We start from the raw sequence: 113,998 nt of genomic DNA, 5'->3' as shown, positions 1-113,998 counted from the left end.
ATGGCATCGGCGCCCAAGGCGCGGGAACTGGAAGAAGACGCCACGGCGGCCCACTATGAAAAACGGGGGGTGCGCTTGCGCGTGCCCCCCTCGACCCAAAGCTTTATGCTTTAACGATACACCAGTACGCGCCAAGCCCCCCTCAAGACCCTGTGCGCGACCGGGAAATCCCGTGTCTAACGCAAACCGGCGGCGTAGTCGGCGACGGCTGCCAGGTCCGAGTCGTTCATGCGATCGGCGATGTCGTGCATGATGACGTTGGTCCGATCGCCCGAGCGGAACAGTTTGAGCTGTTCCAGCAGATAGGCGGGGTGCTGACCGGCCAGCCGCGGAAACTCGGCCGGCAGGCCGGCGCCGTTGGCCGAGTGGCAGGCCGCACAGGCCGGAACCTGGCGATTGGCGATACCGGCGCGCCAGATGGTCTGGCCGCGTTCCATGGAGGATTCCTTGGTGGCCGTCCCGGCCTTGTCCCAGTCCATCTTCTGGTGCGACAGGTACAGCGCCACGTTCTGGATGTCCTGCGGCGTGAGCGAGGACGCGATGGCCGACATGATGGACGGCGCGCCGGCGGCACCCTTGCGCATGGCGGGCTTGTCGCCCTGGGACACGAAATCGCCCAATTGCTTGGCGATGTATTCATGCGGCATCGCGGCCAGATTGGGGTTCATGGGGATGGTGCTGTTGCCACCGTCCCCGTGACAGGTGACACAGGCCAGTACCCCGCGCGCGGGATCGCCGTTGACGAACAGTTGTTCGCCGGCTTTTGCATCGGGCTTGGGCGCGTCTTCGGCGTGGGCGAGGCCGGGCAGGACGCCGGCGAGAATCAGGCTGCCGGCCATGAACACACTGGAAAACGCACGCTTCATGAGATCCTCGGTGGTGATTCGTTCACGACGCCGAAGACCGGCGCCCGACAAGGCCGGCATCTTGTCCGCCCGGGGGACACACGATGCGCGGCAACATTCAATATGAAATTATACAATAGGCTTCACCCCCCCTTCTTATCGAGCCCACCCCTCGTGTCTCTCCTTCATCGCGCCCGGTTTACGGTGTCCGCCGCCAGGCTGGATCAATTGCCCGCCCCGACCACCGCCGAAGTCTGCTTCGTCGGCCGTTCCAATTCGGGCAAGTCCTCGGCCATCAACGTCCTGACCAACCAGCGGCGGCTGGCCTTTTCCAGCAAGACCCCGGGCCGGACCCGGCTGATCAACCTGTTCGGCATCCCCGACCCGATCGAACCGGATGCCTGGCTTGGCTTCCTGGTGGATCTGCCCGGCTACGGCTACGCCGCCGTCGACCGCGCGGCGCGCGACGAATGGGCCGAGGTCCTGGGCGGCTACCTGCACGAACGCTCCAGTCTGGCGGGCGTGGTGCTGCTGATCGACATCCGCCGCGGCGTCACCGATCTGGACCGGCGCCTGGCCCGCTGGATCGCCCTGCGCGGCCTGCCGACCCTGGCCTTGCTGACCAAGGCCGACAAGCTGCCCTACGGCCAGCGCATCCAGGCCGCCGCGCGCGCACGCAAGGACCTGGCCGACATCGGCACACTGACCGCGCTGCCGTTCTCCGCCACCCATCGCGTCGGTCTGGACGAAGCCGCCGCCCACATCGAGAACTGGATCTCGCCCCAGGCCGTGCCCTGAGTGCGCGCATCCCCTCAGGCCCCCACACCGCCCCGCCGCGCCCGGCGGACGTTTTCCGGAGTTCCGCATGACCGCCTTCCTGCCCCCCGCCGACTTTCCCGCCATGCGCCTGCGCCGCAACCGGCGCGACGATTTTTCCCGCCGCCTGGTGCGCGAAACCCGCCTGTCGACGGACGACCTGATCTACCCGGTGTTCGTCTGCGAAGGCCGGGACGTGCATGACCCGGTAGCCTCGATGCCGGACGTGGCGCGCCAATCCCCCGACGTCCTGCTGCGCACGGCCGAACAATGCCTGGAACTGGGCATCCCCGTGCTGGCGCTGTTCCCGCACATCGACCCGTCCCTGAAGACGCCCGACGGCCTGGAGGCCGCCAATCCGGACGGCCTGATCCCGCGCACCGTGGCCCTGCTGAAATCAAATTTCCCCGAACTGGGCGTGCTCACCGACGTGGCCCTGGACCCCTACACCAGTCACGGACAGGACGGCCTGATCGACGAGGACGGCCAGTTGCTGAACGAACCCACGGTGGCCATGCTGGTGCGCCAGGCACTGACCCACGCCCAGGCGGGAGCCGACATCGTCGCCCCCAGCGACATGATGGACGGGCGCATCGGGGCCGTGCGCCAGGCACTGGACGCCCGGGATCGCATCCATACCCGCATCATGGCCTATTCGGCCAAATACGCCAGCGCTTTCTACGGCCCTTTCCGCGACGCGGTGGGCTCGGCCGCCAGCCTGGGCGCCTCGAACAAGTCCACCTACCAGATGGACCCGGCCAACCGCCTGGAAGCCCTGCGCGAAGTCGCCGCCGACATCCGCGAAGGCGCGGACATGGTGATGGTCAAGCCCGGCCTGCCCTACCTGGACGTGCTGCGCGAGGTCAAGGACGCCTTCGGCATGCCCACCTATGCCTACCAGGTCAGCGGCGAATACGCCATGATCAAGGCCGCTGCGGCCAACGGCTGGCTGGACCACGACAAGGTCATGATGGAATCCCTGCTGGCCTTCAAGCGCGCGGGCGGCGACGGCATCCTGACGTATTTCGCCATCGCCGCGGCGAAGATCCTGCGCGGGCGGGCCTGAGCCCCGCGCTCAGGCCAACCGCCAGGGCCGGGGCGGGTCGGCCGGGCCGTCGGCGTCATGGATGCCGTGGACGCAGTAACGGTTGCGGCCCTGGCGCTTTGCCTGGTAGAGCGCCTGGTCCGCATACGACAGCAGTTTGTCCAGACCGGCCGGCAGGCCTTGCCTGTCGTGCGCCACGCCAATACTGACCGTGATCCGCAAAGGCTCGTCGCTATCGTGGTAGAGACGGATTTTTTCCACGCAGGCCCTGAGGCGCTCCGCGATCTCGGCGGTGTCCTCGAGCGAACAGTCGGGCAGGACCAGACCGAATTCCTCGCCACCCAGCCGCCCGAACAAATCCTCGGGGCGGATGGCCTCGCGGATGGTGCGCGCGAACTCGCACAGCACATTGTCCCCGGCGGCATGGCCGTGCCGATCGTTGAGCTGCTTGAAATGATCGATGTCCAGCATCATCAACCCGTTGCCGTACGGGGCCGGAGGAATCCGCCGGAGATATTCCTGGGCGCCCCGCGTGAACGCCGGGCGTGACAAGGCCTGCGTCAGATCATCGTGATCCAGCGCACGGTTCAGGGACACGACCAGGTCGCCGCGCGCGGCCAGTGCGCTGGACATGAGCAATGGCACGATCATCAACAGCAATACACCCAATTGCAGGGAAATCCGGCCCCAGGCGGACAATGGCAACAGGCCGTCCGGCACCAACGCCCAACCGGCATCGAGGCCAAGCAGAACGCCCAGCGCCGACAACAGCGCCAGCCAGGCGGCTGTCCACTGCTGATAGGCATGTGCGCAGTACAGCAGGGCAGCGAACGGCAACAGCAGGGCGCCGGGCCCGCCCAGCAGGAAACACAAGGCCAGGCTGACCGCCAGCAGGAGCCCCGGCACCCGTGCGGACCAGTCCCCCAGATGACGCCATGGCCCGCGATCCCGGTGGCGGCGATCGACCCCGGGCAATGCCCTGCCGGGCAGCAACAGGACAGGCAGCAGGAAGATGCAATAGCCGAGCCACTGTCCGAGCAGACCGCTGACGACGGTTTCCAGCGGCGGATCGGAGGGAGAGCGCCAGAGGCTGGCGAGCAGTCCGAGCACCACGGTGGTCGCCGCCGCCGCCAACCCGGCCAGCAGCATCCGGATCACGGCACGGGGCGCGCGCAGATTGTCCAGCGGCCAGAAGCGAGTCAGGATGAGCCAGGCCACCCAGATGCCAGCCAGGTCCGCCAGGCCATCGGTCACCGCGCTGGTTGACGCAGCCCCCAGTCCCAGGCGCGCCAGGATCAGGCCGGCACCCATCAGCATCCACGACAGGGCGCGGATCGGCGCCTTGTGACGCAACAGCACGCCCACCAGGACCGCGTTCGCCGGCCACAGGATCGCGCGGGCGAACGCCGGCTGAACCAGCAGGCTGGTCAGCGCCAGCAGAAACGCAGCCGCCGCGATCCAGGCCGCCTGAACGAGCGGCCGGGAAAAGGTCGTATCGAGGGAAAGGGTCTGCTGGCTCATCGTCCACATGCCGTCCGGATACTGTCACCAATGCCGTTCACCGGCCCGCCTCTCGTCGGCGCGGCGGCTTTGGCCCTAATGTAACCATACATGATAGCCGGTTTCCATGATCGCGGATATCACACCTGTAGTGCGGCGCCTCAGCCCCGGGGATAAAACCGATTCCGGACATCGGGCTGTCGCGCACACGAAAACGCCGCCCATGCATGGGCGGCGTTTTCGTGTGAATCGCTGTGGTGCCGGCTAGAGGAATCGAACCCCCGACCTTCTCATTACAAGTGAGCTGCTCTACCAACTGAGCTAAGCCGGCCAAGGACCGTCATTCTACAGGACGCAGCCGCCCTATTTGACGATCTTCAGGTGGGACGGCTTGGCCGCGTCCGGGGCGTCATCCGGTGCCGCGGGCGGGTTCGGCGGCGGGGACGGTTCGTCGCCACCCGGATAAGGGCGCGAGGCCACGACCTCGAAGCCCATGCCGGCGCCGGTCTCACGGGCGTACACCGCCGAGACCGCCCCCACGGGAATGAACAGATGCTCCACCGCGCCATTGAAACGGGATTCGAATTCAATGTATTCGTTGCCCAGCGTCAGCCGGTTGGTGGCCAGATGGCTGATGTTCAGCGTGATCTGGCCATCATGGACGTGGGCGGCCGGCACCACGGTGTTGTCGTCGACGGTCACCACCAGGTAGGGGGTGTAGCCATTGTCCGTGCACCATTCGTGCAGCGCCCGGATCAGGTACGGTTTGGTCGAGGATTCCTGCATGTTCAGCGGCGCATGACCTTTTCGGACGGAGTGAGGGCCTCGATATAGGCGGGGCGTGAAAACAGACGCTCGGCGTATTTCTGGATCGGGGCCGCGCTCTTGGGCAGTTCGATGCCGTAATGGCCCAGGCGCCACAGCAGCGGCGCGACGGCGACGTCCAGCATGGAGAATTCCTCGCCCAGCATGTACTTGTTCTTTACCAGCAGGGGAGCCAGCTGGGCCAGCCGGTCGCGGATGTTGGCGCGGGCCGCGTCGAGCACCTTTTCATCGGTGACGCCGCGGTTTTCGAGCGTGGACACGTGGACGAACAGTTCCTTTTCGAAGTTGTACAGGAACAGCCGGGTACGCGCCCGCATGATCGGGTCGGCAGGCATCAGCTGCGGATGCGGGAAGCGCTCGTCGATGTATTCGTTGATGATGTTCGACTCGTACAGGACCAGGTCGCGCTCGACCAGGATGGGCACCTGGCCGTAGGGATTCATCACCGCGATGTCCTCGGGCTTGTTGTACAAGTCGATGTCGCGGATTTCGAAGTCCATGCCCTTTTCGAACAGCACGAAGCGGCAACGTTGCGAGAAGGGGCAGGTCGTCCCGGAATAGAGCACCATCATGTCGTGGGTTCCAATACAAAAAAAGACAAAGAACACGCGGGGGCCGGAAAACGCAAGCCAGGCGTTGCAACGCCTGGCTGGCATCCCGACCCGCGCGGCCGGAGGGTCAGGCGCCCCGAAGGAGGGCGCCGCCGACCTTTAACGGACGTGCTTCCAGTATGCCGCATTCATGCGGATGGCGACAAACAGGAACAGGAACAGGAACAGCATGACCCAGACGCCGATCTGCTTGCGCGCCAGCTGGCCGGGTTCCGCCATCCAGCCCAGGAAGTTGCTGAGGTCGGCGACGTCGCTCTCGAACTTGCCGAAGGTCTTGGCGTCGGCGGAGTCGAAGCGCGTGACGCGGGTGGCTTCGCCAGTGTAGTCCTTCAGGATCTCGGACTTGGCGGTGGGGATGCCGTCGGCGTCGTAGACCGTGGTGGTGCGTTCCCATTGCGCGTTGCCCTGGGCGTCGGCGACCTGATGGACCTCGATGTCGGTGAAGCTGCGCGGACCCTCGAGCTGCCAGAGCACGTTGGGCATGCCGACGCTGGGGAAGACGACATTGTTCCAGCCGGTCTTCTTGCTGGAGTCGCGATAGAAGGTACGCAGATAGGTATAGATATAGTCCACGCCGGACGGGCCGAAATTGGTGCTCTTGGCGCGGGCGATCACGGACAGGTCCGGCGGCGCGGCGCCGAACCATTTCTTGGCGTCCTCATGGGTCATGGAAATCGTCATCAGGTCGCCGACCTTCTCGCGGGAGAAAAGCAGGTTTTTCTTGATGTCGTCCTCCGACAGGCCCAGGTCCATGAGCTTGTTGTAGCGCATGGCGTTGGCGCTGTGGCAGTTCAGACAGTAGTTGACGAACAGTTTGGCGCCGTTTTGCAGGGCGGCCAGGTCGGTGATGCGGTCGGGGGCGCGATCCAGGTGCGGGCCTTCGCCGGCGGCGAAGGTCAGCGAGCAGGTCAGGGACAGGGCCAGGGCACCGAGCAGTTTTTTCAGCATGATCTTTCCGTGACAGTCAGTGGTTCGGCCTTCAGTGGGCCCGGAAGGTGACGCGGTCGGGAACCGGCTTGAAGGTGCCCAGGCGGCTCCAGACGGGCATCGCCAGGAAGAACGCCAGGTAGATGACCGTGCCGACCTGTCCGATCATCGTGGCGGTCGGGGACACCGGCTGCGTCCCCAGCCAGCCAAGGATCAGGAAGTCGATGATGAAGATCGCGTACAGGACCTTGTGCCAGTTGGGACGGTAGCGGATGGACTTGACCGGGGAATGATCCAGCCACGGCAGGAAGAACAGGATGACGACGGCGCCGCCCATGGACACAACGCCCCAGAGCTTGGCGTCCAGGACCTTCAGCAGGATGGCGACCAGGACCAGGATGCCGGGCACGGCCAGACGCCAGATGCCGGAGAGCTTGCCCTTGGCGAACAGCACCACGGCGGCCAGCAGCGCGCCTGCGGCCAGCACCCAGGTGAAGTCGCTGGTGGTGGCGCGCAGCATGGTGTAGAAAGGCGTGAAATACCAGACCGGCGCGATGTGCGGCGGCGTCTTCAGCGGGTCGGCCGGAATGAAGTTGTTGTACTCCAGGAAGTAGCCGCCCATTTCGGGACCGAAGAAAATGATCGCGGCGAACACGATCAGGAAGCCCGCCACGCCGACCACGTCATGCACCGAGTAGTAGGGGTGGAACGGGATGCCGTCCACGGGGTGGCCGTTTTTGTCCTTGGGACCTTGCTTGATTTCGACGCCGTCGGGGTTGTTCGAACCCACTTCGTGCAGGGCGATGATGTGCGCCACGACCAGGCCGATCAGCACCAGCGGGATGGCGATCACGTGGAAGGCGAAGAAGCGGTTGAGGGTGGCGTCGGACACGACGTAATCACCGCGGATCCACAGGGACAGTTCGGGGCCGATGAAGGGGATGGCCGAGAACAGGTTCACGATCACCTGGGCGCCCCAGTAGGACATCTGGCCCCAGGGCAGCAGGTAGCCGAAAAAGGCCTCGCCCATCAGGCACAGGAAGATGCCCACGCCGAAGATCCAGACAAGTTCGCGCGGCTTGCGGTAGGAACCGTAGAACAGGCCGCGCAGCATGTGCAGATAGACCACGACGAAGAACATCGAGGCGCCGGTGGAGTGCATGTAGCGGATGAACCAGCCGCCCGGCACCTCGCGCATGATGTATTCGACGGACTCGAAGGCGAAACGCGCATCGGGCTTGTAGTTCATCACCAGGAAGATCCCGGTGACGACCTGGATCACCAGCACCAGCAGGGCCAGCGAACCGAAAAAGTACCAGAAGTTGAAGTTCTTGGGAGCGTAGTACTCGGACATGTGCTCCTTGAACATTTTGGTGAGCGGGAAGCGGTTGTCCACCCAGCCCAGCAACCCGGTCGTCTCGACGTTTTTATCGGCCATGGAAGGCTCCTAGATTCAATATCGCAAAAGGATGAACGAGGGCGTCCATCAGGCCTTGTTGTCTTCTTCGACACCGATGGTGATGCGGGTGCCGTCGGCGGAAAAGACGTAGGGCGGGATTTCGAGATTGTCAGGGGCCGGCTTGTTGGCGAACACCCGGCCGGCCAGGTCGAAGGTCGAGCCATGGCAGGGGCACAGCCAGCCCCCGGGCCAGTCGTTGGGCAGCCCGGGCTGGGCGCCGGTCTGGAAGTGGGCGGTCGGAGAGCATCCCAGATGGGTGCAGATGCCGATGCAGACGAAGTATTCGGGCTTGCGCGAGCGGTATTCGTTCTTCGCCCATTCCGGCGTGAAACCGGGGCGGTCGGACTGGGGGTCGGCGAGTTCGGCGTCGTGCTTGGGCAGGTCCTCGAGCTCGGCCTTGGTGCGGCGGACGATCCAGACCGGCTTGCCGCGCCATTCGACAGTCATCATCTGGCCTTCGGCCAGCCCGGAGATGTCGGCCTCGACCGGCGCGCCGGCCGCCTTGGCCTTTTCGGAGGGCGCGAACGAGCCGACAAAGGGAACGGCCGTGGCAACGCCCGCGACCCCGCCAAGCGTACAGGCCGATGCGACCCAGAAGCGGCGCGAAGGATCGGGGGGCAGGTTCGGGTCGACTGCGCCCTGCTCGTCGGACTGTGTCGGATGCTGACTCATTCTCTGTTATCCCTGGTTGCCGCCCGTGGGCGGAGCGTTTTGAATGTGATCTGCCTGTGCGCGGGGCCGTGAAAACACCGCCCCGCAAGGGTCTTCAACCGCGTATTATAGCGTTACGCCCTGTGGGGTAAATGGATGGAGGAATACCGAAATGAGCGCAACCGGGGGTTTCATCAAAGAATTCCGAGAATTCGCCATCAAGGGCAACATGATGGACCTGGCCATCGGGGTCATCATCGGCGGCGCCTTCGGCAAGATCATCGATTCGGTCGTCAACGACCTGTTCATGCCGCTGATCAACTTCATCGTCGGCGGCAACGTCAATTTCGACAACCTGTTCTGGGTGCTGCGCCTGCCCGAGGGCTATGCCGGCGGCCTGACGATGGCCGAATTGACCAAGGCGGGCGCGGTGGTGTTCGCCTGGGGGCATTTCCTGACCATCTTCGTCAATTTCCTGCTGCTCGCCCTGGTGGTCTTCGTGATGGTGAAGCTGGTGAACAATGCCCGGCGCCGCTTCGAGGCCGAACCGCCCCCCAAGGCGGCGGCCGCCCCGCCCGAGGACGTCCTGCTGCTGCGCGAGATCCGCGACGCCCTCAAGAAATAGGCCCGTCCTATACCGGATTGTCGATGTCGACGAACTCGCAGGGCACGCCGAAGCGGGCCTCGATGGCCGCGCCCAGGGCGCGGATCCCGTAACGCTCCGTCGCATGGTGACCGGCGCTGATGTAGGCCGCACCCGTCTCACGCGCCAGATGCACCGTGGGTTCGGAGATTTCCCCGCTGACGTAACAATCCGCACCCGCCGCCAGGGCGGCGTCCATCATGCCCTGGGCCGCACCGGTACACCAGGCCAGCCGCCGCACGGGTCGGCCGGGCTCGCCGATCACCAGTGGCTCGCGCCCCAGCCGATGCGCGATGTCGGCGGCCAGCGTGCCCACCGTCATGTCCCGTGCGGGCGCGCCCAGCCAGACCAGGTCGTCCGGCCCGCAGCGTCGGGGCGCGCCATCGGGCCGGACATCCGGCACCCAGTCCATGACGCGCGCCAGCTGGGCGTTGTTGCCCCATTCAAGATGGGCGTCCAGGGGCAGGTGATAGGCGAACAGATTGATCTCGCGCGCCATCAGAGTCGACAGGCGGCTGTGCTTGGGGCCGCGGATGCAGGGGTCTTCGTTCTTCCAGAACCAGCCATGGTGCGCCAGAATGGCATCGGCGTCGAGCGCGACGGCGGCCTCGATCAGGGCCTGCGAAGCCGTCACGCCGGTGACGATGCGGCGGATCCCGTCGCGCCCCTGGACCTGCAGGCCGTTCGGGCAATAATCACGGAAGCGTTCCGGCTGCAACGTGTCGTTCAACCAGTCCGCCAGTTCCTGGCGGGATATTTGAATAGGCATACGGTGTCCTTTAGCATGTCTTTTTGCCGCCGGGCCGCCGCCGGGCGGATCACGCCCCATGAGAGGCGGCAAGCCGAAGGCGCGGCGCAAGGGCTTTCAAGGTAGATCGATGTTCATCAAACGATTGTGGCTGATTTTCGCCCAGACCGTCACGGTCTGTCTGGGGATTCTGTTCCTGGTGGCCACCCTGCGGCCCCAGTGGCTGCCGGGCGGGACGCCGGTCGCCGGAACCGCGCCCGGCGCATCCACACCCGCGGCCATCGCGGCATCCACGCCGATCAGCTATGCCGTCGCCGTGGCGCGTGCCGCGCCGTCGGTGGTCAACATCTACACCGCCAAGCATGTGGACGTGCCGCTGGTGCCTCTGCCTGACGACCCCAGGCTGGAACAGTTCCTGCGCGGCCTGCCGGGCTTCACGCGGCGCGAGGCCTCCACCAGCCTGGGCTCGGGCGTGATCGTGCGCGCCGACGGCACGATCCTCACCAACTACCACGTGATCGAGGCCGCCGACGCGATCGAGGTACGCCTGCGCGACGGGCGCCGGGCCGCCGCGAAACTGGTCGGCGCAGACCCCGAAAGCGATCTGGCGGTGCTGACAATCGGCCTGCCGGATTTGCCGGCGATCGCCTTCGACCCCGATCCGTCGGTGCGCGTGGGCGACGTGGTGCTGGCGATCGGCAACCCGTTCGGCGTGGGCCAGACCACGACCCAGGGCATCGTATCCGCCGTGGGACGCAACCGCCTCGGCTTGAACACCTATGAGGACTTCATCCAGACCGACGCGGCCATCAATCCCGGCAACTCGGGCGGCGCGCTGATCGATACCCGGGGCGAACTGGTCGGCATCAACACAGCGATCTATTCCGAAACCGGAGGGTCGCTGGGCATCGGCTTCGCCATCCCCGCGGCCACGGCCCATCACATCCTGGACGAGATCCTGGCATACGGCCGCGTGCGCCGCGGCTGGCTGGGGCTGGAGCCCCAGGACATCACGCCCGACCTGGCGCGGGCTTTCGGCCTGAAGGACACGCGCGGCGCCATCGTCGCCCGCATCCTGCCCGGCGGCCCGGCGGCGCACGCCGGGGTGCGGGTGGGCGACGTCATCCGCTCGCTGGACGGCCAGCCCGTGGAAGACGCCTACGACCTGGTCAACCGGCTGGCGCCGCTGCCGACAGACTCGACCGCCCGGCTGGCGCTGCTGCGACAGGGGCGGGCCCTGACGCTGGACGTCCGGGTGGGGGTCCGCCCTCCTTCCGCGCGCGGTCCGGGGCGCTGAGGGCCACCGGCCCACACCCGCCCCCTCTCGAATGGACCGACCCTGTCACGAATCGCCGGGCGGCCGCCCGGCGCCTGCGCCCAGGGCGCGTTCGGCCAGGATTTCATAGAAAGAGCCTTCCGGACGCGGCGCCGAAGCCACCAGCACGCAGCGGCGCGGCGTCCAGTCCAGGGGGGCCGGGACCGCCAATGCATCCAGGTCGCCCGGCCCCGCCCGGCGCAGCAGCGACACGTGCGGACGGAAGGGCTCGTCCGGCCGATCGAAACCCCGGCGCGCCAACGCCCGCCACAACCACCCATGCAGCGCGTCCAGCCAGGGCGGCGACGCCGACGGGCCGGCCCAGACGATCCGCGGACCGCGAAAACGCCCATAGCGGTCCAGACGCAGCGTGCCGCCGATCAAGGACGCATCGCTCAACAGCCCCGCGAGTTCCGCGACCCGTTCGGGGGGCACCGCGCCCAGGAAGGCCAGGGTCAGGTGCAAGGTGTCGGGCCGCATGACGCGGCCGCCGAACGCCGCATGGGCGCGGCGCGCCCAGCCGGACAGGGCTTCGGCGGCGGCGGCGTCCGGCCACAGGGCGAAGAACACGCGCGGCCCGGTGGGGCCGGTCACCGGAGCGGGAATCACGTCGCCGCGCGGCCCGGCCGGATACGTCTTCATGCGCCGTCCGGCGACGGCGCGGCCGGCTTCTCCGCTCCGTTCGCGTCATCCTCGTGCAGCCCGATGATCGTCCAGTCCGCGGCGGGCTGCAGTTCCTGGTCCAGGGTGAACGGTTGCGCATAGCCCTTGGGATTCAGCGCGAACAGCGGGATCACAGGGTGATCCGGCCGGGCCGCCAGGTACTGTGGGAAATCGAAGCTGTCCGACAGCCGCGTGGCCTTGACCCGGGCGCCGGCCGCCAGCAGGGCGGACAGCTTCCAGTAGCCCAGATCCGGAGCGAACAAGGTACGGCCGCGATAGGCCGCGTCCAGCAAGTGCTTCTCGGACTGCCCGGCATCCCGCGACCGGGGCAGGCTGAAGACCTTGCGTTTGCCGAATTCATCGCGGGCGCGCGCCGTGATCAACTGGTTGACGTCGTCACGTACGCCCAGAGCCAGCAGTCGCCCCAGTCCCGTGGTGTCGAGGTTACGCTGCGCATGTTCCGAAACCGGGCTGCCATGATAGGTGGGCAGACCCATCATGCGGGCGCGCGACAGGCTGTACCAATCGCTGTCGCACAGCCGCACCGGCACGCCCTGCTCGTGCAGCGCCTGGCCGATGGCCCGGGCGACGGGATTGGCGCCCGCGATCAGGAAACCCACCCGGTCCGGTTCGGCGACCTTCAGCAGGCGGGCCATGGGCCGCGCGGTCAGGCTCTGCCAGATCACCGTGCCGATGATCAGCAGGAAGGTCATCGGCAACAACCGGTCGGCCTGAGGCACATCCATCTTTTCCAGACGCAGCGCGAACAGGGCGGACACCGCCGCAGCCACGATACCGCGCGGCGCAATCCAGGCCAGCAGGCCGCGTTCGCGCCAATTCAGCGCCGACCCCCAGGTGGAAAACAGCACCTTCAGCGGTCGCCCCACCCACAGCATCGCCGCCAGCACGGCCACGGCGGGCCAGCCCAGATCCAGCAACTGGGCCGGCGCCACCCGCGCCGCCAGCAGGATGAAGAGGGCCGAAAGCAGGATCTGGCTGAGGGTTTCCTTGAATTCCAGGATCTCGCGCACCGGAATCCCGGGCCGGTTCGCCAGCCAGATGCCCATGACGGTCACAGCCAGCAGACCGGACTCGTGCTGCACCGCATTGGACAGGGCGAAGGCGGCGAACACCAGCGCCAGCACCGACAGATTGACCAGGGAATCCGGCACCCAGCCGCGCCGCAGCAACACGCCCAGCACCCAGCCCGCCACCGCCCCGACGCACAGTCCCACCGCCAGCGTGGCGCCGAAAGCCCACAGGGCATGGCTCCACTCGTGGGTCATGCGCAAAGCCACCATCAGATCGTAGGACACGACGGCCAGCAGGGCGCCGATCGGGTCGATCAGGATGCCCTCCCAGCGCAGGGCGTGCGCCACCGGCGCCACGGGTCGCACAGTCTTGAGCAGCGGCGCGATCACGGTCGGCCCGGTCACGACCGTGATCGCGCCAAACAGGATCGCCAGATCCCAGGGAAAATCCAGGAAGACATGGACCGCCACGGCCGCCACGGCCCAGGCGATCAGCGTGCCGCTCGTCACCAGCCGGCGCACCACCTGCTCCAGCCCGCGCGTCTGATGAAATTCCAGTGTCAGGCTGCCTTCGAACAGGATCACGGCCACCGACAAGGACACGATGGGAAACAGCAGGTCGCCGAACAGGGCATCCGGCTCCAGCCAACCGGCCAGCGGCCCCACGGCGATGCCCGCCAGCAGCAGAAACAGGATCGCCGGCACACCCAGGCGCCAGGCCAGCCATTGGGCACCCATGGCCGCCAGGCCGATGCCGGCCAGCATCAGTTCAGGGCTGCCCATCGCCCCGGCCTTTCTCATCGGCGGCCCGGCCATCGGTCACACGTCGCCCCAGGCCCAGCCAGGGCCGCCAGCCCCGCTTGCGCATCTGGCGCCAGCTCTTGAGCAGGCCATAGGACAGATGCGTCTTTTCCTGGCCGACCGGGATGTCGGGCCGCACCCGCATCCAGGACGATTTGGCATGCCCCAACCGCTGGTCCGGATAGACGCTGCGATGGCCGATGATCAGGTAGGCGGCGATGGCCGATCCGGCCGCATACAGCGTGCCGACCACGCCCCCGAACAGTTCCACCCCCATCAGGATGGCGGCCAGCGGCGTGTTCGACGCGGCGGCCACCACTGACACCAGGCCCACGGCGGCCCCCAGGGCGGGACTGATGCCGAACAGGTGTGCGAACGCGTTGCCCGCCACGGCGCCGATGACGAACTGCGGTGTGACGATGCCGCCATAGAATCCCGAACCCAGGGTCACCGCCACCAGGATCGTCTTCCACAGGAAACCCGCGTAGGGCATGGCCTCTCCCGCCAGCGCCCGGTCCATGAGCGGCAGGCTCAAGCCCAGGTAGTCCGAGGGGATGGCGACGGAGACCAGCAGCGCCAGTACCAGGCCGCCCGCCAGCGGCATCAGTGGCGGCCACACGGCCCAGCGGGCCTGCAGCCGTTGGCAGGCATTGCGCACGGCATAGATCAGATCCACGAACACGCGCGACACCAGTCCGCACAGCATGCCGACCAGGATGGTGCGCAGGAACAGCGACTCGGAAAAGACCGGCAGCACGTCGACGGCATAGTGTTCGTAGGGGATGCCCAGGGCCCTGCTGACCTGATAGGCGGTCACCCCCGCGATCAGCGCGGGAAACAGGAAGTCGTGGCGGATGCGGCCGATGATCAGCATCTCGACCCCATAGAGTGCGCCGGCGATCGGCGTGCCGAACACGCTGGCGAAACCGGCGCTCACGCCGCAGGCCACGATGCGCTGACGCAGGTCGGCGTTCAGTCGGAACACCTGGCCGATCACCGCGGCGAGCGAAGCCCCAAGGTGGGAACAGGGGCCTTCCTTGCCGGCCGAGCCACCGCTGGCCAGCGTGATGACGGCCGCCACCGGCTTGATCCACAAGGTACGCCAGGGCATGCGGCCGCCCTGTTCGTGCACGGCGGCGAAAATGGAATCCTTCAGGCCGCAGGCCTCCAGGCCGCGACGCGCGTAGCTCATCAGCAGACCATTGGCCAGGCCCGCCAAGGGCAACAGAACCCAGTAAGCCCACAGGGGCATGGACTGTGTCCGGCCGGTCGCGAAGAACAGCGTATGCAGGAACAGGCTGGTGCCGACGCCGACCACCAGCCCGGTCAGGGAGGCCAGAATCAACCATTGCAGCACCGTCGCCAGCATCACGGCGGGTTCCAGCAGATCGATTCGGGGCGCGGGGGGCAGTTTCATGGGAAGGACGGCGGACGCGCCCGGTGCGGGGCTTACCGGGAGCAGTATAGCCGAGGCGCCCGGCGCCCCGCCCCGTCCGCCCGCCCTGGCGTTCTCCCGCCACCGGAAAGACCCGGATACAGCAGAAAAATCCCCCGCCTCTTCTAGGGTGATTACGGAGTGGTGCCCGGGGCGACCCTTGCTACTATTCAAGTTCGCATCCCCATCGACACAGGAGAGGAATCCACCATGCCCATCACGAAATGGCTGGCCGCGTGCGCCGTGGCGGTCACCGCCGCCATCGCCGCCGCTCCCGCTCAAGCGGACACCAAATTCATCAACATCCTGACTGGCGGCCAGAGCGGGGTCTACTATCCGCTGGGCGTGGCGCTGTCCCAGATCTATAACAAGTACATCCCCGACGCCAAATCGACGGCCCAGGTCTCCAAGGCCTCGGCCGAGAACATGAACCTGCTGCAGGCGGGTCGCGGCGAGCTCGCCTTCGCGTTGGCCGACACCGTATCCGACGCCTACACCGGCAACGCGGAGGCCGGCTTCAAGGCCCCGCTGAAGAACCTGCGCGGCATGACGGCCACCTACAACAACTATATCCAGATCGTCGCCAACAGCGATTCCGGCATCAAGACCCTCGCCGACCTGAAAGGCAAACGCATCTCCGTGGGTGCCGCACGCTCCGGCACCGAACTGAACGCCCGTGCCGTCCTCAAGGCCGCCGGCCTGACCTACGCGGACTTCGACAAGGTCGAATACCTGCCCTTCGGCGAATCCGTCGAGCTGATGAAGAACCGCCAGCTGGATGTGACCCTGCAGTCCGCCGGCCTGGGCGTGTCCTCCATCCGCGACCTGGCGACCTCGGTGAAGATCGTCATCGTGCCCATCCCTGCCGATGTCATCGCCAAGATCGGCAACGCGGCCTACCAGCAGGCCACCATCCCCGCCGGCACCTACGAGGGCCAGACTGCGGACACGCCCACGGCGGCGGTGCCGAATTTCCTGGTGACCGCCTCGACGGTCCCCGACGACCTGGTCTACCAGATGACCAAGGTCTTCTACGAACAACTCGACACCCTGAAGTCCGCCCACAATGCCGCCAAGACCATCCAGCTCGCCAACGCACTGAAGGGCATGCCGGTGCCGCTGCATCCGGGCGCCGAACGCTACTATAAGGAAGTCGGCCTGATCAAATGATCCCGCGCGAGCGCCACGGCACATCCGGGCACGCCCGGGGCCGCGGTGCTTCTTCCCCTCCCTCCGGGCGGTTCCGACCTGCGTCTGAACCGCCTTTTCAGTACCCAGGTTTCCGCCCATGAGTTCTCCCCACGACACCGCGGCCCACCCCCTGCCGCGCGGCATCTTCTGGATCGCCGTGGTCTTTTCCTGCTTCCAGATCTGGACCGCGGCCTACAGCCCGCTGTCCAGCCAGGTGGTCCGCTGTGTCCATGTCGGCTTCGTCATGCTGATGATCTTCGCCCTGTATTCGGGCGGCGGCCGCGCGAACCGGGCCCTGGGCTGGGGCCTGGGCACCCTGGGCTTCGTCCTCAGCCTGTACCACTGGGTCTATGAATCCGACCTGACGGCACGCGCCGGCCAGATGACCGACGCCGACATGGTGGTCGGCGTCATCACCATCGTGCTGGTCTTCGAGGCCACCCGCCGCATGATGGGCTGGGCGCTGCCCATCATCTGCGGCCTGTTCCTGGCCTACGGGCTCTTCGGCCAGTACATGCCCGGCCCCTTCATGCACCGGGGCTATGGCTTCGACCAGATCGTCGGCACCCTGAGTTTCGGGGTCGAGGGCATCTACGGCACGCCCACCTACGTGTCGTCCACCTACATCTACCTGTTCATCCTGTTCGGAGCGTTCCTGGAGCAGGCGGGCATGATCCAGCTCTTCAGCGATTTTTCCATGGGCATGGTCGGCCACACGCGCGGAGGACCGGCCAAGGTCTCCGTGGTCAGTTCCGGCCTGATGGGCACCATCAACGGCTCGGGCGTGGCCAATGTCGTCACCACTGGACAGTTCACCATCCCGCTGATGAAGCGCTTCGGTTATTCCTCCGCCTTCGCCGGCGGGGTCGAGGCCACTTCCAGCATGGGCGGGCAGATCATGCCGCCGGTGATGGGCGCGGTCGCCTTCATCATGGCCGAAACACTCAACATCCCGTACGTGGATGTGGTCAAGGCCGCGCTCATTCCGGCCATCCTGTACTTCACCACCGCCTTCGTCTCCGTTCACCTGGAGGCCGGCCGGCGCGGCCTGCACGGCCTGGCCAAGGAAGACTGCCCCGACCCGTGGAAAGCGGTGCGCGCGCGCTGGTATCTGCTGCTGCCCCTCATCGGCCTCGTGGCGCTGCTGTTTTCGGGCTACACGCCGCTTTTCTCCGGCACCATCGGCCTGGGGCTGACGGTGATCCTGATCTTCGGCGCCGCCGTCATCCGGGGGGCCTCGCGGCCCGTCCTGCGCTATGTCTTCTGGTTGCTGCTGGGCATCGCCTGCGCGGGCTTCATCCAGTTCGGCGTCACGGATTTCTTCGTCATCATCGCCGTACTGGGCCTGGCGCTTCTGGTCCGCAAGCACGGGCGCGATACGCTGCGGCTGGCCCTCGACTCCTTGGCCGAGGGCGCGCGCAACGCCCTGTCGGTCGCGGCGGCCTGCGCCCTGGTGGGGGTCATCATCGGCATCATCAACTTGACCGGAGTGGCCGCCGAATTCGGCGGCCAGGTCATCGCCGTCGGCGAGAACAGCCTGTTCCTGGCGCTGTTCCTGACCATGATCACCTGTCTGGTGCTGGGCATGGGCATCCCGACGATCCCGAACTACATCATCACCAGCTCGCTGGCCGCGCCCATTCTGCTGAAGCTGGGCGTGCCGCTGATCATCTCGCACATGTTCGTGTTCTATTTCGGCATCATGGCCGACCTGACTCCGCCGGTGGCGCTGGCGGCCTTCGCCGCCGCGCCCATCGCGCGTGAAAACGGACTGAAGATCAGCCTCCAGGCGCTGCGCGTGGCCGTGGCCGGTTTTGTGATCCCCTACATGGCCGTTTATGCGCCCGCCTTGATGCTGCAGGGCGGCGACACGCTGGACGTGGTCTATATCGTCTTCAAGGCGCTGCTCGCCATCACACTATGGGCGGCCGGCATGACCGGCTTCCTGCTATCTTCGATGAACTGGCCCGAACGACTCTACGCCATCGCGACGGCCGCCCTGCTGGTGACGGCCGTCCCCCTGACCGACGACATCGGCTTCGCCGCCACGGCGCTGTTCCTGGTCTGGCACGTGATGCAAACGCGCCGCGCCCGCGCCGCCGGGACGCCGGCCTGATGCTGGGCGCCCTGGGCGTCTGCCTGACTTTGGCGGCGGCGCCGCAGGTGCCGCCGCGCTTCGTGCCGACCCAGGCCTTCACGCTGGCCTGGACCCACTCGATCGAGAAGATCCGCTGGGAAGAAGACTACACCGTCCGGGCCGGCCCGGAAGGGCGTCCGAGGCTGGTGCCCGGTCAAGCGCGCATCCTGGGCTCGGGCGCGGGCATGGAGCCGCCGCCGGACGCCACGTTGCGTCCCGACGGCTGGTACGTCTACCAGCCCCATACCGGCCCGCTGGACGAACTGCGCCTGTCGCGCTCGCCCTACACGGCCGACTATGACTGGTGCGTCGACGGACGCTGCGAGCCCATGCGGGCCATCATGCCGACCGACGGCGATGTGACGCTACTGCGCCCCTGCCGCACGTCCGGAACGCCGGGCGCGGACACGCGCACAGCGCCGCTCCATCCCCGTTAGGCTTCGCCGGTTCCGGTGACCGGCACCCGGTCTTTTCCCGAGGGGCTTGCCATTCCAAGCGGGAAATATGATAATCATTCTCATGTATATTTGTGTATGCAACGCGATCAGCGAGCGTCAAGTCCAGGACGCCATCGCTCAAGGCGCGACCGATCTGGGCGACCTCCAGGCCCAACTGGGCGTGGCCACCTGCTGCGGCCGTTGCGCGGACACTGCGGCGGAATATCTGCCGGGCGGCCGTTACGCGGCCGATGTCGGCGCCGCTGCGGGCGGGCTGCTGGGACCGGTCGAAGTGACCGTCCTGTCGCGCGTCGCCGTCCGCCAGGTCGCCTGAACGGAAACGCCCGCCCCCGGTTCTGCAATGCCGCACCGCGCGATTCGTTCCCCGGTGCCCGCGGGTCGTGCTAGCCTTTGCCTTTTCGACCTGTCCGATACCGGCCAGGCCGCGCACCACGGAGGCACAGGCCATGAAGGGCGACAAAACCGTCATCCACTATCTGAACCAGCAACTCAAAAACGAGCTTTCAGCGATCAACCAGTATTTTTTGCACGCGCGCATGCTGCGCCACTGGGGATTCGAGGCGCTGGGTGAGCATGAATACAAGGAATCCATCGGTGAAATGAAGCATGCCGATCTGTTGATCGAACGCATCTTCATGCTCGACGGGTTGCCGAACCTGCAGGATCTGCACAAGCTGCTGGTGGGCGAGACCGTGCCGGAAATCCTGGCCTGCGACCTGAAACTGGAAACCGCCGCCCAGGCCACGCTCAAGGAAGCCATGGCCCATTGTGAATCGGTGCGGGACTTCACCTCGCGCGATCTGTTCCAGACTATCCTGAACGACACCGAAGAGCACATCGACTGGCTGGAGACGCAGATCGGACTGGTCGAGCAGCTCGGGCTCCAGAACTATCTGCAGTCGCAGCTGTGACACCGTCCGCCGTGGCCGGGGCGCCCGTGACCCGGACCACGCCGCCCTAAGCCCGAACTGCGGCGCGCGCGCCCCGCAGTCAGAAGCCCGATTTTTTCGCCGGACAATCGGGGACGCGCCCCCAGGCGTCGTTGGGCTCGCAATATTTGTTGCGGGCCGCCCAGGCGCAAGAGGGCCGCGAGAAGAACCCCAGCGATTCGCAGGCCTTGAGTTCGGCCTGGAAGGCGGCCTGCCACTGGCCGCTCTTCGCGGGTGCGGGCGGCGGCGCCGGAGGCGTCGTGACGTCGATGGGCTGGACCACCTGACCGCCCCCCAGCCCGCCGAACTGGGCGATACCCTGCAAGCCGTCGCCCAACTGGTTGCGGGACGCCAGCGCGATGGCCTCGTCCATGGAAATCGTGGTGGTCGCCAGGGCGATCGGACGGCCGTCCTCCATCAGGGAGTCCGGCTGGATCTGCCAATCGACGGGCGGCGCCAGTTCCGGCACGCCCTGCCGGCCGTCCGGCAGCACCTGCGGAGCGGAGGCGACATAGGGCTTGCCATTGGCGTCCAGGACGGTGGCCTGGTCCAGTTCGGGATGCGGCGCCGGCGTCTGGATCTGGGCCGGCCCATGCGCGATCAGCCAATCGCCCAACTGCAGGCCGCCCCAGGCGGATGCGCCTGCGGCAAGCAGCAGAAAAGCGAAAATCAGACGCCAGGACATGGACGGATCGCCTCGTCGATCAATGCGGATCTTGCATTGTATAGGATGCGATTGCCGCATCCGGATACGGCTTGTGTCCGGACCCGTCGCCCGAGGGGGCGCACTTTGCCTGAGGGCGGCCCGGCGGCGAAAAGGGCTTATGCAAAGACACGCCCCGCATGTTCGCGCATGGTGTGGAATTCAATGTCGGGGTAGCGCTCCTGGGCGACCCGCAGCTGGGCGGGCGAACTGGCCAGGAAAGCGACCGCGTCCACCACGTCACGGGCGATGTTGGCGGCGTTGGCATCCATGAATTTCTTCAAGGCCCTGGGATCGGGGCAGGTGATCCAGCGCGCCAGGCTGTAGCGCGACGGCATCAGACGGGCATCCACGCCGTATTCGGTCTTCAGGCGATGAGCGACCACCTCGAACTGGAGCTGGCCCACGGCCCCCAGCAACAACGCGCCCCCCCCGGCCTCCGGACGGAACACCTGGATGGCGCCCTCCTCGCCCAGTTGCGTCAGGCCGGTGCGCAGTTGCTTGGTGCGCAGGGGATCCTTGACCTCGACCGCCTGGAACAGTTCCGGCGCGAAGAATGGCAGCCCCGTGAAGGTCAGCGACTCGCCCTCGGTGAGCACGTCGCCCAGATGCAGGATGCCGTGGTTGGGAATGCCGATGATGTCCCCCGCATAGGCTTCCTCGACGATCTCGCGACGCTGCGACAGAAAGGACACGACATTGTTGGGACGGATTTCCTTGCCGTTGCGGGCGACTTTCAGGCGCATGCCGCGCTCGAACTTGCCGGAACTGACACGCACGAAGGCCACGCGGTCACGATGCGCCGGATCCATGTTGGCCTGCACCTTGAATACCACGCCGGTGAACTTGGGCTCGGCCGGCTGCACGCTGCGTTCGAGCGCGTCGCGCGGGCCGGGGGCGGGCGCCAGTTCCACCAGGGCGTCCAGCACTTCGCGCACACCGAAGTTGTTGATGGCCGAGCCGAAGAAAACCGGCGTCTGGCGGCCTTCCAGGAAGGCCTTGTGGTCGAAGGCCGGCATGGCGCCGGTGATCAGCTCGATCTCCTCGCTCGCCTTGGCATGGGCGTCACCGAAGCGCGCCGCCAGTTCCGGATTGCCCAGCCCTTCGATAGTCTCGTCGTCGTCCCGATGGCGTTCCGCACCGGGCCGGAAGACCCGCATCCGGTCATGGCGCAAGTCAAAGACTCCACCGAAATGGCGACCCATGCCCACCGGCCAGGAAAACGGAATCGCATCCATGCCCAGGTGTCCTTCGATCTCGGAGAGCAGATCCAGCGGCTCGCGCACTTCGCGGTCGAGCTTGTTGATGAAGGTGATGATGGGCGTGTTGCGGGCGCGGCAGACTTGCAGCAGGCGGATGGTCTGGGGTTCGACGCCGTTGGCGGCGTCGATCACCATCAGCGCGGCGTCCACGGCCGTCAGCACCCGGTAGGTGTCTTCCGAGAAGTCCTGGTGGCCCGGGGTATCCAGCAAGTTGACGACGCAGTCGCGATATTCCATCTGCATCACCGAGGATGCCACCGAAATGCCACGCTGCTTTTCGATTTCCATCCAGTCGGAGGCCGCATGGCGGCTGGCCTTGCGCGCCTTGACGCTGCCGGCGATCTGGATGGCGCCCGCGAACAGCAGCAGCTTCTCGGTCAGGGTCGTCTTCCCGGCGTCGGGGTGGGAAATGATGGCAAAAGTGCGTCGGCGGGCGACTTCGTCGGTCAGGCTCATGGGAAGGTCGAATGGGGCTTCAGGGCATGCGGCTTCAGTGCTTGTGACTGAAGGAGGCCAGGACGGTGCCGGCCAGAATGAACATCGAGCCGAAGCCGCGGTTCAGCCAGCGGATGTGGCCCGGTTTGCGCAGCATCCGGAGGATGCGCGAAGCCAGCGAAGTATAGCAACTCATGGCCACCAGGTCGGTGAAGCACAGCGTGGCGCCGATCAGTACGTACTGCAGCGACAGCGGCCGGCCCAGGTCCAGGAATTGCGGCACCACGGCCAGCAGGAACATGGTGCCCTTGGGATTGGTGATGTTCACCAGATAGCCGCGCAGCAACTGGTCGCGCACCGGATGCGCGCTTTTCGGCGGACGCGCCTCGACCGCCACCGGCGCCGCGTCGGTGCGAAACTGCCGCACCCCCAGGTACACCAGGTAGACGGCGCCGATCCACTTGACGACCGTGAAAGCCAGTTCGGACGTGGCCAGCAGGGCGCCCACGCCCAGGGCCACGATGACCAGCTGGCAGATGATGCCGGCCTGCAGGCCGAAAATGGTCCATGCGCCGTGGCGGAAGCCGTATTTCAGCCCCGAGGCCATGGCGCAGATGGCGCCGGGGCCGGGCGAGAACGAAATCGCCCAGGCCGCCGCGAAGAAAGCCAGCCAGGTGGACAGGGCCATGCGGAGTCTCCGGTGCGCCGGCGGGGCCGGTCAGTCCTTGCGCAGCAGCGCGGAACGCCCCGGAGAGGCCGGGCGCGCATCCCGACGCGGGGCCTGGGGCGCGCTACCCTCTCGCGTCGGCCGGCCACCCGGGGCGCGGCCGCCGCCGCTGCGACGGGCGTCCGGGCCGGAGCGGCGGTCGTTGGAACCCGAGGCGGAGGGGGAGGCCGGCCGACGGCCGTCGCGTCCTGGTGCATCGCGCCGGCCGCCGTCGTTGCGCCGGCCACCATCGCCGCGACCGCCGACGAAATCGCCCTGCAGGCGCGCGATCGCACGCTTTTCCCGGGCGTCGGGGGCGGAATCGGCGGTCACCATGGCGGAAGGATTCCAGCCCTCCACGGAGATCGGTTCGATGGTCTGCTTGATCAGGCGCTCGATGGCGCGCAGCAGCTTGACCTCGGACGAGTCCACCAGGGACAGGGCCGATCCGGTGCTGCCCGCGCGACCGGTCCGGCCGATGCGGTGCACGTAGTCCTCTGGCACGTTGGGCAGCTCGAAATTGACGACTTGCGGCAACTGGTCGATGTCCAGCCCGCGCGCGGCGATGTCGGTGGCCACCAGCACCGCCACCTTGCCGTCCTTGAAGCCGGCCAGCGCCTTGGTGCGCGCGGCCTGGCTCTTGTTGCCGTGAATGGCGGCGGCGGTCAGGCCGTCCTTCGACAGCTTTTCAGCCAGGCGGTTGGCACCGTGCTTGGTCCGTGTGAACACCAGCACCTGATGCCAGCCGCTTTCGCGGATGATGTGGCTGAGCAGGTCGCGCTTGTGCGCCTGGTCGGTCATCACGACGCGCTGGCTGACCAGTTCGGACGCGGTATTGCGCCGGGCGACGGAGACTTCGCCCGGATTGCGCAGGATGCCCTGGGCCAGGACGCGGATCTCGTCGGAGAACGTGGCGGAGAACAGCAGGTTCTGGCGCTTGGCCGGCAGCAGCTTGAGCACGCGGCGGATGTCGTGGATGAAGCCCATGTCCAGCATGCGGTCGGCCTCGTCCAGCACCAGGATCTCGACGCCGGACAGGTCCAGCGTCTTTTGCTGCGCGTGATCCAGCAGGCGGCCCGGCGTGGCCACCAGGATGTCCAGGGGCTTCTTCAGGGCGGCGATCTGGGGATTGATGTTGACCCCGCCGAACATCACCATGGAGCGCACGGACGTGTGCTTGCCGTAGAGACGCACGGATTCCTCCACCTGGGCGGTCAGTTCGCGCGTCGGGGTCAGGACCAGCACACGGGGACGGCCCGGCCGCGGCGTAGCGGGATGGCTCAGCAGGTAGTGCAGGATCGGCAGCGTGAAACCGGCGGTCTTGCCCGTCCCTGTCTGGGCGGCGGCCAAGAGGTCGCCGCCTTCCAGGACGCGCGGGATGGCCTGGGCCTGGATCGGCGTGGGGTGGGTGTAGCCCGCTTCGTGAACGGCGCGCAGCAGGGGTTCCGCCAGGCCAAGCGAGGCAAAGGTAATCGAAGTATCCAAGAAAATGACTCCAGCGACCGCCTATCGCTCGAGCCGAGTGATACCAATCGAGGCCGACGTATGAAGAATGTCAGGAAGGGATGCCGCCGACGACGCAAATACCCGCCGGGGGCCAAAAGAAGTCGCACGGCGACTGGTAGGCCGCGCGAAGCCAGTTATTATAACGTGACTTCCGCCCCGCGCGGGGCGTTCCACGGGAGCCCCGGATGTTACGACGTTATCTGCACCTGGCTGCGCTGGCAGCCCTGACGCTGCTGCTCTCGGGCTGCGGCTACAACGAGATCCAGCGCCAGGACGAGCAGGTCAAGGCGGCCTGGTCCCAGGTCCTGAACCAGTACGAGCGCCGCGCCGACCTGGTGCCCAAGCTGGTGTCCTCGGTCAACGCCTACATGGTCAACGAGCGCACTGTGCTGCGACAGGTCACGGAAGCGCGCGCCCGGGTCGGCCAGATCCGCGTCAGCGCCGACGACCTCGACGATCCGGCCCTGATAGCCCGCTTCGAACAGGCGCAAGGCGCGCTGTCCTCCAGCCTTTCGCGCCTGCTGGCGGTCTCGGAGAACTATCCGCAGCTCAAGAGCGACGGCCTGTTCCGCGACCTGATGACGCAGCTCGAAGGCACGGAAAACCGCATCTCGGTGGCGCGCGAACGCTACGTCGGAGCGGTGCAGGCCTACAACCTGACGATCCGCCAGTTCCCCACCCTGATCACGGCCCGGATGTTCGGCTATCAGCCCAAGGCCCAGTACGGCCTGGACAAGGCCGACACCGTCACACGCGACCCCGAGGTGAAATTCGACCTGCCCCCGGAGCGGACCCAATGAGCCCGCGCCGCATGCTGGCCAACGGCATGCTGGCGCTCGGCCTGATCATCGGCGCGGGCATGCCGCCCGCCGGCGCCCAGGCCCATGCCGCCACGCCCGCCCCCGCGCCGGACGCGGGCGCCACCGTCGCCGTCCCGGCCTGGACGGGGCCGGTGATGGACCTGGCCGGCGTCCTGACGCCGGAACAGATCGGAACACTGACTGGGCAGGTCCGGGCTCTGGAAAAAACGCACGGCTCGCAACTCTTCGTGCTGCTGGTACCCACCACCGGCGGCGAGGCCATCGAGCAGTTCGCGCGCCGGGTCTTCGATCAATGGGGCGTGGGGCGCAAAGGGATCGACGACGGGGTTCTGCTGCTGGTGGCCGTGCGCGACCGCCGCCTGCGCATCGACGTCGGCTACGGGCTCGAGGGTGCCGTCACGGACGTGGACGCCGGGCGGATCATCCGCGAAAGGATCACGCCGCGCTTTGCGCAAGACGACGTCTACGGCGGGGTGGAGGCCGGGGTCTCGGCCCTGTCGGGCCTGATCGCGGGCGAACCCCTGCCGCCGCCCGCCCCCCCGGACGAAGGCGACGGGCTCGACGAACGCGTGATGTTCCTGCCCCTGACGTTCTTCGCCCTGGTGATGACGCCGCCCATCGGCGCCCTGCTGATGGGCGGCTTCGTGTTCGTGTTGACCGAGAGCCTGCTGTGGGCCGGACTGGGCGCGCTGGCCGGGCTGGCGCTGGGCATCCTGGGCCGGGTGCTGGGCATCCCCGAAAAGCTCGCGCGCGGCCGCGGAGGCCGTGGGGGTGGCCGGGGAGGCGGAGGAGGCGGCGGCTTTGGTGGAGGTTTCGGCGGCGGAGGCGGAGGTGGCTTCGGCGGAGGGGGCGGAGGATCCTCGGGCGGCGGAGGGGGCGGCCGGGGGGGCGGCGGAGGCGCGTCCGGCGGCTGGTAAACCGCGACCCGGGTCAGGACGGCTACAGCGCAGCGAACAACGCCCGGGCCATGGCGCCGACCAGGGCCTCGCGCCGGGTGTCGGGCGCGGGATCCTCGCCGATCGAGGACCATTCCGGATGTCCCCGCGCCTCATCCAGCATGCGCTGCACGTCGGGCGGCAACCGCCGCAAGGGTTCGGGCGCGGGTTCGGGCGCGGGTTCGGGCGCCGCCTCCGCGTCCTCGCCTTCGGGCAAGTCCCGCGCACCGGCATCCGACGCCGACTCCGGCTCGACGGGCTCGGGCGGCGCCATCCGCGCCAGCACATCGCCATCGATGGGCCGCATCGCGGCATGGCCCCGGCATTCCAGCGCCCGCACCAGCGCCAGCTGGCGCAACCCCAGCAGGTGCAGCACGGGATCGTCCACCGTCATTTCCGTATTGCCCGCCAACCGCCCCACCAGGCGCTTGCCCCACTGGCTGGCGCCCTGCCAGGCGCCCCCGATGGCGGCCCCCAACAGCGCGGCCGCGCCTAGGCTGAGACCTCCGGTCAGCACATCGATGGTGGCGCCCGCCATAGCGCCGGTGGCCATGCCCTTGCCGATCTGAATGCCGAACGTGCGCAACGCCTGGGGATTGAACAGATCCATGCCCCAGCGTTCGCCCTCCAGCGGCAGCGGGTGGTGGGGAAACGTCGTCTTGCTGAAGCGGTAGCGCTTCAGCAACGCGTGCACGCAATCCTGTTCCCGGTCGCGGGTGCGCTTGCGCAGCCCCAGGGTAATGGCGGCCATGTCGGTCGGTTCCTGGGAGCAGGGCAGCCGCAACGCGGCCGCGTCCACCAGCAATTCGGCAATCAGGCGCGTGGCGTCCTGCAGCCGGCGCAAGCGCTGCTGGCCCAGGTCGGTGCGCAGGGTCTGCAAGGCGGCCGCGTGATGGTCCAGCATCAGCGCCAGGCGGTCCAGCAACTGCCCCTCGCCATCCAGCGCGGGCGCCACGGTATCGAAGTCCACCGTGGCATGCAGTCCCAGCCTGGCCAGCGCGTCGCGCCAGGCTGCCGTATCCGACTGCGCCGAGCGGGTGAAGTTCAGCACCGGCAGGATGGGCCGGCCGCAAGCGGCCAGCAGCATCAGTTCGTCGCGGTGCTTGGGCAGGACCGGATCCCGGGTATCGATGACATACAGGGCGGCGTCGGTCTCCAGCACCGTGGCCAGAACCCGGCATTCCTGCTCGAAGCGGCCTGCGGACTCGGGACTGTCGAGCAGCGCGCGGATGCGTTCCGGGCCGTCATGTCTTTCATGGGGCGGGCACAGCCGGTCCAGATAGTCCAGGACGCCCATGGCGTCCTCCAGGCCCGGCGTATCGCGCAGGATCAGGATGGCCTGGCCGGTCTCGGTCAGCAGCTGGGCGCTTTCGACGTGGCGGGTGGTGCCGGGACGGTCCGCGACCTCGCCGAAGGACTCGTCGCGCAACAGCGTGCGCAGCAGCGAGGTCTTGCCGGTATTGGTGTGGCCGACGACCGCCAGGTCGATGGGGTTCGAAACGTCAGTCATGTCGGAGCTTTCCGATGTGTTCGAGCCAGCCGCTCAGGCTGGGGATACTGGAAACGGCGTGTTGCGAAAGAATGTCCTGCCAGGCCCGCACTCGCGGCGGCGTCCCCCCGAGGCACAGGGCGCTCAGGTCCGGGCAGGCGCGACGCAGTTCGTCCAGCCAGGCGGCGGCGCCCCGATCCGGGGTCAGGCGCGCGTCACAGACGAACAGCAGATGCGCGGGAGGGTCGTCCAGCAGCGTGCGGATGCGGGCGCGGTCCTCGCGACTGTCGCAGCGCCCCAGATCCGCCACGCCGGCCGGCAACCCATCCGGCGGCCAGGCCAGACCAGGCCCCAGTTCGTAGGCCAGCACCGCCGCCCGGCCGCCGGCGGACGCGGCAGGCGCAACGGGATCGGCCAGCCCTTCGGACGCCGGCGCGGGCCGGTCGATGCCCAGCGAGGCATGCGTGGGCAGCAGACGTTCGCGCAGATCCAGCCAGCCCGGCAGGCCCGGGTCGACAGCCAACCCGCCCAGCCGGCGTCGCAAGTGCAGGACGCAGGCCGACAGCGCCAGCAGCCGTGGCAGCAGTCCCCAGGCGACGACGCAGCCGATCAGCCACAGCGACCAGTCGGCCTGGACGCCGGCCGCCAGCGGCCTGGGACCCAGGCTGGCGGCGATCTGCGCATCGTCCGGCGCGGGAAAGCCCAGCAGTCCCGGCAGGAAACCCAGCACCCGGGTCGCGCCGACGAAGGCTTCCGGAGAAAGCAGGGTGGTTTCCCAATGAAAAGTATAGCGACGCGTACTCAGCAACAGGACCAGCGTGGGCACCGCCCCCAGGAAGGCGGCTGTCCAGGCCCCGTGGCTGATCAGCCCGATCGCGGACTTCCAGGCCCGCGCCCGTCCCAGCAGGGACAGAAAAGCCTGTGCCGCCAGAGCGGCGTCCGGCCCCCGGACCAGGCGTCGCGTCAGCCAAAGCCACAACCGCGACAAGGCGGTCGCATCGGGCAGGCCCGGCAACCAGCCGGCCAGCCAGATCATGAAAGTGAGCGCATGCAGGCCCAGCAGCCCGAGCAGGGCCAGCGCCAGATTGACCTCGACCGCCCCCAGGACGGCGGCTGCCGTGCCGATGCCCGCCAGGCAGGCGCACAGCCACAGGACGGCCAGTGCCCAGCGGGCGCCGACGGACCATTGAATCAGGCGTTCATGCAGATCGCCGTGTTCGGCCAACCAGGCGGCCCGCGCAAGGATCCGGCGCTGGAGATCCGCCGGCCCGCGCAAGGCGGCCTGGCAGGCGGCACGATCCTCCAGCGGTCCCCAGTGCGCTTCCCGCAGGCGCACGGCCTCGGCCTGCCAGTACTGGAGCAGAGGAGCGGCGGCTTGGCTTGCGGAGGAAGGCGGACGATTCCGCATAGGGAAACGGGCGATTGAAAACAGGATGATACCGAGTTTTACCTGAATCGGGCGCGGCCCTCAGGCGCCAGCGGGTCCGCGCGCCTTGCGCATGCTGGCCGGCGGCACGCCCATGGCCTCGCGGTACTTGGCCACGGTCCGCCGGGCGATCACCACGTTCCGGTCGGCCAGCAGTTGCGCCAGCCGCATGTCGGACAGCGGCTTGCCGGCCGGTTCCGATTCGAGCATCGCGCGCATCAGCGCCTGCACGGCCAGGGCCGAAGTCTCCTCGCCCGAGCGGGTCTGCACCACCGTGCCGAAGAAGAACTTCAGCTCATGCACGCCCCAGGGGGTCTGCGCGTACTTCAGGCGCGTGGCGCGGGAAATCGTCGATTCGTGGAGTTCCAGCGCCTGGGCGACCTCACGCAAGGTGAGCGGCCGCAACGCCGCGACGCCGGATTCCAGGAACGCCCGCTGGTGTCGCGCAATGTACTCCGCCACCCGCAGGATCGTCTGCCGGCGCTGATCCAGGTTGTGGATCAGGCTGCGCGCCTGGCGCACCCGGTCCCGCAGTTCGGGCGACAGATCCTGGCCCGTCAGCCCGTCAGCCAGTTCGGGACTCAGGCGCACGCGGGGTTCGACGGCTGGATTGAGACTCACCCGCCAGCCGTCCGCCGCCCGATGGAACAGCACATCGGGCACCACGTAGTGAATGGGATCGGTCTGCCAGGCGCCCGCCGGCCGGGGGTTCAAACGCCGCAGCGCCCGGTGGGCGGCGTCCAGCAGCGCCCGGTCGCAGCCCAGCGCCTCGCACAGGCGCCCCCAGCGGCCCGCACCCAAATCCTCCAGGCGCTCCGTCAGCAGGCGGGCGCAGGCCAGCACATCCTCCGGCCATTCGTCGGCGCGCGCCCGGAGTTGCAGCCTCAGGCATTCGGGCAGATCGCGCGCGCCCACCCCGGGGGGGTCGAAGGACTGCAACAAGCGCAGCGCCATGCGCCATTCATCGTCCTCGACTCCCAGATCGGGCGGCAATCCGTCGGCCAAGGCGGACGGATCGAATTCCAGGTAGCCGCGCTCGTCCAGTTCTCCCATCAACCGGACCACCAGCAGGCAGTCGCGCTCGGTGGCGCGCGTGGCGTGCAACTGCTGCAGCAGGTGCTCGATCAGACTGGGCGGCTGCCCGGGCTCCGGCAGATCATCGGGCAGGACGGCGCGCGCGGGCTGCGACCACAGGCGGTCCAGCCGTTCGGCCTGGGCCGCCGACTCGGGCTCCGGCTCGACGGTCTCGAGCAGCGGATTGTCGGCCAACGCCCGGGCGATCTCCTGGTCCAGCTCCTGGGACGAGCATTGCAGCAGGGCGAGCGCCTGACGCAACTGCGGCGTCAGCGTCAAATGCTGATGCTGGCCCAGATCCAGGGAGGGTTGCGCGCGCATATTCAATCTGAGAGACAGGCCCTAAAATACGATCATGAAACCAGAACGAAACGAATCCTCCAGCCGTCGGGACCACGCGCTGCTGCGCAAGACCCTGCTCAAACTCACCGCCACATCGCGGATCCTTTCGGCCGCCCTGGTCGTGGTGGTCGTCCTGATCTGGTATGACGCGCTGAACCGGCTGCTGGCTTTCGGCAACGGCATCGATTATGCCGGAAACCGTATCGTGGGGGCGGAGGCCACCGCCCTGCTGCAGCGCTACAACCCCTACTTCTGGGGCGCACTGGTCACGCTCGGCTCGCTGCTGCTGGCCTACCTGACCTGGATGGTCGTGCGCGCGATCCTGGCGCGCGCACGCCTGCGGCCCGTCGATCCGGCATCCTTCCAGCAACTGGCCGACCAGCTCTCCGGCGCCTCGCTGGACGTGCTGCTGTGGGCCTGGCAGACCCGCGACGAACCCCTGCGCGTGGGCGATCTGATGACGACCCGGGACGAACTGGCCGCCGGCCGCGCCGGTCGCCTGCACCGCGCAGCCGAACAGCTCGCCATCCTGGAAAATGCCCGCCAGCGGCAGTGATGCCCACCGGCAAGGCGGACGCCGGATCATCGCATTCAAGCCTCGTCGGACCTGACGCCTCATGTGCCATGAACCGTAGCTGGCTCGCCGCCCTGATTGTTTTTCTTTTCTGTCTCGCAGGGCTGCTGGGCGGTGGAGTCCTTTGGCTGGCGGGTTCGCCTGAATCGGCATCCTGGCTCTGGATGGCCGGCGGCATTCCCGCCCTCATCGACCTTCTGCACAGGACATGGGGCGCATTGCGCAGACGCGAAGCCGGCGTGGACGTGCTGGCATTGATATCGATCGCCGGCGCGCTGCTCATGCAACAGGCGCTTACCGCATCGGTGATCGCCGCGATGCTGGCCAGCGGCCGATTGCTCGAAAGCTTCGCCGAGCGCCGTGCGGGGCGCGAAATGTCGGCCCTGCTGGGCCGCGCTCCGCGCAGCGCCCGCTGCTATCGCAAGGGCGCTCTGGTGGAAGTGCCGTTGGACGAGATCGTTCCGGGGGATCGCTTGCTGATACGTCGCGGCGAAATCATCGCCGCGGACGGCACGACGATCACGGAGCACGCCGTCTTGGACGAGTCGGCGCTCACGGGTGAAGCGCTGCCCGTGACATACCGCGGCGGCGACCCGGTGCGCAGCGGCAGTATGAACGCCGGCGATGCCTTCGAAATGGTGGCCACGGCAACCGCCGCAAACAGCACGTTTTCCGGAATCGTGAAGCTCGTCGAGGCCGCGCAGCACTCGAAGGCGCCGGCCGCGCGGCTCGCCGACCGTTATGCCCTGTGGTTCGTCCCGCTCGCGCTGGGCCTGTCCGGGGCCGCCTGGCTGTTCAGCGGCGATCCCTTGCGCGCGTTGGCCGTGGTGGTCGTGGCCACGCCCTGCCCCCTCATCCTCGCCGTGCCGGTCGCCGTCGTGTCCGCCATTTCGCGCTGCGCGCAGCGCGGCATTCTCGTCAAGGGCGGCGGCGCGCTGGAAGCGCTGGCGTCGGCACGCAATTTGTTCTTCGACAAGACGGGAACCCTGACGGGCGGACAGGCCAGGCTGATCCGCATCGACAGGACGGGTGCGGCCGCCAGGATCGACGACACGGAACTGCTCCGACTGACGGCTTCGCTCGAACAAATGTCCCACCATGTCATCGCGGGCGCAGTGGTCGCCGCGGCACGCGCGCGATCCATTCCCCTCGGCGTGCCGGACGAGGTCAGCGAAATCCCGGGCGCAGGCGTGAGCGGCACCCTCGACGGGCAACGTCTCTTGGTCGGCACGTACGACTATGTGACACGCGGGGCCGAGGTGCCGGCGCCGGTCCGCGACCTGCTCGACCGCACCGCCGTCGAGGGCACGGCGGCCGTCCTGGTGGCCGTGGACGGGCGGTACGCGGGCACGTTGCTGATGGCCGACGCATTGCGCACAGAGGCGCCCAGGGCGCTGCGCCTGTTGCGCAAGACGGGAGTCCGGCGCATCGTGATGCTGACCGGGGATCGGCGCGAGGTTGCGGAGACGATCGCCGTCGGCCTGAACATCGACGAGGTGCTGGCCGAGCAGACGCCCGCGGACAAGCTTGCCGCGATCACGGCCGCCCGCGAGTCCGGCCCCACGGTGATGGTGGGCGACGGCGTGAACGATGCGCCGGCCCTGGCGGCGGCAACCGTGGGCGTGGCCATGGGCGCGCGCGGCGCCACCGCGTCGGCCGAAGCCGCCGGCATCGTGCTGCTCGCGGACCGTCTCGACCGGCTCGCCGAAGCGCTGCACATCGCGCACCAGGCGCGCCGCATCGCGCTGCAGAGCGTATTCGCCGGCATGGGATTCTCGTTGCTGGCCATGCTGGCCGCCGCCTTCGGCTTCCTGGCGCCGCTCTATGGCGCACTGGTACAGGAAGCCATCGATGTGGCGGTGATCATCAATGCGCTGCGCGTGTTGCGCATCCGTCCCCTGCGGGCCGCGCGCCATCGCCTGGCGGCCGCGGACGTGGAGCGGCTGCGCGCCGAACACCAGCGGCTGGCGCCCGTGCTCGATCATCTCGACACAGCCATCGGCCGTCTCGCCTCGATGCGCCCCCATGAAGCCCTGCCGGCGTTGATGGCGCTCGACACGATCTTGCAAGAACAGTTGCTGCCCCACGAAAGCGCGGATGACCGCGACGTGTATCCGGCCATTGCCGGGCTGCTCGGCGGCGACGACCCGATGGCGGCGATGAGTCACGCCCACCGAGAGATATTCCGTCTGCACCGGTCTTTCAGCGCCGGCATCGCACGCCTGAAAACACAGCCCGCGGACACGGCGCTGCTGCACGAGCTGCAGCGCGGCCTGCACGCGCTGGACGCCATCCTGCGCCTGCACTTCGCGCAAGAAGAAGAAATTTACCAGAGCGTGACCGAGGACTGACCCCCGGCTTCGTGCGCGTCGATACCTGGCGGAACGTGGCATCTGCGCCTCACCCGCCGGTCTGTCACTTGCAAAAGCATCGAAAATATGTTCGACTTCAAATTATGAACTCCACGCGCGCTTCCTTTCCTGGCTCCCGGCGGCTCTCCGCTGTCGGGCGCGCGCGTCCGTCGTTCACCTCTGTTCTGTCGGGTCTACTGCTGCTAGCGATCGGTTGCCGGGCCTAGCGCCGCGTGGCAGTTCGGCAACCTGTTTCGCCACACCCTCGCGTTTCCGCGCCCGTGATCCGGGCGCACCCATCCAGACAGGTACCGACATGATCAAACATCCCGCCGACAAATACGTCCCGTTCGCCCCGTTCACGCGCGACTTCGCTGAACGCACCTGGCCCAGCCGCCGCATTTCCGCCCCCCCGATCTGGATGAGCACCGACCTGCGCGACGGCAACCAGGCGCTGATCGAACCCATGAGCGTGGAACGCAAGCTGCGCCTCTTCGAACAATTGCTGAAGATCGGCTTCAAGGAAATCGAGGTCGGCTTTCCGTCCGCGTCGCAGACCGATTTCGACTTCGTCCGCAAGCTGGTCGACGAAAAGCGCATCCCGGACGATGTCACCATCATCGCCCTGACCCAGGCGCGCGAGGACCTGATCCAGCGCACGGTCGAGGCCTGCGCGGGCGCGAAGCACGCCATCATCCACCTGTACAACGCTTGTGCGCCGGCCTTCCGGAAAATCGTCTTCCGCATGAGCCGCGACGAGGTCCGCGCCATCGCCGTCGAAGGCACCAGGATCGTCAAGGCCGAAGTCGCCAAGCACCCGGAAACCCACTGGCGCTACGAATATTCGCCGGAAGTCTTCAGCACCACCGAGCCCGATTTCGCGCTGGAGGTCTGCAATGCCGTGGTCGACACCTGGCAACCGACCGTTCAGGACAAGATCATCCTGAACCTGCCGGCCACGATCGAGGCCACCACGCCCAATCTGTACGCCGACCAGATCGAATGGATGCACAACAACCTGGCGCAACGCGACAGGATCGTCCTCAGCGTCCACCCCCACAACGACCGTGGCACGGCCGTGGCCGCCGCCGAATTCGCCGTCATGGCCGGCGCCGACCGGATCGAGGGGTGTCTGTTCGGCAACGGCGAGCGTACCGGTAACGTGGACCTGGTCACCCTGGCGCTGAACCTCTACACCCAGGGCATCCACCCGGGCCTGGACTTCTCCGACATCGACGAGGTCCGCCGCTGCGTCGAATATTGCAACCAGTTGCCCGTGCACCCGCGTCATCCCTACGCCGGCGACCTGGTCTTCACGGCCTTTTCCGGTTCGCACCAGGACGCCATCAAGAAAGGCTTCGCGGTGCGCCAGGAAGGCACCGTCTGGGAAGTCCCCTACCTGCCCATCGACCCGGCCGACCTGGGCCGCAGCTACGACGCGGTCATCCGCGTCAACAGCCAGTCCGGCAAGGGCGGCGTGTCCTTCCTGCTGGAACAGGAACACGGCCTGGTCCTGCCGCGACGCCTGCAGATCGAATTCAGCCGCGCCATCCAGCGCGTCACCGACGAGACGGGCCGCGAGGTCACGCCCAAGGACGTGTTCGAGGTCTTCTCCAGCGAATACCTGGACCGCGAGGCGCCGATGAAGCTGATCCGTCACCGCATCACCGGCAGCCCCAAGACCACCGGACAGAAGCAGTTCATGATCGAAGCCGAGCTGGAAATCGACGGCGAGGTCCGCCACCTGTCGGGCCAGGGCGACGGCGCGATCTCGGCCTTCGTCGCCGCGCTGGGCATCGAGGCGCGCGTGATGGACTACCAGGAACACGCCATCGGCACCGGCACCGACACCCGCGCGGCGTCCTACATCGAGATGCGCATCCAGGATTCGGCCAGCGGCTACGGTGTCGGGATTCACGAGGACATCGTGACCTCGTCCTTCCTGGCGATCCTGAGCGCGGTCAACCGCCATGCCGCGGCGGGCGGCAGCATCCAGCCGCGCGCTTCGGTCGCCGCCTGATTGCCGATGTCATGCGAGACGGGCGCCCCATGCGGGACGCCCGTCATTAGAACCCAGGCGCCAGCGGGCGGCACCATCCCCGCATCCCGGGGACTCACCTGGCACCACGAGCGCCCGCCTTGCCGGACCCCGTCCCACCGGACGGGGTCTTCGTCAATACACGATCGCCAGCCCCGGCAGGTCCACCGTCACCCGTGACTTTTCCAGCGCCTGGACGGCGTGGCCGGCGAATTCCCGCGCCAGGTCGGGCTGCGAAGACAGCCGGTTGTAGCCCAGGCTGTCGGCCACGCCCAGGATCTTGTCCAGCAACAGAACCTTGCCGCTGACCCGCAGGGGTTCGCAGCCCAGGGATTCCCAGGTCCGTTCGAACCAGTCGCGGGCGGCACGCGCCCGATCGGCGTCCACCAGCGCGTCGACGGACAGCTCCAGTGAACGATGGGCATCGAAAATCACGATCACATGACCCTGCATGGGGACTTCTCCGTGTAAAGGGGACCTCTGAAAGGCGTGAATTTACCAGGAGGGCGCGGGTTCCCACGTGACGTCCTCGCCCTTGTCGCGGGCCAGGCGCAGCATGGTCAGCAGCGGCCAGGCCCGGCGACGCATGCCGACCGGCTGGGCGATGGGATGTTCGACCGTTTCGTCGTGATCGCCGGAGGCGTCGTCATGTCCGGGGTCGGCCGCCACCAGCGCCTCGATGCCGGCGATGGCCTTGTCCAGTTGCGCCCGGGTGATGACGCCGCGTTCCGGCAGGGCGGGGGTATCGAAGGTCTTGCCGGCGGCCACCAGAATGGGCCGGGCATGCTGGGCGAACATCAGGACTTCCGCCGCGGATTTCGATTGAAACAAAACAAGCATGGTGGGTTTCCCGCAATGGACACATTCATACACTAACCGATCTTCAACCCCCTGCCAAGCGACACAATGAACGGCTCGACAGGAGGTTCCCGCATGCCCGAAACCCTTGCCCGGCGCCGCTTGCCGATCTGGCTGGCCGGCCTGCCGCTGGCGATCGCACCCTGGCCCCCGCCGGCCCCCGCGCAGGCCGCCGCCCCCCTGATCTGCCCCGCGCCCCAGTCCCCGTCGCCCTGCGGCGCGGGCCCGTCCCGGGGACCGGCGGCCGGTCCCGTGCCCGATTCGGGCGCCGCCAACCCCGTGCATCTCGCCACCGGCGAGAAATTCCTTCGAGAAACCGATCTGCCCGAACCATTCGCGGGCGGCCATCCGTCTTTCATCCGCCTGTACCGCTCGGGATCCGCAGAAAACGGGCCGCTGGGCCGGGGCTGGACCAGCGAATACGACATCCGGCTGCGACCGGCGGCTCCGGACGGCTGGCACCTGGATCTGCCCGACGGCCGCCGCGTGCGCTTCGACGCCCGGGGCCTGGGCGCAGACCCCGCCGATGGCCGCGTCCTGGCGCCGGGCCCGGAAAGTGGCGCGCGCGCAGGGGACGCAACCGCGACCTGGCGGGGCGCCGATGGCGGCCGGCTGGTTTTCGACGCACGGGGCCGGCTGCGGACGATCGCCGCCCCGGGGCGGACGGACATCGTCATCGACCGCCACGCCGGCGGACCGCTGGACGGCCTGGTCCGGGAAATCCGGCGCGGCGCCGCCAAGCTGCGGCTGGCCTACGACGCATCGGGGCCCCGACCCCGCCTGCGCGCGCTGCACACGCCGCTGGGTGTCTTGCGCTACGAACACTCGCCCGCCATCGACGACGCGGCCATGGACACCGCCCAAACCGGCGCGGGCGGCGGCCCGATGCGGCTGACCGCCGTGCTTCGGCCCGATGGCATGCGCAAACGCTACCACTATGAGCCTGGCCGGCAGGCAGGCCACCCCGCCGCGATCACCGGCGTCACGCTGGAAACCGCCGACGGCAGGCGCTGGCGCGCGCGCAGTTGGACCTACGACGCGAGCGGCCGCATCATCCGTGCGGTCCCGGGCGCACCGGACGCCACGGCGGGCCGCCTGGACCTGAGCTACCCGGACGCCTCTCCGGGCATCGTCACGACCCGGATCCGCACGGCGGGCCGGGTGGCCGAGGTAGAGCACACCGTGCGCGGCGGCCGGACCGTGCCGCGCGCGGTGCGTTCGTCGGCCTGCGCCGGCTGTCCGATGGCCGTCCAGCACATCGGCCACGATGCCCAGGGCCGGTTGAGCGCCATCGGCGGCCTGCGCATCCGGCGCGCGCCGGACGGCCGGATCCGCAGCCTGACGCAGGCTCATGGCGGCTGGCCCGGCCTGCGCCTGGACTACGGATCCGGCGGCCGGGTGAAGCGCTGGTCCAGCCGGCTGACGGGCACGACCCGACTGACTTACGACCCGCAGGGCCGTCTGATCGGGCGGCGCCAGGCCGACGGCGGCCGTCTGGACGTCCTCCGCGACACCATCGGCCGCCCCGTGCGGCTGCGACACACGGCGCCGGGCCGGGCGCCGCTGGACATCCGTCTGCGCTGGCGGGGCGACAGGCCGGTCCGTCTGGCGCACCCCGGGGAAACCGAACACCTGGCCTACGACGGACACGGCCGGGTCACGGCGCGCACCATCCAACGACCCCATCCACGGGGCACGCTCGAGTATCGCGAACGGTTCGCCTACGACGCCCGGGGCCGGCTGGCGCGCCACGAACTGCCGGAAGGCGGCACGCTGCACTATGCCTGGTCCGCCTCGGGTCGCCTGAGCCGCCTGGACTGGGAGGCCGCCGATGGCGCGCGTCGCACCGTCATCGGCGCCGTCCCGGGTCAGGCCGGCTACCGCTACGGCAATGGCCTGTGGCTACGCACCGCCGCGGGGACGAGCGGGCGGGTCGAGACGCTGGTCCTGTCCGACGGGCCGCGCATCCTGTGGGGCGAACGCCGGGGCCATGACGCGCAAGGCCGGGTCGTGCGCCGAACCACGTTCCTGGCGCCCGCACACTGGCGACGCCAAGCCATGGCCCACGATGGGCAGGACCGGCTGATCGGCATCCAGGACGATGCGGCCCGGACCTGGCTGGCCTGGGACGAGGATGGGCGGCTGGCCGCCCGCCTTGACCGTGCCGCCTCCCCATCGGCCGCGACGGGCGCACAAACCGGAACCGCCCCGCCGACCGCGATTCCCCGCGACGCGGCCGGGCTGGCGCTGGCGGTCGACGGCAGGATGCTGCGTCACCAGGCCCAGGGCCGGGTGGCCGAGATCCTTGAGCACGGCCGGCCCCTGATCCGCTACGCCTATAACGCCCGAGGCCAGCGGATCCGGGGTATCCAGGATGGCCTGGAGACCGAGCGCTATTACGTCGACAACCGCCTGGCGGCGATCTGGCGGCGACCGGTACGGACTCTCGCGACACCGCCGACGCTTCCCGCCTTCGGTGTCACCCAGCGCTATCTGTACGCTCACGAGGTTCCGGTCGGCCTGCTGCAAACGGAGGCCGACGGACGCGTGCGCCTGATTTACCTGCACGCCGACCTGCTGGGCGCCCCCGTCCTGGCGACCGACGATGAGCGCTCGGTGCGCTGGGCCGCCGACTACGACGCCCTGGGTCGCGCGACCCGCCTGCGCGGCGACCTGGACCTGCCGCTGCGCAGGCCGGGCCAGGACGAGGACCCGGCGACGGGCTGGCACGACAATGTCTTTCGCACTTTCCTGCCCGGGCGCGGCCACTACCTGGAGCCCGACCCCCTGGGACCGCTGCCCGGCCTGCAGGCCCTGGGATACGCCGCCCAACAGCCCCTGCGCCATGTCGATCCGCTCGGCCTGATCCTGCTGGCCTTCGACGGCACGCGCTACGGACCGCGCAACCAGGGCAACGTCTGGAAACTCGCCCAGGCTTACGAAGACGGACCGGCCTATTACCATGCCGGTCCGGGGAACAGTTACTACACCGACTGGGACGCGGTCACCGCCTCCAGCAGCCGCCAGATCCTGCGCAACCAATGGCAGTCCCTGCTGAATGCGCTGGACCGTGCCCAGGGCGCCGCCACGCCCGTGCCCATCGACATCCTGGGCTATTCGCGCGGGGCGGCCCTGGCCCGCGATTTCGCCAACCGCATCGCGCGGCACACGCGCGAAGGCTGGTTTTCTTACGACGACCCGCTGCGCGGGACCATCGGCCTATGCGTCGACCTGCGTTTCCTGGGCCTGTTCGACACCGTGGCGCAATTCGGGCTGCTGGGCGCAGCCAATGCCGGCTTCGATCTGGGCATCGCCGGCGCCTGGCACTGGGTGGCGCACGCGGTAGCGCTGCATGAATTGCGCGCCCTGTTCCCCCTGGTCTCGGCGGCCGGCGACGCCGGCAACACGGTCGAGGCGCCCTTCATCGGCGCCCACGCCGACATCGGCGGCGGCCTGCTGCTGGACGAGCGGCAACGGCCGCGCCCGGACGGCGACTTGTCGGATGTGGCCTTGAACTGGATGCGCTGGCAAGCCCTGGCCGCCCTCGTCCCCCTGGCGGAACTGCCTGCTGACGACCGGACGGTGGCCAGCCCGCTGCTGCACGACGAGCGTGGTCCCGCTTTACGCCTGCTGGCGGGCGACCGGACGCTGCAGGACGCCGCCGCACGGACGATCGGCCCCCAGGGCGCGGATGCCCGCCTGGGCGACACCCAGCGGCGGATCGTCGAAGCCTTCATCCGCCGCGCCGACACGGTGGACGGCGACCGGGGGTCAGTGGCCGGCAGTGTGGACATGGCGGCCTACGGCGCCTGGCTGGAGGCCGAACTGGGGCTGCCCGGCATGGCCGCCCCGGCACGGCAGCCCTGAAATCGGGCTATCATTTCGGGATACCCTCAGATACGGACACCATGCTACCCGAGCAACACACCCGGCTCATCGCCATCCTGCGCTCCGTCCTGGACACCCTGATCCCCGACCAGACCCCGGACGTCACCCTGGAGCGCCCCAAGGTCGCCGCCCACGGCGACGTGGCCAGCAATGTCGCCATGCAGGCCGCCCGCGCGGCCCGGCGCAACCCGCGCGAGCTGGCCCAGGCCATCGTGGCGGGCGTCCTGGCCCACCCGGACGCGGCCGGCCTGATCGCCTCGGCCGAGGTCGCCGGTCCCGGCTTCATCAATTTCCGCCTGTCGGCCGCCGCCCACCAGGCCGTCCTGGACGCCATCCAGGACCAGGGCGAACGCTACGGCCACCGGCCCGCCGGCGACGAACGCATCCTGGTGGAGTTCGTCTCCGCCAATCCGACCGGCCCGCTGCATGTGGGCCACGCCCGCCAGGCGGCGCTGGGCGACTCCATCTGCCGCCTGTTCGCCACCCAGGGCGCCCAGGTCTCGCGCGAGTTCTACTACAACGATGCCGGCAACCAGATCCACAACCTGGCGATCAGCGTCCAGGCGCGGGCGCGCGGCATCGAACCCGACGACCCGGCCTTTCCCGCCGACGGCTACCGGGGTGAATATATCCAGGACATCGCGCGCGACTACCTGGCACGCGCCACCGTCCAGGCCAGCGACGGCGATCCCGTCCAGGCGGCCGGCGACCTCGACGACCTGGACGCCATCCGCCGCTTCGCCGTGGCCTACCTGCGCCGCGAACAGGACCTGGACCTGCAGGCTTTCGACCTGCGCTTCGACAACTACTACCTGGAAAGCTCGCTCTACACCAGCGGCCGCGTCGACTGCACCGTCCAGGCCCTGATCGACGCCGGCCACACCTACGAACTGGATGGCGCGCTGTGGCTGCGCACCACCGAACTGGGCACGGGCGACGACAAGGACCGCGTCATGCGCAAGTCCGAGGGCGGCTACACTTATTTCGTGCCGGACGTGGCCTACCACGTCGCCAAATGGGAACGCGGCTTCCACCAGGCCATCAACATCCAGGGCACCGACCACCACGGCACCATCGCCCGCGTGCGCGCCGGCCTGCAGGGCCTGGGCCTGGGGATCCCGGCCGACTACCCGGCCTATGTGCTGCACAAGATGGTGCGCGTCATGCGCGACGGCGCGGAGGTCAAGATCTCCAAACGCGCCGGCAGCTACGTCACGCTGCGCGACCTGATCGACTGGGTCGGGCGCGATGCGGTGCGCTTCTTCCTGGCTCAGCGACGCGCCGATTCCGAATTCGTCTTCGACATCGACCTGGCGCTGTCGCACAGCGAGGAAAACCCGGTCTACTACATCCAGTACGCGCACGCCCGCATTCATTCCCTGTTGCGCCAGCACGACGCCGGCGGACAGGGCGCGGCGGCGGATCCGTCCCTGCTGGTCGCCCCCACCGAAATCGCCCTGCTGCAGCGACTGGCGGAATACCCCGGCGTATTGACGCAGGCCGCCCGCGAACTGGCACCGCATCAGTTGGCCTTCTGGCTGCGCGACTGCGCCGCCGATTTTCATGCCTGGTACAACGCCGAACGCATCCTGGTGGACGACCCCGCCCTGGGCGCCGCCCGCCTGCGCCTGGCCCGCGCCACCGCCCAGGTGATCGCCAACGGCCTGGGCCTGCTGGGGGTCAGCGCCCCCGAGCGCATGTAACACCATGGCCACCCGAAAGAAATCCTCATCCAAATCCGGCGGCGCCTGGTTCGGCCTGGTCCTGGGCATGGTGCTGGGGGTCGCGGCCGCCGTGGCCGTGGCCCTGTTCGTCACCAAGGCCCCCATGCCTTTCAAGGACAAGGCCAGCCGCAACGCCCCGACCACCTTGCTGCCGGACGTGAAGAACGCCCCGGATCCGAACATCGCCCTGTACGGCAAGGACGGTCCGGCCGGTACCCGTTCATCCGCCCAGGGCGGCAGCGCCGCCAATCCGCCCGCCCCGGCGCCGGAACCCGGCGCCGCGCCCGAAAACCCCTTGTCCGATGCCATCGGCCAGATCATCGCGGGCCTGGACAAACCCAACACCAAGCCGGCTCCGGAACCCGCCAGGGCTCCCACCGCGCCGCAGACCAGCCAGCCCATTCCGCCCCCGCCTCCACCGCCGCCCGCGGCCCGGCCGGCGCCCGGCACGCAGACTACCTATTATCTGCAGACCGGAGCTTTCCGTTCACAGAAGGAAGCCCAGGCCATGCTGGCCCGCGTCGTGCTGCTGGGTCTGCCGGTGCGCATCGAGACCGGCGAATCCAACGGCGCCCCCATCAACCGCGTGCGCGTCGGTCCCTTCAAAGGCATCGACGAAATGAACCGCGCCCGGACCCGCCTGGGCGACGACAAGATCGAATCGACGGTCGTCCGCCCTTGAACCGCCTCCCCAAGGAGTTCCCATGAAGATCGCTCTGTTTTCCCGCCTGCTTTCCGGCCTGGTCCTGGGCCTGGCCGCGCTGGCCGTGACACCCGCCCAGGCGGCACCCTACGACACGCTGGATCCGGTCCAGCCCCCTGACACCCCGGGCCAGGTCGAGGTGCTGGAATTCTTTTTCTACACCTGCCCGCACTGCAACAGCATCCAGCCACTGATCGAGAAATGGCGCAAGACCCTGCCGGACGGCGTGGCCTTCAAGAGCGTGCCGGTGGCCTTCAACGCCAGCATGCGCGACATGCAGAAGCTGTACTACACCCTGGAAGCCATGGGCCGGCTGGACCTGCAGCCGGCGGTTTTCAAGGCCATCCATGAAGAACACAAGGATCTGACCCGGGCCAAGGACATCATCGAGTGGGCCGCCGCCCAGGGGCTGGACCGCAAGACCTTCACCGACACGTTCAATTCTTTTGGCGTGCAGACCAAGGCCACCCGCGCCGACGAACTGACCAAGGCCTACCACGTGGAAGGCACGCCGACGATCGCCATCGGCGGCCGCTACCTGACCTCGCCCGCGCAGACCGGCACCTACCAGGGCGCCATCGACGAGGCCGACAAGCTGGTCAAGCAGTTGTTGGCAAAGTAACGCCCCCATCCTGCCGAGGGTCTCACGGCCGCGCCTCGCGGCCCATCAATCGTCGCCAGACCCAGGCAAGGCCCGCCATGCGGTCGCCGGGAGCGGGCAAGCGGGTAATCTCGGGGGCCGCGATCCAGCGGCCCTCCGCATCCCGGCCGGCGATGTCATAGCGGAAGAAATAATCCGGCTCCAGGCCCATCCTCAGATCCGACAGGATCAGCCGCTGCGCGCCGTCCTCGCGCTGGCGGGCATGCACGCCGACGAAACCGTGCGTGAACCAGAGCAGGCGCCGCAGCTCCGGCGTGGCCGTCGCCGTCAATTGCGCCAGCGCCTGGGTGTCGCTGGGCCGGAAAGTGAATCGCATCCTTCCATGATCGGCGATCAGCGAGCGATCCCCGATCCAATAACCATCCGGCGCCATCGCGATCACGCGCCATGACAGCGTATTGAGCGGCAGCGGCGTGGAAAAACGGGGCGCATCCCGCAGCCCCATGACCGCCAGACTTTGTTCCGCCAGGCGGTCCACCCGGTATTTGGCCGCCACGCTCCAGGCCAGGTAGAGCGAGCTGACGGACAAACCGATCACCAGCCACCGGCGCGCCGACCGGCTCCGCCGCCCGGTCTCCGGGCCGTCGTCGGAACGGCCAGGGGACAGCTTCCAGGCCAGGAGCACGCCGGACAGCAAAGGCAGCGTGTACACGGGATCGATGATGAAGATCGACGACCACATCACGGGCGGCATGGGCAATGGCCAGAGCAGTTGCGTACCGTAGACCGTGAAGGCATCGAGCAACGGATGCGTCAGCAAGGCCAGCCAGATCGCCCACAGCCAGCGCCGGGGGGATTCACCGACCAGGGCGCTGCGCCATTTCAGCCACAGCCACAGCAGCCATCCGGCCGCTGTCAGCACCAGCAACGAATGCGACGGACCGCGATGCCACGTCACCTGGGTGACGGCATCGCTGCCCGCCAGACCGAACCAGAGCACATCCAGATCGGGCATCGTGCCCAGGATGCCGCCCGCGACCAGCGCGACGCGCCGGTGACTGGCGGGCACCGCCAGCGCGGCCACGCTGCTGCCCAGGACGATCTGCGTCAGGGAGTCCATCTCGCCCTCCGGACAAGCCCGCGCGGCGGCGTGGCCACCGGCGGCGACAAGGGGCGGGATCGGCGCTTCAACCGCGCGCCGCCTCGAATGCCTGCGCCAGATCCGCGATCAGATCGGCCGGGTCCTCCAGACCAATGTGCAGGCGCAGCACCGTGCCCTTGCGCATGCGCTCGTCGGCCACCGACGACCAGTAGCCGTGCGAGGCCAGGGCGGAGGACTCGACCTGGGTGATCAGGCTCTCATAGCCGCCCCAGGAATACCCGATCCCGAACAGCCGCAGGCCATCGATCAGGCGGCGTACCTGGGCGCCATCGAAGTCCACGGCGACGGACAGCAGGCCGTTGGATCCCGTCGCGTCGCGTCGCCACAGCGCATGGCCCGCGTCGTCCGGCCAGGCGGGGAAGAAAATGCGCGACACCTGGGGCTGGGCGTCGAGCCAGCGGCAGACTTCCAGGGCATGTTCCGCACAGGCGCGCAGGCGCACGCCCAGGGTGCGCGCCCCGCGCAACGCCAGCCAGGCGTCGTCGGCGCTGACGGTATTGCCCAGGGCGTAATGCGTTTCGTGCAGCCGGCCGATCAGCGCCGGATCGCTGGAGACGGCCGCGCCCAGCATCAGGTCCGAATGCCCGCCGACGTACTTGGTGGCCGCGATCACCGACACGTCGGCACCCAGTCCCAGGGGCCGGTAGATGTAGCCCGAACCCCAGGTGTTGTCCGCCACCACGATCAGGCCGTGTTCGTGCGCCCAGCGCGCCAGGGCGGGCAGATCCAGCATTTCCATCAGCAGCGAGCCCGGGGATTCCAGATACAGCACCCGGGTTTCGGGCCGCAAGGCGGCCTGAAGGCTGGCGAGATCGCCATGCGCGAAGTCCATGGACACGCCCATGCGCGTCAGGACGGTCTTGTGCAGGTAGCGCACCGGCCCGTATACGCTGTCCACGACCAGCGCGTGATCACCCTGGCTCAGCAGCGCCATCAGCGCCATGCTGATCGCCGCCATGCCGGACGGTGCCAGGAACGCCCGGTCTCCACCCTCCAGCCGGCACAACAGGGTCTCAAGGGCCTCGTGAGTCTGCAGGCCGACCCGGCCATAGGTGGGCACGCGCTCGCCGCGCTGCTTGGCCGCCTGGGCGCGGTCCAGCACGTCCATCGAGGCGAACCGCACCGTGCTGGTGCGATACGAGGGCAAGGCCACCGGCCCGGCGCCGGTGGCGGGATCCAGGGGGGCCTGGCCGATGTGCTGCAGCAAGGTGTCGGTGCGGTCGGAGTCGTACATTGTCATGATTTAGATTCGCTGGAATCGGTACACCCCGTCCTCGCCGAGGATGCGTCTCAGGGATCCCTGGAAGTATAGGGCGTGCAGGTGGGCGATGGATTCGCCCATGGCGAAGGACAACTGGTGCAGATCGAGCTTGCGGCGGAACAGCACGGGCAGCAGGTCATGGGCGCTGCGCGGCTGGCCGCAAGCGGCCAGGACTTCGTCCAGGCGCTCGGCATGGTGCGCCCGCTGCTGGGCGACGCGCTGGCGCAAGCCCCGGAAGGGCCGGCCGTGGGACGGCAGCACCAGCACGTCCCCGGGCAGATCGTCGTAGGCGGACAGCGAATCCAGATACAGGCGCAGCGGGTCGGCCTCGGGCTCCAGGTCGAACACGCTGACATTGGTGGAAATGCGCGGCAGCACCATGTCGCCCGAGATCAGCGTGTCCAGGTCGGGGCACCACAGCGAGACGTGTTCGGGGGCATGGCCATGGCCGACGATGATCCGCCAGGCGCGTCCGCCGATGGCGACTTCCTGGCCGTGCATGAGGCGGTGGAAACGGGGCGGCACGTCGGGCACCAGACGGGTGTAGTAATCGTGGCGGGCCCGGATCATCTCCTGCGCCTGGGGATCGACCAAGCCATGCCGGGCGAAATGCCGCACCGCGGCGTCGCCGGCCGGGCCGCTGCCCTCGATGGAGGAGTCCTGCACGGAAGAGCCCGCCCACAACCGGGCCATCGCATAGTCCGTCATGGACATCCACAGCGGCGCCTGCCAGCGTGCGCACAGCCAGTGTGCCAGGCCGACATGGTCCGGATGCATGTGCGTGACCAGCACGCGCAGCACCGGCAGGCCATCCAGCGCCTGCTCGAACACCGTTTCCCAGCGTTCCCGGACCTCGGTCCGGTCGATGCCGCAATCCACCACGGTCCAGCCTTCACGACCATCGACGCAGTCGCGCAACAGCCACAGGTTGATATGGTCCAGGGCGAAAGGCAACGGCATGCGGATCCAGCGCACACCGGCCGCCACCTCGTGCGCCCGGCCGGGTTCGGGCAACGTATCACCCCAGGGATATTCCAGTTCTTTTTCGAGCGGATTCATGCCGTGTCTCCATGAAGATGCGGGTTTTCTCTGATCATTATGTCAGAGTTTATTCTTTACGTTGACGTAAACGTAATACATAATGGACGCTGATTCCGCACCCCTGTTTCAGGCCCCGCCCGACCCCATGAGCCAAGCCACCTGGACGATTTCCGAGCTCGCCCGCGAATTCGGCGTCACACCGCGCACGATCCGCTTCTATGAGGATCAGGGCATCGTCAGCCCGGCGCGCGAGGGCCGCAACCGCGTCTACGCGCCGCGCGACCGCACGCGGCTCAAGCTCGCCCTGCGCGGGCGGCGCCTGGGGCTGCAACTGTCCGAAATCGTCACCCTGATCGATCTGTACGACCAGGACGGCGCCAGCAGCGAGGCGCAATTGCGGCATTACGCCGAAGTCCTCGCCAGCCACCGTGAAAAACTCGAACAGCAGCGCCGCGACCTGGACGAGACCCTGAAAGAAATCCGCCGCCAGCAGGCCGATTGCGAGGCACTGCTGCTGGCACGACATTCCTAGGAGACCCCTCATGAATCTGCCCGGCCTGAACTTCGACCTCGGATCCGACCTCGACATGCTGCGCGAGGCGGTCCGCGATTTCGCCCAAGCCGAAATCGCCCCGCGCGCAGCCGCCACCGACCGCGACGACCAGTTCCCCATGGACCTGTGGCGCAAATTCGGCGATCTGGGCCTGCTGGGCGTGACCGTGGCCGAAACCTACGGCGGCGCCAACCTGGGCTACCTGGCGCACATGATCGCCATGGAAGAAATCTCGCGCGCCAGCGCGTCCATCGCCCTGTCCTATGGCGCGCACTCCAATCTGTGCGTCAACCAGATCCACCGCAACGGCACCGAAGCCCAGAAGCAGAAATACCTGCCCGGCCTGATCTCGGGCGAACAGGTCGGCGCCCTCGCCATGAGCGAGCCCGGCGCCGGCTCCGACGTCGTCGGCATGCGGCTGCGCGCCGAAAAACGCGGCGACCGCTACGTGCTCAACGGCACCAAGATGTGGATCACCAACGGGCCGGACGCCGACACCCTGGTGGTCTACGCCAAGACCAACCCGGAGGCCCACCAGCGCGGCATCACCGCCTTCATCGTCGAAAAGACCTTCCCGGGTTTCTCCGTGGCGCAAAAACTCGACAAGCTGGGCATGCGCGGTTCGCACACCGGCGAACTGGTGTTCCAGGACTGCGAGGTACCGGCCGAGAACGTGCTGGGCGAGGTCGACGGCGGGGTCCGGGTACTGATGAGCGGCCTGGACTACGAGCGCGCCGTGCTGGCGGCCGGCCCCCTGGGCATCATGCAGGCGGTCATGGATGTGGTCGTGCCCTACGTGCACGAGCGCAAGCAGTTCGGCCAGGCCATCGGCGAATTCCAGCTGATCCAGGGCAAACTGGCCGACCTGTACACCACCTTGCAGGCCTGCCGCGCCTATTGCTACGCGGTCGGCAAGAACCTGGACAGCCTGGGCGCCGGCCACGTGCGCCAAGTGCGCAAGGACTGCGCCGGCGTGATCCTGTACTGTGCCGAAAAAGCCACCTGGATGGCAGGCGAAGGCATCCAGATCCTGGGCGGCAACGGCTACATCAACGACTACCCCACCGGCCGCCTGTGGCGCGACGCCAAGCTCTATGAAATCGGCGCCGGCACCAGCGAGATCCGCCGCATGCTGATCGGCCGCGAACTCTTCGGCGAAACCGCCTGATCCGCGCCATGGAAGACACCGGCGACCACCGCCACATCGAGCCCGTCACGCCCCGGGGCCAGTCCCCGGAGGCCGTGGCGCGCATGATACTGGCCGGGTTCGACCGCCACTATTCGCTGTTCCGCTACAGCGCGCAGCGGGCCAAGGCCCTGTTCGAATCGGGCGACTGGCACGGCATCCAGCAGCTGTCGCGCGAGCGCATCGAATACTACGACACCCGGGTCCGCGAATGCGCGGCGGCCCTGGGCCAGGCGCTGCGCGGCACCTCGCCCGCGCGCACGGCGCCGGACACGGCGCTGACCCGCGAGCAGATCGAATTCTGGCAGACCGCCAAGACCAGCTACATCGCGCTGCTGGCCGGGCACCGCCAGCCCGAATGCGCGGAAACCTTCTTCAACTCGGTCTCCTGCCGCATCCTGCACCGCAACTATTTCAACAACGACTTTCTCTTCGTGCGCCCGGCGGTGGCGACCGACTACATCGACGGCGAACATCCGTCCTACAGAACCTACTATCCGCTGACCGAGGGCCTGCTGCCCAGCCTGACCCGCATGGCGGCCGACTTCGGCCTGGCCGCGCCCTATCACGACCTGCCGGCGGATGTGCGGCGCATGGCACGGATGGGCCTGCGCCACCTGCGCGGCACCCTGCCGCGCGGCCTGGGCAAGCGGCTGGCGCCCGACTGCCAGATCCAGGTGCTCAACACGCTGTTCTTCCGCAACAAGGGCGCCTACATCGTCGGCCGCCTGATCAACCAGACCGCCATCCATCCGTTCGCCGTGGCGCTGCTGCATACGCCCTCGGGCCACATCCGGTTCGACGCCCTGCTGCACACCAGCGACGACCTGAGCACGCTGTTCAGCTTCACGCGCGCCTATTTCCTGGTCGACATGGAAGCCTCGGCGGCCTATGTCGATTTCCTGTCGTCGCTGTTTCCGCGCAAGCCCAAGGCCGAGATCTACACCACCATCGGCCTGCAGAAACAGGGCAAGACCCTGTTCTACCGCGACTTCCTGCATCACCTGTCCCATTCCCGCGACGCCTTCGACTACGCACCGGGGATCCAGGGCATGGTGATGACGGTATTCACGCTGCCCTCCTACCCCTACGTGTTCAAGCTGATCCGCGACCGCATCGCCAAGGACGGCATGGACGAGGCCACGGTGCGGCGTAAATACCAGATGGTGAAAAAACACGACCGCGTCGGCCGCATGGCCGATACCTGGGAATATTCCCAGGTCGCCCTGCCGCGCGCGCGCTTTTCGCCGCGCCTGCTGGAAGGACTGCGGCGCGAGGTCCCCAGCCTTCTCGAGGAAACCGACGGCCTGGTGGTACTGCGCCACGTCTACATCGAGCGCCGCATGACGCCGTTGAACATCTTCCTCGCCGGCGCCTCCGACGCCGCCCTGGAGGCCGCCGTCCAGCAATACGGCCAGGCCATCCGCGAACTGGCCGCGGCCAACATTTTCCCGGGCGACATGCTGTACAAGAATTTCGGCGTCACCCGCCTGGGCCGCGTGGTCTTCTACGACTACGACGAGATCCAGCGCATGACGGAAATGCAGTTCCGCCGCATCCCCCCCGCCCCCAACGAGGAAGCCGAACTGTCCGGGGAGCCCTGGTACCCGGTGGGCGCCAACGACGTCTTCCCGGAAGAATTCGAGCGATTCCTGTTGGGAGACCCCCGGGTGCGCGCCGCCTTCCTCAAGCACCACGCGCCGCTTTTGGATGCACAATGGTGGCAGGACTGCCGCGCACGCGCCGCCCAGGGCCGCATCGAAGACATTTTCCCCTACGACCAGACGCGCCGGCTGCAGCCGCAGGACGGCGAATCACCGCCTGTCCGAAATCATTCCACGGATACCCTCTAGCAAGAGAAAGGAGTACATCATGTCCGATTCCATCGTCATCGTATCCGCCGTCCGCACCCCCATGGGGGGCATGATGGGCAGTCTTTCCGGCCTGGCCGCCCACGAGCTGGGCGCCATCGCGATCAAGGCCGCCGTCGAGCGCGCGGGCATCGCCGGCGACACCGTCCAGGAAGTCATCATGGGCAACGTGCTGCAGGCCGGCCAGGGCCAGGCGCCCGCCCGCCAGGCCGCCCTGGGCGCGGGCCTGCCGAAGGGCGTGCCCTGCAGCACCCTGCACAAGGTCTGCGGCTCGGGGCTGAAGGCCGTGATGCTGGCCCACGACGTCATCAAGGCCGGCTCCGCCGACGTGGTGGTGGCGGGCGGCCAGGAAAGCATGAGCAACGCGCCCTACCTGCTGCTCAAGGGCCGCCAGGGCTACCGCTACGGCCATTCCACCGTCTACGACCACATGGCCCTGGACGGCCTGGAAGACGCCTACCAGCGCGGCACGGCCATGGGCGTGTTCGCCGAGGACTGCGCCTCGAAATACAGCTTCACGCGCGAACAGCAGGACGCCTTCTCCCTGGAATCGCTGCGCCGCGCGCGCCAGGCGACCGAGGACGGCAGCTTCAAATGGGAAATCGCGCCGGTCGCGATCAAGGGCCGCAAGGGCGACGTCGTGATCGACTCGGACGAGGGTCCGGCCAAGGCCATGCCGGACAAGATCCCCACGCTCAAGCCCGCCTTCAAGAAAGACGGCACGGTGACGGCGGCCAACGCGTCCTCGATCTCCGACGGCGCCTCGGCCCTGGTGGTAATGAGCGCTTCCAAGGCGCAGGCGCTGGGGGCCACGCCCCTGGCGCGCATCGTCGCCCACACCCAGCACGCCCAGGAACCGCAATGGTTCACCACCGCGCCGGTCGGTGCCATCCAGAAACTGCTGGACAAGACCGGCTGGAAGGCCGGCGACGTCGATCTGTATGAAATCAACGAAGCCTTCGCCGTGGTGACCATGGCGGCCATGGCCGACCTGAACCTGCCGCACGACCGCGTCAACGTCCACGGCGGCGCCACGGCCCTGGGCCACCCCATCGGCGCCTCCGGCGCGCGCCTGCTGACCACGCTGATCGGCGCCCTGCGCAAGACCGGCGGCAAGCGCGGTATCGCCTCACTGTGCATCGGCGGCGGCGAAGCCGTGGCCCTGGCCGTCGAAATGCTGTAAATCCCCCGCAGCCCCCGCGTGCCGGCCGCCACCCGCAGATGAGGCGGGAGCGTGGGGGCCCTCTTTCTTTACTTCCAGGAACAGGAAACGTCATGCCGGTCATCGAGTCCCGCATCAACCCGCGATCCCAGGAATTCCAGGACAACGCCCGCGTCATGCGGACGCTGGTCGACGACCTGCGCGAACGCATCGCCAGCACGGCGCAAGGCGGCGGAGAAACCGCCCGCGCACGGCACCTGGCACGCGGCAAGCTGCTGCCGCGCGAACGGGTCGAGCGCCTGCTCGATCCCGGCACCCCGTTCCTCGAACTGTCGCCGCTGGCGGCGCTCGACGTCTACGACAACGCCTCGCCCGGCGCGGGCCTGATCACCGGCATCGGCCGCGTGGGCGGCACCGAATGCGTGATCGTCTGCAACGACGCCACGGTCAAGGGCGGCACTTATTACCCGCTGACGGTCAAGAAACACCTGCGCGCCCAGGAAATCGCCCAGCAGAACCACCTGCCCTGCATCTACCTGGTCGATTCGGGCGGCGCCAACCTGCCCAACCAGGACGAGGTCTTTCCCGATCGCGACCACTTCGGCCGCATCTTCTACAACCAGGCCGTCATGTCCTCCATGGGCATCGCCCAACTGGCCGTCGTGATGGGCTCCTGCACCGCCGGGGGCGCCTATGTGCCCGCCATGAGCGACGAATCCATCATCGTGCGCAACCAGGGCACGATCTTTCTGGGCGGCCCGCCCCTGGTCAAGGCCGCCACCGGCGAAGAAGTCTCCGCGGAAGACCTGGGTGGCGGCGACGTCCACACGCGCCTGTCGGGCGTGGCCGATCACCTGGCCGAGAACGACACGCATGCGCTGCGCCTGGCGCGCGACGCGGTGGCCCGCCTGAACCGGCCGGCGCCGCCCGCCGCGGGCGCCTGGACCGAGCCCCTGTATGACCCGGCCGAGCTGGACGGCATCATCCCCCAGGACACACGCAAGCCCTACGATGTGCGCGAAGTCATCGCCCGCATCGTGGACGGGTCCGACTTCGAGGAATTCAAGGCGCGCTTCGGCACCACCCTGGTCACGGGCTTCGCGCGCATCTACGGCATGCCGGTGGGCATCATCGCCAACAACGGCATCCTGTTCTCGGAGGCCGCCCAGAAAGGCACGCACTTCATCGAACTGTGCTGCCAGCGGAACATTCCCCTGGTCTTCCTGCAGAACATCAGCGGCTTCATGGTGGGCCGCAAGTACGAAAACGAGGGCATCGCCCGCCACGGCGCGAAGATGGTCACGGCCGTGTCCACCGCGTCGGTGCCGAAATTCACGGTGCTGATCGGCGGTTCCTTCGGCGCCGGCAACTACGGCATGTGCGGCCGCGCCTTCGGCCCGCGCCTGCTGTTCCTGTGGCCCAACGCGCGCATCTCGGTCATGGGCGGCGAACAGGCCGCCAGCGTCCTGGCCACCGTGCGGCGCGACAGCATCGAACGCAAGGGCGGCGCCTGGTCCGCCGCCGAGGAAGAAGCCTTCAAGGCGCCCATCCGCGCCCAATACGAACATGAGGGCCATCCCTATTACTCCACCGCGCGGCTGTGGGACGACGGCATCATCGCGCCGTCCGACACACGGCGGGTGCTGGGCCTGGGACTGGCCGCCGCCCGTCACGCCCCGGTCGAAGCCACGCGCTTCGGCGTGTTCAGAATGTAAGGAAACCGCCATGTTCGACACCCTCCTGATCGCGAACCGGGGCGAGATCGCCTGCCGCATCGCCGCCACGGCCCGCCGCATGGGCATCCGCACCGTCGCCGTCTACTCCGACGCCGACGCCGACGCCCGCCACGTCCACGCCTGCGACCGCGCCGTGCGCATCGGCGGCCCGGAACCCGCCGCCAGCTACCTGCGCGCCGACGCCATCCTGGACGCCGCCCGCCGTACCGGCGCCCAGGCCATCCACCCGGGCTACGGCTTCCTGTCGGAAAACGCCGGGTTCGCCCGTGCCTGCGCCGACGCCGGCCTGATCTTCGTCGGCCCGCCGGTGGACGCGATCGCCGCCATGGGCAGCAAGTCCGCCGCCAAGACCCTGATGTCGGGCGCCGACGTGCCCCTGGTGCCGGGCTACCACGGCGAACGCCAGGAAGCCGATTTCCTGCAGGAACAGGCCCGCGCCATCGGTTACCCCGTGCTCATCAAGGCCAGCGCGGGCGGGGGCGGCAAAGGCATGCGCATCGTCCACGCCGACGCGGAATTCCAGGCGGCCCTGGCTTCCTGCCAGCGCGAGGCGGACAGCAGCTTCGGCAGCGCCCAGGTCCTGATCGAGCGCTACCTGACCAAGCCGCGCCACATCGAGATCCAGGTCTTCGCCGACACGCACGGTCAATGCGTGCACCTGTTCGAGCGCGACTGTTCCGTGCAGCGTCGCCACCAGAAGGTCATCGAAGAAGCCCCCGCGCCCGGCATGACGCCGGAACGCCGCGAGGCCATGGGCCGCGCGGCCGTGGCCGCCGCCCAGGCCGTCGGCTACGTCGGCGCGGGCACGGTGGAATTCATCGCCGAGCCCGACGGGCGCTTCTACTTCATGGAAATGAACACCCGGCTGCAGGTCGAGCACCCGGTCACCGAAGCCATCACTGGCCAGGACCTGGTCGAATGGCAGTTGCGCGTGGCGGCCGGCCAGCCGCTGCCGCTGCGCCAGGACCAATTGCGCATCCAGGGCCATGCCCTGGAGGCACGCATCTACGCCGAGAACCCGGACAAGGACTTCCTGCCCAGCATCGGCCGCCTGGACGCCCTGCACTGGCCGCCGCACGTCGTCTTCCAGACCGGCCCCGTGCGCGTGGACGGCGGCGTGCGCGAAGGCGACACGATCTCCCCGCACTACGATCCCATGATCGCCAAGCTCATCGTCCACGGCCAGGACCGCGAGCAGGCCAGGCAGCGGATGCTGCGCGCGCTGGGCGCGGTGCGCTGCACCGGCGTGCAGACCAACATCGCCTTCCTGGGCCGCCTGATGGACGATCCGGCCTTCGCCGCCGCCGACCTGGACACCGGGCTGATCGAACGCGAACACGAGCGCCTGTTCCCCTCGGCCCGGGACTGCGAGGACACCGTGCTGGCCCTGGCCGCCGCCGCCCTGCTGCACCACGACGGCCTCGCCCGTCCAGGCGCCCCGGCCCAGACAGACCCCTGGCGCCAGGCCGACGGCTGGCGGGTCGGCGGGCGCCACGAGCGCACCCTGATTCTGCAGGACGCCCGGGGCGAACGCACGCTGCGCGTCAGCCGGAACGGCCAGGACTGGACCCTGGCGGTGGATGCGGGCCCCGCGCAGGCTTTCCACTGGCAGGCAGAAGGCCACCACCCAAGCCACGTTCGCGTCCGTCTGGGCGACGAGGAGGCGCGCGGCGACGTCCACCGCGACGGCGCGCGCCTGGATGTCTTCGCACACGGCCGGCGCCAGACGCTGGAATGGCGCGATCCGCTCGCCCTGGCGGCCGCGTCCGCCGACGACGCGGCCGGCGGGCTGACCGCCCCGATGCCGGGCAAGATCCTTTCGGTCGCCGTGGCGGCGGGCGACGCCGTGACGCGCGGCACGCCGCTGATCGTCATGGAAGCCATGAAGATGGAGCACACCATCGATGCGCCCCACGACGGCACGGTCCGGGAAGTCTTCTACGCGGTCGGCGACCAGGTGGCCGAGGGCGTCGTCCTGATCGACCTGGAGGTCGTCGAGGCCGGTTAAGGCCTGTCCGCGCGGCGGGAGGAATCCGGTAAACTGGAACGGCAACCGCTTCATGAACGCCATGTACGACATCCTGGTTTATCTGTTCGAAAACTATTACACGCCCCAAGCCTGCCCGCGCGCCGAGGTCCTGGCCAGCAAGCTGGCGGCTGCCGGGTTCGAGCACGAGGACATCGACGACGCGCTGAACTGGCTGCGCGACCTGGCCAGCACCACCGAACGCTGCCTGCCGCTGGCCGTCATGCGCGATGCCCGCCGTGACGCCGCGCGCGTCTACACCGACACGGAATACGCGACGCTGGGCACCGAGGCGATCGGCTTCATCAGCTTCCTCGAACATTCCGGCAGCCTGCCCCCCGTCCTGCGGGAAATCCTGATCGAGGCGGCCCAGGCGGCGGATCATTCCCCCCTGTCCCTGGCCGAGATCAAGGTCCTCGCACTGATGGTCCTCTGGAGCCAGGAAGCCGAAGTCGACCACCTGGTGTTCGAGGAACTGCTGACCGACGACGAAGGCCGGCTGTCCCACTGATGTCCCGCCCCTACGTGGGCCGCTTCGCGCCCAGCCCCAGCGGCCCCCTGCATGCGGGCTCGCTGGTCGCCGCCATGGCCAGCCACCTGGACGCCCGGGCGCACCGGGGACGCTGGCTGCTGCGCATCGAGGACATCGACGAGCCCCGCACCGTGCCCGGCGCCGATCGCGTCATCCTGGGGCAGCTCGAGGCGCTGGGCCTGCGCTGGGACGGCGAACCGGTCTGGCAGACGGCGCGCCATCGCCTGTACGAACGCGCGTTCGACCGGCTGCGGGAAGCCGGTCGCGTCTACGGATGCGCCTGCGTCCGGCGGGAACTGCCGCCCGGCCCGTATCCCGGCACCTGCCGGCCACCGACGGGCACCTCGGCCTCGGGCGGAAATCCGGCCGCCACGAATCGTCCGATCCGCAGTTGGCGTTTCCTCGTCGAGCCCGGGATGGAAACCTTCACGGATCGCTGGCTGGGTCAGCAATCCCAGGACGTGGCGGCGGAGGTCGGGGACTTCATCGTCCGCCGGGCGGACGGCCTGTGGGCCTACCAGTTGGCCGTGGTGGTCGACGACGGCGATCAGGGCGTCACCGACGTGGTGCGCGGCGCCGACCTGCTGGGCTCCACGGCCCGCCAGCGGCAACTGGCCCGTGCCCTGGGCCTGCGCGCGCCGCGCGTCCTGCACGTGCCGCTGATCCTGGACGCCGCCGGCCACAAGCTGTCCAAGCAGAACCACGCGCCCGCGCTGGACGTGTCGCGGCCCCTGGAATGCCTGCGGACGGCCTGGAAGGCCCTGGGATTCGCCGACCTGCCCGCCGCCACGCCGCAGGCCTTCTGGCTGGAAGCCACCGCGCACTGGGCGCGACGGTTTGAATGAGATCGGGCATGCAATGGTCCCTGCGGACCATGGCATGCCTATCGAATCGGAGTGCCTTGCTTGAAAATGGCACCCCTATAGCGGCGCCAGTGCCTCGTCCAGCAGCCCGTCCAACAGGGCGGTGCCGTCCGCCGCCACCCGCAGCGCGCCATAGCGGGCCTTGGCGTAGCGGTCACCCTCGCCTTCGGGGAAAAACCAGCTTCGGCCCCCCCAGTCCAGCCCTTCATTCCGCCAGCGCAAGGCCAGCGCCACCGTGTCCTCCGCCGGCGCCGCGGGTGGATCGGCCGCCACCGCCGCCAGCCGCCAGACCCCCTCGCCATCGCGTCGCAGCAGCAGCCAGCCCCGGCCGGACGCCCGCAGGGCGGCCCGCACCGGCTCCTGCTCGCGCAACCAGTCTTCCGCCTGACGGCGCACGGCGTAGTCCAGGGCCATGTAGTCCCCCTGCATCAGCGAACGGGGATCCACCGGCGCCAGAGCCAGGATCACCGGACGGCCCTGAGAAAGGATGGCTTCATAGTGATGCACCCGGAACTGGACCGCGCCCAGCGCCAGCGCGCCGCCGGCCAGCAGCCAGACCGGGAGGCCCCGGGCGCGGTGCGCCGTGGCGCCGGACGGCCGGCCAGGCAGGCGCCACGGCGCCCACAGCCATATCGCCAGCGCGGCCAGCCAGACGGCCGTCAGACCCAGCCGCGCCGCCTTGGCCACCAGTGCGTCGGATGAATCGAAGTAATACAGCGCCAGCCCGGCCAGACCCAGCATGACCGACAGCGCCTGCGCCAGCCGGGCGCCCGACCAGCGCCCCAGGACGAGGCCGACCAGGGCGACGGCAAACACCGGCGCACCCATCCATCCCAGGGCCGCCACGCAGCAGGCCGCCGGCGCCACCAGGCGCGGTCCGGCGGGCAGGGCGGGCCGGTGCGAGGCCATCCAGGCGCCCAGCAGCAGCCCGGGCAACACGGCGCAGGCGAGCAGGGCGCCGCCGCCCGACGTCCACCAAAGCCCCGGCTGGGCTTGCGCCAGGGACAGCAGGGCGGCCAGGCCGGCCGCCGTCGCCAGGGCCGCCCAGGCCAGGGGCCTCCAGCACGCCCGGCGGGCCCCGGCCATGGAACCGATCCAGACGATCGCACCCAACGCCAGCAGCGCCACCAGGCGCCAGGCCAGTCCGGCCGGCCAGCCGGCCTCCTGAATGTCTTCCAGATGGAACAGGAAATCCAAAGGCATCGTCAGCCAGCACCCCAGCGCCAGCGTCAGTCCGGCCGCCGCCAGGCGCACGGGAAACTGGCGCGTCCCGGCGTAGGCCGCGGCGCCCGCCGCCAGCAGGATCGCCAAGGCGGCCCCTCGCGCGCCCTCGCCGGCCGTCAGCCAGGCACCGACGGCGCACAGCAGCAGGCCCAGGACCGTCAGCACGCCGCCCGCTTCCCGCCAGGTGGCTCCCGCCGCCCTGCGGGCGATCCACAGCCCGGGCAGCATCGACAGCAGGCCGGCGCCCAGGGCGTCGGCGGCGGAATCCAGTTCGAAGCCGATCGCCGCCCAGACGCCCAGCATCAGCACGACAGGCACCAGGATCCCGACCCGCAGTGCCGTGACATACCAGGGCGCGTCGTCCTCGGCGAACCGATCCGCTCCGGACGCCGAACCCGCATCCGCCCGCCCGTCCCGGGCCACGGACGCCGCCCCGGCCTCCACGGTCGGGGCCAAGGCCGCCCGCAGGCGCAGCGCGTGCCGCGCCGCCCACAGCCCCAGGGCCAGCACCAGCAAGGCCAGGCCCAGCAGGCCTTCCGGAGAGTCCACCCAGGGTGCCAGCACGAAGCCGGCCACGCCGATCCCCGCCAGCAGGGCCAGGGCCGCCACCGCCGGATCCGGGCGCCAGCGGACATGGGCCCCGTAGACCGCCAGGATCGGGACCAGCCCGAGCGCCAGGAGACCGACAGCGCCGGCGCCATCCTGCACGGCGCCCTGCGCCGCGACGGCGACCGCCCAGGCCAGCGTCGCCGCCGCCAGCGCCCGGCGGATCAGGTGCCGGGCATCCCGCCACACCGGCCGCAAAGACTCGGCCAGCGCCAGCAGGACGCCATTCAGGCCCAACAGCCAGGCGCTGGACGGGATCGACGCGCCCCACCGCCACCACGCGGACGGTGTCGGCCCATCGAGAAACAGCCATAGCGACAGATTCAGCAACGCGGCCCACAGCAGCGCCAGAAACACGGACCGGAGCGCCGCCAGCCAGGGCAGGATCAGCACGGCCCAGGCCAGGAACAATTCCCAGGCATCGGCGCCCGTTTGATATATTTGGCCCACGAGGGCCAGCAGGGCGCCGGTCGCCAGGGCCGCCAGGGCCGCCAGGGCCACCATCGATTCGGTCGCGCGATGGCCGCGCCAGGCCAGGACCGCGGCCATGACGACGCACAGTGCCAACGCCCCCTGGACGCCCGCCAGACGGGCGTCCGGCGTCATCCGGGACCAGTTCGCCGCGACCCAGAACACCAGGGCCGCGCCGGCCAGCACGGCGGCCAGCAGGCTGGCGCCTCGGGCCAGATCCCGGCGCCACCGGGTCTCGTCGTCGACCCGCAATCCGTGTCCGGCGACTTGCATGGTGTGATGCCCCCTCGTATGATCCGCGCTAATGCGGCCCGAAACGCGACCGCCACTGGAACCTCATGACCAAAACTCTGATTATTGCTGAAAAACCCTCGGTCGCCCTGGACATCTCCCGGGCGCTGGGCGGTTTCACCCGGGAAGGCGACTATTTCGAAAGCGAGCAGTACGTGCTGTCCTCCAGCGTCGGACACCTGCTCAGCCTGGTGGCGCCCAACGACCCGGTGCGCGGCAAATGGAGTTTCACCCACCTGCCGGTCATCCCGCCCCAGTTCGAGCTGGGACCGACCGACAAACGCTCCGCCGAACGGCTGAAGCTGCTGGTCAAGCTGCTCAAGCGCAAGGACGTCGGCGCCGTCATCAACGCCTGCGACGCGGGCCGCGAAGGCGAACTGATCTTCCGCTACATCGTTCAGTATTCCGGGGTGAAGAAGCCCATCCAGCGCCTGTGGCTGCGGTCCATGACCCAGGCGTCCATCCGGGACGCGTTCGCCAATCTGCGCGACGACGAGACCATGAAGCCCCTGGAAGCCGCGGCCCGCTCGCGCGCCGAGGCCGACTGGCTGGTCGGCATCAACGGCACCCGCGCCATGACGGCCTTCAACAGCAAGGACGGCGGATTCTTCAAGACCCCGGTGGGCCGCGTCCAGACGCCCACCCTGGCGATCGTGATGGAGCGCGAGGACCGCATCCGCCGCTTCGTGTCGCGCGACTACTGGGAAGTCCATGCCACCTTCGTCGCCGCCGCCGGCCTGTACGAAGGCCGCTGGTTCGACCCGGGCTTCAAGAAGAACGAACAGGACCCCGACGCCCGCGACTCGCGCCTGTGGTCCGCCTCAGCCGCCCAGAGCATCGTCGCCGCCTGCCGCGAGCAGCCCGGCAACGTCACCGAGGAATCCAAGCCCAGCACGCAGCTGTCCCCGGCCCTGTTCGACCTGACCACCCTGCAGCGCGAGGCCAACTCGCGCTTCGGCTTTTCAGCCAAGACCACGCTGTCCCTGGCCCAGTCGCTGTACGAACGCCACAAGGCCCTGACCTATCCGCGGACCGATTCGCGCTACCTGCCGCAGGACTACGTCGGCACCGTGCAGCAGACCATGCGCGTCCTGGCCGACAGCGACTCGGGCGTGGCCCGTTCAGTCAGGCCCCACGCCGCCCAGGTCGTGAAGCAGGACTGGGTCAAACCCAACCGGCGTATCTTCGACGACAAAAAGATTTCCGATCACTTCGCCATCATCCCCACTCTGCAGGTGCCGCGCGAACTGAGCGACGCCGAATTCAAGATCTACGAACTGGTGACGCGCCGTTTCCTGGCGGTGTTCTTCCCGGCGGCCGAGTTCCGTGTCACGACCCGCATCACCCAGGTCTCGGGCCACCACTTCAAGACCGAAGGCAAGGTGCTGGTGTCCCCCGGCTGGCTGGCCATCTACGGCCGCGAATCCCAGGGCGACGACGCCTCGCTGGTGCCCGTGGCCGACGGCGAACGCGTGCGCACCGAAGACATCGAGGCGCGCGGCCTGGCCACCAAGCCGCCCGCCCGCTTCAACGAAGCCACGCTGCTGTCGGCCATGGAAGGCGCCGGAAAACTGGTGGACGACGAGGCCCTGCGCGAGGCCATGTCCGAACGTGGGCTGGGCACCCCGGCCACCCGCGCGGCCATCATCGAAGGCCTGCTCAACGAAGGCTACCTGCGCCGCGAGGGCCGCGATCTGATCCCCAGCGCCAAGGCCCGCCAGCTGATGACGCTGCTGGCCGGCCTGGGCGTCAACGAGCTGACCTCGCCGGAACTCACCGGCGAATGGGAACACCAGCTCAAGCTGATCGAGCAGCGGCAACTGGACCGCGAGTCCTTCATGCGTGAAATCGCCCAGATGACCCAGGTGATCGTCAAGCGCGCCAAGGAATACGAACGCGACACCGTGCCCGGCGACTACGCCACCCTGCAAACCCCCTGCCCGAAATGCGGCGGCGTGGTGAAGGAAAACTACCGCCGCTACGCCTGCACGGCCTGCGACTTCTCCATCGGCAAGCATCCGGGCGGCCGCACCTTCGAGATCGCCGAAGTCGAGGAACTGCTGGACAAGCGCACGCTGGGCCCGCTGACCGGCTTCATCAGCAAGATGGGCCGCCCCTTTGCCGCCGTGCTGCGCATCACCGACGAATTCAAGCTGGAATTCGACTTCGGCCAGCGCGAGGACGAGGACGCCGAGCCCGTGGACTTCTCCGGCCACACCCCGCTGGGCGCCTGTCCCAAATGTGGCGGACGCGTCTTCGAGCACGGCATGAACTACGTCTGCGAACGCGCCGTGGGCCCGGAAAAGGCCTGCGACTTCCGCAGCGGCAAGGTCATCCTGCAACAGGAAATCCCCGCCGCGCAGATGAGCAAGCTGCTGGCCACCGGCAAGACCGACCTGCTCGACGGTTTCGTGTCCAGCCGCACCAACCGCAAGTTCAAGGCCTTCCTGGTGCGCCAGGCCGACGGCAAGGTCGGCTTCGAATTCGAACCGCGTCCGGCCAAGGCGGGCGCCAAGACGGCGGCAAAGAAAGCGACGAAAACGGCCGGCGCGACCGCCGCCAAGTCCGCGAAGAAGACGGCCACGAAAACCGCGGCCCGGAAGACCGCCGTGAAAAAGGCCGCAGTGAAAAAGACCGCCGCCAAGAAAGCGGCATCCCCGGCGGACACCCGCGAAGACGACGGCCCGGCCTTCTGATCCCGGTCATCTCGCGCCGGTGGCTCAACTGCTGGCGCGGACCTTCAGTTCGAACCCCAGGTCGACGGCGGGCACGTCCACCGGCTCGCCGCGCATCAGCCGCAGCAGCATCCGGGCGGCGGCATCGCCAACCTCGCGGCGCGGCGTGCGCAGGCTGCTCAGCGCGGGCAGCATCTGCTCATTGCCCGGCAGATCGTTGAAACCCACCACGCTGACGCGGTCGGGCACGGACACGCCCAGCCGCAGGGCCTCCAGCAGGCCCCCGTGGGCCAGGTCGTCGTTGCAGAAGAACACCGCGTCCAGGTCGGGGTGCGCTGCCACCAGGCGGCGGAACGCCTCCGCCCCCAGGGCGGCCGACGAGGGCCGGGGATCCAGGATCTCCAGCCGGGGATCGTGACAGCCCGCGGCCCGCAGCACGCTGCGAAAACCCTCGGCGCGTTCCAGGGCACGCGGGTCCAGCTGGGCGCCGACGAAGGCGATGCGCCGCCGCCCCCGGTCCAGCAGATGGCGCGCCACGGCGCGCGCGGCCTCGGTCTGGGAAAATCCGACACAGTGGATCGCCGGGTCATCGCTCAGCTCCATCACGTGCACGCACGGCGTGCGGCTGGCCCCGATCAGGCGGCGCTGGGTCTCGCTGCGATCAAAACCGGTCAGGATCAGGCCCGCCGGCCGGTGCGACAGATAACTGTCCAGCAAGGCGGCCTCGCGTTCCGGCCGATACTGGGTGATTCCGACAAAGATCGGATAGCCGGCGTCCCACATCACGTCCTGGATGGCCTCCAGCAATTCGGTGAACAGCGTGTTCGACAGCAGCGGGATCAGCACCACGACATGGCTGCTCTTGGCGGACGCCAGCGCGCGCGCCGACGGATCGGGGCGGTAGCCGAGCCGCTCCACCGCCGCCCGCACCCGCTCGGCCAGTTCCGGCCGCACGGTCGTCTTCCCGGCCACCACCCGCGACGCCGTGATGGGGCTGACGCCGGCCAGGGCGGCCACGTCGGCCAGCGTCGCCCGACCCGTGGCCCGGCGGCGGCCACGGGCTGGCGGGGCGCCGGTCCCGTCGTCGGAGGAAGCGTCATGCATACAGGAATTCCCTAATGTCGGCCCGAATGAGATAGCGCTATCTTTGCGTCTCATCCGCTCTCGGAAAGATCAGCCGGCACAGGTCCGGCCCGATGCTTCGGGCACCATTGTACGTAAGGACCGTTTTTTTTCAATGCAAAAGATAGCGCTATCTTCTTCCTTGCCGCAGGCCCCCGCGCCGGCCTGTCCGCCCCGCGCGGTGGTCGTGATGGGCGTGTCCGGCAGCGGCAAATCCACGGTCGGCGAACTGCTGGCGCAACGCCAGGATTGGGCCTTTGTCGAAGGCGACGCCTTCCATAGTGATGAAAACCACGCGAAGATGCGGGCCGGCGTCCCGCTGACGGATGAGGACCGGGCGTCCTGGCTGGAAGCGCTGGGCCTGGAGCTGGCCCGCCTCGCCGCCGGCGGCGTCGTCCTCAGTTGCTCGGCCCTGAAGCGGGCCTATCGCCAGCAGCTGCGCGCGCACGTGCCCGGCCTGGTCTTCATCTGGCTGGAGGTCGGCCGCGACGCGGCCCACCGGCGCGTCGCCGGCCGGGGCGACCGCCATTTTTTCCCCGCCACCCTGATCGACAGCCAGTTCGCCACACTGGAACCGCCCCACGACGAGGCCGGCCTGCTGCACCTGGACAGCGAGCGCTCACTGGAAGAACTCCTCGCACACGCCACCGAATGGCTGCAAAGGACGCCACATGCACATCCCTGAAACCCCCGCCGACGCGCCACGCAAGCCACTGATCCGCAAGGCCGCCGAGGCCTTCATGGCGACCACCCTCGCCCTCATGGTGATCGCCGTATTCAGCAACGTCGTGCTGCGCTACGCCTTCGGCACGGGCCTGGTGATCTACGAGGAACTGTCCCGCCTGCTGTTCATCTGGCTGGTCTGCATGGGCACGGTCGTCACCGCCCATGAAAAGCGGCACCTGAGCTTCGACCTGCTGGTGGACCGTGTCGGGCCGCGCACGCGCACCGCGATGGGCGCGCTGGCCGCCCTGATCAGCGCGATCGTCCTGGGCATGGTCGTCAAAGGCGCCTGGGACCAGGTGATCGCCGGCCTGCACAGCTACAGCCCCGTCATCGGCTATCCCCTGGCGATCGCCGCGGCCGCCACCCTGTTCATGGCCGCCTCCATGGAAATCCTGCTGTTCAAGCAGGCCATCCTGGACCGCCGCCGCGATCGAACCTAGGACCGCCCATGGACACCACCCTGATCTTCCTCGCCGTCCTGTTCGCCTCCATGGCGATCGGCATCCCCATCGCCATCTCCCTGCTGGTCTCGGGCGTGGCCCTGATGTGGCACCTGGATTTCTTCAACACCCAGTTGCTGGCGCAGAACCTGCAGGCCGGCTTCGACAGCTTCCCCCTGCTGGCCGTGCCCTTCTTCATCCTGGCGGGCGAACTGATGAACGTGGGCGGCCTGAGCCAGCGGATCATCGACATGGCGCGTGCTTTCGTCGGCCACATTCCGGGCGGCCTGGGCTACGTCGCCGTGTTCGCCTCGGTGCTGCTCGCCTCGATGAGCGGTTCGGCCATCGCCGACACCGCCGCGCTGGCCACCATCCTGCTGCCCATGATGCGCCAGCAGGGCTATCCCATGAACTACAGCACGGGCCTGCTGGCCTCGGGCGGCATCATCGGCCCCATCATCCCGCCGTCGCTGCCCTTCATCATCTACGGCGTGACCACCAACACCTCGATCAGCAAGCTGTTCATCAGCGGCGTGGCTCCCGGCGTCCTGATGGGCGGCGCGCTGCTGATCGCCTGGCGCGCGGTCGCGCGCCGCCGCCAGTTGCCTACGGCCCCGCGCGCCACATCGGCCGAACGCCGCCGCGCCGTGACCGACAGCGTCTGGGCCATCTTCATGCCGGTCATCATTCTGGGCGGCATCCGCTTCGGCGTCTTCACCCCCACCGAGGCCGCCGTTGTCGCCGCCGTGTACGCCTTCGTGGTGTCGCGCTTCATCTATCGGGCGCTTTCCTGGAAAGCCGCCTACGACGTGCTGGTGGCCTCCAGCATCACCACGGCGGTGGTGATGTTCCTGTGCGGCGCCGCGACTGTGGCCGCCTACATGATCACCCTGGCCGATCTGCCCAACCAGCTGGCCGAACTGTTCCAGCCCATCCTGGCGCACCCCAAGCTGTTCATGGCCTGCATGGTGGTCTTCCTGCTGCTGGTGGGCACGTCCATGGACCTGACACCCATCATCCTGATCTTCGCCCCCGTCTGCCTGCCCCTGGCGCTGAAGGCGCACATCGATCCGATCTACTTTGGCTTCATGTTCGTGTTCACCGGCTGCCTGGGCCTGATCACACCGCCCGTGGGCACGGTGCTCAACGTCGCCGCCGGCGTGGGCGGCGTGAAAATGGAATCCGTCGTCAAGGGCGTCGCGCCCTTCCTGCTGGTCTACGCGCTGCTGCTGGTCCTGCTGGTGGCTTTTCCCCAAATCGTCATCGCCCCGGTCCACTGGCTGGGCTGAGGCAACATAACGCCGCCCCACCCGGCGGACACTTCCACCAAGGAGAATCCCCATGAAACTGAAAGCCCTATTCCTGGCCGCCACCCTGGCGGCAGGCGCGATGGCCCTCCCGGCCCAGGCCGCCGACATCCAGACCCGCCTGATCCGGTTCGGCTACGGCCTGAACCAGGACTCCAACCAGGGCCGGGCCGTCCAGGTCTTCGCCGACGAAGTCGCGAAACTTTCGGGTGGCAAGATGAAGATCCGCGCCGTCGGCGCCGCCGCCCTGGGGTCCGACGTCCAGATGCAGCAGGCGCTGATCGGCGGCGCCCAGGAAATGATGGTCGGTTCCACCGCCACGCTGGTCGGCATTACGCCCGAAATGGCGCTGTGGGACACGCCCTTCCTGTTCAATTCCGGCGAAGAGGCCGACCAGGTGCTGGACGGCAAGACCGGCCAGGCCATCATGCACAAGCTGGAGGACAAGGGCCTGGTGGGCCTGGTCTACTGGGAGAACGGCTTCCGCAATCTGACCAACAGCCAGAAACCGGTCAAGGGCCCCGAAGACCTCAGCGGCCTGAAACTGCGGGTCATGCAGAACAACGTGTTCCTGGAAACCTTCCAGCGTCTGGGCGCCAACGCCGTGCCGCTGCCGTTTTCGGAACTGTTCACCGCGCTGGAAACGAAAACGGTGGACGGCCAGGAGAATCCCTATAACACCATCCTGTCGAGCAAGTTCTACGAAGTCCAGAAATACCTGAGCATCACCAACCACGTCTACAGCCCCTGGATCGTCACCGCCAGCAAGAAGTGGTGGGATGGCCTGAGCGCCGACGAGCGCGACGTGCTGCTCAAGGCCGCGGCCGTCAGCCGCGACTTCGAGCGCAAGGACACTCGCGCGGAAGCCGACAAGGCCCTGGCGCAGTTGAAAGCCGACGGCATGCAGGTCAACACCGTCAGCCCCGAGGCCGTGCAGAAGATGCGCGAGACCATCGCGCCGGTCAACGCGCAGATCGAGAAGTCGGTGGGCCCGGACCTGTGGAACGCGGTCCAGACCCAACTGAAGGACATCCGCAAGAAAAGCTGATCGGCCCTCACGCCGCGCAGCCTCTGGCACACAGCGGAATCCCCGGCCTTGGCCGGGGATTTTTCCGCCCGGACGCAGGCTATCGGCGCCTCAGCGGTACACCAGATCGCGGAAATACAGCGACAGATCCGGCCAGTAGGTGATCACCAGCAGGCAGACCACCACCACGCCGACGAAGGGCAGCAGCGGCCGGATCAGGCGCTCGATGGGCACCTTGGCGACCGTGCAGGCGGCGAACAGGTTCACGCCGAAGGGCGGCGTCACCATGCCCAGGGCCAGGTTCACCACCATGATCACCCCGAAGTGCGCCGGATCGACGCCGAACTGCGTCGCCACGGGCAGCAGCAGGGGCGCCAGGACCACGATGGACGCGGACGTCTCGATGAACATGCCGATGAAGAACAGGGCGACGTTCACCCCCATCAGGAACGTGATCTCGCTGCCGAACAGGTGGCTGAGCCATTCGCCCAGCATCATCGGCACGCCGGCGCGGTTCAGCAGGAAGCCGAACACGCCCGCGTTGGCGATGATGAACATGATGATCGCCGTGGACACCACCGAACGGTGGAACGTCCGGCCCAGCGTGGCGACCGTCAGCCGGCGATAGATGAAGATGCCCACGAACAGGGCGTATACCACCGCCACGGCCGAGGCCTCGGTCGGCGTGAAGATGCCGCCGTAGATGCCGCCCAGGATGATGACCGGCATCAGCAGCGCCCACCAGGCTTTCCTGAAGGCGGTCCAGACCGGCAGGCGGCCGTCGCCGTCGTGCTTGCCCAGGCCGTTGCGGCGCGCGTACAGCCACACGTAGGCCATCAGCGCGATGACGATCAGCAGGCCCGGCCCGATGCCGGCGATGAAGACCTCGCCCACCGAGGTGTCGGTGGACACGGCGTACAGGATCATCGGGATGGAAGGCGGAATGATGACGCCCAGTTCGGCCGCCGAAGCCTGCAAGGAAGCCGCGAAGGGCGCCGGATAGCCGTGCTTGACCATGGCGGGGATCAGGATGGCCCCCACCGCGAAGGTCGTGGCGACGCTGGAGCCGGCCACCGCCGCGAAGATCATGCAGGTCAGCACGCAACTGCAGGCGAGCCCCCCCTGCACGCCGCCCACCACGCTCTTGGCGAACTCGACCATGCGCTCGGAAATGCCGCCTTCCTCCATCAGGTTGCCGGCCAGGATGAAGAAAGGCACGGCGACCAGCGGGTATTTGTCCAGGGCCGCGTAGAGCTGCTGCGCGATCACCAGCCAGGTCATGTGGCCATCGAAGCCGACCCCGGCCATGGTGGCCAGGCCGATCGACACGGCCACCGGCACGGTCAGGCCGAAGAACAGCAGCATGGAAACAACCATCAACTGCGACATGATGCGGACCCTAGATGGTTTCGACGTGGACGCGCCGCGGGCCTTCGGCCCAATAGGCCAGCGCGGCGAACAAGGCCAGCGTGGCCCCCACGGGGATGGACAGGTAGATCCACGAAATGGAGACACCCAGGCTGGGCGTGGTCTGGAACCGCACGCGCCAGGTCATGTCGGCCCCGATCCAGACCAGGAACCCCAGGAAGCCCACGACGATCAGCAAGACGAGATGCTCGAGCACGCGCGCCCGATGGGGGGCGAGCAGATTGTGCAGCAGGTCCACGCCCAGCATGGCGCCCTGGCGGAAGGCCAGGGCCACCCCCAGCATCACCGCCCAGATGATCGCGGCCCGCGTCCAGGCCTCGGACCAGGCCGAGGGCGATTCCAGGACGAAGCGCGCCAGGACTTGGTAGAAGCCCGCCGCCACGGCGGACCACAGCAGGCCCTGGGCGACCCAGGACACCAGCCGGAACAGGCCCCGGTCGATCAGGCCGAGCGCGCTCATGACGCCCCCTTGGCGCGGCGCGCCGGTCCCCCGAGGGGGAATTCGCGCTTGGGGCGGCCCGGCGCGCTCACCGACTTATTGCGTATCACGAATGGACTCGACCAGCGCCTGGCCGAACTGCTTGTAATACTGCGGGTAGATCGGCTGGACCGCCTTGACGAAGGCGGCATGGTCCACCGTGTTGACCTGCATGCCGTTGGCCTTCAGGGTTTCGATGCCGTCCTTTTCGACCTGATCGACATAAGCGCGCATGGCCTTGGCGCCGGCCACGGCGGCTTCCTTGAATTTCGCCTTGCCGGCATCGTCCAGGCCGTCATACACGGAAGGCGCCATCAGGATCAGCGCCGGGCCGTAGACGTGCGCCGTCAGCGACAGGTATTTCTGCAACTGCCACATCTTCACGGACACGATCACCGACAGCGGGTTTTCCTGGCCGTCGATGGTGCCCTGCTGCAGGGCCGTGGCGACTTCGGGCCAGGCCATGGGGGTGGCCAGCACGCCCAGTTCCTTGAAGGCGGCGATGTGGATCGGATTTTCCGTCGTGCGGATCTTCAGGCCCTTGATGTCGGCGGGTTCCTTCACTGGCCGGACGTTGTTGGTCAGATGACGGAAGCCCTGCTCGCCCCAGGCCAGGGCCACCAGGCCGCGCTTGGGAAATTCGGCCAGCATGTCCTGGCCGATCTTGCCGTCCAGGACCTTGCGCGCGTGGGCCAGGTCGCGAAACAGGAAGGGGATGTCGAACACCCCGGTCTGCGGCACGAAATTCAGCGTGGCGCCCGTGGACACGATGGCCAGGTCGATCGTGCCCAGTTGGAGGCCTTCGATGACTTCGCGCTCGCCGCCCAGCGCGCTGTTCGGGAACTGCTGGATCTTGAAGTCCGGCGTGCTCGCCTCCAGGGTCTTGACGAAGGCGGCGGCGCCCGCGCCATAGTGCGAGTTCTCGGACAGCGCATAGGCCATTTTCAGCGTGGTCTGCGCCAACGCGGGCGCCGACGCCGTCATGCCGACCAGGGCCGCGGCCGCGAGCCATCCTGCGAATTTTTTACCGCCGGGCCGCCCCAAGGTAAAAAGCGCTCCCTTCAGGGGTGCAGCAAGCCGAAGGCGCAGCGTGGGGGGCATTTTCCCTTGGAACATGATGTCGTCTCCCGAATCCGATAGGTGTATTGTCTGGCCCGCGCCCCGGGCGCGATCCGTCTGGACCGCGCCGCGCGCAAAGCGTCAAGGCCCTGGTGTTCTAACATGAAGTCCGGCGGGGTCGCAATGGAAACCGCGCCTGGATTCGGGTTATCACAGGGGGGGCGCGCGGCGGGGCGACGCCGGCATCGTGTTCGATTGCCCCGCTATCGCGCGGCGCCAAAACCCGCTAGAGTTTCAAGCGGGTCCGGCGGCCACGATGCCCGCGCCGGCGGAACGCCCTCCGCCGATCAGGCCCGCACGACACCACCATCCGCCGGGAATCCTTTCATGCCAGCCCATCACTTCATCGCCAACACCCGCCGGCCCGCGTCGGACGACCGCACGATTCCGGTCATCGACCCCGCGGACGGCCAGGCCTTCGACCGCATCGCCCGGGGCTCGGCGCAAGACATCGATCAGGCGGTCCGTGCCGCACAGGCGGCGATGGGCGAACACTTCGACGGCCCCTGGGCGCTGACCTGCGCCCGCGACCGGGGTCGTCTGCTGGCGGCCTGGGGCCGCGCCGTGCTGGAACACGCCGACGAACTGGCCGGCATCGAGGCGCGCGACACCGGCAAGACGCTGCGCACCGCGCGCAACGACGTCCTCGCCCTGGCGCGCTATTTCGAATACTACGCGGGCGCCTGCGACAAACTGCACGGCGAGACCCTGCCCTACGACGTCGGCACCCTGGTGATGACGGTGCGCGAACCGCACGGCGTCACCGGCCACATCATCCCCTGGAACTACCCGGTCCAGATCTTCGGCCGCAGCGTCGGCGCGTCCCTGGCGGCGGGCAACGCCTGCGTGGTCAAGCCCGCCGAGGACGCCAGTCTGTCCACCCTGTACCTGGCCGAGATGGCCGCCCGGGTGGGCTTTCCGCCCGGCGCGCTGAACGTCGTCACCGGCTACGGCGCCGAAGCCGGCGCGGCCCTGAGCGCCCACCCCGGCATCCGGCACATCTCCTTCACCGGCTCCACCGTCACCGGCCAGCGGGTCGCCGAGGCCGCCGCGCGGCATCACTGCCCGGTGGTGCTCGAACTGGGCGGCAAGTCGCCGCAGATCGTGTTCGACGACGCCGACCTGGACGCCGCCCTGCCGGTGATCGTCAACGCCATCATCCAGAACAGCGGCCAGACCTGCTCGGCGGGCAGCCGGCTGCTGGTCCACGAAAGCATCCACGACGCCTTCGTCGAACGCGTGGCCGAACGTTTCCGCGCCCTGCGCGCGGGACCGCCCGCGTCGGACGCCGACCTGGGACCGCTGGTCAACCGCACGCAATACGAGCGCGTGCGCGCGATGCTGGACACCGCCCGCCGGGAAGGCCTGACCGAGGCCGCGCGGGGGCGCATCCTGGACGGCGCGCCGCCGGATGGCTACTACCAGGAAGCCGTGCTGCTGCGCGCCGTGCCGCGGGACAGCGTCCTGGCCCGCGAGGAAATCTTCGGTCCGGTCCTGATCACGCAGGCCTTCCGCGACGAGGCCCATGCCCTGGAACTGGCCAACTCGACCGACTACGGCCTGGTGGCCGGCGTCTGGACCCGCGACGGAGCGCGACAATTGCGCATGGCCCGCCACCTGCGCTGCGGCCAGGTCTTCATCAACAATTACGGCGCCGGGGGCGGCGTCGAACTGCCTTTCGGCGGGGTCAAGTCCAGCGGCCACGGCCGCGAGAAAGGCTTCGAAGCCCTGCTGGGGTTCACCGCTTTGAAGACCGTGGCGATCCGCTACGGCCGGAATGCCTGAAGGAGACACGCACATGCGCATGAGCGACAAGACCGCCATCGTCACCGGAGCCGGTTCCGGGTTCGGCCGGGGCATCGCCTCGGTATTCGCCCGCGAGGGTGCCCGGGTGGTCGTGGCCGACATCCACGATGCGCACGGCCGCGAGACCGTCGACCAGATCCGCGCGGCCGGCGGCCAGGCCGAATTCGCGCACGTCGACGTCGCCGACGCGGCCAGCATGCGCGACCTGCTGACGCAGGCCCTGGCGCATTTCGGCGGCCTGGACATCGTGGTCAACAACGCCGGGGCCACGCACCGGAACCGGCCCATGCTCGAAGTCACCGAGGCCGAATTCGACCGGATCTACGCCATCAACGTCAAAAGCATCTACCTCAGCGCCCAGGCCTTCGTGCCGCATTTCCGCCAGCAAGGCGGCGGCGTGTTCGTGAACATCGCCTCCACGGCCGCCATCCGGCCACGCCCCGGCCTGACCTGGTACAACGGCACCAAGGGCGCCGTGGTGACTACCAGCCGCTCGATGGCGGCCGAACTGGGGCCGGACCGCATCCGCGTCAACTGCGTCAACCCCGTGGTGGGCGCCACCGGCCTGCTGTCGGAATTCATGGGGATGCCGGACACGCCCGAAAATCGCGCCAAATTCACCGCGGGCATCCCGCTGGGGCGATTCTCCACCCCGGACGATGTCGCCCACGCCTGCCTCTATCTGGCCTCGGACGAGGCGTCCTTCATCACCGGCGCCTGTCTGGAGGTGGACGGCGGCCGGTGTGTGTGACGCTTCTTGAGAACCCCGCAATTTCGGATGCATGGGCTTGTCAGACAAGGCGCAAACCGCAGCGATAGTCGCACTATCGCGAGGATTTGCAACGCAGTATGGCGAGCCCATGCGCCGAAAGATTCATTCTTCGACGTACCAGGTGTCTTCGGACAGCATCACCTGCTGGTGCCCGTAGCCGGCCGGCATCATTGGAAAGCAGTTCTGCAGCGGCACCACCGCCACGTCCAGGAAATACGGCCCCTCGTGCGCCATGCAGGCATCCAGCGCGGCGTCCAGATCGCGCGGGTGCTCGACCCGCGCCGCGCCCCAGCCGAACGCCCCGGCCAGCGCCACGAAATCGGGGATCGAGGCGTTGTAGCTGTGGCTGTAGCGGCCCTCGTGGATCAGTTCCTGCCACTGGCGCACCATGCCCATGTGGCCGTTGTTGCACAGGATCAGCTTGACCGGGGCGCGGTGCTGCGTGGCCGTGGCCAGTTCCTGGATGTTCATCAGCACGGACGCGTCGCCGCTGACGCAGACCACCGGCTTGTCCGGATGCGCGATCTGCGCGCCGATGGCGGCCGGCAGCCCGTAGCCCATGGTGCCCGCCCCGCCGGAGGTCAGCCAGCGGTTGGGCCGGTCGATGCCGATGTACTGGGCCGCCCACATCTGGTGCTGGCCCACGTCGGTGGACACGACGGCGTCGCGCCCGGCCAGCAGCCGGTCGATGCGCCGCATCAGGTCCTGGGGCAGGATGACCTCGTCCGAAGACGGGAATTTCAGGCAGTCGCGCGCCTGCCAGACGGCGATACGCCGCCACCATTCGTCCAGGCGCCCGGATTCCAGCGGGTACTGCCCCAGTTCCTTGTGCAGGGCGCGCAGCAGCGGATAGCAGTCGCCCACCAGCGCCACGTCGGCGCGCACGACCTTGTCGATCGAGGCCGGATCGATGTCCAGGTGGATCTTGTCGGCATGCGGACAGAAATCCGACAACCGGCCGGTGATGCGGTCGTCGAAGCGCGCGCCCACGCAGACGATCAGGTCCGCGTGATGCATCGCCAGGTTCGCCTGCAGCGTGCCGTGCATGCCGAGCATGCCCAGGAACTGCGCATCGCCCGCAGGGTAGGCGCCCAGGCCCATCAATGTCAGGGTGCAGGGCGCGCCGGTCGCCTGCACCAGGCCGCGAAAGGCGTGGCAGGCGTCGATGCCCGAATTGATCAGGCCGCCCCCGCCATAGAACACCGGGCGTCGGGCGCGGGCGATCAGCGCGGCGGCGCGCTTGAGCGCGGCCTCCGTCACGGGCGCCAGCGGTTCGGCGGCGGCCTCGGGCTCCAGGGCCGCGACGGCGCGCTCCGGCGGCACACGGGCGATCTGCAGATCCTTGGGAAAGTCCAGCAGCACCGGGCCGGGCCGGCCGGCGCGCGTCAGGCGCAGGGCCTTGGCCGCCAGGTCGGCGATGTCCTCGGAACGGCGCACCTGGGCGTTCCACTTGGTGACCGGGCGCGAAATGCCGACCGCGTCGCATTCCTGGAAGGCGTCGGTGCCGATGGCGCCGGTCGCCACCTGGCCGCTGACGCACAGCACGGGGATCGAGTCGCACAGCGCGTCCAGCAGGCCGGTGGTCGTGTTCGCCATGCCCGGGCCCGAGGTCACGAAGACCACGCCGGGGCGGCCTGTGGAACGCGCATAGCCCTCGGCGGCGTGCATGGCGGCCTGCTCGTGGCGCACCAGGATGTGCCGGATGCGCGGCTCGGCATACAGCGCGTCGTACAGCGGCAGCACCGCGCCGCCCGGGTAGCCGAACACCGTGTCCACGCCCAGCGCGATCAAGGTATCCAGCAGGACCTCGGCGCCGTTGCGATCGAGGACGGGGGCGGATGCGGCGGCATGGGCGGCGGTAGGGGCATTCACGGACGTTCACCTGGACGGAAGGGTCGGGGATGCCGCGCCGGCCCCTCGCGCGCGGCGGCCCCCGGCGGGATCACCGCCGGGGCGAGTGGACTTGCGTGGAACATCCCAAGGATAATGAAGGCCAGTTTATCCCTTTTCCATCCCGCCCCTTTCCGATCGCATCCGATGGCCCCTCCCCGTTCGCCCTGGCACGTCGTGCGCGTCTCGACCCTGCACGGCACCGGCGTTTTCGCCGCCCGCGACATCCCCGCCGGCACCCGGATCCTGGACTACGCGGGCCGTCGCCTGACGGCGGCACAGGCCGACGCCCGCTGGCCGGTCAACCCGGACGACCCCTATCACACTTTCTATTTCGCGCTCAGCGGCGGCCAGGTGATCGATGGCGGCCAGCGCGGCAACGACGCCCGCTGGATCAACCACGGCTGCGCACCCAACTGCGAGGCGCGCGAAAACGACGCCGGCACCCGCGTGGCGATCTACGCCCTGCGCGACATTCCGGCGACCGAGGAACTGCTCTACGACTACGGCCTGGTGATCGACGAACCGCTCACGCGCACGCTGAAACGCCATTACCGCTGCCGCTGCGGGGCGCCAGGATGCCGGGGCACGATGCTGGCATTGCCGGACGCATCCTGAGCCGGTGTCCGTACTCATACCGACTGGCAAGCGGGTCATTTCGCAGTAGGATTCAGTGTCGCCCTACGGCCCGCCACCGCTGCACACGATCCATGTCCGACGCCCACGCCGCCGACCCCGATTCCAAAGACCTGCCCGGCTCCGCGCCGCCCCCCGATCCCGCCCTGCGCATCCCGCTGCGATTCGAGGACTGGCTGACCGTACTGACCCTGGGCGCCCTGGCCTGCATCACCCTGGCCAACGTGATCGTCCGCTACCTGACAGCCGAATCCTTCGCCTGGACCGAGGAAATCTCCGTTTTCCTGCTGATCGTCCTGACCCTGAGCGCCAGCTCGTCGGCCTTTGTGCGCCTGCTGCACATCCGCATCGAGCTGCTGGCCGACGGCGGCGGTCCCGCGCGGCGGCGGCGCTTCGCCCTGGCGGCGGGCGCCGTGTCGCTGCTGTTCTTCGCCGGCCTGACCGTCCTGCTGGGCCGCATGGCCCTGGATGAATACAACTGGGGCGACACTTCCCCGGCCATCGGCGTGCCCACCTGGTGGTATTCCATGTGGTTGCCGGTGCTGTCGGCGGTCATCACCCTGCGGCTGGCCGGCATCCTGCGGCGCGCCTGGATGCCGACATGATCCCGACACTGCTGTTCGGCCTGTTCGTGGTCCTGATGGTCATCGGCGTGCCCGTGGGCATCGCCCTAGGGGCCGCCGGCACGCTGGCCATCGCCCTGGCCAATCCCGACACCCACTGGTTCGGCCTCATGGCGGTCTCGCAGAGCTTCTACGCCGGCCTGGCCAAATACCCCCTGCTGGCCATCCCCATGTTCGTGCTGGTGGGCTCGATCTTCGACCGCTCGGGCGTCGCCGCCAGGCTGGTGCGCCTGGCCCAGTCCATCACCGGCAACGGCCCGGGCATGCTGGCCGTGGTCGCCATCACCGTCGCCATGTTCCTGGGGGGCATCTCCGGATCCGGCCCCGCCTGCGCCGCCGCCGTGGGCGCCATCATGATCGGCGCCATGAACCGCGCCGGCTATCCCCGCGCCTACTCGGCCAGCGTGGTGGCGGCGGGCGCGGCCACCGACATCCTGATCCCGCCCTCGATCGCCATGATCGTCTATTCGGTCCTGGTGCCGCAGGCCTCGGTGCCCGCGCTGTTCGCGGCGGGCATGTTCCCGGGCCTCCTGGCCGGCATCGGGCTGATCATCCCGGCCGTCTGGCTGGCGCGGCGCCACCGGATGGGCGCCGCCGCCCGCGCCGAACCCCGACCGCCCTTCTGGCGCAGCCTGTTCGAGGCCATCCCCGGCCTGGCCGCCCCCGTCATCATCCTGGGCGGCATGCGCATGGGCTACTTCACGCCCACCGAGGCCGCCGTGGTCGCCGTGTTCTACGGCCTGTTCATCGGCTTGTGCGTGCATCGCACCATCCGTCCGCGCGACCTGTTCCCCATTCTGCGCGAGGCCGGTGAACTGTCCGCCGTCATCCTGCTGATCGTCACGCTGGCGGGGATCTTCGCCTGGTCGCTTTCCACCCTGTCGATCATCGATCCGATCACGAACGCCATCGTGCATTCCGGACTGGGCGCCTACAGCGTCCTGGCGCTGCTGGTCCTGCTGCTGGTCGTGGCGGGCATGTTCCTGGACGGGATTTCGATCTTCCTGATCTTCGTGCCGCTGATCCAGCCGGTCGCCCAGGCCTTCGGCTGGGATCTGGTGTGGCTGGGCGTGGTGCTGACGCTGATGGTCGCGGTGGGCCAGTTCACACCACCGGTGGCCGTCAATCTGATGGTCTCCAGCAAGATCGCCCGCATCCCGATGGAAAGCACGACGCCCTGGGTCCTGTGGATGGTGGGCGGCATGCTCTGCGCCCTGGTCCTGGTCGTGATTTTCCCGCAGATCGCGCTCTGGCTGCCGCATTATCTGGGATACTGACGCACAACAATTTTCAAAGAGGAGACCGACATGCGTTTCAAGCGACTCATCGGCGCCGCCGCCCTGGCCTTCACGGCCCTGGCGGCCGCGCTGCCGGCCCAGGCGGCCGACTACAAGTCCGAATACAAACTGTCCATCGTGGTGGGCACCAACTTCCCCTGGGGCCAGGGGGCGGTGATCTGGTCCGACCTGGTGCGCGAACGCACCAACGGCCGCATCAACATCAAGGTCTACCCGGGCACTTCGCTGGTCCAGGGCGACCAGACCCGCGAATTCACCGCCATCCGCCAGGGCGTGATCGACATGGCCATCGGCTCGACCATCAACTGGTCCCCCCAGGTCAAGGAACTGAACCTGTTCTCCCTGCCCTTCCTGATGCCCGACTATGCCGCCATCGACGCGCTGACGCAGGGCAAGGTCGGCGAGCAACTGTTCGGCATCCTGTCGAAGAAGGGCGTGGTGCCGCTCGCCTGGGGCGAGAACGGCTACCGCCAGCTCTCCAATTCCGCGCGCGAGGTCAAGACCCCCGAGGACGTCAAGGGCATGAAGCTGCGCGTGGTCGGCTCGCCGCTGTATATCGACATCTACACCGCCCTGGGCGCCAACCCGACCCAGATGAGCTGGGCCGACGCCCAGCCCGCGCTCGCCAGCGGCGCCGTCGACGGCCAGGAAAACCCTCTGTCCATCTATGCCGGGGCCAAGCTCTACGACGTCGGCCAGAAATTCCTGAGCCTGTGGAATTACGTGGCCGATCCCCTGATCTTCGTGGTCAACCAGGACGTCTGGAATTCCTGGTCGCCCGCCGACCAGAAGATCGTGCGCGAAGCCGCCATCGAGGCCGGTCGCCAGGAAATCGTCATCGCCCGCAAGGGCGTGACCAGCACCGACGATTCCCTGCTCAAGGAAATCGAGGGCCACGGCGTGAAGGTCACGGTCCTGTCGCCCGAACAGATCGGCGCCTTCGCCAAGGCCACCCGGCCGGTGTTCGACAAATGGGCCAAGCAGATCGGTCCCGATCTGGTGAGACAGGCGCAGGCCGACATCGCCAAGCGCTGAACACCGACACCCATCGTCCCTGCCGGAGCCCCGCATGCACGCCGTCGAAGTTCTCGGAACCCGCGTCACCTACGCAGTCGACGGCCAGGGGCCGGCGCTGGTGCTGGTAGCCGGCACGGGCGGCAACCTGGACAGCAACTGGGCCCACCTGGTGGAGCCCCTGGCGTCCCGCCATACGGTCATCCGGCCCGACTACTCCGGGTCGGGCGAGACCACCGACCCGCCCGGGGACCTGAGCCTCGATCTGCTGGCGGCCCAGGTGCTCGCGGCGGCCACGGCGGCGGGCGCCGAAACGTTCGACCTGGCCGGCTTTTCGCTGGGGGCCTGCGTGGCGGCGCAGGTCGCCGCCACGCATCCCGCACGTGTCCGCTCCCTGACCCTGCTCGCCGGGTTTGCCTCCGGCCAGGATCCCCGCATGCGGATGCAGTCCGATCTCTGGCTCGACCTCATCCGCCACGATCCGCACGACTTCGCGCGGCTGGTCCTGCTGACCGGCTTCAGCCCCGCCTTCCTGGGACGCATGGACGCGGCCCAATTGACGCAATGGACCGATGCCGTCCTCGTATCCAACCGCTGGGAAGGCATCGCCCGCCAGATCCGGCTCGACGCGAGCCTCGACATCCGGCCGCTGCTGCCCCGCATCGCGGCCCCCACCCTGTCCATCGGCTGCGCGCACGACGCCATGGTGCCCAAGGAGCACGCCCGCGCCCTGGCGGACGCCATCCCCGGCGCCCGCCATGCCGAGCTGGACAGCGGCCACCTCGCGCCGTTCGAACAGCCCGAGGCGTTCCTGGACCTGCTCACCGCCTTCATCGACATCCCCCGCGCCTGAACGCGCCCGCTGCGGCATCCCCCATGGAAATCACCTTCGACGTCGCCGTCCTGCTGTTCTTCGTCGCGCTGCTGGCGGGCATCGTCGACGCCATTGCCGGCGGCGGCGGACTGATCACCATCCCGGCGCTGCTGGCCGCCGGTCTGCCGCCCGGAGCGGCCATCGCCACCAACAAGATCGGCGGCATCGCCGGTTCGACGGCCACCACGCTGCATTTCCTGCGGATGCGCCAGATCGACCTGAAGCGCAGCCGCCGGATGATGCTGACGACCTTCCTGGGATCGCTGGCGGGCGGGATCGCCCTGACCCGCATCGACAGCGGCGTGCTGCGTCAGGTGATCCCTTTCCTGCTGATCGGCTTCGCCCTGTATTTCCTGCTGTCGCCGCGCGTCGGCGCGGAAGACCGCGCGCAGCGCATCACGCCCGTCCTGTACGCCGCCACCCTGGCGCCGCTCATCGGCTTCTACGACGGATTCTTCGGACCGGGCACGGGCACTTTCTTCGCCATTTCCTGCGTCACGCTGCTGGGCTTCAACCTGGTCAAGGCCACGGCGCACGCCAAGCTGCTGAACCTGTGCAGCAACCTGGCCTCCGTCCTGTTCTTCGCCGCCAGCGGGCACATCGTCTGGGCCTTCGGCCTGCCCATGCTGGCGGGCCAGTGGATCGGCGGAACCATCGGCGCGCGGCTGGCCGTCACGCGCGGCCACCAGTTGATCCGGGTCCTGATGGTGTCCATGGCGCTGATCGTGTCGGTGAAGATGCTGCTGGAACGCTAACCCCATCCCGGATGGCCGACCGCGTCGGCGGCGAAAGCGGCCGACGCCGTCGGCGCACCCCGATCAGCCGGCTTCGCGCAGGCAGCGCACGTCCAGGCTGACGTCCCCGCGTTCGCACGACACCCAGGCCGTGCGGTCGGTGACGTTCACGCTCAGGCTCATGTTGCGCTCGGCCAGCGCCGCCAGGGCGCGCGAGGCCTCGGGATCCAGGACCCAGACCTGCAGGTTGGCGGCCCGGCCCAGTTTGTTCCGCACCCCGTTCCACCAGACGTCCGCGCCCCGGCCGTACGCCAGCACGATCACCTGGCCCGACCGGCCGCAGGCCTTCTGCAGGCGGCGCTCGTCGGGCAGGCCGACTTCGACCCACTGCCGGATCGCCCCGGTCAGGTCGAGGTTCCAGAGATCGGGCTCGTCCGTGTCGCTCAGCCCCCGGGTGAAGACCAGCCGTTCATCGGCCTCGACCCACAGGGCGTAGGCCAGCAGCCGCACCATCAGGCGTTCGTCGGTCTCGGACGGATGCCGGGCGACGGTGACGGCATGGCTGCCGTAGTAGGCGCGGTCGTTGTCCGCGACGTGGAGTTCCGCCTTGTAGACGGTGGAACGCAGGGCCATGGTTTTTGATTATTTGAACGCTGTTTCGATGAAGCTGCGCAGTTTACGCGAGTGCAGGCGTTCGCCGGGCATCTCGCGCAGGTGTTCCAGCGCCCGGATGCCGATGTGCAGGTGCTGGTTGACCTGGGTGCGATAGAAGGCGGTGGCCATGCCCGGCAGCTTCAGTTCGCCGTGCAGCGGCTTGTCCGACACGCACAGCAGCGTGCCATAGGGCACGCGGAAACGGAAACCGTTGGCCGCGATGGTGGCCGACTCCATGTCCAGGGCGATGGCGCGCGACTGCGACAAGTGCTGCACGGGTTCCTGCTGGTCGCGCAGTTCCCAGTTGCGGTTGTCGATGGTGGCCACGGTGCCGGTGCGCATGATCCGCTTCAGTTCCCAGCCCGACAGGCCGGACACATCGGCCACGGCCTGTTCCAGGGCGACCTGGACCTCGGCCAGCGGCGGCACCGGTACCCACAGGGGCAGATCGTCGTCCAGCACATGATCCTGGCGCACGTAGCCATGCGCCAGCACGTAGTCCCCCAGCCGCTGGGTGGTGCGCAGCCCGGCGCAATGGCCCAGCATCAACCAGGCCGACGGCCGCAGCACGGCGACGTGGTCGGTGATGGTCTTGGCGTTGGACGGACCCACGCCGATGTTGATCAGCGTGATGCCGGTGTGCCCCGGCCGCTTCAGGTGATAGGACGGCATCTGCGGCAGCGGCGCCGGCCCCGTGCGGGCCTCGTCCAGGCTGTCCCGCGTGACGATGCGGTTGCCGGGCTCGACCAGCTCCGTGTAGCCGCCTTCGCCGGCGGCCAGGGTCTCGCGCGCCCACTGGACGAAGCCATCCACATAGAACTGATAGTTGGTGAACAGCACGAAGTCCTGGAAATGCACCGGGGCGGTGGCCGTGTAATGCTGCAGCCGGTGCAGGGAATAATCGATGCGCGGCGCGGTAAAAGGCGCCAGGGGGCGCGCCTGGTTGTCGCGGCCGCGCCAGGTGCCGTTGACGATGGCGTCGTCGGTCACGGCCAGGTCGGGCACATCGAAATGGTCGCGCAGGGCGTGGCCGGGCACTTCGGAATATTCCCCCTCGACGTACTCGCCCTCCGGGAAGGCGAAATGCAGGGGGATGGGCAGGTCGGACTCGCCGATCTCGACCGGCACGCCGTGATTGCGCAGCAGCAGGCGCACCTGTTCGCGCAGATAATCGTGGAACAGGGCGGGCTGGGTGACCGTGGTCATGTAGACGCCCGGCTCGACCAGGTGGCCATAGGACAGGCGGCTGTCGACTTCCTGGTAGGAATTCACCCGGATACGGATCGCCGGGTAGCAGGCGCGCACCCGCTGGCCGGTTTCCAGGCCGTTGGCGCAATATTCGCGGAAGGCATCGCGGATGAAGGCGGTGTTGCGCCGGTAGATTTCCAGCAGCCGGTCCACCGCCGCATCGGCATCCTCGTAGCTGGAGAACGGGATCAGCGGCGGCAACCGGGTCGGGCGTGCGGTATCGATGAATTTTTCCATGCGCCCGATTATGGCAGGTCTTCGTGACAGCCGGGCACACGCGGCCGCAGGCTGCGCAGCGTGGGGGCCCTTTTGCCGCCGGGCCGCCCCAAGGCAAAAGACGCCCCCTCGGGGGCAGCAAGCGGCCGCAGGCTGCGCAGCGTGGGGTCCATCTACCCGCGCCGGTGCACCTCCCGCCCCGCCGCGTAGGTGGCGGCGATGGCGCGATCGTCGCCCAGCATCGCCAGGGCGAACAGCAGTTCCTCCAGCGATTCGGCCAGGGCGCTGCGGCGCTCCAGCAGCGGGGTGGCCTTGGGATCCAGGACGATGAAGTCGGCCTCGGCGCCCGGCTCCAGCGTGCCGATCCTGCCCGTCAGGCCCAGGTGCTTGGCCGCGCCCTGCGTGGCCTGCCAGAACATGCGCCGCGCCGTCAGGTAGTGACCCGACAGACGCGCGACCTTGTGCGCCTCGTTCATCGTCAGCAGCATGGAAAAGGACGAGCCGCCGCCCACATCGGTGGCCAGGGCCACCGGCATGCCGAAGTCCTTGGCCGCCGCGAAGTCGAACAGGCCGCTGCCCAGGAACTGGTTGGACGTGGGGCAGTGGGCGGCGACGGCGCCCGCGTCGCGCATGCGGCGGCGGTCGTCGTCGTCCAGCCAGACGCAGTGCCCATAGACCGACCGGGGCCGCAGCAGGCCGTACTGGTCGTAGATGTCCAGGTAGCTGCGATAGCCGGGAAACAGGTCCATGACCCACTTCACCTCGTCGCGGTTCTCAGACACGTGCGACTGGATGAACACGTCCGGATAGCGTTTGGCCAGTTCGCCGCACAGACGCAGTTGCTCGGGCGTGGAGGTCGGCGCGAAGCGCGGCGTCAGGGCGTACATCTGGCGTCCCGTGCCGTGCCAGCGCCGGATCAGGTCCTCGCTGTCGCGGGCGCCGGATTCCGCCGTGTCACGCAGGTATTCCGGACAATTGCGGTCCATCATGACCTTGCCCGCCACCATGCGCAGATCACGCGCGTGGCTCTCCTCGAAGAAGGCCTGGGCCGAACCCGGGTGGACGGTGCAGTACACCAGCGCGGTGGTCGTGCCGCAGCGCAGCAATTCATCCAGGAAGAAACGCGCCACGTCCTGGGCGTATTCCGGATTCTCGAACCGCCGTTCGGTCGGGAAGGTATAGGTTTCCAGCCAGGGCAGCAGACCGGGCGCCGGCGAGGCGATCATGTCCGTCTGCGGATAGTGGATGTGGGTATCGATGAAACCCGGCGTGATCAGGCGGCCGCGCCAGTCGTTGACCGGCGTGCCGGGGGGCAGGTCGCCGATCAGCCGATCGTAGTCGCCGCATTGTTCGATGCGGCCGTCGCGCACGACCAGCAGGCCATCGCGGATCCATTCACAGGCCTCGTCCTCGGCCTTGGGCGTGTCGCGGAAATACAGCAATTGCGCGCGGTAGGCCTGCGGGCCGGATGCCTGCGTCCCGGCGGGCGCGGACGGGGTCGTGGACGTCATGGGGTCTCCTCTGTGTGTACGGGGGTTTCGGCCCGAGCCGGCGCGGCGGCCCGTCGCTCACGCCCGGAACGCAGGCGCAGCAACTGGGCGGCGACCGCGACGGCGATCACGGCGGGCTGTTTGCCTTCGATGCCGGGTTCGCCGATGGGACATACGATGCGCGCGATCCGTTCCGGCGCGATGCCGCGCGCGCGGAACCGATGCTCGAACTTGCGCCGCTTGGTCTGAGAGCCGATCAGGCCGAAATACGCCACGTCGTCGCGCCGCAGCAATCGCTCGCACAGGCGCTGGTCGAGCGCGTGGTCGTGGGTCATGATCAGGAAGCAGCCGCCGGGCGGCGCCTCGTCGATCACGGCCTCCGGCGTGTCGGTCGCTTCGATCAGCACATTCGGCGGCACCGCGTCCGGAAACAGGTCGTCGCGCGCATCCACCCAGGTCACCCGGCAGGGCAGGGTGCCCAGGACATGCACCAGGGCCTGGCCGACGTGGCCGGCGCCGAAGATCACCACATGCAGCGGATCGGGGCGCACGGCCTCGCGCAACGTCAGGCAGCCCCGGACGGGATCGGGACGCAGCAGCCGGTCGGGATCCGGCCCGGACGGGTCCGCGAGGCCGACATCGGCCGCCGCATCCGCCTCGTCCGGCGCGGACACGCGCACCCAGGGCTGCACGCCTTCCCCGCCCAGGCCGACTTCGCGGATGCGGCCGGCCGGCGACTGCAGGCCGGCGCGCAGGGCTTCCAGCCAGCCGCGGTCGGATTCCCGCAGACGCTCGAACAGCAAGTGCACCATGCCGCCGCAGCACTGGCCCAGCGCCGGTCCCAGGGGCAGGGCCTCGATCCAGCGGTCGGGGCCGTCGTCCGCGCGCAAGCGCGCCCGGGCGAACCCGGCCGCCTTCCATTCCAGGTGTCCGCCGCCGATGGTGAGCCACTGGTGGCCCTCGGACACCAGCATCTTCGCCCCGGCCTCGCGCGGGGCCGATCCCTGGACCCAGGCGACCGTGACCAGCACCGCCGCCTGGCGCCGATCCAGGCACCACAGGGCCTGATCGATCCAGGCGTGCATCAGGCCGCGCTGCGTTTCCGCAGGCCCTCGGCTGCCTTCAGGATGGCTTCCGGCGTGGCCGGCGCCCGCAGATCGGGCGAGGTCCGCCCGTCGCCCACCGCCGCCACCGCGTCGCAGAGCGCGTTGAAGGTGCTGATGCCGTGCAGCAGCGGGGGCTCGCCCACCGCCTTGGAACGGTGCACGGTGTCCTTCAGGTTCTGCGCCCGGAACAGGCTCACACGGAAATCGCGCGGGCAGTCGCTGATGGCCGGGATCTTGTAGGTGGACGGCGCGTGCGTCATCAGGCGGCCATCGTCGCGCCACCAGAGCTCCTCGGTGGTCAGCCAGCCCGTGCCCTGGATGTAGCCGCCCTCGATCTGTCCCAGGTCGATCGCCGGATTGATGGACGCCCCGGCATCGTGCAGGATGTCGGCGCGCAGCAATTTCCATTCGCCGGTCAGCGTATCCACCACCACTTCCGACACCGCCGCCCCGAAGGCGAAATAGAAGAACGGCCGGCCGTGCATGGTGGCCTTGTCCCAGGTGATGCCCGGGGTGGCGTAGAAACCGTCGGACCACAACTGCACGCGGTCCCAGTAGGCCTCGTCGGCCAACTGGCCGAACGGGATGTTGCGGCCGTTGACGTTGACCTGGCGCCAGGCGAAGACCACGTCGTCGGGTTTGCCGCCGTATTTGCGGGCGGCGAAATCGGCCAGGCGCGTGCGCAACTGCAGCGCGGCGTCCTCGGCCGCCTTGCCGTTCAGGTCGGTGCCCGTGGAAGCCGCCGTGGCGGAGGTGTTGGCGACCTTGAAGGTATCGGTGGCCGTGACGCGCACGCAGTCCAGGTCCAGCCCCAGGGTGTTGGCCACGATCTGGGCGACCTTGGTGTTCAGGCCCTGGCCCATTTCCGTGCCGCCGTGGTTCACCAGCACCGAGCCGTCGCGGTAGATGTGCACCAGCGCGCCCGCCTGGTTGAAAGCCGGCACGTTGAAGGAAATGCCGAACTTCACCGGCGTCAGCGCCAGGCCCTTTTTCAGGATGGGGTTGGACGCGTTGAAGTCGTTCACCGCCTGGCGGCGCGCCCGGTAATCGGAGCTGTCGACCAGTTCGGCCACCAGCGGCTCGATCAGATTGCCCTCGACCACCTGACCGTAGGGGGTGGTGTTGCGCGTTTCGATGCCGTAGAAATTGGTCTGGCGCACATCCAGCGGATCGCGGCCCAGTTCGCGGGCGATGCGGTCGATCACGACTTCGGTCAGCAGCGCGCCCTGCGGGCCGCCGAAGCCGCGAAAGGCCGTGTTCGACTGCGTGTTCGTCTTGCCGCACATGGCGCGCACATCCGCCGCCGGGATGTAATAGGCGTTGTCGAAGTGGCACACGGCGCGGCTGGCGACGGCCTCGGACAGATCGGCCGAAAACCCGGAATGCAGCGTCATGTCCAGGCGCATGCCCAGGATCCGGCCCTCGTCGTCGTAACCGACTTCGTACGCGTAGTGAAAACCATGGCGCTTGCCGGTAATCATCATGTCGTCGTCCCGGTCGGCGCGCAGCTTCACCGGCCGCCGCAGCCGGTGCGCGGCGACCGAGGCCAGGCACGCGAAAACCGCCGACTGGGATTCCTTGCCCCCGAAGCCGCCGCCCATGCGCCGGCATTCGACCTGGACCTGGTGGGCGTGCCAGCCGAGCGTATGGCCGACCACGGCCTGCATTTCCGTCGGGTGCTGGGTGGAGCACCAGACCAGCATGCCGTCCTTCTCGCGCGGGATCGCGTAGGCGATCTGGCCCTCCAGGTAGAACTGCTCCTGGCCTCCGCAGTCGAACGTCCCCGTCAGGCGGCGCGGCGCGGCAGCCAGCGCGGCCTGGACGTCGCCCTGGACCAGGCGCATGTCGGGCAGCGTGCGCGATCCGGCTTCCTTGGCCTGCACCGGCGTGAGCAGATGGGGCAGTTCCTCGTAGTCGATCTTGCCCAGGCGCGCGGCGCGGCGCGCGGCGTCCACCGAGCGCGCCACCACCAGGAACAGCGGCTGGCCGACATACTGGACCAGTTCGTCGGCCAGCAGGGGATCGTCGTGCAGCACCGGGCCGCAGTTGTTTTCGCCGGGAATGTCGCGGGCCGTGAACACGGCGACGACGTCCGGGGCGCGGCGCACGGCCTCCAGGTCCATGCCGCGCACACGGGCGTGCGCCTTGGCGGACAGTCCCAGGGCGGCGTAGACGGTGCCCCGCAGTTCGGGAATATCGTCGGTGTAGAGGGCCTCGCCGGTGACGTGCAGCGCAGCGGATTCGTGCGGGCTGGACGCGCCCGCGGCGGGTTCGCCCTCGACGGGACGGGGAATGCGGTCGTTGGCGACCGCCAGCCGGTCCAGTTCGACCGGCACGTTGATGCGCATGTTCATGACGGCCTCCTCAAGCGATGTCGGCCAGTGCGGCCGTACTGACCTGATGCGTCGCCAGCGGCGCCCCAGGGGCGGTTTCCAGATAGAAGCGGTACAGCAGATTGCGCGAGGCCAGCAGGCGGTATTCGCTGCTGGCGCGCATGTCGGTCAGGGGCTTGAAGTCCTGTCCCACGGCGTCCATCGCGGCGCGGATATGGGGCTCGTCCCAGGGCTGGCCCTGCAGGGCGGCCTCCACGGCATGCGCGCGGCTGGGCGTGGCCGCGACCCCGCCGAAGCCGGTGCGCACGGATTTCACGACACCCGACGCGTCCAGGATCACGGCGAAGGCCGCGCACACCGCCGAGATGTCCTGGTCGAAGCGCTTGGACAGCTTGTAATGGCGGAACTGGCGGCCGGCCACCCGCACGGGCACGCGCAGGCCCTGCACGAATTCGCCGGGCTCGGACGCATTCTTCTGATAACCCAGGTAGTAATCCTCGAGCGGCATCTCGCGCACCCGTTCGCCCCGGCGCAGGATGATGCGGGCGCCCAGGGCGATCAGGCCCGGCATGGAGTCGCCGATCGGCGATCCGTTGGCCACGTTGCCGCCCAGCGTGCCCGCATTGCGGATCGGGAAGGACGCGAAACGCTGGCGCATTTCGGCCAGTTCGGGAAGATGCCCGACCAGGGCGTCGAACGCGTCGTTCAGCAGCGCGCCCGCGCCGATCAGCAGGTCGTCGCCTTCCAGGCGGATGTCGCGCAGTTCGGCCACCTGGCCGATGTAGATCAGGTGCGGCAGATCACGGAACTGCTTGGTCACCCACAGGCCCACGTCGGTGCTGCCGGCCAGGATGCGGGCGTCGGGGTGATCCAGGCGCAGTTGCGCCAGCTGGGCCAGGGTGCGCGGCGCATGGAATGTGTGGCCGTCGTGCGTGTAGGTAAAGACGTCGTCGCGCCGCAGCGCGGACAGGACGTCGGCCAGGGCAGCCCGGTCGAAGGGCGCGGCGGGATAGTTGAACATTTCGCCGGCCGCGCGCACGATGGGCTGATAGCCTGTGCAGCGGCACAGATTGCCCGACAGCGCGTCGTCGATTTCGGTCCGCGTGGGCGCCGGATCCTGCGGCCCATGCGCCAGGTACATGCCCCACAGGGACATGACGAAACCCGGGGTGCAGAAACCGCACTGTGAGCCGTGGCAATCGACCATGGCCTGCTGAACCGGATGCAGCGCGCCGTCCTCCTGGCGCAGGTCCTCGACCGTATACAGCGCCTTGCCGTCGAGCGTGGGCAGAAACTGGATGCAGGCGTTCACCGCCCGCATGGCCACGCCGCCCCAGCCATCGGGCTCGGCCACCATGACGGTACAGGCACCGCAGTCGCCCTCGGCGCAGCCTTCCTTGGTGCCCATGCAGCCCAGATCCTCGCGCAGGTACTGCAGCACGGTGCGGGTCGTGGGCTGACCGGAAACTTCGTGGGTCTGGCCACGATAATGAAAGCGAATGACATCGGTCTCCATCGCATCCCTCTTTTCATTGAATGGGTGTTGGCGCCTCTGGGCGGGTCGGGCGGCAACGGAGCGCCGCGACGCGAAGAACCGTCCAGGGGTTTCTTGCGTCCAAGATATCACCGCGCGACCGCCCGGGCCATTCACCCGGAATGATGGACAACATCAGGCCGGGATCCGGTGGACGGGCGGCGCACGCGCGTGAATAATAGGCCGATGCAACGAACCCGCGAACCCCTGGATACGCACCTGCTGCGCATCCTGCAGATCCTGCTGACCGAACAGAGCGTCTCGCGCGCCGCCATCAAGCTGGGGCTGTCGCAGCCGGCACTGAGCAATTCGCTGCGCCGCCTGCGCGACATCACCGGCGATCCGGTCCTGGTGCGCGGCAAGACCGGCATGGTGCCCACCGCCCGCGGCCTGGAACTGCTGGCGCACGCCAACGATGCGCTGAACGCCATCGAGCGCATCACACAGCCGCCCGGCGCGTTCGATCCGGCCCGGACCACGCGGGAATTCCACCTGGGAGCGCCCGACTATCTGGATGCGATGTTCCTGCCGAACATCGCCGAAATCCTGCGCCGCGAGGCGCCACACGCCAAATTCATCGTACACCCGATCAACGCCGATTACGACTATGCGGGCGGCCTGGAGGACGGCGGCCTGGACGTGGTCATCGGCAACTGGCTCGAACCGCCGCCGCAGATGCACATGGCGCGGCTGTTCGACGACGAGGTCGTCTGCATGATCGGCAGCCAGAACCCGGCCGCCCACCGCGAACTGACCCTGAAACACTACCTGGAACTGCCGCACCTGGCGCCTTTCCCCCACGTGACCGAACGCCAGAGCTTCATCGACGGCCACCTGGCGTCCCAGGGCCTGAAGCGCAACATCCAGATGACCATTCCCTATTTCGGCCAGGTGGCCGGCATGCTGCTGCGCACCGACCTGATCTTCACCACCGGCCGCCAATTCGCCCAGCACTACGCGCGCTACCTGCCCATTTCCATCCTGCCTTCGCCCCTGCCCTTCCCGCCCATGCGCTTCTACCTGCTGTGGCACCGCCGCTGCCACGGCGCACCGGAAGTCGTCTGGCTGCGCCAGTGCATTGCCAAGGTCGCCGCCATGCTGCAGGCCAGCCTCGATGACGGCCGCCAGAATCCGCCCGCGCGGCATTCGGACAAACCCTGATCCTTCCCAGAAGACATCATCGGGGCTTGATAGTCGTCATCAGGCCCGCGCGCGCACAGCCCGAAATCGCGTCCCTAGAATGGTCCGGACCCTCAAGCGCCCGCCGCATCAGAAGGCGCCAACCATTCAGGAGACACCGCTCATGAGCGAGCAGGAACACGCCTTGCCGGCGGGGATTGGCGCCCCCGCAACCCCCGCCGCCCCGACCTCGTGGCTCGATCAGCGCTTCCAGCTGGCGGCCCGCGGCACCAGCGTGCGCCAGGAGACCCTGGCCGGACTGACGACTTTCCTGGCGATGGTCTATTCCGTCTTCGTCGTCCCCGGCATGCTGGGCAAGGCGGGCTTCGATACCTCTTCGGTCTTCATCGCGGTCTGTCTCACCAGCGCCTTCGGCTCGCTGCTGATGGGCCTGTGGGCCAACCTGCCGATCGCCGTGGGCTGCGCGATCTCGCTGACTGCCTTCACGGCCTTCGACCTGGTCCTGGGCCAGGGCCTGTCGCCCGCCGTCGCCCTGGGCGCGGTGTTCCTGATGGGCGTCATCTTCACCGCGATCTCGGCCACCGGGGTGCGCAGCTGGATCCTGCGCAACCTGCCGACCGGCATCGCGCACGGCACCGGCATCGGCATCGGCCTGTTCCTGCTGCTGATCGCCGCCAACGAAGTCGGCCTGGTGGTGAAGAACCCCGGCCCCGGCCTGCCGGTGTCCCTGGGCGCCATCGGCGCCATGCCGGCCCTGTTGTCGGTCCTGGGCCTGGCGGCGATCTTCGGCCTGGAGCGTCGGCGCGTGCCGGGCGGCATCCTGCTGGTCATCGTGGCGCTGTCGGTCTTCGGCCTGATCTGGGATCCCGCCGTGACCTTCAAGGGCCTGTTCGCCCTGCCATCCTTCGGCGGCGAGCACTCGCTGATCGGCGTCATGGACGTCGGCGGCGCGCTCAACGCGGTCGTCATCCCCAGCGTCCTCGCCCTGGTCATGACGGCCGTGTTCGATGCCACGGGTACCATCCGCGCCGTGGCCGGCCAGGCCGGCCAACTGGACCAGAACGGTCAGATCATCAACGGCGGCCGCGCCCTGACGGCGGATTCGGTGAGCTCCATCGTATCGGCCGGTCTGGGCGGCGCTCCGGCGGCGGCCTACATCGAATCGGCGGCCGGCACGGCGGCCGGCGGCAAGACCGGCCTGACCGCCACCATCGTCGGCCTGGGCTTCCTGGCCCTGATCTTCCTGTCGCCGCTGGCGGGCCTGGTGCCGTCCTACGCCACCGCGCCAGCCCTGATGTACGTGGGCCTGCTGATGCTCGGCGGCGTGCGCAAGCTGCACCTGGACGACACCGTGGACACCATGGCCGGCATGGTCTGCGCCGTGTTCATCGTGCTGACCTGCAACATCGTCACCGGCATCATGCTGGGCTTCTGCACCCTGGTGATCGGCCGCCTGTTCGCCGGCGAATGGCGCCGGCTGAACATCGGCACGCTGGCCATCGCCATCGCCCTGGCCGTGTTCTACCTGGGCGGCTGGGCGATCTGAGGACCTCGGCCCGGCGCGCGCGGGGCGCCTTCAGCCCTGCCGCGCCAGCACGCCTTTTCCGCAGTCGCCCAGCAGGTGCCGCAGCCATTGATGGGAGGGCGCATGATGATTGCGCGCATGCCACAACTGATAGAACCGCATCGGCGGGAACTCGATCGGCGATTCCAGGACCGCCAGCGGCAACAGTTCCGTGTAGTAGCGGGCGAAATGCCGTGTGGTGGTGAACACCAGGTCCGTGCCCGGCAGCAGGTAGGGCGCCAGCATGAAGGATTGCGCCTCGACGCATTCCTCGCGCTGGATGCGCAGGGATGTCAGCACCGTGTCGATCATGCCGCGCTGGGTGATGGAATACGGGGTCGGCACCACGTGCGGCACGCGCCGGTAATCGTCCAGCGTCATGCCGCGCCGCGCCAGCGGATGGTCGGCCGCCACCATGCACACGATCTCGTCTTCCAGCAGCACCGACAGATGCATGCGGTCGGGCGGCTCGGGCCAGTTGCCGATCACCACGTCCAGCTCGCCTTCGGCCAGGGAATGCTCGAAATCGAAATCCGGCCCCAGGGAATGCAGCACCAGCCGCGCATGCGGGGCCTCGCGCCTGAAGCGCGCCACCACCGACGCGGCGAAGGCCGGCGCCAGGTAATCCGGCGAGCCGATGCGAAAAACCTGGCGGCTGCTGTCGGGCTCGAAGGCGCCGCCCGCCTCCAGCATCGAATCGATCGAGGCCAGCGCCGTGCGGGCGTGCTCCAGGATGGCGAGCGCCCGATCGGTGGGCACCATGCCGCCCTTTTCGCGCACCAGCAGCGGATCCTGCAGGATCTGGCGCAGGTTCTTCAGCGCCACGCTGATGGCGGGCTGGGACTGATTGAGCTTCAGCGCCGTGCGCGACACGCTGCGTTCGGCCATGAGGATGCTGAACACCTTCAGCAGATACGTATCCAGCGTTTCGCTACCGCGTCGTGTCGACATCGTGGGGTTCTCCGTTCGGACGGGAGCGAGTCCTGCCGCCCCCGGGAATGCGGCACAGCATATACCACTTATACCGCCCCGCGCCCTTCATTTGGCGCGCGATACACCGTAGACTTTCCATCATGATGCACTCATCCCCCCCTGTCATGACCCTGCACGAACTATCCTCCCTGACCCAGGCCGAGTTTTCCCGGGAACTCGGTTCGATCTTCGAACATTCTCCCTGGATTCCGGAACGCGCCTGGGCCGCCCGGCCCTTCGCCGACGTGGACGCGCTGCATCAGGCCATGATGCGCGTGGTGCGCGAAGCCGATCCGGCGGAACAGCTCGCCCTCATCGCCGCCCACCCGGAACTCGCCGGCAAGGAAGCCGCCGAAGGCACCCTGACCAACGACTCGACCAACGAACAGCGAGGCGCCGGCCTGGACCAGTGCAGCCCGGAAGAACTGCGGCGCCTGCGCGGCCTGAACGCCGCCTACCGCCAGCAATTCGGCTTCCCCTTCGTGATCGCCGTCAAAGGGCGCAGCCGCTACCAGATCATGGACGCGATCGAACACCGGCTGCGCAACGATCGGGAAACCGAATTCGACACCTGCCTGGACCAGATCGGGCAGATCGCGCGTTTCCGGCTCGACGCCCGGTTCGCCGCCTGACACGCTGAAAACCCCATGGAGTCCCACATGACCACCACGCCGACGCTCCTGACCATCGAGCCCCTGACGCGCGAGGCCTTCGCGCCCTTCGGCGATGTGATCCAGGCCGACGACGCGGCCAATCACTTCACCATCAACGAAGGCAACACGGAACGCTATCACGACCTGGCGCGCATCGATCCGGGCGAGGACGGCCGCGCCATCGTGTCGATCTTCCGCGGCCTGCCGCGCACGCTGCCCTTCACCGTCACCATGATGGAGCGCCATCCGAAAGCCAGCCAGGCCTTCATTCCCTTGTCGGGCCGTCCCTACCTGGTCGTGGTCGCCGACCCCGCCTCCAGGCCCGCGGTCGCCGACCTGCGCGTGTTCCTGTGCCGGGGCGATCAGGGCGTGAACTACGCGCGCGGCGTCTGGCACCATCCGCTGCTGGCGCTGGAAGCCGTCTCCGACTTCCTGATCGTCGACCGATCCGGCCCGGGCGAGAACTGCGACGTCGTCCCGATGGACGCGCCCGGCGTGATTCCGGTGACGGACTGAACATCCGCGCGGCGCCGGATCGACGCCAGCGCCGCAATCCCTATTTGCGCCCGCCCATCGACCGCAGGCTGACCACGGCCAGGGCCACGCCGATCAGGATCATCCCGGCCAGTTCCAGCCCGCCGGGGACCTCGCCCAATTCCAGCCAGCCGGCCAGCACCCCGACCACCGGCACGCCCAGCGACGACAGGCCCGCCACGCCGGCCGACAAGTGCTGCAGGGCGAACAACCACAGGAACCAGGCCAGCGCCGTCGCAAGGATCGCGTTGTAGGCCAGCGCCGCGTAGAAATAAGGCACGGGCTCGATCGGCTTTTCCGGCACCAGCCAGGCGGCGACGCACAGCGCCAGCGCGCCAAACAGCATCTGCCACGCCGTCAACGGCAGCGCGTCCATCGGGTGGTCGCGCTTGATCCATTTCGCCACCAGGGTCGCCAGCGCCCAGCACAGGCCCGAGGCGAGGGCCAGCACTTCGCTGACGATGCCCGCGTGATGGTTCCAGGGCTCCAGGATCAGCAGCAACCCCGTCGCGGCCAGCGCCAGCGCCAGCCATTGCGCCCCCCGGATCCGTTCGCCGAACGCCGCCCAGGCCAGCGGGATGACCCAGAACGGCATCGTATACACCAGGATCGAGGTCTTGCCCGCGCCGCCCTGCAGCAAGGCAAGCTGGATCAGGGCGGAAAACATCCCGGTCTGCAACACGCCCAGCAGCACCACGCGGGGCCAGGCCCGGATGCGCATGGGACGCCGCAGAAATTTCAGCACCAGCAGCAGCGCCGCGGCGCCGAACAGGGTGCGCAGCGCGGAAAACTCGAAGGGGCCGACATACGCCAGCACCTGCTTCATGACGACCCAGTTATACCCCCAGACGAGCGCCATGCCGGCCAGCGCCATCAGGGCGAGCCGCTCGTTGCGGCGATTGCCGGCGGCCGTCGGCGGCGTTTTTTCAGCGTTCAAGATGCTCCCCGCCCTTCCCAGTAACCGGGTTCATGATAATGGTTTCGCAATTCGTCGATGAAATAGCGCACCTTGGCCGGCAGATAGCGCTGCTGCGGATAGACGGCCTGGATGTCGTAGGCGGGCAGGGCGAATTCGTCGAGCACTGTCACCAGTTCGCCGCGCTTGAGTTCGCGCTGGATTTCCCAGGTGGACCGCCAGCCGATGCCCAGGCCCTGGCGCACCCAGCGGTACAGCAACTCGCCATCGTTGCAGGCCAGGTCGCCGCGCACCCGCACGGCGAACGGCTTGCCGTCGCGCACGAAGGTCCAGCCACGGTGCTGCCCCCCTTGCAGATTGAAGGCCAGGCAATTGTGCCGCGCCAGATCCTCGGGCACGCGCGGCACGCCGTGCGACTCGAAATAGGCCGGTGTGCCGCACACCACGCGGCGGTTCGGGTACAGGCGCACCGCCACATAATTGGGATCGGTGACCTCGCCGATGCGGATCGCCATGTCGTAGCCTTCGCGCACCAGGTCCACCACGCTGTCGGTGAAATTGAAGGACAGCGCCAGATCCGGATAGCGTTCGCGAAACGCCAGGGCGTGCGGGGCCACGTGCAGGCGCCCGAACGAGGCAGGCGCCGATACCACCAGGTGGCCGGCGAGCGACTGGCGGCGGGACATGATGCTGGCATCGGCGTCATCGAAGTCCTGGATCAACTGCTGGCAGTGCTCCAGATAGCGTTCCCCCAGGTCCGTCAAGACCAGGCCGCGCGTGGACCGGTGCACCAGTTGCACCCCCAGGCGTTTTTCCAGCGCCGTCAGTCGCCGCCCCATGACGACTGGTGTCACGCCCTCGACCAGGGCGGCGGCGGCGAAGCTGCCCTGCTCGGCAATCAATACAAAACTGCGTATCTCGGTATAACGGCTCAAGAATGCCCCCCGCAGGCTGGACAAGCCGCCGGAACACGGAAAAACAGCAGAATGAGAACGAAACCAGCGTGTCCCGGGCCATGGAAATTCTACCCCAGGCCTCGTTCATTACATACAAATAGTATCGACAGAAGCGAGGCTGGCTGGGATTCCTGCGCCCAGGCGATTTCTTTATTCTGGTCCCGTCACCGAATGTCCATCCGACCGATCCAGGAGAAATCATGGCCAGAATGAGAGCAGTCGACGCCGCCGCCGCGGTCCTGCAGAAAGAGGGCATCACCACGCTCTTCGGCGTGCCCGGCGCCGCCATCAACCCGCTGTACTCCGCCCTGCGCAAGAACGGCGGCTTCAAGCACGTGCTGGCCCGCCACGTGGAAGGCGCTTCGCACATGGCCGAGGGCTACACCCGCGCCAACCCCGGCAACATCGGCGTCTGCCTGGGCACTTCCGGCCCCGCCGGCACCGACATGATCACCGGCCTGTACTCGGCGTCCGGCGACTCCATCCCCATCCTGTGCATCACCGGCCAGGCGCCGCGCGCCCAACTGCACAAGGAAAGCTTCCAGGCCGTGGACATCGAAACCATCGCCAAGCCGGTCACCAAGTGGGCCGTCATGGCGCGAGAGCCCGAACTGGTGCCCCGCATCCTGCAGCAGGCCTTCCATGTCATGCGTTCCGGCCGCCCCGGCCCGGTGCTGGTGGATCTGCCCTTCGATGTGCAGATGGCCGAAATCGAATTCGACATCGACACCTACGAGCCGCTGCCCGTCTACAAGCCCGCGGCCACCCCGGCCCAGGCCGCCCGCGCCGTGGCCATGCTCAACGCCTCCGAACGCCCGCTGCTGATCGCCGGCGGCGGCGTCTTCAGCGCCGAGGCCGAGGACCTGCTGCGGGAATTCGCCGAACTGACCGGCGTGCCGGTCATCCCGACCCTGATGGGCTGGGGCGTGATTCCCGACGACCATCCGCTGATGGCCGGCATGGTCGGCCTGCAGACCGCCCACCGCTATGGCAACGCCAGCCTGCTGGCGTCGGACTTCGTCATGGGCATCGGCAACCGCTGGGCCAACCGCCACACGGGCTCGACCCCGGTCTACACCAAGGGCCGCACCTTCGTGCACATCGACGTCGACCCGACCCAGATCGGCAAGGTCTTCGGCCCGGATTACGGCATCGCCTCGGACGCCGGCGCCGCCCTGCGCCTGATGATCGAAGAGGCCGGGCGCCTGAAGGCCGCCGGCCAATTGCGCGACCGCAGCGCCTGGGCCCAGGAATGCCGCGCGCGCAAGGGCCAGAAATCCATGCAGCGCAAGACCCACTTCGACCAGTCGCCGCTCAAGCCGCAGCGCGTGTACGAAGAAATGAACAAGGCCTTCGGCCGCGACGTACGCTACGTCACCACCATCGGCCTGTCGCAGATCGCCGCCGCCCAGATGCTGCACGTCTACGGCCCGCGCCACTGGATCAACGCCGGCCAGGCCGGCCCCCTGGGCTGGACCGTGCCCGCCACGCTCGGCGTGGTGGCCGCGAACACCGGCGACGAGATCGTCGCCCTGTCCGGCGACTATGACTTCCAGTTCATGATCGAGGAACTGGCCGTGGGCGCGCAGTTCAACCTGCCCTACATCCACATTGTGGTCAATAATGCCTATCTGGGGCTGATCCGCCAGTCGCAGCGCGGCTTCGACATGGACTATTGCGTGCAGTTGGCTTTCGACAACATCAACGCACCGGAGACCGACGGCTACGGCGTGGACCACGTCAAGGTCGCGGAAGGCCTGGGCTGCAAGGCCATCCGTGTGAAGAAGGTCGAGGACATCCAGCCCGCGATCGCCCAGGCGCGCGCCTGGATCAAGGAATTCCGCGTGCCGGTCGTGGTCGAATTCATCCTGGAGCGCATCACCAACATCTCCATGGGCAACGAAATCGACGCAGTCAACGAATTCGAGGAACTGGCCGAGCACGGCGAGGACGCCCCGACCGCCATCACCCTGCTGGACTGAGGAGACACACGCCATGCCCAAATTCGCCGCCAATCTGTCGATGCTGTTCACCGAAATCGACTTCCTGGACCGCTTCCAGGCCGCCGCAAACGCCGGCTTCAAGGGGGTCGAATACCTGTTCCCGTACGCCTACGACAAGCAGGAACTGGCCAAGCGCCTGAAGGACAACGGCCTGGTCCAGGTGCTGCACAACCTGCCCGCCGGCGACTGGGAAGCCGGCGAGCGCGGCATCGCCTGCCATCCCGACCGCGTCGAGGAATTCAAGCAAGGCGTCGCCCGCGCCATCGAGTACGCCCAGGCCCTGGGCTGCCCCCAGGTCAACTGCCTGGCCGGCAAGATCCCCGCGGGCGTGACGCCCGCCGCGGCGCACAAGACCTTTGTGGACAACCTGCGCTACGCGGCGGCCGAGCTGAAGCGGGCCGGCATCCGCCTGGTGATCGAGCCCATCAACACCTTCGACATCCCGGGCTTCTTCCTGTCGCGCACCGACCAGGCGCTGGCGATCATCGCCGAGGTCGGCTCCGACAACCTGCGCGTGCAGTACGACATCTACCATGCGCAGCGCATGGAAGGGGAACTGGGCAACACGATCAGCAAGCACCTGGCTTCCATCGGCCACATCCAGCTCGCCGACAACCCCGGACGCAACGAGCCGGGCACCGGCGAGATCAACTACCGCTGGCTGTTCCGGCACATCGACGCCGTCGGCTACGACGGCTGGATCGGTTGCGAATACAAACCGGCCGCCCGCACCGAGGACGGCCTGGGCTGGATCCAGGCGCTGGCCTGACCCACACCACGGACATCAACAAAGGAGCACTCTCATGGCCAACATCGGTTTCATCGGACTGGGCATCATGGGCACCCCCATGGCCGCCAACCTCATCCAGGGCGGCCATTCGCTGTCCACCTTCACCCACGGCAAGACCCCGCAGAACCTGCTGGACGCGGGCGCCAAGGCACTCGCCAACGCCACCGAGGTCGCCAAGGCCTCCGACATCGTCATCGTCATGGTGCCCGACACCCCCGACGTCGAAGCCGTGCTGTTCGGCGAGAACGGCGTGGCCGCCGGCCTGACCAAGGGCAAGATCGTCATCGACATGAGCTCGATCTCGCCCGTCGCCACCAAGGAATTCGCCCGGAAAATCAATGCGCTGGGCTGCGAATACCTGGACGCCCCGGTGTCCGGCGGCGAAGTCGGCGCCAAGGCCGCCAGCCTGACCATCATGATCGGCGGCAGCCAGGCCGCGTTCGACCAGTGCAAGCCGATCTTCGAACTGATGGGCAAGAACATCACGCTGGTCGGCGGCAACGGCGACGGCCAGACCACCAAGGTCGCCAACCAGATCATCGTCGCGCTGACCATCGAGGCCGTGGGCGAGGCCCTGGTGCTGGCCTCCAAGGCCGGCGCCGATCCGGCCAAGGTCCGCCAGGCGCTGATGGGCGGCTTCGCCAGTTCGCGCATCCTGGAGGTGCACGGTGAACGCATGGTCAAGCGCACTTTCGATCCGGGCTTCCGCATCAACCTGCACCAGAAGGACCTGAACCTGGCCCTGACCACCGCCCGCCAACTGGGAATGTCCCTGCCCAGCACGGCCGTGGCCCAGGAACTGTTCAACGCCTGCGTGGCCCACGGTGGCGCCGGCTGGGACCACTCCGGCATGGTGCGCGCGCTGGAGATCCTGGCCAACCATGAAATCGGCCAGTAATCTGTAGTACCGCCCCCTGTCCGGTGAAACCGCCGGACAGGGCGCAAACCACGGCGGCCGCCCGGCCATCGCGGCTTGCGACGCGGCTCGCCGCAGCGCGCGGCCGCCGGATCACCGCCCCTCACCTTCGGGATGGACGCATCATGAACCTCTCGCCCCGCGAGCTTCTCACCCGTATGTTCCAGGCGGCCGTGCGCGCCGCCCAGCCCGAACACTGCATCCCCGCCTTCCTCCCGCAACGGCCCAAGGGGCGCACGATCGTCATCGGCGCCGGCAAAGCCTCGGCCGCCATGGCGCAGGCCTTCGAGCGGCACTGGCCCGGCCCCATCGAAGGGCTGGTGGTCACGCGCTACGGCTATGCCGTGCCCTGCGAGCGCATCGAGATCGTCGAGGCCGCCCATCCCGTGCCCGACGAGGCCGGCGAAACCGCCGCCCGGCGACTGTTCGAACAAGTCTCCGGCCTGACGGCCGACGATCTGGTGATCTGCCTGATCTCGGGCGGCGGCTCCTCCCTGTTGCCCGTCCCCGGCGCCGGCGTCACGCTGGCCGACAAGCAGGCCATCAACCGCGCCTTGCTGAAATCCGGCGCGACGATCTCCGAAATGAATTGCGTGCGCCGTCACCTGTCGGGCATCAAGGGCGGGCGGCTCGCGGCGGCCTGCGCGCCCGCGCGCGTGGTCAACCTGCTGATCTCCGACGTGCCGGGCGACCAGCCCTGCGACATCGCCTCCGGCCCCACCGTGGCCGACCCGAGCACCTGCGCCGACGCGCTGGACATCGTGCGCCGCTACGGCATCGACCTGCCGGCGGGCGCCCGCCGGCTGCTGGAATCGGGCGAAGGCGAAACCCTCAAGCCCGGCGACCCCCGCCTGACCCGGGTCGAGACCCACCTGATCGCCACCCCCCAGATGGCCCTGGAAGCCGCCGCCTCGGTGGCCCGCGAGGCCGGCGTCGCGCCGCTGCTGCTGGGCGACCGCATCGAAGGCGAAGCCCGCGACGTCGGCAAGGTCCTGGGCGGCATCGCCCTGCAGGTGCGCGCGCACGGCCAGCCGGCGCCCGCCCCCTGCGTGCTGCTGTCCGGCGGCGAGACCACCGTCACCGTGCGCGGTCAGGGCCGCGGCGGGCGCAACGTCGAATGCCTGCTGTCCCTGGCCATCACCCTGGACGGCGCACAGGACGTCCATGCCCTGGCCGGCGACACCGACGGCGTGGACGGCCAGGAAGAGATCGCCGGCGCCCTGATCGGCCCCGACACCCTGGCGCGCGCCTGGGCGGCCGGCATGCCGCCCCGCGCGCATCTGGACGACAACGACGGCCACGGTTTTTTCGAGCGCCTGGGCGATTCCCTGATCACCGGGCCCACCCTGACCAACGTCAACGATTTTCGCGCCATCCTGGTCCTCTGAACCCGGCGGCGCCCCCCAGGAGACACATCACCATGAAGACCATCCGAGTCCTGACGCTGGAAGACGCGCGCCGCATGGCGGCCGCCGCCGAGGCCGAGGCCCGCCGCAGCGGCTGGAACGTCAGCATCGCCATCTGCGACGTCGGCGGCCACGCCCTGTGGCTGCAACGCATGGACGGCGCCCCGCTCATGAGCGCCCAGATCGCGCCGGAAAAGGCCCGCGCCTGCGTCCTCAGCGGCAAGCCCAGCAAAGTCTACGAAGACATGGTGAACCAGGGCCGCATCGCCGCCCTGTCCATGCCGGTCGTGCCACTGGAAGGCGGCGAACCCATCTACTTCGATGGCGCCGTCATCGGCGCGGTCGGCGTGTCCGGCGTGCAGGCCGGGCAGGATGCCCAGGTGGCCCGCGCCGGCGTCACGGCCCTGGACGGCGCCGACCACCTCTACGCGGGAGCCCAATCATGAAAACCGACCGTCGCGCACGCATCCTGGCCACCCTGGGGCCGGCCAGCTCCACACTCGAACAGATCCGCGCCCTGGCCCAGGCCGGCGCCAATGTGTTCCGCCTGAACTTCAGCCACGGTTCTCACGAGGATCACGCCGGACGCCACCGCGCCATCCGCCAGATCGAGCGGGAACTGGGCCGCCCCATCGGCATCCTGATGGACCTGCAGGGACCGAAGCTGCGCGTGGGCCGGATCGCCGGGGGCAAGACCGTCCTGACGGCGGGCCAGGCCTTCCGCCTGGACCTGGACCCCGCCGAGGGCGACGCCACGCGCGCCAACCTGCCGCACCCGGAGATCTTCGCCGCCCTGGAAGACGGCACGGACCTGCTGCTCGACGACGGCAAACTGCGCCTGCGCGTGGACCGCCACGGCCCGGACTTCGCCGAGACCACCGTCATGGTGGGCGGGCCGCTGTCGGACCGCAAGGGCGTCAACGTGCCCGGCGTCATCCTGCCCATTTCCCCGCTGACGCCCAAGGACCGCGCCGACCTGGCATTCGGCCTGTCGCTGGGCGTGGACTGGGTCGCGCTGTCCTTCGTGCAGCGTCCGGATGACATCGTCGAGGCGCGCGGCCTGATCGGCGACCGCGCCTGGATCATGGCAAAACTGGAAAAACCCGCCGCCATCGAGCACCTGGACGCCATCGTGGCACAGGCCGACGGCATCATGGTGGCGCGCGGCGACCTGGGCGTGGAACTGCCGCCGCAACGCGTGCCGGTGCTGCAGCAGCGCATCGTGCGCCGGGCGCGCGCCGCCGGCAAGCCGGTGGTCGTCGCCACGCAGATGCTGGAATCCATGATCATCTCGCCCGTGCCCACCCGCGCGGAGGCCTCCGATGTCGCCACCGCCGTCTACAGCGGCGCCGACGCCGTCATGCTGTCGGCCGAATCGGCCTCCGGCCAGTACCCGGTCGAGGCGGTCACCATCATGGAGCACATCATCCGCGAAGTGGAGGCCGACCCGTCCTGGCGCGCCAACCTCGACGCCACCCACAGCCCGGCCGAGGCCAACATCCCCGACGCCATCTGCTGCGCCCTGCGCCGCGTCGCGGGCCTGCTGGAGCCGGCCGCGACCGTGGCCTACACGGCCTCGGGCTTCAGCGCCCTGCGCGCCAGCCGCGAACGCCCCTCCACACCGATCCTGGCCCTGACCCCGCAGCAGGAAACCGCCCGCCGCCTGGCCCTGGCCTGGGGCGTGCGCCCGGTCCACTTCCCCGAGCAACTGCAGGAATCGACCGAAATGATCGACCGCGCCACGGCCGCCGCCCGCCAGGCCGGGCTGGCCGAGCCGGGCGACACGCTGATCGTGATCGCCGGCCTGCCGTTCGGCCACAGCGGCAGCACCAACCTGCTGCACATCGCCCAGGTCTGAAAAATAAGCACTATCCGACCCGGCATATAGCCCGCCCGCTTCTCCGGAAGCGGGCTTTTTCTTTTTTCCGACAAGCACTTGCGTAGGGACACCAGAATGCCGGGGATGCGCGGGGACCCTTTAACTCTTATAGAAGACTGCCTATAATCCAGGATTGACTTCACGATCACCCAAGGACCATCATGACCGATCGCATTTCCAGCCATGGACTCCAGATCGCCGCGCCGCTGCACCGCTTCCTCGAACAGGAGGCCCTGCCGGGCACGGGTGTACAGCCGGCCGCCTTCTGGGAAGGCCTGTCGGCGATCATTCATGACCTCGCCCCCCGCAATCGCGCCCTGCTGGCCGAACGCGATCGCCTCCAGGCCGCCCTGGACGACTGGTACGCCGCCCATCCCGGCCCCATCGCCGACCCGGCCGCCTACCGCGCCTTCCTGAAAGACATCGGCTACCTGAAGGACGCGCCCGCCCAGGTCGCCGTCACCACGGCGGACGTCGACGTCGAGATCACCGCCCAGGCCGGCCCGCAACTGGTCGTGCCGGTGATGAACGCCCGCTACGCCCTGAACGCCGCCAACGCCCGCTGGGGCAGCCTGTACGACGCCCTGTACGGCACCGACGCGATCCCCGAGACCGACGGCGCCGAGCGCGCCGGGGGCTACAACCCGGTGCGCGGCGCGCGCGTCATCGCCTTCGCCCGCCGCTTCCTGGACGAAAGCTTCCCCCTGGCGGGCGGCTCGCACAGCGACGCCACGGCCTATGCCGTCGTCCAGGGCGACCTGCGCGTCACGCTGAAGGACGGCTCGGTCACCGGCCTGGCCGACGCCGGCGCCTTCCTGGGCCACCGCGGCGACGCCGCCGCCCCGCAGGCCCTGGTCCTGCGCCATCACGGCCTGCATATCGAAATCCAGTTCGACGCCGGTCACCCCATCGGCAAGACCGACGCCGCCCACATCAAGGACGTGGTCGTCGAGGCGGCGCTGACCACCATCATGGACTGCGAGGACTCCGTCGCCGCCGTGGACGCGGACGACAAGGTCGTCGCCTACCGCAACTGGCTGGGCCTGATGAAGGGCGATCTGGCCGAAGACCTGGTCAAGGGCGGCAAGACCATCACCCGCCGCCTGAACCCGGACCGCGAATACACCGCGCGCGACGGCTCCGCCGCCCGCCTGCACGGCCGTTCCCTGATGTTCGTGCGCAACGTCGGCCACCTGATGACCAACCCGGCCATCCTGGACCGCGACGGCAACGAAGTCCCCGAGGGCATCCTGGACGCCGCCTGCACCTCGCTGATCGCCATCCACGACCTGAAGGCGCGCCAGAACTCCCGCACCGGCTCGATCTACATCGTCAAGCCCAAGATGCACGGCCCGGACGAGGTCGCCTTCGCCAGCGAACTCTTCGGCCGGGTCGAGCAATTGCTGGGCCTGGCGCCCAACACGATCAAGATGGGCATCATGGACGAGGAACGCCGCACCAGCGTCAACCTCAAGGCCTGCATCGCCGCCGCCAAGGCACGCGTGGCGTTCATCAACACCGGCTTCCTGGACCGCACGGGCGACGAGCTGCACACCTCCATGCGCGCCGGCGTCATGGTGCGCAAGCACGACATGAAGTCCCAGACCTGGATCCAGGCCTACGAGCCGAACAACGTGCAAAGCGGCCTGGAATGCGGCCTGCGCGGCCACGCGCAGATCGGCAAGGGCATGTGGGCCATGCCCGACCTGATGGCGGCGATGCTGGAACAGAAGGTCGCCCAGCTCAAGGCCGGCGGCAACACCGCCTGGGTCCCCTCGCCCACCGCCGCCACCCTGCACGCCCTGCACTACCACCAGGTCGACGTGGTCGAGGTGCAGAAGTCCCTGGAAAACCACCACGAGGACTACACCGACCGCATCCTGACCGTGCCGGTCACCGCCGCGCCCACCTGGACGCCCAAGCAGATCCAGCAGGAGCTGGACAACAACTGCCAGGGCATCCTGGGCTATGTGGTGCGATGGATCGACCAGGGCGTGGGCTGCTCGAAGGTTCCCGACATCCATGACGTGGGCCTGATGGAAGACCGGGCCACGCTGCGGATCTCCAGCCAGCACATCGCCAACTGGCTGCTGCACGGCATCGTCACCCGCGACCAGGTCGAGGAAACCCTGCGCCGCATGGCCGCCGTGGTGGACAAGCAGAACGCCGGCGACTCCGCCTACGAACCGATGCACGGCCATTTCGATACGTCCTGCGCCTTCAAGGCCGCCAGCGACCTGATCTTCAAGGGCCTGGAGCAGCCCAACGGCTATACCGAGCCGCTGCTGCACCACTGGCGCCAGGTGAAAAAGGCGGAACTGGCCGCGAAGGCCTGAACCGCTCCGGGGCATCCGCCCCGTCACTGGAAACCGCCGGACCAGCCATGGCCCCGGCGGTTTTTTCATGGCGATACGGTGTTCAATGGAATAAACCGCGCGGCCGGACTGTTTACCGCAGGTCAATCCCACGCAAGGAGAACCACCATGACCCGTTACGCCTCCCTCCGCATCCTCGGCCCCGTGCTGCTGGCCGCCTGCGCCATGACATCCCAGGCCCGGGCCCAGGCACCGGCCACCCCCATGAACGGCATCCTGGTCGGCCCCAACCAGATGACACTTTACGTCTTCGACAAAGACGCCGCGGGTTCCGGCAAGAGCGTATGCAACGGCGGCTGCGCCACCAACTGGCCGCCCTTGATGGCGGCCGCCGGGGACACCGCCTCCGGCGACTGGAGCGTGATCACCCGCGACGACGGGAGCAAGCAATGGGCCTACAAGGGCCGTCCGCTCTACTATTGGGTCAAGGACGCCAAGCCCGGCGACAAGACGGGAGACGGCTTCCTCAACAATGCCTGGCACGCGGCCAAGCCCTGAACACGGTCCCGCGTGGACATCGACGCCGCCCTCGTCCACATCCCGCGCCTGCGCCGCTACGCGCGGGCGCTGGTGGGCGACGCCGCCCGCGCGGACGACCTGGTGCAGGACACGCTCGAGCGGGCCTGCCAGAAATGGGCGCTGTGGCGGCCGCCCACCGCCGCAACGGCGGACCAGGTCCAGGCGGCGCTGCGCGGCTGGCTGCTCACGCTGATGCACAACCTCTTCGCCAACCAATGGCGGCAAGCGGCGCGGCAGCGCACGATCGACTGGAACGAGACCCGGGAGCCCGGGCATGATCCTACTTCGGGCCTGGGACTGCGGCTCGACCTGGAGCGCGCCCTGGCGCTGCTGGCGCCGCAATCGCGCGAGGTATTGCTGCTGGTCGGAATGGAACAATACAGCTACGCCGAGACTGCGGAGATGCTCGGCATTCCCGTCGGCACGGTGATGTCCCGTCTGGCGCGGGCGCGCGAGCAGTTGCGACGCCTGATGGAGGGGGAAGCGCCGGCCCCGGTGACATTGAAGGCCGTCAAATGAAGGAAAGCGATCGATGTCCATGAACCGTCCCGACGAAACCGCGTTCCATGCCTGGGTGGACGGCGAGCTTGCGCCCGAACGCGCCGCCGAGGTGGGGCAATGGCTGTCGGAACATCCCGCCGAGGCGGCCCGCGTGGCCGCCCTGCAGGCGCAATGCGCCGGCTTGCGGGCCCTGCGGGCCGAGGTGCTGGACGAGCCGGTGCCGCCGCGGCTGCGCCGCGCACTGCGCCGGCCACCGCCGCAATGGCGTTGGCCGCATGCGCTGGCGGCCGGGGTCATGCTCTGTCTGGGCATGGGCCTGGGCTACGGCCTGGGCGACCGGGCACCGGGCGCCTCGCCCCAGGCCGACGCCTTGACGCGGCTGCCGGTCTTCGTGCGCGAGGCCGCCGCCGCCCACGCGGTCTACGTGCCGGAACAGCGTCACCCGGTCGAGGTGGCGGCGCAGCAGCAGGCTCACCTGGTGCAATGGCTGTCCAAGCGGCTGGGGGTGCGGCTCAAGGTGCCGGCGCTCGACGCCCAGGGCTTCCACCTGGTCGGCGGCCGCCTGCTGCCGGGCGAAGCCGGACAGGCGCGCGCACAGTTCATGTACCAGGACGCGGCCGGCACGCGCGTGACCCTGTACGTCTCGGTGCTGGCGCGGGAAGACAGGGCCGCCGCGGCACCGGTGGCCTTTCAATGGACCGGTGACGAGTCCGCCCGGGGTTTCTACTGGATCGACGGGCGGCAAGGCTACGCGGTCAGCGCCGCTTTACCGCGCGAGCGGCTGCACGCGCTGGCCGAGGCCATCTACCACCAGCTGGGTTGAACGCGGCGGCGCCTCAGGCGTCGCCCCAGACCTCGCGGGCGGTCTCGACCACCAGCCGCAACTTGGCCCGCTGATCCTCGACCGCCACGTTGTTGCCGTGCACCGTGCTCGAGAAGCCGCATTGCGGCGAGAGGGCAAGCTGTTCGAGCGGGGCGTGTTTCGCCGCCTCGTCGATGCGGCGCTTGAGATCGTCCTTGGACTCCAGCGCGCCGAACTTGGTCGTCACGAGACCCAGCACCACGATCTTGCCGGACGGCAAAAACCGCAAGGGGCGGAAATCGCCGCTACGATCATCGTCGTATTCCATGAAATACGCGTCCAGGTTCATTTCCGACAGCAGCGCCTCGGCCACCGGCTCGTAGTTGCCCTCGGCCGCATAGGTGCTCTTGAAATTGCCGCGACACAGGTGCATGGCCAGCACCATGCCCTCGGGCTTGCGCGCCACCACCCGGTTGATGAACCGGGCATAGCGGTGCGGCAGTTCGTTCGGATCGTCGCCGCGCGCCTGGGCCGCCTCGCGCATGCGTCCATCGCACAGATAGGCCAGGTTGGTGTCGTCCATCTGCACGTAGCGGCAGCCGGCGTCATACAGGCTGCGCAGTTCCTGGCCATAGGCCTCGGCCACATCCTCGTAGAAGTCGGGATCGAGCTCGGGATAGGCCACGGCGTCGATGCCGGCGCGCCCGCCCCGGAAATGCAGCATGGTGGGCGAGGGAATGGTGACCTTGGGCGTGTGGCCCGCCGAGACCCGGCTCGCCAGGTACTCGAAATCGGCGCGCTGGATGTCGCGCGCGTGGCGGACCTTGCCGGTCACGAGGATCGACGGCGGCGCCAGGTGATCCTTGCCGTCGGGCCCCGTCACCACCTTGGGATCGTCGGTGGTCACGCCTTCGAGCTGCCGCAGGAAATCGAGGTGGAAATACGTGCGGCGGAATTCGCCGTCCGTCACCGACTTCAGGCCGACATCCTCCTGGAGCCGCACGACCTCGGCGATGGCGCGGTCCTCGACGGCGCGCAGGGCGGCGGCGTCGATCTCGCCCCGGGCATGCCGGTCACGCGCCTCCAGCAGATAGACAGGCCGCAAGAAACTGCCGACGTGGTCGGCGCGAAACGGCGGAACGGTGCGTGTGGACATCGCGGTCTCCTTGGAGGAAATTGTTCAGTGTGCTGAAGAATAACCTGGGAATTCTGCGTCATGCGCGCGCCGCTGGCAAGGGCCGCGCGGCGCCCCCCGCAGCGCACGCGTCGGCCGCATCTCCTACAATTCCGTCCATTCCCCGCCGACATGCGTGACGCGGGTTTTCAAGGACGACTCCTTTGCGATCGAATTCGATTGCCGTGATCGGCGGCGGCCCGGCCGGGCTGATGGCGGCTGAAACACTGGCGGCGGCGAACGTGCGCGTCGATCTCTACGACGCCATGCCCTCGGTGGGCCGCAAATTCCTGCTGGCCGGGCGCGGCGGGCTCAACCTGACCCACGGCGAACCCCAACCCGCTTTCCTGTCGCGCTACCGCGAACATGCGCCCTGGGTGGCATCCTGGCTGGCCGATTTCGGCCCCCAGGCCTTGCGCGACTGGGCGCAAGGCCTGGGGGTGGACACGTTCGTCGGCACTTCGGGCCGTGTCTTTCCCGCCACGATGAAAGCCGCGCCGCTGCTGCGTGCCTGGCTCCATCGCCTGCGCGGACAAGGCGTTCGCATCCACGCCCGCCATCGCTGGACGGGGTGGGATGAGTCCGGCCAGTTGCGCTTCTCCACACCGGCGGGCGAAGCGCGGGTCGGGGCGGATGCCGTCATCCTGGCCCTGGGCGGGGGCAGCTGGTCCCGCCTGGGATCGGACGGCGCCTGGGTGCCCATCCTGGCCGAAAAAGGCGTGGACGTCGCGCCGCTGCGGCCCGCCAACTGTGGATTCCTGGCGGACTGGAGCGCGCATTTCCAGGAACGCTACGCGGGCGAGCCCCTGAAATCGGTCGCCGCCGGTGTGCCCGGAACGGCGCCACCGGGCACCGACACGAACGCCCCTTTCCAGCGCGGCGAAATCATGCTGACCCGGGACGGCCTGGAGGGCGGGCTGGTCTACGCCCTGTCCTCGGGCCTGCGCGAGGCGCTGGATCAGGCCGGCCAGGCCGTGCTGACCATCGACCTGCTGCCCGACCGCGATGCCGGCTGGGTGGCCGGTCAGGTCCTGTATCCGCGCGGCGCCAAATCTTGGTCCAGCCATCTGCGCTCGCGCCTGAACCTGCACGGCGCCAAGGCCGGCCTGCTGCGGGAATGCCTGGGCAGGGAGGACTACGCCGACCCCGCCCGGCTGGCGGCGGCGATCAAACGGCTGCCCGTGCGGCTGACCGGCATGCGGCCCATGGACGAAGCCATCAGCACGGCGGGCGGCGTCCGCCCGCAGGCGATGGACGAACGGCTGATGTTGCTGGCCCGGCCAGGCGTCTTCTGCGCGGGTGAGATGCTGGACTGGGACGCGCCCACCGGCGGCTATCTGCTGACCGCCTGCTTCGCCGGGGGCCGCGCCGCCGCCAAGGGCGCACTGGCATGGCTGAATTGACACCGCCCGCCCCCATCCTGGTCCTCGACGCCTGCGTCATGATGTCCGGCCTGCAACGCCGCCTGATGCTGGCGCTGGGCGCGTGCGGCATTTTTCATCCGGCCTGGAGCGAGCGCATCGGCGATGAATGGAAGCGCAACGCCCGGCGCATCTGGGACATCCCCGCGGAAAATCTGCAAGCGGACTGGGACACCATGCAGTCCGCCTTTCCCGGCGCCATGGCGCATGAGATCGAGCGGTACGAACAGGGGCTGCGCTACAGCGATCCCCGCGACTGGCATGTCATCGCCGTCGCCCGGGAAATGCGCGAACGGCATCCCGACAGTCCGGTGGAAATCCTGACGCTGAACCTGAAGGACTTCAACCGGTCCGAACTCCGCCGCCTGGGTTTGTCCGCGCTGACTCCGGATCGCAAGCTGGCGGCCTGGTGGCCGGCGCACGAAACGCACATCCGCCGGGAGATCGCCGAACTCGATGCCGCCGACCCGTCCCCGGGCCGCACCCGCCTGCCCATGCGCGAGCGGCTGAGCCGCGAACGCCTGCTTCTGCTGGGCCGCCTGCTGTCGACCTGAAACGGGCGCCGCCGCCCTGGACCCGCCCCGCGCAAGAGGCGGACGGGTCCAGGGGCGGAATGGGGGAGGGTCGTCGAAACGCCCCGGCTCAGGCGCGCGCTGTTGCGATCAGATCGTCCAGCCAGGCCAGCATGGTGTCGATCTCGTCGGCCGTGACGTTCAGGGCCGGCATGAAGCGCAGCAGGTTGCCGCGCGGCGCATTCAGCAGCAGGCCTTCCGGCGCGCGGTCGCGCGCGGCCTGGACCAGCGCCGGACCGTCGTCGCGGTCCATCACCAGCGCGCGCAGCAGGCCCTGACCGCGTTCGCCCTTCATGCCCCATTTGTCCGACAACGCCATCAGGCCGGCCGACAGATGCCGCCCGAGGGCGTTGACCTCGTCCAGGAAGCCGGGCGCCGCCAGCGTGTCGAAGATCGCCACGCCCACCGCCGTCATCAGCGGGTTGCCGTTATAGGTGCCGCCCTGGTCGCCGTGTTCGAAGCAGCAGACGGCCTCGCGCGCGCACAGCGCCGACAGCGGCACGCCGCCGCCGATGCCTTTGCCCAGCGTCATGATGTCGGGCTCGACGCCGGCATGCTGGTAGGCGTACAGCCGGCCCGTGCGTCCCATGCCGCTCTGGACCTCGTCCACGATCAGCAGCAGGCCCTGTTCGCGGGTCAACGCGCGCAGACCCTGCATGAACTCGCGCGTCGCGGGGATCACGCCCGCCTCGCCCTGGACCGGCTCCAGCATCACGGCGACCGTCTGGTCGTCGATCAGGGCGCGCACCGAGTCCAGGTCGTTCAGTTCGGCCTTGGGGAAACCCTCGACCTGCGGCGCGAATTTCCGGTCCCAGCCGGCCTTGCCGGACGCCGACATGGTCGCGAGGGTACGGCCATGGAAACTGTGGTTGAAGGTGATGATCTTGTAGGCGCCCTTGCGGTGCAACTGGCCCCACTTGCGGGCGAGCTTGATGGCGCCTTCGTTGGCCTCGGCCCCGCTGTTGGCGAAGAACACGCGGTCGAAGCAGGACGACTCCACGATGCGGCGGGCCAGGTCGATGGACGGCTGGTTGTAGAAAGCCGGCGAAGGGTTGATCAGCCAGTGCGACTGGCGGGCCAGCGCTTCGATCATGGCCGGATGGTTGTGGCCCAGGCAGTTCACGGCCCAGCCCTGGATGAAATCCAGGTAGCGCTTGCCGGTGTGGTCTTCCAGCCAGGATCCCTCGCCGCGGACGAAGACCAGCTCCGGACGCGAAGTGATTTCCATCAGGGCGTTCAGCCCGGCGCGATCGATCGACATGAGTGCGTATTCCTGAAAACGTAAGTCCCGGCGGCAAGGCGCCGCGCAAACCGATATTCTAAGACGGACGCAGGGTCCGGAGCAGTCCGGCGCCAAACAGATTGACCGCCAGTCCGATCAGCACCACAAGCCCGCCCAGCCATTGCCACGGACTCAGCCGTTCACCCAGGAACCAGTCGGCGCACAGCAGCCCCACCACCGGAATGAGCAGGCTGAGCGGCGCCACCCGGGCAACCGGATGGCGGGCCAGCAACCGCCCCCACAGCACATAGCCGATCAGCGTCGCCACACCCGACAGGTAGGCCACCGCACCCACCGCCCGCCAGCTGAGATGCGACAGGCTGTCCAAGATCCGGTCCGGCCCCTCGAAAAAGATCGACAGCAGCAGGAACGGAATGGGCGGCAGCAGCGCGCCCCACACCACCATCGACAGCATGCGCACCGGCCCCGCGCTCTTCAGCACCACATTGCCCGACGCCCAGCTGAAGGCCGCCGCCAGCGTCAGCAGAAAGCCGACCAGCGGCACCACCGTCTCGCCCCCCGCGCCCAGATCCAGCAGCGTGAGACCTGCGGCTGCCAGGGCGATGCCCAGCACGTGGTGCGGACGCACGGTCTCGCGCAGGACCAGCGCCGCGATCGCCACCGTGAAAAAAGCCTGCGCCTGCAGCACCAGGGACGCCAGACCGGCGGGCATGCCCAGGTGGATCGCCAGGAACAGGAAAATGAACTGCCCCAGGCAGATCGTCGCCCCGTAACCGACGACGTAGCGCCAGTGCACGGCCGGCCGGGGGATGAAGAACACCGCCGGGAACGCCACGAACAGGAAACGCAGGGCGCCCAGCAGCATCGGCGGAATCTCGTCCACGCCGACCTTGATGACGACGAAATTGGCGCCCCACACCACGATGACGACCAGGGCGGCCAGGATGTCTTTCAAGGGCATGGGATCTCCCGCCGCGAGAACGCGCGTCAAATCCTGCATGCTACGGCATTTGGGGCCCTTTTGAACGGGCGGGCGCCGGCACCGGATCGCGCCCGCCGCCGAACGGGCCGGCGACCCTGCGTTCCCGTTTTAGAATGTCTCCCATCCCCCGTCACCGGCAGACTTCCATGCGCCTGGCCATCCACAGCCTGTACAGCTATCCCGTCAAATCCTGCGCCGGCATCGCCCACGAACGCGTCCGCGTCACCGGATCCGGCCTGGACTTCGACCGGCACTGGGTGATCGTGGACGCCCGGGGCGTCTTCATGACCCAGCGTCAGCATCCCCGCATGGTGCTGATCCGCCCGGAACCCGTCGCGGACGGCCTGTGGCTGCGCGCCCCCGGCCAGGCCGACTGCTTCGTGCCGCCGCCGCGCGCGCAGGCCGAGGCCGTGACGGTCGCCATCTGGGGCACGCCCACCCTGGGCGCCGACCAGGGCGACGAGGCCGCCGCGTGGTTGAGCGCATTCATTGGCGCGCCCTGCCGGCTGCTGCGCCTGCACCCTCGGGCGCACCGCCTGGCCAGCCTGCCGCACGTCACCCGCTGGATCCAGACCCATCCCGACTGGCCGCAATCATTCCTGCCGGTGGACCGGCACGCCTTCGCCTTCGCCGACGGTTTCCCGTTCCTGGTCGCCAACCTGCATTCGCTGGAGGAACTGAACAGCCAGCTGGCCGACCAGGGCATCGCGCCGGTGGACATGATCCGCTTCCGCCCCAACATCGTGCTCCAGGGCCTGGAGCCCTATGACGAGGATCACCTGGCCGGATTCCGAGCCGGTGACGCCGGTTTCGCCTTCGTCAAGGCCTGCGCCCGTTGCCCCATTCCCAATGTGGATCCGCTGACGGGCGCCACGGCGGCCGAACCGGGCCGCACCCTGGCGCGGCACCGGCAGTTCGAGCAAGGGGTGCTGTTCGGCATGAACGCCGTCGCCGCCCTGCCGGAGGGTGGAACCTGGCTCCAGGCGGGCGACATCATCGAACCGGAATACGATTTCTGAGCCCCCTCGCGGCGCGGCCGGCCGCCGCAGTCTCAGTACAGGTCCAGTTGCACCGGATGCGGCCGTTCGTCGGCGCCCGCCGGTTCCAGCTTGCTGACCCGCACACCCAGCAGCCTCAGGCGCCGCTCCAGCGGCACCCGCTTCAGGCATTGCCCGGCGGCCCAGTGGATGGACGCGGCGTCCCCGACCGCCGCGTCCAGTGTCAGGTCGCGCGTCACCACCTGGAAATCGTCGAAACGCAGCTTGATGCCCACCGTCGCCCCGCGCACGCCCTTGCGGGCGAGATCATCGGCCAGCCGCTCGCACAGATCCAGGAAAATCCGCGACAGCAGCGGCCGGTCGCGACGCACGTGCAGATCCCGCTCGAATGTCGTTTCCCGGCTGAGGGACTTGGGCTCGGACCGCGTCACCACCGGGCGGTCGTCGATGCCGTGGGCGACGTCCAGCAGCCATTGCGCCGTGCCCAGCCCGAAATGCTGTTGCAACAACGCCGGCGCGGCCCGCGCGAGCTGGCCGACGGTCTCGATGCCCAGATCCCGCAGTCGGCGCGTGGCCTTGGGGCCGATGCCATTGACCTTGGAGACCGGAAGCGGCCAGATGCGCCGCTCCAGGTCCCCAGGTCCGATCAGCGTCATGCCATCGGGCTTGTCCAGATCGGACGCGATCTTGGACAGCAGCTTGTTGGGTGAAATCCCGATGGAACAGCTCAATCCCGTGGCCTCGCGCACGGCCTGCTTCAGCGCACGGGCCAATTCGCCGGACGCCTGCGGCAGATCGCTCAGGTCGATGTAGACCTCGTCGATCCCCCGGTCCTCGATGCAAGGGGCGATCTCCGCCACGGCGGCCTTGAACAACCGCGAATAATGACGATAGGCTGGAAAATCCACCGGCAGCAGCACGGCGTCGGGCGCCAGGCGCGCGGCTTTCATCATGCCCATGGCCGAATGCACGCCCAGGGCGCGGGCCTCGTAGGTGGCCGTCGTGATCACGCCGCGCCCGACATAGTCCCGCAACCGGGTGTATGTCCCGTCCTCGCGCCGGCGCCCGCCGCCGATCACCACCGGCTGGCCCCGCAGATCCGGATGGCGCAGCAATTCCACGGACGCGTAGAACGCGTCCATATCCAGGTGCGCGATACGGCGGACGGGGCAAGCGGCGGACATGTGTCTGGCGCGGCACGAAAAGGCGGCGGCCCTGCTATACTAGCCGTCCTAGAAGATGTATTTCAAATGAATCTATAACCCTGCCCTTATCGAGGGCTTTCTCCGCTCGCGAGGACCCCATGGAAGCAGCAACCCTGAAGCGTTCTTCCCAGAAAACCGCCACCCTGCGCCTGGTCGGCCTGCGCGGCCCATCCTGCGCCGACGCGGTGGACCGCGCCCTGGCCGCCGTCCCCGGCGTTTCCGAGGTCACGGTGTCCCTGGCCGATGAAAAGGCCACCATCACCTTCGACACCGCCCAGGTCTCCGTCCAGCGCCTGCAAGTCGCCGTCCAGGACGCCGGCTACGAGGCACTGAAACCCGTCCACGGCGAAGACGGCAACTGCTGCGGCGGGTGCGGGGGATGATTCCGGACGAGGGGGCGGGCCGGGGGGGGGGGGGGGGGGCGGGGGGCGGGGGCGGGCGGGGCGGGGGCGGGGGGGGGCCGGGGCGGGGGGGGG

99 protein-coding genes and 1 tRNA gene are annotated in these 113,998 nt (G+C 68.5%); 57 read left to right on the top strand and 43 right to left on the bottom strand.

The genetic code is table 11. The annotated features are described in order from the left end of the window. Positions 1 to 176: 176 nt before the first annotated feature. Entirely contained in the window at positions 177 to 866 is a 690-nt protein-coding gene (locus O4H32_RS02455) for a c-type cytochrome (RefSeq protein WP_269356369.1), read from the bottom strand. A 153-nt stretch (positions 867 to 1,019) separates the two neighbouring features. Here O4H32_RS02455 and yihA point away from each other — a divergent pair, with 153 nt between their 5' ends. Together yihA and hemB are read left to right on the top strand one after the other, a co-directional pair. Then, positions 1,020 to 1,643, top strand: coding sequence for a ribosome biogenesis GTP-binding protein YihA/YsxC (gene yihA, locus O4H32_RS02450; RefSeq protein WP_269356367.1), 624 nt, complete (start codon positions 1,020 to 1,022; stop codon positions 1,641 to 1,643). A gap of 67 nt (positions 1,644 to 1,710) precedes the next feature. Continuing rightward, complete coding sequence (gene hemB, locus O4H32_RS02445) at positions 1,711 to 2,727, top strand: porphobilinogen synthase (RefSeq protein WP_269356365.1); 1,017 nt, start codon at positions 1,711 to 1,713, stop codon at positions 2,725 to 2,727. Between the two features lie 9 nt (positions 2,728 to 2,736). Here hemB and O4H32_RS02440 read toward each other — a convergent pair whose 3' ends face one another. The 7 genes from O4H32_RS02440 to petA form a co-directional block, all read right to left on the bottom strand. Beyond that, positions 2,737 to 4,227: a GGDEF domain-containing protein gene (locus O4H32_RS02440; RefSeq protein WP_269356364.1), complete on the bottom strand. Its 1,491-nt coding sequence runs from the start codon at positions 4,225 to 4,227 to the stop codon at positions 2,737 to 2,739. A 234-nt stretch (positions 4,228 to 4,461) separates the two neighbouring features. Next, positions 4,462 to 4,537: transfer RNA gene (locus O4H32_RS02435), tRNA-Thr, on the bottom strand. 32 nt (positions 4,538 to 4,569) lie between these two features. Next, positions 4,570 to 4,992 (bottom strand): ClpXP protease specificity-enhancing factor, encoded by a 423-nt coding sequence (locus O4H32_RS02430; RefSeq protein WP_269356363.1) that lies wholly within the window; start codon positions 4,990 to 4,992, stop codon positions 4,570 to 4,572. Positions 4,993 to 4,994: 2 nt separating this feature from the next. Further along, a complete protein-coding gene (locus O4H32_RS02425; protein WP_269356361.1) occupies positions 4,995 to 5,603 on the bottom strand; it encodes a glutathione S-transferase N-terminal domain-containing protein in 609 nt (202 codons plus the stop codon). A gap of 138 nt (positions 5,604 to 5,741) precedes the next feature. Next, on the bottom strand, positions 5,742 to 6,590 hold the full coding sequence (locus tag O4H32_RS02420; protein ID WP_269356359.1) for a cytochrome c1: 849 nt from the start codon (positions 6,588 to 6,590) through the stop codon (positions 5,742 to 5,744). 31 nt (positions 6,591 to 6,621) lie between these two features. Beyond that, positions 6,622 to 8,007 (bottom strand): cytochrome b, encoded by a 1,386-nt coding sequence (locus tag O4H32_RS02415; RefSeq protein ID WP_269356357.1) that lies wholly within the window; start codon positions 8,005 to 8,007, stop codon positions 6,622 to 6,624. A 48-nt stretch (positions 8,008 to 8,055) separates the two neighbouring features. After that, the gene (gene petA, locus O4H32_RS02410; protein WP_269356355.1) at positions 8,056 to 8,700 is read right to left on the bottom strand and encodes a ubiquinol-cytochrome c reductase iron-sulfur subunit; all 645 of its coding nucleotides are present in this window, start codon (positions 8,698 to 8,700) and stop codon (positions 8,056 to 8,058) included. A 151-nt stretch (positions 8,701 to 8,851) separates the two neighbouring features. On the opposite strand from petA, the gene mscL reads away from it, so the two are divergent. Beyond that, positions 8,852 to 9,304 (top strand): large conductance mechanosensitive channel protein MscL, encoded by a 453-nt coding sequence (gene mscL, locus O4H32_RS02405; RefSeq protein ID WP_269356353.1) that lies wholly within the window; start codon positions 8,852 to 8,854, stop codon positions 9,302 to 9,304. Between the two features lie 7 nt (positions 9,305 to 9,311). Here the strand turns inward: mscL and O4H32_RS02400 are convergent, their stop codons facing one another. After that, a complete protein-coding gene (locus O4H32_RS02400; protein WP_269356350.1) occupies positions 9,312 to 10,091 on the bottom strand; it encodes a Nif3-like dinuclear metal center hexameric protein in 780 nt (259 codons plus the stop codon). Between the two features lie 115 nt (positions 10,092 to 10,206). Here O4H32_RS02400 and O4H32_RS02395 point away from each other — a divergent pair, with 115 nt between their 5' ends. Further along, positions 10,207 to 11,367, top strand: coding sequence for a trypsin-like peptidase domain-containing protein (locus tag O4H32_RS02395; protein ID WP_269356948.1), 1,161 nt, complete (start codon positions 10,207 to 10,209; stop codon positions 11,365 to 11,367). 45 nt (positions 11,368 to 11,412) lie between these two features. Here O4H32_RS02395 and thpR read toward each other — a convergent pair whose 3' ends face one another. Genes thpR through O4H32_RS02380 form a run of 3 tightly spaced genes read right to left on the bottom strand, consistent with a single transcriptional unit; the run spans position 11,413 to position 15,297 of the window. Further along, positions 11,413 to 12,027, bottom strand: a complete 615-nt coding sequence (thpR, locus tag O4H32_RS02390; protein ID WP_269356349.1) for an RNA 2',3'-cyclic phosphodiesterase — start codon at positions 12,025 to 12,027, stop codon at positions 11,413 to 11,415. Beyond that, positions 12,024 to 13,862 (bottom strand): cation:proton antiporter, encoded by a 1,839-nt coding sequence (locus O4H32_RS02385; protein ID WP_269356347.1) that lies wholly within the window; start codon positions 13,860 to 13,862, stop codon positions 12,024 to 12,026. Before O4H32_RS02385 ends, thpR begins: the two co-directional genes overlap by 4 nt. Beyond that, a complete protein-coding gene (locus tag O4H32_RS02380; protein WP_269356345.1) occupies positions 13,849 to 15,297 on the bottom strand; it encodes a chloride channel protein in 1,449 nt (482 codons plus the stop codon). The genes O4H32_RS02385 and O4H32_RS02380 overlap by 14 nt, the downstream gene beginning before the upstream one ends. 228 nt (positions 15,298 to 15,525) lie before the next feature. On the opposite strand from O4H32_RS02380, the gene O4H32_RS02375 reads away from it, so the two are divergent. From O4H32_RS02375 to bfr, 5 genes are all read left to right on the top strand, one after another. Continuing rightward, positions 15,526 to 16,485, top strand: coding sequence for a TAXI family TRAP transporter solute-binding subunit (locus tag O4H32_RS02375; protein ID WP_269356343.1), 960 nt, complete (start codon positions 15,526 to 15,528; stop codon positions 16,483 to 16,485). Positions 16,486 to 16,603: 118 nt separating this feature from the next. After that, positions 16,604 to 18,622 carry a TRAP transporter permease gene (locus O4H32_RS02370; RefSeq protein ID WP_269356341.1) on the top strand — a complete coding sequence of 673 codons (2,019 nt, stop codon included), beginning with the start codon at positions 16,604 to 16,606 and terminating at the stop codon, positions 18,620 to 18,622. Then, a complete protein-coding gene (locus tag O4H32_RS02365; RefSeq protein WP_269356339.1) occupies positions 18,622 to 19,080 on the top strand; it encodes a DUF1850 domain-containing protein in 459 nt (152 codons plus the stop codon). Before O4H32_RS02370 ends, O4H32_RS02365 begins: the two co-directional genes overlap by 1 nt. Before the next feature lie 82 nt (positions 19,081 to 19,162). Further along, entirely contained in the window at positions 19,163 to 19,414 is a 252-nt protein-coding gene (locus O4H32_RS02360; protein WP_269356337.1) for a (2Fe-2S)-binding protein, read from the top strand. Between the two features lie 133 nt (positions 19,415 to 19,547). Next, the gene (bfr, locus tag O4H32_RS02355) at positions 19,548 to 20,012 is read left to right on the top strand and encodes a bacterioferritin (protein WP_269356335.1); all 465 of its coding nucleotides are present in this window, start codon (positions 19,548 to 19,550) and stop codon (positions 20,010 to 20,012) included. A gap of 79 nt (positions 20,013 to 20,091) precedes the next feature. On the opposite strand, the gene O4H32_RS02350 is transcribed toward bfr, so the two are convergent. From O4H32_RS02350 to O4H32_RS02335, 4 genes are all read right to left on the bottom strand, one after another. Continuing rightward, positions 20,092 to 20,715 (bottom strand): hypothetical protein, encoded by a 624-nt coding sequence (locus O4H32_RS02350; protein WP_269356333.1) that lies wholly within the window; start codon positions 20,713 to 20,715, stop codon positions 20,092 to 20,094. A 137-nt stretch (positions 20,716 to 20,852) separates the two neighbouring features. Then, a complete protein-coding gene (locus O4H32_RS02345; RefSeq protein ID WP_269356331.1) occupies positions 20,853 to 22,451 on the bottom strand; it encodes a peptide chain release factor 3 in 1,599 nt (532 codons plus the stop codon). Between the two features lie 34 nt (positions 22,452 to 22,485). Beyond that, the gene (locus O4H32_RS02340; RefSeq protein WP_269356329.1) at positions 22,486 to 23,118 is read right to left on the bottom strand and encodes a LysE family transporter; all 633 of its coding nucleotides are present in this window, start codon (positions 23,116 to 23,118) and stop codon (positions 22,486 to 22,488) included. A gap of 30 nt (positions 23,119 to 23,148) precedes the next feature. Further along, entirely contained in the window at positions 23,149 to 24,621 is a 1,473-nt protein-coding gene (locus O4H32_RS02335) for a DEAD/DEAH box helicase (protein WP_269356328.1), read from the bottom strand. Between the two features lie 206 nt (positions 24,622 to 24,827). Between O4H32_RS02335 and O4H32_RS02330 the strand changes: the two genes are divergently transcribed. Together O4H32_RS02330 and O4H32_RS02325 are read left to right on the top strand one after the other, a co-directional pair. Continuing rightward, positions 24,828 to 25,442, top strand: a complete 615-nt coding sequence (locus tag O4H32_RS02330) for a LemA family protein (protein ID WP_269356307.1) — start codon at positions 24,828 to 24,830, stop codon at positions 25,440 to 25,442. Continuing rightward, positions 25,439 to 26,380 carry a TPM domain-containing protein gene (locus tag O4H32_RS02325; protein ID WP_269356304.1) on the top strand — a complete coding sequence of 314 codons (942 nt, stop codon included), beginning with the start codon at positions 25,439 to 25,441 and terminating at the stop codon, positions 26,378 to 26,380. The genes O4H32_RS02330 and O4H32_RS02325 overlap by 4 nt, the downstream gene beginning before the upstream one ends. A gap of 22 nt (positions 26,381 to 26,402) precedes the next feature. On the opposite strand, the gene O4H32_RS02320 is transcribed toward O4H32_RS02325, so the two are convergent. From O4H32_RS02320 to rpoN, 3 genes are read right to left on the bottom strand one after another with little or no spacing between them, the layout of a single operon-like run. After that, the gene (locus O4H32_RS02320) at positions 26,403 to 27,908 is read right to left on the bottom strand and encodes a GTPase/DUF3482 domain-containing protein (RefSeq protein ID WP_269356303.1); all 1,506 of its coding nucleotides are present in this window, start codon (positions 27,906 to 27,908) and stop codon (positions 26,403 to 26,405) included. After that, a complete protein-coding gene (locus O4H32_RS02315) occupies positions 27,901 to 29,295 on the bottom strand; it encodes a DUF2868 domain-containing protein (protein WP_269356302.1) in 1,395 nt (464 codons plus the stop codon). The genes O4H32_RS02320 and O4H32_RS02315 overlap by 8 nt, the downstream gene beginning before the upstream one ends. Before the next feature lie 60 nt (positions 29,296 to 29,355). Next, entirely contained in the window at positions 29,356 to 30,708 is a 1,353-nt protein-coding gene (gene rpoN, locus O4H32_RS02310; protein WP_269356300.1) for an RNA polymerase factor sigma-54, read from the bottom strand. 34 nt (positions 30,709 to 30,742) lie between these two features. On the opposite strand from rpoN, the gene O4H32_RS02305 reads away from it, so the two are divergent. The 3 genes from O4H32_RS02305 to leuA all read left to right on the top strand — a co-directional run bounded on the left by O4H32_RS02305 (position 30,743) and on the right by leuA (position 35,674). Continuing rightward, positions 30,743 to 31,285: a hypothetical protein gene (locus O4H32_RS02305; protein ID WP_269356298.1), complete on the top strand. Its 543-nt coding sequence runs from the start codon at positions 30,743 to 30,745 to the stop codon at positions 31,283 to 31,285. Positions 31,286 to 31,353: 68 nt separating this feature from the next. Continuing rightward, positions 31,354 to 33,654 carry a heavy metal translocating P-type ATPase gene (locus tag O4H32_RS02300; RefSeq protein WP_269356296.1) on the top strand — a complete coding sequence of 767 codons (2,301 nt, stop codon included), beginning with the start codon at positions 31,354 to 31,356 and terminating at the stop codon, positions 33,652 to 33,654. A gap of 316 nt (positions 33,655 to 33,970) precedes the next feature. Continuing rightward, positions 33,971 to 35,674, top strand: a complete 1,704-nt coding sequence (leuA, locus tag O4H32_RS02295) for a 2-isopropylmalate synthase (RefSeq protein WP_269356294.1) — start codon at positions 33,971 to 33,973, stop codon at positions 35,672 to 35,674. 153 nt (positions 35,675 to 35,827) lie between these two features. Here the strand turns inward: leuA and O4H32_RS02290 are convergent, their stop codons facing one another. Continuing rightward, on the bottom strand, positions 35,828 to 36,145 hold the full coding sequence (locus O4H32_RS02290) for a hypothetical protein (protein WP_269356292.1): 318 nt from the start codon (positions 36,143 to 36,145) through the stop codon (positions 35,828 to 35,830). 42 nt (positions 36,146 to 36,187) lie between these two features. Continuing rightward, a complete protein-coding gene (locus O4H32_RS02285; RefSeq protein WP_269356290.1) occupies positions 36,188 to 36,532 on the bottom strand; it encodes a DUF1840 domain-containing protein in 345 nt (114 codons plus the stop codon). 93 nt (positions 36,533 to 36,625) lie between these two features. Between O4H32_RS02285 and O4H32_RS02280 the strand changes: the two genes are divergently transcribed. From O4H32_RS02280 to O4H32_RS02265, 4 genes are read left to right on the top strand one after another with little or no spacing between them, the layout of a single operon-like run. Then, complete coding sequence (locus tag O4H32_RS02280) at positions 36,626 to 40,417, top strand: DUF6531 domain-containing protein (protein WP_269356289.1); 3,792 nt, start codon at positions 36,626 to 36,628, stop codon at positions 40,415 to 40,417. 41 nt (positions 40,418 to 40,458) lie between these two features. After that, positions 40,459 to 42,141 carry an arginine--tRNA ligase gene (argS, locus tag O4H32_RS02275; protein WP_269356286.1) on the top strand — a complete coding sequence of 561 codons (1,683 nt, stop codon included), beginning with the start codon at positions 40,459 to 40,461 and terminating at the stop codon, positions 42,139 to 42,141. Between the two features lie 4 nt (positions 42,142 to 42,145). Continuing rightward, positions 42,146 to 42,844 carry an SPOR domain-containing protein gene (locus O4H32_RS02270; RefSeq protein WP_269356284.1) on the top strand — a complete coding sequence of 233 codons (699 nt, stop codon included), beginning with the start codon at positions 42,146 to 42,148 and terminating at the stop codon, positions 42,842 to 42,844. A 22-nt stretch (positions 42,845 to 42,866) separates the two neighbouring features. Next, the gene (locus tag O4H32_RS02265) at positions 42,867 to 43,487 is read left to right on the top strand and encodes a thiol:disulfide interchange protein DsbA/DsbL (protein WP_269356282.1); all 621 of its coding nucleotides are present in this window, start codon (positions 42,867 to 42,869) and stop codon (positions 43,485 to 43,487) included. A gap of 22 nt (positions 43,488 to 43,509) precedes the next feature. Here O4H32_RS02265 and O4H32_RS02260 read toward each other — a convergent pair whose 3' ends face one another. The 3 genes from O4H32_RS02260 to O4H32_RS02250 all read right to left on the bottom strand — a co-directional run bounded on the left by O4H32_RS02260 (position 43,510) and on the right by O4H32_RS02250 (position 46,948). Then, positions 43,510 to 44,586, bottom strand: a complete 1,077-nt coding sequence (locus tag O4H32_RS02260; protein WP_269356280.1) for a metal-dependent hydrolase — start codon at positions 44,584 to 44,586, stop codon at positions 43,510 to 43,512. 67 nt (positions 44,587 to 44,653) lie between these two features. Further along, positions 44,654 to 45,862, bottom strand: coding sequence for a trans-sulfuration enzyme family protein (locus tag O4H32_RS02255; protein ID WP_269356946.1), 1,209 nt, complete (start codon positions 45,860 to 45,862; stop codon positions 44,654 to 44,656). Between the two features lie 9 nt (positions 45,863 to 45,871). Beyond that, a complete protein-coding gene (locus O4H32_RS02250) occupies positions 45,872 to 46,948 on the bottom strand; it encodes an MBL fold metallo-hydrolase (protein WP_269356278.1) in 1,077 nt (358 codons plus the stop codon). A gap of 127 nt (positions 46,949 to 47,075) precedes the next feature. Between O4H32_RS02250 and O4H32_RS02245 the strand changes: the two genes are divergently transcribed. The 8 genes from O4H32_RS02245 to gluQRS all read left to right on the top strand — a co-directional run bounded on the left by O4H32_RS02245 (position 47,076) and on the right by gluQRS (position 56,841). After that, on the top strand, positions 47,076 to 47,462 hold the full coding sequence (locus O4H32_RS02245) for a MerR family transcriptional regulator (RefSeq protein ID WP_269356277.1): 387 nt from the start codon (positions 47,076 to 47,078) through the stop codon (positions 47,460 to 47,462). 10 nt (positions 47,463 to 47,472) lie between these two features. After that, positions 47,473 to 48,651 (top strand): isovaleryl-CoA dehydrogenase, encoded by a 1,179-nt coding sequence (locus O4H32_RS02240; RefSeq protein ID WP_269356276.1) that lies wholly within the window; start codon positions 47,473 to 47,475, stop codon positions 48,649 to 48,651. A gap of 8 nt (positions 48,652 to 48,659) precedes the next feature. After that, positions 48,660 to 50,522, top strand: a complete 1,863-nt coding sequence (gene aceK / locus O4H32_RS02235) for a bifunctional isocitrate dehydrogenase kinase/phosphatase (protein WP_269356275.1) — start codon at positions 48,660 to 48,662, stop codon at positions 50,520 to 50,522. A gap of 19 nt (positions 50,523 to 50,541) precedes the next feature. Continuing rightward, positions 50,542 to 51,723: an acetyl-CoA C-acyltransferase gene (locus O4H32_RS02230; RefSeq protein ID WP_269356274.1), complete on the top strand. Its 1,182-nt coding sequence runs from the start codon at positions 50,542 to 50,544 to the stop codon at positions 51,721 to 51,723. Positions 51,724 to 51,815: 92 nt separating this feature from the next. Further along, positions 51,816 to 53,417 (top strand): carboxyl transferase domain-containing protein, encoded by a 1,602-nt coding sequence (locus tag O4H32_RS02225; protein WP_269356272.1) that lies wholly within the window; start codon positions 51,816 to 51,818, stop codon positions 53,415 to 53,417. Between the two features lie 10 nt (positions 53,418 to 53,427). Further along, positions 53,428 to 55,446, top strand: coding sequence for an acetyl/propionyl/methylcrotonyl-CoA carboxylase subunit alpha (locus O4H32_RS02220; protein WP_269356270.1), 2,019 nt, complete (start codon positions 53,428 to 53,430; stop codon positions 55,444 to 55,446). Positions 55,447 to 55,507: 61 nt separating this feature from the next. Further along, on the top strand, positions 55,508 to 55,975 hold the full coding sequence (locus tag O4H32_RS02215; RefSeq protein ID WP_269356944.1) for a Smg family protein: 468 nt from the start codon (positions 55,508 to 55,510) through the stop codon (positions 55,973 to 55,975). Continuing rightward, positions 55,975 to 56,841, top strand: coding sequence for a tRNA glutamyl-Q(34) synthetase GluQRS (gluQRS, locus tag O4H32_RS02210; protein WP_269356268.1), 867 nt, complete (start codon positions 55,975 to 55,977; stop codon positions 56,839 to 56,841). The genes O4H32_RS02215 and gluQRS overlap by 1 nt, the downstream gene beginning before the upstream one ends. Before the next feature lie 75 nt (positions 56,842 to 56,916). Here gluQRS and O4H32_RS02205 read toward each other — a convergent pair whose 3' ends face one another. After that, on the bottom strand, positions 56,917 to 59,433 hold the full coding sequence (locus tag O4H32_RS02205; RefSeq protein WP_269356266.1) for a GDYXXLXY domain-containing protein: 2,517 nt from the start codon (positions 59,431 to 59,433) through the stop codon (positions 56,917 to 56,919). 65 nt (positions 59,434 to 59,498) lie between these two features. On the opposite strand from O4H32_RS02205, the gene O4H32_RS02200 reads away from it, so the two are divergent. Continuing rightward, positions 59,499 to 62,147 carry a DNA topoisomerase III gene (locus O4H32_RS02200; protein WP_269356265.1) on the top strand — a complete coding sequence of 883 codons (2,649 nt, stop codon included), beginning with the start codon at positions 59,499 to 59,501 and terminating at the stop codon, positions 62,145 to 62,147. A gap of 24 nt (positions 62,148 to 62,171) precedes the next feature. On the opposite strand, the gene gntR is transcribed toward O4H32_RS02200, so the two are convergent. Further along, entirely contained in the window at positions 62,172 to 63,230 is a 1,059-nt protein-coding gene (gene gntR / locus O4H32_RS02195; RefSeq protein WP_269356263.1) for an HTH-type transcriptional regulator GntR, read from the bottom strand. 133 nt (positions 63,231 to 63,363) lie between these two features. Here gntR and O4H32_RS02190 point away from each other — a divergent pair, with 133 nt between their 5' ends. The 4 genes from O4H32_RS02190 to O4H32_RS02175 are packed head-to-tail and all read left to right on the top strand — an operon-like array spanning position 63,364 to position 66,769. Continuing rightward, positions 63,364 to 63,933, top strand: coding sequence for a gluconokinase (locus O4H32_RS02190; RefSeq protein WP_269356261.1), 570 nt, complete (start codon positions 63,364 to 63,366; stop codon positions 63,931 to 63,933). Continuing rightward, positions 63,920 to 64,414 carry a TRAP transporter small permease gene (locus O4H32_RS02185; protein WP_269356259.1) on the top strand — a complete coding sequence of 165 codons (495 nt, stop codon included), beginning with the start codon at positions 63,920 to 63,922 and terminating at the stop codon, positions 64,412 to 64,414. Before O4H32_RS02190 ends, O4H32_RS02185 begins: the two co-directional genes overlap by 14 nt. An 8-nt stretch (positions 64,415 to 64,422) precedes the next feature. After that, positions 64,423 to 65,703 (top strand): TRAP transporter large permease, encoded by a 1,281-nt coding sequence (locus O4H32_RS02180; protein WP_269356257.1) that lies wholly within the window; start codon positions 64,423 to 64,425, stop codon positions 65,701 to 65,703. 52 nt (positions 65,704 to 65,755) lie between these two features. Further along, positions 65,756 to 66,769 carry a TRAP transporter substrate-binding protein gene (locus tag O4H32_RS02175; RefSeq protein WP_269356255.1) on the top strand — a complete coding sequence of 338 codons (1,014 nt, stop codon included), beginning with the start codon at positions 65,756 to 65,758 and terminating at the stop codon, positions 66,767 to 66,769. A 90-nt stretch (positions 66,770 to 66,859) separates the two neighbouring features. On the opposite strand, the gene O4H32_RS02170 is transcribed toward O4H32_RS02175, so the two are convergent. The 3 genes from O4H32_RS02170 to O4H32_RS02160 form a co-directional block, all read right to left on the bottom strand. Continuing rightward, positions 66,860 to 68,137, bottom strand: coding sequence for a TRAP transporter large permease (locus O4H32_RS02170; RefSeq protein ID WP_269356253.1), 1,278 nt, complete (start codon positions 68,135 to 68,137; stop codon positions 66,860 to 66,862). Positions 68,138 to 68,147: 10 nt separating this feature from the next. Continuing rightward, positions 68,148 to 68,636, bottom strand: coding sequence for a TRAP transporter small permease (locus O4H32_RS02165; RefSeq protein WP_269356251.1), 489 nt, complete (start codon positions 68,634 to 68,636; stop codon positions 68,148 to 68,150). Positions 68,637 to 68,711: 75 nt separating this feature from the next. Beyond that, a complete protein-coding gene (locus O4H32_RS02160) occupies positions 68,712 to 69,638 on the bottom strand; it encodes a TRAP transporter substrate-binding protein (RefSeq protein ID WP_269356942.1) in 927 nt (308 codons plus the stop codon). 462 nt (positions 69,639 to 70,100) lie between these two features. Here O4H32_RS02160 and O4H32_RS02155 point away from each other — a divergent pair, with 462 nt between their 5' ends. Both O4H32_RS02155 and O4H32_RS02150 read left to right on the top strand, forming a co-directional pair. Further along, positions 70,101 to 71,558: an aldehyde dehydrogenase family protein gene (locus tag O4H32_RS02155; protein ID WP_269356249.1), complete on the top strand. Its 1,458-nt coding sequence runs from the start codon at positions 70,101 to 70,103 to the stop codon at positions 71,556 to 71,558. Between the two features lie 13 nt (positions 71,559 to 71,571). Then, complete coding sequence (locus O4H32_RS02150) at positions 71,572 to 72,330, top strand: SDR family oxidoreductase (protein WP_269356247.1); 759 nt, start codon at positions 71,572 to 71,574, stop codon at positions 72,328 to 72,330. 123 nt (positions 72,331 to 72,453) lie between these two features. Here O4H32_RS02150 and ilvB read toward each other — a convergent pair whose 3' ends face one another. Beyond that, on the bottom strand, positions 72,454 to 74,223 hold the full coding sequence (gene ilvB, locus O4H32_RS02145) for a biosynthetic-type acetolactate synthase large subunit (protein WP_269356245.1): 1,770 nt from the start codon (positions 74,221 to 74,223) through the stop codon (positions 72,454 to 72,456). A 165-nt stretch (positions 74,224 to 74,388) separates the two neighbouring features. Between ilvB and O4H32_RS02140 the strand changes: the two genes are divergently transcribed. From O4H32_RS02140 to O4H32_RS02115, 6 genes are all read left to right on the top strand, one after another. Next, positions 74,389 to 74,859, top strand: coding sequence for an SET domain-containing protein (locus O4H32_RS02140; protein WP_269356243.1), 471 nt, complete (start codon positions 74,389 to 74,391; stop codon positions 74,857 to 74,859). A gap of 92 nt (positions 74,860 to 74,951) precedes the next feature. After that, a complete protein-coding gene (locus O4H32_RS02135) occupies positions 74,952 to 75,482 on the top strand; it encodes a TRAP transporter small permease (RefSeq protein WP_269356241.1) in 531 nt (176 codons plus the stop codon). Next, positions 75,479 to 76,777, top strand: a complete 1,299-nt coding sequence (locus O4H32_RS02130) for a TRAP transporter large permease (RefSeq protein WP_269356240.1) — start codon at positions 75,479 to 75,481, stop codon at positions 76,775 to 76,777. The genes O4H32_RS02135 and O4H32_RS02130 overlap by 4 nt, the downstream gene beginning before the upstream one ends. Positions 76,778 to 76,807: 30 nt before the next feature. After that, a complete protein-coding gene (locus tag O4H32_RS02125; RefSeq protein ID WP_269356238.1) occupies positions 76,808 to 77,833 on the top strand; it encodes a DctP family TRAP transporter solute-binding subunit in 1,026 nt (341 codons plus the stop codon). A 34-nt stretch (positions 77,834 to 77,867) separates the two neighbouring features. Beyond that, positions 77,868 to 78,665, top strand: coding sequence for an alpha/beta fold hydrolase (locus O4H32_RS02120; RefSeq protein ID WP_269356236.1), 798 nt, complete (start codon positions 77,868 to 77,870; stop codon positions 78,663 to 78,665). Between the two features lie 23 nt (positions 78,666 to 78,688). Then, positions 78,689 to 79,441 (top strand): TSUP family transporter, encoded by a 753-nt coding sequence (locus O4H32_RS02115; protein WP_269356234.1) that lies wholly within the window; start codon positions 78,689 to 78,691, stop codon positions 79,439 to 79,441. A 63-nt stretch (positions 79,442 to 79,504) separates the two neighbouring features. Here O4H32_RS02115 and O4H32_RS02110 read toward each other — a convergent pair whose 3' ends face one another. From O4H32_RS02110 to xdhA, 6 genes are all read right to left on the bottom strand, one after another. Then, entirely contained in the window at positions 79,505 to 80,053 is a 549-nt protein-coding gene (locus tag O4H32_RS02110) for a YaeQ family protein (RefSeq protein WP_269356232.1), read from the bottom strand. Between the two features lie 9 nt (positions 80,054 to 80,062). Beyond that, positions 80,063 to 81,559, bottom strand: a complete 1,497-nt coding sequence (locus O4H32_RS02105; protein ID WP_269356231.1) for an AMP nucleosidase — start codon at positions 81,557 to 81,559, stop codon at positions 80,063 to 80,065. A gap of 152 nt (positions 81,560 to 81,711) precedes the next feature. Beyond that, positions 81,712 to 83,049 (bottom strand): guanine deaminase, encoded by a 1,338-nt coding sequence (gene guaD, locus O4H32_RS02100; RefSeq protein ID WP_269356229.1) that lies wholly within the window; start codon positions 83,047 to 83,049, stop codon positions 81,712 to 81,714. Continuing rightward, entirely contained in the window at positions 83,046 to 84,113 is a 1,068-nt protein-coding gene (gene xdhC / locus O4H32_RS02095) for a xanthine dehydrogenase accessory protein XdhC (protein ID WP_269356228.1), read from the bottom strand. The genes guaD and xdhC overlap by 4 nt, the downstream gene beginning before the upstream one ends. Next, positions 84,113 to 86,476, bottom strand: a complete 2,364-nt coding sequence (gene xdhB, locus O4H32_RS02090) for a xanthine dehydrogenase molybdopterin binding subunit (RefSeq protein ID WP_407932601.1) — start codon at positions 86,474 to 86,476, stop codon at positions 84,113 to 84,115. Before xdhB ends, xdhC begins: the two co-directional genes overlap by 1 nt. A gap of 22 nt (positions 86,477 to 86,498) precedes the next feature. Then, a complete protein-coding gene (xdhA, locus tag O4H32_RS02085; RefSeq protein ID WP_269356224.1) occupies positions 86,499 to 87,983 on the bottom strand; it encodes a xanthine dehydrogenase small subunit in 1,485 nt (494 codons plus the stop codon). A 204-nt stretch (positions 87,984 to 88,187) separates the two neighbouring features. Between xdhA and O4H32_RS02080 the strand changes: the two genes are divergently transcribed. Further along, on the top strand, positions 88,188 to 89,162 hold the full coding sequence (locus O4H32_RS02080) for a LysR family transcriptional regulator (protein WP_269356222.1): 975 nt from the start codon (positions 88,188 to 88,190) through the stop codon (positions 89,160 to 89,162). Positions 89,163 to 89,304: 142 nt separating this feature from the next. Then, complete coding sequence (locus O4H32_RS02075) at positions 89,305 to 90,687, top strand: NCS2 family permease (protein WP_269356220.1); 1,383 nt, start codon at positions 89,305 to 89,307, stop codon at positions 90,685 to 90,687. A 30-nt stretch (positions 90,688 to 90,717) separates the two neighbouring features. On the opposite strand, the gene O4H32_RS02070 is transcribed toward O4H32_RS02075, so the two are convergent. Further along, positions 90,718 to 91,656: a LysR substrate-binding domain-containing protein gene (locus tag O4H32_RS02070; RefSeq protein WP_269356218.1), complete on the bottom strand. Its 939-nt coding sequence runs from the start codon at positions 91,654 to 91,656 to the stop codon at positions 90,718 to 90,720. Between the two features lie 122 nt (positions 91,657 to 91,778). On the opposite strand from O4H32_RS02070, the gene uraD reads away from it, so the two are divergent. Next, positions 91,779 to 92,309, top strand: a complete 531-nt coding sequence (gene uraD / locus O4H32_RS02065; RefSeq protein ID WP_269356216.1) for a 2-oxo-4-hydroxy-4-carboxy-5-ureidoimidazoline decarboxylase — start codon at positions 91,779 to 91,781, stop codon at positions 92,307 to 92,309. 27 nt (positions 92,310 to 92,336) lie between these two features. Then, a complete protein-coding gene (locus tag O4H32_RS02060; RefSeq protein ID WP_269356214.1) occupies positions 92,337 to 92,846 on the top strand; it encodes an ureidoglycolate lyase in 510 nt (169 codons plus the stop codon). Positions 92,847 to 92,886: 40 nt separating this feature from the next. Here the strand turns inward: O4H32_RS02060 and O4H32_RS02055 are convergent, their stop codons facing one another. Together O4H32_RS02055 and O4H32_RS02050 are read right to left on the bottom strand one after the other, a co-directional pair. Further along, positions 92,887 to 93,801 carry a DMT family transporter gene (locus O4H32_RS02055; protein ID WP_269356212.1) on the bottom strand — a complete coding sequence of 305 codons (915 nt, stop codon included), beginning with the start codon at positions 93,799 to 93,801 and terminating at the stop codon, positions 92,887 to 92,889. Beyond that, entirely contained in the window at positions 93,798 to 94,715 is a 918-nt protein-coding gene (locus O4H32_RS02050) for a LysR family transcriptional regulator (protein ID WP_269356210.1), read from the bottom strand. Before O4H32_RS02050 ends, O4H32_RS02055 begins: the two co-directional genes overlap by 4 nt. A gap of 221 nt (positions 94,716 to 94,936) precedes the next feature. On the opposite strand from O4H32_RS02050, the gene gcl reads away from it, so the two are divergent. From gcl to O4H32_RS02000, 10 genes are all read left to right on the top strand, one after another. After that, on the top strand, positions 94,937 to 96,718 hold the full coding sequence (gene gcl, locus O4H32_RS02045; protein ID WP_269356208.1) for a glyoxylate carboligase: 1,782 nt from the start codon (positions 94,937 to 94,939) through the stop codon (positions 96,716 to 96,718). 13 nt (positions 96,719 to 96,731) lie between these two features. Then, positions 96,732 to 97,508 (top strand): hydroxypyruvate isomerase, encoded by a 777-nt coding sequence (gene hyi, locus O4H32_RS02040; RefSeq protein WP_269356206.1) that lies wholly within the window; start codon positions 96,732 to 96,734, stop codon positions 97,506 to 97,508. Between the two features lie 34 nt (positions 97,509 to 97,542). Further along, a complete protein-coding gene (gene glxR / locus O4H32_RS02035; RefSeq protein WP_269356205.1) occupies positions 97,543 to 98,427 on the top strand; it encodes a 2-hydroxy-3-oxopropionate reductase in 885 nt (294 codons plus the stop codon). Between the two features lie 143 nt (positions 98,428 to 98,570). Further along, a complete protein-coding gene (locus tag O4H32_RS02030; protein ID WP_269356203.1) occupies positions 98,571 to 99,833 on the top strand; it encodes a glycerate kinase type-2 family protein in 1,263 nt (420 codons plus the stop codon). 32 nt (positions 99,834 to 99,865) lie between these two features. Next, entirely contained in the window at positions 99,866 to 100,297 is a 432-nt protein-coding gene (locus O4H32_RS02025) for a GlcG/HbpS family heme-binding protein (protein ID WP_269356201.1), read from the top strand. Beyond that, positions 100,294 to 101,709: a pyruvate kinase gene (gene pyk, locus O4H32_RS02020; protein ID WP_269356199.1), complete on the top strand. Its 1,416-nt coding sequence runs from the start codon at positions 100,294 to 100,296 to the stop codon at positions 101,707 to 101,709. The genes O4H32_RS02025 and pyk overlap by 4 nt, the downstream gene beginning before the upstream one ends. Before the next feature lie 182 nt (positions 101,710 to 101,891). After that, positions 101,892 to 104,066, top strand: a complete 2,175-nt coding sequence (locus O4H32_RS02015) for a malate synthase G (protein WP_269356198.1) — start codon at positions 101,892 to 101,894, stop codon at positions 104,064 to 104,066. 147 nt (positions 104,067 to 104,213) lie between these two features. Then, on the top strand, positions 104,214 to 104,603 hold the full coding sequence (locus tag O4H32_RS02010; RefSeq protein WP_269356196.1) for a COG4315 family predicted lipoprotein: 390 nt from the start codon (positions 104,214 to 104,216) through the stop codon (positions 104,601 to 104,603). Positions 104,604 to 104,615: 12 nt separating this feature from the next. Continuing rightward, positions 104,616 to 105,143 carry an RNA polymerase sigma factor gene (locus O4H32_RS02005; RefSeq protein ID WP_269356194.1) on the top strand — a complete coding sequence of 176 codons (528 nt, stop codon included), beginning with the start codon at positions 104,616 to 104,618 and terminating at the stop codon, positions 105,141 to 105,143. 13 nt (positions 105,144 to 105,156) lie between these two features. Further along, on the top strand, positions 105,157 to 105,948 hold the full coding sequence (locus tag O4H32_RS02000) for an anti-sigma factor family protein (protein ID WP_269356193.1): 792 nt from the start codon (positions 105,157 to 105,159) through the stop codon (positions 105,946 to 105,948). A 13-nt stretch (positions 105,949 to 105,961) separates the two neighbouring features. On the opposite strand, the gene O4H32_RS01995 is transcribed toward O4H32_RS02000, so the two are convergent. Beyond that, positions 105,962 to 107,083, bottom strand: a complete 1,122-nt coding sequence (locus O4H32_RS01995) for a 5-methyltetrahydropteroyltriglutamate--homocysteine S-methyltransferase (RefSeq protein ID WP_269356192.1) — start codon at positions 107,081 to 107,083, stop codon at positions 105,962 to 105,964. A gap of 182 nt (positions 107,084 to 107,265) precedes the next feature. Here O4H32_RS01995 and O4H32_RS01990 point away from each other — a divergent pair, with 182 nt between their 5' ends. Continuing rightward, on the top strand, positions 107,266 to 108,504 hold the full coding sequence (locus tag O4H32_RS01990) for a TIGR03862 family flavoprotein (RefSeq protein ID WP_269356190.1): 1,239 nt from the start codon (positions 107,266 to 107,268) through the stop codon (positions 108,502 to 108,504). Then, positions 108,492 to 109,076: a PIN domain-containing protein gene (locus tag O4H32_RS01985; RefSeq protein ID WP_269356188.1), complete on the top strand. Its 585-nt coding sequence runs from the start codon at positions 108,492 to 108,494 to the stop codon at positions 109,074 to 109,076. Before O4H32_RS01990 ends, O4H32_RS01985 begins: the two co-directional genes overlap by 13 nt. Before the next feature lie 88 nt (positions 109,077 to 109,164). On the opposite strand, the gene O4H32_RS01980 is transcribed toward O4H32_RS01985, so the two are convergent. Continuing rightward, a complete protein-coding gene (locus O4H32_RS01980) occupies positions 109,165 to 110,355 on the bottom strand; it encodes an acetylornithine transaminase (RefSeq protein ID WP_269356187.1) in 1,191 nt (396 codons plus the stop codon). A 58-nt stretch (positions 110,356 to 110,413) separates the two neighbouring features. Next, positions 110,414 to 111,298, bottom strand: coding sequence for an EamA family transporter (locus tag O4H32_RS01975; RefSeq protein ID WP_269356185.1), 885 nt, complete (start codon positions 111,296 to 111,298; stop codon positions 110,414 to 110,416). A 134-nt stretch (positions 111,299 to 111,432) separates the two neighbouring features. Here O4H32_RS01975 and O4H32_RS01970 point away from each other — a divergent pair, with 134 nt between their 5' ends. Next, the gene (locus tag O4H32_RS01970) at positions 111,433 to 112,338 is read left to right on the top strand and encodes an MOSC domain-containing protein (RefSeq protein ID WP_269356183.1); all 906 of its coding nucleotides are present in this window, start codon (positions 111,433 to 111,435) and stop codon (positions 112,336 to 112,338) included. Positions 112,339 to 112,370: 32 nt separating this feature from the next. Here the strand turns inward: O4H32_RS01970 and dinB are convergent, their stop codons facing one another. Beyond that, entirely contained in the window at positions 112,371 to 113,501 is a 1,131-nt protein-coding gene (gene dinB, locus O4H32_RS01965) for a DNA polymerase IV (RefSeq protein ID WP_269356182.1), read from the bottom strand. Between the two features lie 119 nt (positions 113,502 to 113,620). Between dinB and O4H32_RS01960 the strand changes: the two genes are divergently transcribed. Continuing rightward, a complete protein-coding gene (locus O4H32_RS01960) occupies positions 113,621 to 113,905 on the top strand; it encodes a heavy-metal-associated domain-containing protein (protein ID WP_269356180.1) in 285 nt (94 codons plus the stop codon). The last annotated feature ends 93 nt before the right edge of the window (positions 113,906 to 113,998 follow it).

Source organism: Castellaniella denitrificans (assembly GCF_027214045.1).
Classification (GTDB): Bacteria; Pseudomonadota; Gammaproteobacteria; order Burkholderiales; family Burkholderiaceae_B; genus Castellaniella; species Castellaniella denitrificans_A.
Note: the sequence above shows the minus strand (reverse complement) of the source record. Positions and strands in the feature narration are given on the sequence as shown.

Excerpts from the sequence above, each read along its gene's own strand:
- O4H32_RS02455 (WP_269356369.1), bottom strand. The coding sequence starts at position 866 with ATGAAGCGTGCGTTTTCCAGTGTGTTCATGGCCGGCAGCCTGATTCTC.
- hemB (WP_269356365.1), top strand. The coding sequence starts at position 1,711 with ATGACCGCCTTCCTGCCCCCCGCCGACTTTCCCGCCATGCGCCTGCGC.
- O4H32_RS02440 (WP_269356364.1), bottom strand. The coding sequence starts at position 4,227 with ATGAGCCAGCAGACCCTTTCCCTCGATACGACCTTTTCCCGGCCGCTC.
- O4H32_RS02430 (WP_269356363.1), bottom strand. The coding sequence starts at position 4,992 with ATGCAGGAATCCTCGACCAAACCGTACCTGATCCGGGCGCTGCACGAA.
- O4H32_RS02425 (WP_269356361.1), bottom strand. The coding sequence starts at position 5,603 with ATGATGGTGCTCTATTCCGGGACGACCTGCCCCTTCTCGCAACGTTGC.
- O4H32_RS02420 (WP_269356359.1), bottom strand. The coding sequence starts at position 6,590 with ATGCTGAAAAAACTGCTCGGTGCCCTGGCCCTGTCCCTGACCTGCTCG.
- O4H32_RS02415 (WP_269356357.1), bottom strand. The coding sequence starts at position 8,007 with ATGGCCGATAAAAACGTCGAGACGACCGGGTTGCTGGGCTGGGTGGAC.
- petA (WP_269356355.1), bottom strand. The coding sequence starts at position 8,700 with ATGAGTCAGCATCCGACACAGTCCGACGAGCAGGGCGCAGTCGACCCG.
- mscL (WP_269356353.1), top strand. The coding sequence starts at position 8,852 with ATGAGCGCAACCGGGGGTTTCATCAAAGAATTCCGAGAATTCGCCATC.
- O4H32_RS02400 (WP_269356350.1), bottom strand. The coding sequence starts at position 10,091 with ATGCCTATTCAAATATCCCGCCAGGAACTGGCGGACTGGTTGAACGAC.
- thpR (WP_269356349.1), bottom strand. The coding sequence starts at position 12,027 with ATGAAGACGTATCCGGCCGGGCCGCGCGGCGACGTGATTCCCGCTCCG.
- O4H32_RS02385 (WP_269356347.1), bottom strand. The coding sequence starts at position 13,862 with ATGGGCAGCCCTGAACTGATGCTGGCCGGCATCGGCCTGGCGGCCATG.
- O4H32_RS02380 (WP_269356345.1), bottom strand. The coding sequence starts at position 15,297 with ATGAAACTGCCCCCCGCGCCCCGAATCGATCTGCTGGAACCCGCCGTG.
- O4H32_RS02375 (WP_269356343.1), top strand. The coding sequence starts at position 15,526 with ATGCCCATCACGAAATGGCTGGCCGCGTGCGCCGTGGCGGTCACCGCC.
- O4H32_RS02370 (WP_269356341.1), top strand. The coding sequence starts at position 16,604 with ATGAGTTCTCCCCACGACACCGCGGCCCACCCCCTGCCGCGCGGCATC.
- O4H32_RS02365 (WP_269356339.1), top strand. The coding sequence starts at position 18,622 with ATGCTGGGCGCCCTGGGCGTCTGCCTGACTTTGGCGGCGGCGCCGCAG.
- O4H32_RS02360 (WP_269356337.1), top strand. The coding sequence starts at position 19,163 with ATGTATATTTGTGTATGCAACGCGATCAGCGAGCGTCAAGTCCAGGAC.
- bfr (WP_269356335.1), top strand. The coding sequence starts at position 19,548 with ATGAAGGGCGACAAAACCGTCATCCACTATCTGAACCAGCAACTCAAA.
- O4H32_RS02350 (WP_269356333.1), bottom strand. The coding sequence starts at position 20,715 with ATGTCCTGGCGTCTGATTTTCGCTTTTCTGCTGCTTGCCGCAGGCGCA.
- O4H32_RS02345 (WP_269356331.1), bottom strand. The coding sequence starts at position 22,451 with ATGAGCCTGACCGACGAAGTCGCCCGCCGACGCACTTTTGCCATCATT.
- O4H32_RS02340 (WP_269356329.1), bottom strand. The coding sequence starts at position 23,118 with ATGGCCCTGTCCACCTGGCTGGCTTTCTTCGCGGCGGCCTGGGCGATT.
- O4H32_RS02330 (WP_269356307.1), top strand. The coding sequence starts at position 24,828 with ATGTTACGACGTTATCTGCACCTGGCTGCGCTGGCAGCCCTGACGCTG.
- O4H32_RS02325 (WP_269356304.1), top strand. The coding sequence starts at position 25,439 with ATGAGCCCGCGCCGCATGCTGGCCAACGGCATGCTGGCGCTCGGCCTG.
- O4H32_RS02320 (WP_269356303.1), bottom strand. The coding sequence starts at position 27,908 with ATGACTGACGTTTCGAACCCCATCGACCTGGCGGTCGTCGGCCACACC.
- O4H32_RS02315 (WP_269356302.1), bottom strand. The coding sequence starts at position 29,295 with ATGCGGAATCGTCCGCCTTCCTCCGCAAGCCAAGCCGCCGCTCCTCTG.
- rpoN (WP_269356300.1), bottom strand. The coding sequence starts at position 30,708 with ATGCGCGCGCAACCCTCCCTGGATCTGGGCCAGCATCAGCATTTGACG.
- O4H32_RS02305 (WP_269356298.1), top strand. The coding sequence starts at position 30,743 with ATGAAACCAGAACGAAACGAATCCTCCAGCCGTCGGGACCACGCGCTG.
- O4H32_RS02300 (WP_269356296.1), top strand. The coding sequence starts at position 31,354 with ATGAACCGTAGCTGGCTCGCCGCCCTGATTGTTTTTCTTTTCTGTCTC.
- leuA (WP_269356294.1), top strand. The coding sequence starts at position 33,971 with ATGATCAAACATCCCGCCGACAAATACGTCCCGTTCGCCCCGTTCACG.
- O4H32_RS02290 (WP_269356292.1), bottom strand. The coding sequence starts at position 36,145 with ATGCAGGGTCATGTGATCGTGATTTTCGATGCCCATCGTTCACTGGAG.
- O4H32_RS02285 (WP_269356290.1), bottom strand. The coding sequence starts at position 36,532 with ATGCTTGTTTTGTTTCAATCGAAATCCGCGGCGGAAGTCCTGATGTTC.
- O4H32_RS02280 (WP_269356289.1), top strand. The coding sequence starts at position 36,626 with ATGCCCGAAACCCTTGCCCGGCGCCGCTTGCCGATCTGGCTGGCCGGC.
- argS (WP_269356286.1), top strand. The coding sequence starts at position 40,459 with ATGCTACCCGAGCAACACACCCGGCTCATCGCCATCCTGCGCTCCGTC.
- O4H32_RS02270 (WP_269356284.1), top strand. The coding sequence starts at position 42,146 with ATGGCCACCCGAAAGAAATCCTCATCCAAATCCGGCGGCGCCTGGTTC.
- O4H32_RS02265 (WP_269356282.1), top strand. The coding sequence starts at position 42,867 with ATGAAGATCGCTCTGTTTTCCCGCCTGCTTTCCGGCCTGGTCCTGGGC.
- O4H32_RS02260 (WP_269356280.1), bottom strand. The coding sequence starts at position 44,586 with ATGGACTCCCTGACGCAGATCGTCCTGGGCAGCAGCGTGGCCGCGCTG.
- O4H32_RS02255 (WP_269356946.1), bottom strand. The coding sequence starts at position 45,862 with ATGTACGACTCCGACCGCACCGACACCTTGCTGCAGCACATCGGCCAG.
- O4H32_RS02250 (WP_269356278.1), bottom strand. The coding sequence starts at position 46,948 with ATGAATCCGCTCGAAAAAGAACTGGAATATCCCTGGGGTGATACGTTG.
- O4H32_RS02245 (WP_269356277.1), top strand. The coding sequence starts at position 47,076 with ATGAGCCAAGCCACCTGGACGATTTCCGAGCTCGCCCGCGAATTCGGC.
- O4H32_RS02240 (WP_269356276.1), top strand. The coding sequence starts at position 47,473 with ATGAATCTGCCCGGCCTGAACTTCGACCTCGGATCCGACCTCGACATG.
- aceK (WP_269356275.1), top strand. The coding sequence starts at position 48,660 with ATGGAAGACACCGGCGACCACCGCCACATCGAGCCCGTCACGCCCCGG.
- O4H32_RS02230 (WP_269356274.1), top strand. The coding sequence starts at position 50,542 with ATGTCCGATTCCATCGTCATCGTATCCGCCGTCCGCACCCCCATGGGG.
- O4H32_RS02225 (WP_269356272.1), top strand. The coding sequence starts at position 51,816 with ATGCCGGTCATCGAGTCCCGCATCAACCCGCGATCCCAGGAATTCCAG.
- O4H32_RS02220 (WP_269356270.1), top strand. The coding sequence starts at position 53,428 with ATGTTCGACACCCTCCTGATCGCGAACCGGGGCGAGATCGCCTGCCGC.
- O4H32_RS02215 (WP_269356944.1), top strand. The coding sequence starts at position 55,508 with ATGTACGACATCCTGGTTTATCTGTTCGAAAACTATTACACGCCCCAA.
- gluQRS (WP_269356268.1), top strand. The coding sequence starts at position 55,975 with ATGTCCCGCCCCTACGTGGGCCGCTTCGCGCCCAGCCCCAGCGGCCCC.
- O4H32_RS02205 (WP_269356266.1), bottom strand. The coding sequence starts at position 59,433 with ATGCAAGTCGCCGGACACGGATTGCGGGTCGACGACGAGACCCGGTGG.
- O4H32_RS02200 (WP_269356265.1), top strand. The coding sequence starts at position 59,499 with ATGACCAAAACTCTGATTATTGCTGAAAAACCCTCGGTCGCCCTGGAC.
- gntR (WP_269356263.1), bottom strand. The coding sequence starts at position 63,230 with ATGCATGACGCTTCCTCCGACGACGGGACCGGCGCCCCGCCAGCCCGT.
- O4H32_RS02190 (WP_269356261.1), top strand. The coding sequence starts at position 63,364 with ATGCAAAAGATAGCGCTATCTTCTTCCTTGCCGCAGGCCCCCGCGCCG.
- O4H32_RS02185 (WP_269356259.1), top strand. The coding sequence starts at position 63,920 with ATGCACATCCCTGAAACCCCCGCCGACGCGCCACGCAAGCCACTGATC.
- O4H32_RS02180 (WP_269356257.1), top strand. The coding sequence starts at position 64,423 with ATGGACACCACCCTGATCTTCCTCGCCGTCCTGTTCGCCTCCATGGCG.
- O4H32_RS02175 (WP_269356255.1), top strand. The coding sequence starts at position 65,756 with ATGAAACTGAAAGCCCTATTCCTGGCCGCCACCCTGGCGGCAGGCGCG.
- O4H32_RS02170 (WP_269356253.1), bottom strand. The coding sequence starts at position 68,137 with ATGTCGCAGTTGATGGTTGTTTCCATGCTGCTGTTCTTCGGCCTGACC.
- O4H32_RS02165 (WP_269356251.1), bottom strand. The coding sequence starts at position 68,636 with ATGAGCGCGCTCGGCCTGATCGACCGGGGCCTGTTCCGGCTGGTGTCC.
- O4H32_RS02160 (WP_269356942.1), bottom strand. The coding sequence starts at position 69,638 with ATGACGGCGTCGGCGCCCGCGTTGGCGCAGACCACGCTGAAAATGGCC.
- O4H32_RS02155 (WP_269356249.1), top strand. The coding sequence starts at position 70,101 with ATGCCAGCCCATCACTTCATCGCCAACACCCGCCGGCCCGCGTCGGAC.
- O4H32_RS02150 (WP_269356247.1), top strand. The coding sequence starts at position 71,572 with ATGCGCATGAGCGACAAGACCGCCATCGTCACCGGAGCCGGTTCCGGG.
- O4H32_RS02140 (WP_269356243.1), top strand. The coding sequence starts at position 74,389 with ATGGCCCCTCCCCGTTCGCCCTGGCACGTCGTGCGCGTCTCGACCCTG.
- O4H32_RS02135 (WP_269356241.1), top strand. The coding sequence starts at position 74,952 with ATGTCCGACGCCCACGCCGCCGACCCCGATTCCAAAGACCTGCCCGGC.
- O4H32_RS02130 (WP_269356240.1), top strand. The coding sequence starts at position 75,479 with ATGATCCCGACACTGCTGTTCGGCCTGTTCGTGGTCCTGATGGTCATC.
- O4H32_RS02125 (WP_269356238.1), top strand. The coding sequence starts at position 76,808 with ATGCGTTTCAAGCGACTCATCGGCGCCGCCGCCCTGGCCTTCACGGCC.
- O4H32_RS02120 (WP_269356236.1), top strand. The coding sequence starts at position 77,868 with ATGCACGCCGTCGAAGTTCTCGGAACCCGCGTCACCTACGCAGTCGAC.
- O4H32_RS02115 (WP_269356234.1), top strand. The coding sequence starts at position 78,689 with ATGGAAATCACCTTCGACGTCGCCGTCCTGCTGTTCTTCGTCGCGCTG.
- O4H32_RS02110 (WP_269356232.1), bottom strand. The coding sequence starts at position 80,053 with ATGGCCCTGCGTTCCACCGTCTACAAGGCGGAACTCCACGTCGCGGAC.
- O4H32_RS02105 (WP_269356231.1), bottom strand. The coding sequence starts at position 81,559 with ATGGAAAAATTCATCGATACCGCACGCCCGACCCGGTTGCCGCCGCTG.
- guaD (WP_269356229.1), bottom strand. The coding sequence starts at position 83,049 with ATGACGTCCACGACCCCGTCCGCGCCCGCCGGGACGCAGGCATCCGGC.
- xdhC (WP_269356228.1), bottom strand. The coding sequence starts at position 84,113 with ATGCACGCCTGGATCGATCAGGCCCTGTGGTGCCTGGATCGGCGCCAG.
- xdhA (WP_269356224.1), bottom strand. The coding sequence starts at position 87,983 with ATGGAGACCGATGTCATTCGCTTTCATTATCGTGGCCAGACCCACGAA.
- O4H32_RS02080 (WP_269356222.1), top strand. The coding sequence starts at position 88,188 with ATGCAACGAACCCGCGAACCCCTGGATACGCACCTGCTGCGCATCCTG.
- O4H32_RS02075 (WP_269356220.1), top strand. The coding sequence starts at position 89,305 with ATGAGCGAGCAGGAACACGCCTTGCCGGCGGGGATTGGCGCCCCCGCA.
- O4H32_RS02070 (WP_269356218.1), bottom strand. The coding sequence starts at position 91,656 with ATGTCGACACGACGCGGTAGCGAAACGCTGGATACGTATCTGCTGAAG.
- uraD (WP_269356216.1), top strand. The coding sequence starts at position 91,779 with ATGATGCACTCATCCCCCCCTGTCATGACCCTGCACGAACTATCCTCC.
- O4H32_RS02060 (WP_269356214.1), top strand. The coding sequence starts at position 92,337 with ATGACCACCACGCCGACGCTCCTGACCATCGAGCCCCTGACGCGCGAG.
- gcl (WP_269356208.1), top strand. The coding sequence starts at position 94,937 with ATGGCCAGAATGAGAGCAGTCGACGCCGCCGCCGCGGTCCTGCAGAAA.
- hyi (WP_269356206.1), top strand. The coding sequence starts at position 96,732 with ATGCCCAAATTCGCCGCCAATCTGTCGATGCTGTTCACCGAAATCGAC.
- glxR (WP_269356205.1), top strand. The coding sequence starts at position 97,543 with ATGGCCAACATCGGTTTCATCGGACTGGGCATCATGGGCACCCCCATG.
- O4H32_RS02030 (WP_269356203.1), top strand. The coding sequence starts at position 98,571 with ATGAACCTCTCGCCCCGCGAGCTTCTCACCCGTATGTTCCAGGCGGCC.
- O4H32_RS02025 (WP_269356201.1), top strand. The coding sequence starts at position 99,866 with ATGAAGACCATCCGAGTCCTGACGCTGGAAGACGCGCGCCGCATGGCG.
- pyk (WP_269356199.1), top strand. The coding sequence starts at position 100,294 with ATGAAAACCGACCGTCGCGCACGCATCCTGGCCACCCTGGGGCCGGCC.
- O4H32_RS02015 (WP_269356198.1), top strand. The coding sequence starts at position 101,892 with ATGACCGATCGCATTTCCAGCCATGGACTCCAGATCGCCGCGCCGCTG.
- O4H32_RS02010 (WP_269356196.1), top strand. The coding sequence starts at position 104,214 with ATGACCCGTTACGCCTCCCTCCGCATCCTCGGCCCCGTGCTGCTGGCC.
- O4H32_RS02000 (WP_269356193.1), top strand. The coding sequence starts at position 105,157 with ATGTCCATGAACCGTCCCGACGAAACCGCGTTCCATGCCTGGGTGGAC.
- O4H32_RS01995 (WP_269356192.1), bottom strand. The coding sequence starts at position 107,083 with ATGTCCACACGCACCGTTCCGCCGTTTCGCGCCGACCACGTCGGCAGT.
- O4H32_RS01985 (WP_269356188.1), top strand. The coding sequence starts at position 108,492 with ATGGCTGAATTGACACCGCCCGCCCCCATCCTGGTCCTCGACGCCTGC.
- O4H32_RS01980 (WP_269356187.1), bottom strand. The coding sequence starts at position 110,355 with ATGTCGATCGATCGCGCCGGGCTGAACGCCCTGATGGAAATCACTTCG.
- O4H32_RS01975 (WP_269356185.1), bottom strand. The coding sequence starts at position 111,298 with ATGCCCTTGAAAGACATCCTGGCCGCCCTGGTCGTCATCGTGGTGTGG.
- O4H32_RS01970 (WP_269356183.1), top strand. The coding sequence starts at position 111,433 with ATGTCTCCCATCCCCCGTCACCGGCAGACTTCCATGCGCCTGGCCATC.
- dinB (WP_269356182.1), bottom strand. The coding sequence starts at position 113,501 with ATGTCCGCCGCTTGCCCCGTCCGCCGTATCGCGCACCTGGATATGGAC.
- O4H32_RS01960 (WP_269356180.1), top strand. The coding sequence starts at position 113,621 with ATGGAAGCAGCAACCCTGAAGCGTTCTTCCCAGAAAACCGCCACCCTG.